Source organism: Pseudomonas sp. USHLN015 (assembly GCF_037153275.1).
Lineage (GTDB): Bacteria > Pseudomonadota > Gammaproteobacteria > Pseudomonadales > Pseudomonadaceae > Metapseudomonas > Metapseudomonas tohonis.
Map to the genome: position 1 here is coordinate 1 of NZ_JBBCKP010000018.1, position 115,343 is coordinate 115,343.

Sequence of the window (115,343 nt, forward strand, 5' to 3'; positions counted from 1 at the left end):
CGATGGCCTTGTGCACTGCACCAAAAGCCTCCTGGCCATTGATCAGCGGCCTATAGCTGGCCGGCCAGGGCCGGTACTCGGTATCGAGCACGTACCAGGGCGCGCAGCAGACCGCCTCATGGGTGCGGTGCAGGGCAATGGGCACCACGATATCGGGGTGCCTGGCGTTGGCCGGTCTCATGGGGTCTCTCCTTGATGGCCCGTGTGGGGAATGCGGCCATCGGCACCAGACGGGGGTGCAAGGTGGCGGTGCATGCGAGCACGAGACGGTAGGCGGGACACCGCTGGCCTGAAATAGGCGCTAGCCCCGGGAAGGCTCCTGAAGCTTCCGAGGAGCGCACAGATACTTGCGTAGTCCGTGGTACGAGATCATTGGAGTGGAAGAGCACGTCACTCAGACGCGGTGATGAGTCACGGGCTTGATGATTTGCCTCATGAGGCTGACTTCCGCCAGGCATATTCAAGGAGCAGCAAGCAGCGGGGGAAATGAAAAAGCCCGGCATGTGCCGGGCTTTCTCGTCTGCGGAAGGCTCAGACCTTGCGCACGAATTCCGACTTCAGCTTCATCGCGCCGATGCCGTCGATCTTGCAGTCGATGTCGTGGTCGCCGTCCACCAGGCGGATGCCCTTGACCTTGGTGCCGACCTTCACCACCAGGGACGAGCCCTTGACCTTGAGGTCCTTGATCACGGTGATGGTGTCGCCGTCCTGGAGCACGTTGCCGACGGAGTCCTTGATCACCTTGCCTTCATCGGCCGGGGCTTCGGCGGCGTTGGCGGACCATTCGTGGGCGCACTCCGGGCAGACCAGGTTCTGGCCGTCTTCATAGGTGTATTCGGAGTTGCATTGGGGGCAGGGAGGCAGGGTGCTCACGGCGTATCTCGCAATCGGGTGAAGAAAAAGACCGCAGATTGTATAGGGTTTTCCCTCGCTTTGCCGGGCTTGCGCAAGAGTGGCCTGTGTATCGGGCCGCTAACCGTCTTGACCAAGATGGAATAGTCGGTGGCGGTCGCCTTGCTAGCCTGCTGCTTCTGGTCGATTGCCGCCCGGCTTTGGCGAAGGGTGGGGGCCGTTCCCAGGGGGGGGGCGGCTCCGACCTGCCGCGGGCCTGTTTCCCGACGCGCTGATGCGGTCATCGTGAACCCCCGGCGCGCGATTTTACGGCGCCCCGCGAGCTGATAGGCTGCCAGCGGCTCTGCCCCCTCACCGTGGCGCGAGGCGTTGCCGGTGAAAGACATCCGCTCGGTATGCACGCGGGAGAGCGTGCGCCGGGCCTACCCACGTGACTGCGAGTTGCTCGGCTATGCAAAAGCACAATCCCACTGCCTCGTCGCCCGAGGCCCCTGCTCCTGGCCAGGCCCTGACGCGCGCGGCGCGGGCGGCGATCAAGCACCAGCGCCCCTGCTGCATCTGGCTGACCGGGCTCTCCGGTGCCGGCAAGTCGACCCTGGCCAACGCCCTGGAAGTGGAGCTGAACGCGCGCAACGTGCACACCTTCGTGCTCGATGGCGACAACGTGCGCAAGGGCCTTTGTCGCGACCTGGGCATGGACGATGCGTCACGCCGCGAGAACATCCGGCGCATCGCCGAGGTGGCGCGCCTGATGGTGGACGCGGGGCTGGTGGTGATCGTCGCCGCCATCTCGCCCTTCCGCGCCGATCGCGAGGCGGCACGGGCGCTGTTCGGCGCCGACGAGTTCCACAGCGTCTACGTCAGCACGAGCTTCGAAACCTGCGCCCGTCGCGATCCCAAGGGCCTCTACGAGGCGGCGCTGCAGGGGCGCATCCGGAATTTCACCGGCCTCGACAGCCCCTATGAAGCGCCCACCGACGCCGATTGCGAGATCGACACCGACGAGGTGGACGTGATCGAGGCGACCTCGTGGCTGGTGGCGCTGGTGGTGGGGGAGTAGGCACCGCAGGCGATGCCATGCCCATTACCGCGGCCGTAGGTTGGGCTGAGGTACGAAGCCCAACAGGGTGAGTCCGAGCCGCGTTCGGAATCCCGGAGTCGTGCATGCGTTGCTCCCGGGGCTGAAGCTTGGGCTACGGCTTTAGCGGTTTGCTTGGGCGAATGAGTGCGCCCCTAAAGCGTGCTGCTAGCAGCCGGCATGGGAGGCGGGGAGCATGTGGGAGCGAATTCATTCGCGATGGGCGGTGATCAATACACCGTCGCCGGCTCCGGCAGGTTGAGCAGGCCGGCCTCGTTGAAGCGCACGGTGTTCCAGAAGCCTCCGCCGAGCTTGCCGCGCACGGTATAGGGGACGCCGGGCTGGCGGCCGGTGCTGTGGCTGTTGGCCAGGCCCCAGGCCTGGCGCATGGCGGAGAAGGCGGAGATGGTCACGGGGACGCTGACCAGTGCTTCGCTGAAGCGCGGGATTTCGCCGGCCTGGTCGCTGACGCCGCTGGCCAGGGGCTGGTCGTTTATGTCCAGGTCGAGGGCGATTCCGTTGTAGCGGATGGCGGTGTCGTTGGGGTTCTGCACCCGCAGCTTGACCATGAAGCGCATTTCCAGGCCCTGGCCGGGCACCGGCTCCATGCCCACCAGGTCGATCCGCACCGGGTCGCGTGGCGCGAGCGTGCTGCAGCCGGACAGGCCGAGGACGATGAGCAGGCCGCCGAGGCGCAGGATGGAGAGGATGAGTGGCTTCATGTCGTGCTTCCGATCTGTACGGGTGGTGCATCGCTAGAGACAGGCAACAGGGCCGTTCATTCCGCCCTCTCCGACGAAAGTAGCCCTGCGGCGAGCCGCGCGAGGGGCCGTTTCGCCCCGCATTTCCCGCCGCCAAGCGCAGCGGCGGCGTCTATCGCGAGGGGCGCTGCCGTCCGTCGGAACGGCCGTGGCGGTGCATAGCCTGAACTCAACCGACGCGATGCCGTCCATTGCCTGTGTATGGGCATGAAAGCAAGCGAGCAGGCACATGATCGGTTCCCTGGGGCTGCGGGATGTGGGGTGGCGGACCATCGTGGTGCGCACCGTGACCGAATTCATCGAGGACGAGTTGCCGACCTATGCCTCGGCGCTGGCCTTCCAGATGTTCTTTTCGCTGTTCCCCTTCCTGCTGCTGCTGATCGCCGTGATCGGCTTCCTCGAGCTGCCGGAGTTCTTCGACTGGCTGCAGGCCCAGGCGACGCTGGTGCTGCCGAGCGCGGCGATGGATCTGGTGCTGCCGGCGATCGAGCAGTTGCAGACGCAGAAACCGGGGCTGTTCTCCATCGGCGCGGTGGTGGCGCTGTGGTCGTCGTCCTCGGCGATCCGTTCGAGCATGGACGCGATGAACCGCGCCTATGACGTGCAGGAGGGCAGGCCGACCTGGAAGCGCATCCCGCTCTCGGTGCTCTATACGGTGGGCGTCGCGGCCTTCCTGCTGGCGGCGGCGGGGCTGATGGTCACTGGCCCGCAGGTGATGAACTGGCTGGCAGGCCAGCTGGGCATCGAGGACGCGGTGGTGGTGCTGTGGAACTGGCTGCGCATCCCGGCGGCGGTGCTGCTGCTGATGATGGTGGTCGCCGCCGTCTACTACCTGTTGCCGGACGTGGAGCAGGAGTTCCGCTTCATCACCCCCGGCTCGGTGCTGGCGGTGCTGGTGTGGCTGGTGGCGTCCCTGGGCTTCAGTTACTACGCGAAGAACTTCGCCAACTACAACGCCATGTACGGCAGCATCGGCGCGATCATCATCCTGCTGCTGTACCTGTACATCTCCGCCGCCGTGTTGCTGCTCGGCGCCGAGCTCAACGCGGTGATCGAGCACCATTCGCACGAGGGCAAGAACCCGGGCGAGAAGAAGGCCGAGGAGGGCGATGCGCCGCACCTGCCAGGGTAGGCGCGCCGCGTCGTCAGCCGCGCAGCAGGCCTTCCAGGCGCTCACGCAGGCGCGGCGCTTCGTCCTCGGTGATGCCGAGCAGGAAGTGCTCGCGCAGCACGGCGATGATTTCATCCGCATCCGTCAGCAGGCGCTGGGTCACCTGGCCGTCGGCCCCCCGGCGGTTGAAGGTGCCGTTGCGCAGGGTCAGGCGTTCGGCGCCTTCGGTGCGCGCGGCCACCAGCATCTGGCGGAAGATGCTGTCCGGGTGGGTGGAGGTGTACCAGTTGCGCGGCACGTAATCGACCCAGTGCTGGGGCTGCAGGTCGAAGTGGTAGACCGGCACCCAGGCGTCGTTGAGGAAGGTCTCCAGGCGATGGTCATCGTGCGTGGCGTCCGGCGCCAGCAGGCGGAAGGGCCACTCGCCCGGCCCGTCGCCGCCTCGCAGGGGCAGGGCGCGGGTGGGGTTGGCGGAGCCGAAGCCGACATCGGCGATCACCGCCTCGTCGGCGAAATCCACCCGCAGCAGCAGGTGGGAGGTGATGGTCAGCGGCGCGTCCGCCGCCAGCCCCCAGCGCACCCGCGCGGCCAGCGGGGTGACGCGAAATCCCAGGGCCAATAGCAGGCGCCCGAACAGGCCGTTGATCTCGAAGCAGTAGCCGCCGCGGTTGCGCCCCACCACCTTGGCGAACACGGCGTCCGTGTCGATGTGGATGGCGCGGCCCAGCAGCACGTCGACGTTCTCGAAGGCGACCCGGTCGAGGTGGGCCTTGATCAGTCGGTCGAGGGCGCTGCGGTCGCTGAGGGTGGGGGCTGGCTGGTCGATGTGGGCCAGGTAGGCGCGGGTCTGCTCAGGGCTGAGGGCGTGCATGAAGCGGCTCCATGGGGGACGGGAGGAGGCTAGCAGAGCTTTTGCAGGCTGGCTGCTGTTCTGCTTTTGCAACGCCTCCTGTAAAAAATAAGGAACTGGCCAGTGAGCGCTGGTGAAGAATTGATCAGTAGATCAACGGCTTGTCCGACAATTTCATGGTGCGTCTGTCGTTTTTTGTCATCATTTGCCTTGTAACTGTTTGACATATTTGACGGCTTTGGCAGACTGCTCGCCCGTTGCGGCAGGTTGTCGCGGTAGCCGTACAGGGCCCCTTTTAGCCATGACGGTCGATCCCGCCCGGTTGTGACGCGCCTAAAACAAAAATTCTGTCAGTCGCGGCGCCCTTGCCAGGACCCAGGTCCGGCAAGCCAGACGACGGGCGAGCCACTGGAACTCACAAATGCTGATCTGGTTTGTTGCGGTCTACCTGCTGATCACCGTCGGTGTCGGCTTCTACGCTTCCACTCGCGTCAAGAACTCCAAGGATTTCGCGGCAGGCGGCCGCAGCATGTCCTTCCCCCTGGTCGCGGCCATGGTGTTCGCCACCTGGTTCGGCTCCGAGGCGGTGCTGGGCATTCCCGCCACCTTCATCGAGGAAGGCTTCGCCGGGATCATCGAGGACCCGTTCGGCTCCTTCGGCTGCCTGATGCTGGTGGGCCTGGTGTTCGCCCGCCCGCTGTACCGCATGAACCTGCTGACCATCGGTGACTTCTTCAAGAAGCGCTTCGGGCCCAACGTGGAGCTGATCACCAGCCTGGTGATCATCGGCTCCTACCTGGGCTGGGTGGCGGCGCAGCTCACCGCGCTGGGCGTGGTGTTCAACGTGCTCTCCGACGGCTCCATCACCACCACCGAAGGCATGCTCATCGGCACCGGCATCGTGCTGCTGTACACCCTGTTCGGCGGCATGTGGTCGGTGGCGCTGACCGACTTCATGCAGATGATCATCATCGTCGCCGGCCTGCTGTACCTGACCTGGCTGATCGGCGACATGGCCGGCGGCCCGCAGGTGGTGATCAGCCACGCCGCCAGCGAGGGCAAGTTCGCCTTCATGCACGGCTTCGAGCCCCGCGACATCGTCGCCTTCCTCGGCGCGGCGGTGACCATGATGTTCGGCTCCATTCCCCAGCAGGACGTGTATGCCCGGGTGATGTCGGCGAAGACCGAGAACATCGCCGCGCGTGCCTCCATGGCGGGGGCCTGCTTCTACCTGGGCTTCTGCATGCTGCCGATCTTCCTCACCTACGCGGCCTCGATGATCGACCCGGCGATGGTGCAGAAGTGGCTGGCGGAGGACGCGCAGATGATCCTCCCGCACCTGATCATGGAGCGCACCCCGCTGTTCGCCCAGGTGATGTTCTTCGGCGCGCTGCTCTCGGCCATCATGTCCACCGCTTCCGGCACCCTGCTGGCGCCTTCGGTGACCTTCACCGAGAACGTGCTCAAGCGCTTCCTGCCGGACATGAACGATCGCCAGTTCCTCCTCGCCATGCGCCTGAGCGTGCTGGGCATGACGGTGGCCACCTCGCTGTTCGCCCTCTACTCGGACGCGAGCATCTACGAGATGGTCGGCAACGCCTACAAGGTGACCCTGGTCGCCGCCGTGGTGCCGCTGTTCGCCGGCCTGTTCTGGAAGCGCGCCACCACGCAGGGCGCGCTGGTCGCCATAGGTTTCGGCCTGGCGTCCTGGGTCTTCCTGGAGATGAACTACCAGGAAACCGACTTCTGGCCGCCGCAGCTGGCGGGCCTGCTGTTCAGCGTGCTGGGCATGCTGCTGGGCTCCCTGCTGCCGCAACTGAGCCGCCCGCGCGGTGAAAGCGCCGACGCCATGATGGCGCCCACCGGCAACTGATCCACCGGGCCCTCCGTACTGGAGGGCCCGTCTCCTTCCCCATCCCCTCGCGTCCCGGCTCTGTGATCCAGTCGTGGTTTCTGACCGATCGCGCAGGTTCCGAACTGGTGCAGCGCCGCTGTCGCCCTCCCCAAGCCACCCGTTTTTCGCGCAGCCAAGTGCCTGACAGGCAAGGCCCACTCCCTGTTTGTTTGATCAAGTTGACCTTTGCGTCAATTTGGTTCGGCGCTCACCAATTTGGTGAGAAAAATGAAATGTCATTGATATTCAATGGCTTGATGGAAACAGGGACGCGCTTGCCGGTTTCCTCTTCCATGCTCTAGGTTTCACAAACCTGTCATTGACGACAGGTTATCGTCCGCTCCGGTGGCTGCCCGGCCCGGCGGCGCGCCCCTGTGCCGCCGGGTCGCAGTCCACCACCGTGCAGCCCATCGCACGGTGCGCCCGCCCTGGGCGCCCAGCAGTAGATCAACCGCAACAGACATCGCCTGGTTTCGTTTTTTCCACCCGAGCGCTTCCCGCCGTGGGAGGCCCGCACCTGCAAGGAAGAAAAAGCAATGAAACGTATCGCCCTCCTGCTGTCGCTTTGCTGCGTTCCCTTCACCTCGGCCTTCGCCGCCACCGTCACCCTGAGCAAGGGCGGCTACAACCTGACCTACGATTGCGACAACCACACCGCCGTGCGCTACGAGTACGTGCTGACCACCGACACCGGTTCGGCGGCGCGGCCGTCTTCCTTCTACCTGGACCCGGACCTGCCCAGCGGCTGCGGCGGGCAGACCACCACCTCGTCCTATGCCAGCGTGGTGTCGGGCTGGGACCGTGGCCACCTGGTGACCTCCAACCACATGGACTACAACGCCACCTACATCAAGCGCGCCAACTACATGAGCAACATCGTGCCGCAGGTGGCCAGCTTCAATCAGGGCATCTGGGTGGCCGCCGAGAACGTCGCCGAGTGCTACCGCGACCTGGCCACCGTCTACGTCTACGGCGGGGTGGTCTACAACGACACCTCCAACGACTACTTCCTCTCGTCCCACGGCATCCGCACGCCGGACTATTTCTGGAAGACCATCGTCACCACCGATACGGCGACCGGGCAGACCAAGGCCATCAGCTGGTACATCCCCAACCAGGCCGGCCTGGGCAGCCTGAACAGCTACATCAAGAGCATTTCCGAGCTGGAAAGCCTGATCGGCACCAGCGCCGTGGGCATCAGCGTGCCGGCCAGCGTGAAGGCGCAGAAACCCACCGCCACCTGGGCGACGCCGAGCGGCTGTGACTTGAGCTGATCAGCGGTCCACCCTGCGCGTCGGTGACCTGAGGATTCGTAATTCGTAGGGTGGGCTTCAGCCCACCGCTCTTCGCTGCGCAGCCCTTGGTGGCTCACTGTGGATTTTGGGTGCGCTGGGCGTTCTCGGTGCGCGCGGCACACCCTACGCGGGGTTGTGGCTGCTGCGGCATCCTGGGGGGAGCGAAACCTATCGATGTGGTGCTTGGGCTCTTCTTCCAGCTTCACGCTTCCGGCTTCCCGCTATCCAAGCCCCTCACCTGCATAGGCTGGGCACCCACGCCCAGCCACTCAGGACCCTTTCTTGCCGCTTGCAACTTGAAGCTTGCCGCTGCTTCTAAGTCGCCAGGCCAATGCCGCGCAGGATGACGGCGGTGACGGTCTGCACGGCGCGTTCGAACTGCTGGTCGTTCAGCGGCTGGTGGTTGTTGAGCACCGTCACCTGGTGGCTGAAGTCGGCGTAGTGCTGGGTCGAGGCCCAGATCATGTAGAGGAGGCTGGAGGGCTCGACCGGGAGGATGCGCTTGCTCTCGACCCACTGGCGGATCTTTTCTTCCTTCAGCTTGGCCCATTCGTAGAGCGGGCCGTCGAGGGCTTCCTTGAGCTGGGGGGCGCCGTGGATGATCTCCGCTGCCCAGACCTTGGAGCCGTGGGGGCGGGTGCGCGAGCGGTTCATCTTGGCGCGGATGTAGCTGGTCAGCGCGACGCTGGGGTCGTCGAACATCTCGAAGCAGGTGCCGTCCTGCTCCCACTCTTCCAGCAGGCTCTGCAGCACGGCCCGGTAGAGGTCTTCCTTGGTCGCGAAGTAGTAGTGCAGGTTGGATTTGGGGAGGCCGACTTCCTGGGCGATGTCCTGCATGGAGGTGGCGGCGAAGCCCCGCTCGGCGAAGACCTTCTCGGCGGCCAGGAGGATCTTTTCGGTGTTCTTGATGCGGATGCCGATCTTGCGGTTGCTGCTCATCGATCCCTCGGGCTGCACGGACTGAAGCCGGGCAAACATATCACCGAACCCGGCGCCGGCACGAGCCCGGCGCGCGAGGTTCCCCGCCGCCCGGAAGGCGACGGGGCGGGGGGCGATCAGAAGTGCACTTTGACCAGCAGGCTGGCGGTGTTCTGGTCGGTTCCGCCGAGGATCTCGTCACCGAGGAAGCTGTTGTCGTCGATGGCGTACTTGTTGCTCCAGTAGTCGTACTCGACACCGACGTAGAGCTGCTTGGCGCCCAGGTCCAGGGCCTTGCCCAGGTCGTACTTGATCTGCGGGTTGAAGTGCAGGTTGGCGTGGAGGTCGTTCGGGCGGCTGCTGGTGGCGTCCTTGTTGTTCCACACCCAGTCCATGAAGCCGTCGATGAGGATGTCCGAGCTGCCCACGGGGATGGTGTAGGACCACACCGGGGTGACCTGCCACTGGCCGGCGGGGTTGTTGGTGATGCCGTCGGGCTTGCGGTAGTAGAAGTTCAGCTGGAAGTAGTCGAAGCCGGGGATGGCCAGGTCGAAGCCCGGGCCGAGCAGGTAATTCTGGGTGCGGTTCTCGCCACGCTCGTAGGTGGCGGCCAGCAGCACATCGGTCACCGGGCCGAAGGCGATCTTCTGGTCGAACAGCTTGCCGAAGGACAGGCGCGGGGAGATTTCACCGTAGTAGGTGTTGTTGCCGGCGTTGGCGTCGGCCTTGCCGTTGTAGTTGATCTGGTCGGCGAAGATGAACAGGTCGCCCCAGGTCCAGCCGCTGGCGTGCTCGAAGGTGAAGGTCTGCTGGATTTCCGGGTTGACCTTGAAATCCTTGCCGTACAGGTAGGTGAGGCTGTTGTTCTGCCACAGCAGCGGGCCGTCGGCCAGGGCTTGGCCGCAGGCCAGCAGGCCACCGGCGAGCGCGAGAGCGGAGAGGGTACGGTTCATTCGGGTTGGGCTCCTGGTGCTTGGTTATCTTTCTATCTGCGTAGAAGTTGTCTGATTGGTCAGGCTTGGCTGCCAGAGCAAGAAAGGAGCCAGTTTTCTCCGACGCCTTCCCCGGGCGCGGGATTATCTGGATAAACCCCGATGTTTCAAGCGGTTGTTTCGTGACCAACGGGTTTTTCCGACTTGCGGGAGGCGTGCCCGTGCACGGTTATGGGCGCGCTTACCTGACCGATCGAACAGTGCTGCATCAACTTGGGGCGGGTGGGAGGCGCGCGTGCGCGCATGTTTTGCGCGCGCAATAAAAAAGCCCCCATCAAGTCCGATGGGGGCCTCGCGCAGCAAGGGTGGCCCAATCCATGGGCCTGGACACGCGAATCAGGATTGCGGGGTGGTCGGTGCCGCCTGGGCGCTGGTGGTGCGCTCGTTCCAGCCGCCGCCGAGGGCCTTGTACAGGTTGACCTCGCTGGTGAGCTGGTTGAGGCGGTCGCTGATCAGTTGCTGGCGTGCGCTGAACAGCTGGCGCTGGGCATCGAGCAGGGTCAGGTAGCTGTCCACGCCGGTGCGGTAGCGGCGCTCGGCCAGGCGGTAGTAGTCCTCGGAGGTGCGTACCAGGTTGCGCTGGGCGGTGAGCTGCTCCTCGAAGGTGGTGCGGGCGGCGAGGCCGTCGGCGACTTCCTGGAAGGCGGTCTGGATGGCTTTTTCGTACTGCGCCACCTGGATGTCCTTCTGCACCTCGGCGTAGTCGAGGTTGGCCTTGAGGCGCCCGGCAGTGAAGATCGGCAGGTTGATCTGCGGCTGGAACAGCCAGCTGCCGGAACCCCCGTCGAACAGGCCGGAGAGCTCGGCGCTCTTGGTCCCGGCATTGGCGGTGAGGCTGATGCTGGGGAAGAACGCGGCGCGGGCGGCGCCGATGCTGGCGTTGGCGGCCTTGAGCTGGTGCTCGGCCTGGAGCACGTCCGGGCGGCGCTGCAGCAGTTCGGACGGCAGGCCGGCGGGCACTTCGGCGAGTTGGTCGTCGCCCAGTACCTCGCCTTGCGGCAGGTCGCCGGGGACGCCATTGCCCAGCAGCAGGGCCAGGGCGTTGCGGTCCTGGGCCACCAGGCGGCTGTACTGCGCGAGGGTGACCTGGGCGCTTTCCACGGCGGTGCGCGCCTGGCTCAGCGCCAGGGCATCGGCGACGCCGACGTCGAAGCTGCGCTGGGTGAGGGCGAGGCTTTCCTGGTAGGTCTTCAGGGTGTCGCGGGTCAGCTTGAGCAGCGACTGGTCGGCCTGCAGGGTCAGGTAGGCGTTGGCGACGCTGGCCACCAGGCTGATCTGCGTGCTGCGGCGGGCTTCCTCGCTGGCGAAGTACTGCTCCAGGGTCTGCTCGTTGAGGCTGCGCAGGCGGCCGAAGAAGTCGATCTCCCAGGCGCTGACGCCCACCGTGGCCGAGTACTGGCCGCTGGTGGTGGCGCGACCGCTGCTGGAGAGGTCGGCGGGCAGGCGCTGGCGGGTGCCGCTGCCGTCGGCCGAGACGCTGGGGAACAGCTCGGAGCGCTGGATGCGGTACTGCGCGCGGTAGGCGTCGATGTTCAACGCGGCGACGCGCAGGTCGCGGTTGTTGGCCAGGGCGGTCTCCACCAGGCGTTGCAGCGCCGGGTCCTTGAAGAACTCGCGCCAGCCGAGGTCGGGCGCGGCCACCTCGGTCTGGGTCGCGCCGTTGGCGGTGTAGGCCTCGCCCTGGGGCCAGGCGCCGTCCACCGGCGCCTCGGGGCGCTGGTAGTCGGGGATCAGCGAGCAGCCACCGAGCAGGACGCTGGCGATGGCGAGGGTCAGCAGGGACTGCCTCATTCGGCGGCCTCCTTGGTCAGTTCGTCTTTGCTGCGCTTGTCCTTGAACAGCGAGCAGACCAGTACGTAGAACAGCGGGACCCAGAAGATCGCCAGGACCGTCGCGGTGAGCATGCCGCCGATCACGCCGGTGCCGATGGCGTGCTGGCTGCCGGAGCCTGCGCCGCTGGAGATGGCCATGGGGACCACGCCGAGGATGAACGCCAGCGAGGTCATGATGATCGGGCGCAGGCGCATGCGGCACGCCTCGATGGCGGCGTCGAACAGGCTCATGCCCTGCTCGTGCAGCTCCTTGGCGAACTCGACGATGAGGATCGCGTTCTTCGCCGAGAGGCCGATGGTCGTCAGCAGGCCCACCTGGAAGAACACGTCGTTGGAGAGCCCGCGCATGCTGGTGAACAGCAGCGCACCGAGGATGCCCAGGGGCACCACCAGCATCACCGAGAAGGGGATCGACCAGCTCTCGTACAGGGCCGCCAGGCAGAGGAACACCACCAGCAGCGACAGCGCGTAGAGCGCCGGCGCCTGGGCGCCGGAGAGGCGCTCCTCGTAGGACAGGCCGGTCCAGGAGTAGCCGACGCCGGCCGGCAGTTGCTTGATGATCTCCTCGACCGCCGCCATGGCCTCGCCGGAGCTGTGGCCGGGGGCCGCTTCGCCGAGGATCTCGATGGCCGGCACGCCGTTGTAGCGGGCCAGTTTCGGCGCACCGTACACCCACTCGCCGGAGGCGAAGGCGCTGAAGGGCACCATCTCGTTCTGGTCGTTGCGCACGTACCACTTGCCGAGGTCGTCGGGGTTCATCCGCGCCTCCGGTACGCCTTGCAGGTAGACCTTCTTCACCCGGCCACGGTCGATGAAGTCGTTGACGTAGCTGGCGCCCCAGGCGATGGACACGGTGTTGTTGATGTCCGCCAGGGAGACGCCGTGGGCACGGGCCTTCTCGTCGTCGATCTGCAGCTGGTATTGCGGCTCGTCGTACAGGCCGTTGGCACGCACGCGGGTCAGCACCGGGTTCTTCGCCGCCAGTTCGAGGAACTTGTCACGGGCGGCGTTGAGCTGCTCGTGGCCGACCCCGGCGCGGTCCTGGAGGAAGAAGTTGAAGCCGGTGGCGTTACCCAGCTCCAGCACCGCCGGCGGGGCGAAGGCGAACACCATCGCGTCGCGGAAGCTGAAGAAGTGCTGCTGGGCACGCTGGGCCAGGGAGAACACGCTGTGCTCGGCGCCGGGGCGCTCTTCCCAGGGCTTGAGCATGATGAAGGCCATGCCCGAGCTCTGGCCGCGGCCGGCGAAGTTGAAGCCGGTGACGGTGAACACGGATTTGACGGTGTCCTTTTCGGCATCGAGCAGGTACTCGCGCATCTGGTCGACCACCACCTGGGTGCGTTCGGCACTGGCGCCCGCCGGGGTCTGCACCTGGGCGAAGAGCACGCCCTGGTCTTCCTCGGGGAGGAAGGCAGTGGGGATGCGGGTGAACAGCCAGGCCATGGCCGCGACGATCACCAGGTACATGAGGATGTACGGCGCCTTGCGCTTGAGGATGGCGCGCACGCCGCGCTCGTAGCCGTTCACGCTGCGGTCGAAGGTGCGGTTGAACCAGCCGAAGAAACCACGCTTGGGCGCGTGGTGGCCCTTGGCGATGGGCTTGAGCATGGTGGCGCAGAGGGCCGGGGTGAATACCAGGGCCACCAGCACCGAGAGCGCCATGGCGGAGACGATGGTGATGGAGAACTGGCGGTAGATCACGCCCGTGGAGCCGCCGAAGAAGGCCATCGGCAGGAACACCGCCGAGAGCACCAGGGCGATGCCCACCAGCGCGCCCTGGATCTGGCCCATGGACTTGCGCGTGGCTTCCAGGGGCGAGAGGCCTTCCTCGGCCATCACCCGCTCGACGTTCTCCACCACGACGATGGCGTCGTCCACCAGCAGGCCGATGGCCAGCACCATGGCGAACATGGTCAGGGTGTTGATGGTGAAGCCGAACATCGCCAGCACGCCGAAGGTGCCGAGCAGCACCACCGGCACCGCGAGGGTGGGGATGATGGTGGCGCGGAAGTTCTGCAGGAACAGGAACATCACCAGGAACACCAGGACGATGGCTTCGCCCAGGGTGTGCACCACGCCTTCGATGGAGGCCGAGACCACCGGGGTGGTGTCGTAGGGGAAGACCACTTCCATGCCGGCGGGGAAGAAGGGCTTCAACTGGTCGATGGTTTCGCGGATCGCCTTGGCGGTGTCCAGGGCGTTGGCGCCGGTGGCCAGCTTGATCGCCAGGCCCGAGGCGGGCTTGCCGTTGTACTGGGCGCTGATGGCGTAGTTCTCGCCGCCGAGCTCGATGCGGGCGACGTCACGCAGGCGCACCTGGGAGCCGTCGCGGTTGACCTTGAGCAGGATGGCGCCGAACTGCTCGGGCGTCTGCAGGCGGGTCTTGCCGATGATGGTGGCGTTGAGCTGGGTGCCGGGGGAGGCGGGCAGGCCGCCGAGCTGGCCGGAGGAGACCTGCACGTTCTGCGCCTGGATGGCGCTCTTCACGTCGACCGGGGTCAGCTGGTAGTTGTTCAGCCGTGCCGGGTCGAGCCAGATGCGCATGGCGTACTGCGAGCCGAACACCTGGAAGTCACCCACGCCCTTGGTGCGCGAGATCGGGTCCTGCATGTTGGAGACGATGTAGTTGGACAGGTCGTTCTTGTCCATGGAACCGTCCGTCGACACCACGCCGATCACCAGCAGGAAGTTCTTCACGGCCTTGGTGACGCGGATGCCCTGCTGCTGCACTTCCTGCGGCAGCAGCGGAGTCGCCAGCTGCAGCTTGTTCTGCACCTGCACCTGGGCGATGTCGGGGTTGGTGCCCTGCTCGAAGGTGGCGGTGATGGTCATGCTGCCGTCGGAGTTGCTCTCCGAGGAGATGTAGCGCAGGCCGTCGATGCCGTTGAGCTGTTGCTCGATCACCTGCACCACGGTGTCCTGCACCGTCTGCGCCGAGGCGCCGGGATAGCTGACCTGGATGCCGACGGCGGGCGCGGCGATGCTCGGGTACTGGTTGATCGGGAGTTTGAGGATGGCCAGGCCGCCCGCGAGCATGATCACCAGCGCGATCACCCAGGCGAAGATCGGCCGGTCGATGAAGAACTTCGACATGAAGGTCGCTCCTTATTGGCTTTTCGCCAGGTCGGGGTCCACCGACTTCGATTCGGCGACGTTGGTCGCGGGGGCGGTCTTCACTTCGGCGCCGGGGCGGACGAACTGCAGGCCTTCGGTGATCAGCTTGTCACCCGGGTTGAGGCCCTTGGTCACCAGCCAGCGGTCGCCGACGGTGCGGTCCGCTTCCAGCTGGCGCAGCTCCACCTTGTTCTCGGCGTTGACCACCAGCGCGGTGGCCTGGCCCTTGAGGTCGCGGGTCACGCCCTGCTGCGGCGCGAGGATGGCCTGCTGCTTGACCCCGGAGCTCAGCTGCGCGTGGACGAACATGCCCGGCAGCAGGTCGTGGTCGGGGTTGGGGAACACGGCGCGCAGGGTCACCGAGCCGGTGCCTTCGTCCACCGAGACTTCGGAGAACTCCAGGGTGCCTTCGTGCGCGTACTCGCTGCCGTCCTCGAGCATCAGCTTGACCTTGGCGGCGTTGTCGCCGGCCTTCTGTAGCTGGCCGCTCTCCAGGTCGCGGCGCAGGCGCAGCAGGTCCTTGGTCGGCTGGGTGACGTCGACGTAGATCGGGTCGAGCTGCTGGATGGTCGCCATGGCGGCGGCCTGGCCGTTGTTCACCAGGGCGCCCTCGGTGACCGAGGAGCGGCCGATGCGCCCGGAAATGGGGGCCAGTACCTTGGTGTAGCGCAGGTCGATGCGCGCCTTCTCCAGCGCGGCTTCGGCCGACAGGCGCGACGCCTGGGCCTCGTCGTAGGCCTGGCGGCTGACGGCCTGGTCGGTCACCAGGTCCTTGTAGCGGTCGGCCAGGGAACGGCTGGAGGCGAGGGTGGCCTCGGCGCTCTTGAAGGTCGCCTGATACACGGACGGGTCGATCTGATACAGCTGCTGGCCGGCCTTCACCTCGGTGCCTTCCTTGAACAGGCGCTTCTGGATGATGCCGTCGACCTGGGGGCGTACCTCGGCGATGCGGAACGCGGTGGTGCGGCCCGGCAGCTCGGTGGTCAGGGTGTAGGGCTGTGCTTGCAGGGTGACGATGCCCACCTGAGGTGTCTGCGCGGGCGGGGGCGCGGAGGCCTCCTTGCAGCCGGCGAGTGTGAGCGTAGCCAGAGCGACGGCGGAAACCATAGCTGCGAAGGCTGGCTTCTTCTGCATCTGAAAAGACCTCGTTCGATACGTTTGCCCGGGCGGGCGATACCCATGCAGGGAGCGTGGGTGGATTGTTTAGTCTGCTAACGAATATACTTACGTACGTGAACGTTTGTAAACGATTCTTCTGTACTCTCTGTCAGATAATGTGTCGATGGGGAGGCGATTCCTTACTCCTTCCACTGCCCCCCAGAGTCCGCCCCGGCATGGCCAGACGAACCAAAGAAGAAGCCGAAGCGACCCGCATCCAGATCCTCGATGCCGCCGAGCGCGTGTTCTACGACAAGGGTGTGTCGCGCACCTCCCTGGCCGATATCGCCAGCAAGGCGGGGGTATCCCGCGGGGCGATCTACTGGCACTTCCAGAACAAGGTCGATGTCTTCCAGGCCATGCACGAGCGCCTGCGCACCCCGCTCGAGGAACTGGCGCGGGCCAGCGAGAGCGAGGACGAGCCCGACCCCCTGGGCCGCATGCGCCAGCTCCTGGTGCGGCTGCTCAAGCGCGTGGAGCTGGACCCGCGCAGCCGTCGCATCAGCGAAATACTCCAGCACAAATGCGAGTTCACCGATGAGCTGGGCGACCTGCGGCAGAAAATGCAGGGCTTCAGCCAGGAATGTGACCAGCGCATTGCCCGTGCCCTGGCCAATGCCGTGGCCAAGGGGCAACTGCCCGAGGGCCTGGATTGCACCCGCGCCGCGGTGACCCTGCATGCCTATATCGACGGGCTCCAGGCTCACTGGTTGCTGGTGCCGGGGCGTTTTCCCCTGGCCGAACAGGCCGAGCAACTGGTGGATGCCCTGCTGGATATGCTCAAGAGCAGCCCGGCCCTGCGTCGCTGAACGCGCTGTCAGACGCCCTGCCAGCAGCTTTCCGGGCCCGGGAAGCCCGTCCCAAGGATGGGTGGATTTGTGCTAGGCCCGGGAACCGGTCAGGCGCGCCTGGATGAAATCGAGAAAGCACTGGATGCGCAGGGCCAGTTGCGAGTTGCGGTAGTACACCGCGTGGATCGGCTGGCGGTAGTCGCTCATGTGTTCGGCCAGCACCGCCACCAGGCGGCCCTCGGCCAGGTCCTGGTCGGTCATGAAACTGGCCAGGCAGGTGATGCCCTGGCCGGCCAGGGCCAGCTGGCGCAGGGTCTCGCCGCTGGAGGCGCGCAGGTTCGGCTGCACCGCTAGCTGCGTACCGCAGGCGTGGCGCACCGGCCACTGGTTGAGGCTTTCCGGCTGGGTGAACCCGAGCAGGCTGTGGGCCTTGAGCGCTTCCACGCTCTCTGGGGTGCCGTGGCGCGCCAGGTACTCGGGGCTCGCCACCAGGTGCAGGCGGCTGGCGCCGAGGGGCCGCGCATGCAGGGTCGAATCGCTCAGCGGGCCGATGCGGATGGCGAGGTCCGTGCGGTGCTCCAGCAGGTCGATGATCTGGTCGTTGGTGTTCAGCTCCAGCTGGATGTCCGGATAGAGCGCGCGGAAATCGCCGATATGCGGCACCACGGCATGCAGCATGAAGGGCGAGGCGGCGTTGATGCGCAGCCGCCCGGCGGGCTTCTGCTGGCGCAGGGCCAGGCGCTCTTCCAGGGCCTCCATCTGCTGGAGGATCTCCTTCGCATTGTCGAAGAAAAAGCGGCCTTCCTCGGTCAGCTCCATGCGCCGCGTGGTGCGGTTCAGCAGCGTGGTGGCGAGCTTCTCCTCCAGGCGCGACAGCGTGCGGCTCACCGCCGAGGGCGTGAGGCCCAACTGCTCGGCCGCCGCGCTGATGGAGCCGCATTCGACGACGCTGACGAAGTGCTGGAGTTCATCGGAGGTGGCTTTCATGGCGGCCTCAATTCGTGATCGGCAGGCAAGCTTGTGGCGCGGATATCGCCGTTTCCGGCACGTAATTGTATGCCGAACCCGGCCTAGGTCCTTGCCTGGCGACGTGACGAGGATTGATGGGGGTATTTTTCGTTCCTTAAATAGAACGCTAGAGGCAATTTTCGCAGTCTAGCGGATCAATGGTGCCAAATTTAATCTTTCCTCCATGCAGTCAGCCACTGCAACGAAGCAGAGAACACCCACGCCGAACCGGCACCCCTTATCGAAAAGCGAGGAACGCACCATGACCCCCTTCACCTACAACCGTCTCGATAAAGACAACGCCGTCGTCCTGCTGGTCGACCACCAGGCCGGCCTGCTGTCCCTGGTCCGCGACATCGAGCCGGACAAGTTCAAGAACAACGTCCTGGCCCTGGCCGACCTCGCCAAGTTCTTCAAGCTGCCGACCATCCTCACCACCAGCTTCGAAACCGGCCCCAACGGCCCGCTGGTACCGGAACTGAAAGCGCTGTTCCCGGACGCGCCCTACATCGCCCGCCCGGGCCAGATCAACGCCTGGGACAACGAGGACTTCGTCAAGGCGATCAAGGCCACCGGCAAGAAGCAGCTGATCATCGCCGGCGTGGTGACCGAGGTCTGCGTGGCCTTCCCGGCCCTCTCCGCCCTGGAGGAAGGCTTCGAAGTGTTCGTGGTGACCGACGCCTCCGGCACCTTCAACGAAATCACCCGCGACGCGGCGTGGAACCGCATGAGCCAGGCCGGCGCGCAACTGATGAACTGGTTCGGCGTCGCCTGCGAGCTGCACCGCGACTGGCGCAACGACGTGGAAGGCCTGGCCGCCTTGTGCTCCAACCACATCCCGGACTACCGCAACCTGATGACCAGCTACGCGGCGCTGACCGGCAACAAGTGATGGGCTGAAGCGGGGCCTGGAATGAAAGCGGGAGCCCTTAGGGGCTCCCGCTTTTTTGTGTTGGGGGGCACGCTTGGTGCGCCCTTCGCTTCGCAAATTCCTGCTCGATTCTCCTCATCATGGGTCGCTCCAAAATCAGGCTTTCGGGCTCCTATCGAGCTGGTCGAGCAGAGGCTGAATCTCCCGCAGGAGCGCGAAAGGCTCCGCACCGAGGCTCTGCACGACCAGCAGGAACTCGACCACATCGAGCCGCCTTTCACCGCGCTCGTATTTGGATACGTAGGACTGAGGGCGCAGCAGCTTCTCTGACAGCTGCTGTTGGGTCATGCCCGACTCATTGCGTGCTGCGATGAGGAGTTCGAGCAAGCGTTGGTAGGGCGGGGAGTTGATGGTTTTCATGGCATCACCGGAACGAGGGCCGGTGGTTTGAATAAACCTATTTCAGGTTTATCCCAAAATGGGTTATTTTCTGCGCTGGAGGTGCTGCTGCAGAAATATGGCCATGTCTAGAGAGGTGCTGCCATGAACGATCCCGATCTGCTTTCACTGACCCCTCAACAACGTCGCCTTCGCGAACTGCGCGAGCGGTTGGAGTCGAGGCTGCATACGGTTCAGGTGATCGCCGAGATCATCCTGGATAACGCTGCGTTTCGGGAAGGCTTCCCCGGGCCCTGGTTCGGTGAGTACCGGGAAGGGGCACTGATGGAGGCGGTGGTGCAGCTGTCGCGTAGCAACCTCGAAGATTTTTCGCGGTTCCTGGAGATGCAGGGGGCACAGGAGGAGTGAAGGAGAGGGCCAGAGAGAGGCTCGCTGGAATGCCAGCACCGGCTTCGCCAGGCGCTTTCGCCTATGCACCCGGGCATAGCGCTGCCTTCTTTGCTGCCAGGGAATTCTCCGAAGCCGCTCACCCGCTCTCGCCCTTGCACTTCCTCTGTGCTGTCCTCTACCTCAGGAAAAATCGGAGGTGCATCACGTGCAACTACATGAAGGTGTCTGCCGGACGGGCGATGTGGTGTCGATCAACCTTCTCGATGGGAAACTGGGTACACAGGTGATGCGGCTGTTGCTGACCCAGGGGATCGAGGTCGAGGTGCTGGAGGTGCGGGGCGATTCGGTGAAGCTGGCGGTGAGGGCGCCAAGCGGGATGCTGATTGTGGATGAGTTGGGCTTTTCTTCGTAGCCGTGCCTTCTTGCTGCCGCTGAGGGGGGGCTTTTCGACGCCCAAAGAAAAAGCCCCTGGAGATCTCGCGATCTTCAGGGGCTTTGCGTTTGGTGGAGCCGGGGGGATTTGAACCCCCGTCCGCCAGTGCGCCGCTTTCGGGACTACATGCTTAGCCAAGTCTACTGAGTTAGCTCTTTGCGGCCCGACTGGCAGGGTGCTCAGAGCGAGCTGTATAAGTTTTAGCCGTTACGTCTACAGCGAACTTGGCGGCGATCCTGTTCTATCTGACAGTCATTTCGGGTTTACAGGCATCCCCTTATGACTGCTGGCGGCCGAAGCCACCAGAAGGGTTAGGCCGCGAGGGCCGCCCCGTAGTTGTCGTCGTTGGCAACTATAAGTTTGCAGCAGCTGATTTACGAGGTCTGCTACCAGCTCGGCATGCCCCTAGAGTTTTGTAACCGGCGTCGAATCCTAATCGGCCCCAAAAGCTTCTAGTGGTAAAGCTAGGAGGCGGATGGTACGCCAAAGGCGCCTCCGCGTCGACGGTCAGTGCACAATTGGGCTGTCCGCCGGCTTCGCTTATGATTGCCAGCTATTGTCAGGATGTCCCTCAAACGAGTCCTCCGAATGCCGCGCTCCCCCCGTTACCCGTTGCGCCAGTGGATATGGCGTGCGTTCGTGCAAAGCGCGCTGATCCCGCTGATTCTGGTGGAGTCGGTGCTGATCGCCATCTACCTGCTGACCAACAGCGCGATCCGCGATGCCCAGGTGGACTACCTGCAGCAGAGCGCGCTGGAGGACCTCGGCAGCGCAGTGGTGCGGGAGGGCAAGATCATCGACGGGCGCCTGCAGAGCATCGAGGGCCTCGCCCGGTTGTTCCGCGACAGCGCCGCCCGCGCCGTGCAGGACCGCAGCTTCCAGCCCGACGAGCTGGAGCGTTCGCGCCATCGCCTCAGCGAGGATGGCGTGTTCTATACCCAGAGCGACGACGGCCGCTCCGCCTCCTTCTATGCGAACAGCACGCCGGTGGAGCGCCAGGATCACGAGAAGGCGCTGCGCCTGTCGCAGCTCGATCCGCTGATGCGCTCGATCCGTGAGAGCGACCCGCTGATGGCGGCGGTCTACTTCAACAGCTGGGACAGCTACAACCGCATCTACCCCTTCTTCATGACGCCCGAGCAGTATCCCCATGACATGGTGATACCCGACTACAACTTCTATTACCTCGCCGACGCCGGCCACAACCCCGGGCGCAAGGTGGTCTGGACCGACGTCTACCTCGACCCGGCCGGCCAGGGCTGGATGATGTCGGCGATCGCGCCGGTGTACCGCGACGATTTCCTCGAAGGCGTGGTCGGCCTGGATATCACGGTCGGGCAGATGCTCGGCGCCATCAGCAACCTCAAGGTGCCGTGGCAGGGCTACGCCATGCTGGTGAGCCGCGACAACAGCATCATGGCGCTGCCGGCGGCGGGGGAGCGCGACTTCGGCCTGCGCGAGCTGACCCGCTACTCCTACGAGGAGGCGGTGCGCCGCGAGGTGCTCAAGCCGGAAGACTTCAACCTGGCCAAGCACGCCGAGATGCAGCCCATCCTCCAGGCCATGCAGTCCGGCCAGGGCAACATGAAGGAGGTGCTGCTCGGCGGGCGCAAGCAACTGGTGGCCTGGACCGAGATCCCGCAGACCGGCTGGCGCCTGATGATGGTGGTGGACGAGGCCAATATCTTCCGCGAGACCAACCGCCTCGCCGAACGCTACCAGCAGATCGGCTACCTGCTGATCGCCGGCCTGGCCTTCTTCTATGCACTGTTCTTCGCCTGGATGTGGGCCCGCTCGCGACGCCTGAGCGACGAACTCTCGGTGCCGCTGGCCGGCATCTCCGGGATGATGCAGCGCATCGGCCAGGGCGACTTCAGCCCCGAGGCGCCGAGCAGCCGGATCATGGAGCTGGAGTCCATGGCCCTGGCGGTGCAGCAGACCGGCGACCAATTGCGCGCCAGCGAGGAGGAGCGTGTCGAGGCCCAGCGCAACCTGGAACTGGTGCTGGAGAGCACCACCGAAAGCCTCTGGGAAGTGGACGCGCGCACGCTGTCGATCAAGATGAGCGGGCGCTTCGTGAAGCGTTTCGGCCTGCCCTCCGACGAGCTCAGCTTCAGCGACTTCAATGACCGCGTGCACCCCGACGACGTCGAGCGCGTGCGCCGGTTGCGGCTGTTCTTCGCCGACAGCGGCCAGGACAACTTCGACGCCGAATACCGTTTCGCCGATGCCGATGGCCAGTACGCCTGGCTGCTGAGCCGCGGCAAGGTGCTGGAGCGCGACGCCGAAGGCCGCGCCCAACTGGTGGCGGGCACCCATGTGGACATCACCCGCCTCAAGCAGGTGGAGGACGAGTTGCGCCGCGCTAGCCGCGAGGCCATGGCGGCGAGCCAGGCCAAGAGCCGCTTCCTCTCCAGCATGAGCCACGAATTGCGCACGCCGCTCAACGCCATCCACGGCTTCGCCCAGTTGATCGGGCTGGAGACCGAGGGCAAGGACGAGCGCCGCGAGGAAGCCGAGTACGCCCAGGAGATCGTCAACGCCAGCCGCCACCTGACCTCCCTGGTGGACGACATCCTCGACCTGTCGAGCATCGAGAACCGTCGCCAGCAACTGCAGCTCAAACCGGTGGAGATCGGCCCGCTGCTGGCCGGTTGCGCCGAGCTGATCCAGCCCGAGTTGCAGACCCGGCAGCTGCACCTGCAGATGATGGCGCCGCCGGAGCCGCCGCTCTTCGTCCTGGCCGATGCCCGGCGCCTGCGCCAGGTGCTGCTCAACCTGCTGTCCAACGCGGTGAAGTACAACAGCCCGCAGGGCATGGTCAGCCTGGGCTACGAGCTGCGCTCGGCCGGTGTCCGGCTGTGGGTGGCGGACAGCGGCTCGGGACTCAGCGAGGAGCAGCAGGCCATGCTGTTCCAACCCTTCCAGCGCCTGGGGCGCGAGAACTCGACCATCCCTGGCACCGGCATCGGCCTGGTGCTGTGCCGCGAGCTGGCGGAGCTGATGGGCGGGGAGATCGGCTTCAGCAGCACCCGCGACATCGGCAGCCGCTTCTGGATCGACCTGCCCAGTGCCGCGCCGCCCAATCAGGCGCAGGGGGCTGCGCAGGAAAACCCGGCAGCGCCGGTGCTGGCCCAGGTGCTCTGCGTCGAAGACCACCCGGCCTGCCTCAAGGTGCTCAAGGAAGGCCTGCGCGACATGGCCGAAGTGCGCGGTGCGGGCTCGGTCGGGCGCGCCCTGTCGACCCTGGAAGCCCAGACGCCGGCACTGTTGCTGCTGGACCTCGACCTGCCCGATGGCGATGGCCTGGAGGTGCTCGACTACGTACGCCGCACTCCGCGCTTGCGTGGGATACCGGTGCTGGTGGTGAGCGCGGCGGTGGACGAGGCCAGCCTCTCCGAAGCGCGTCGGCGCGGGGCCGATGCCTGCCTGACCAAACCGGTGGACCTGCAGCAGGTGCGCCGCCTGGCGCTGTCGCTGCTGGAGCGCGAGCCGCCGGTGATCTGAACCGGCCCTGGCCCCGGGCTGTGTGCAGCCCTTTTTCATCTGAACTTGAGAAGCCACGTCCTTAGGGCGTGGTCATGAGTCATCGGTTCTGCCAGTGACGATTCGAGCTGAGAACTCGGCAGGACGAACTCGTGCCGTAGGGCGTGCCGTGCGCACCGCCGCACGGTGCTTCCGGCGAGTCCCAGGTGCGCGCAGCACACCCTACGTCCGACGTGAGTGGCGGCCGCATGCTTCGAGCCTTTCAGTTGACCAAAAGCAAAGCCGCGTTCCAAGAGCGTGGATGCTTACTGATGCCGGGCCAGGCTCATTCGCTGGCTTGCAGCATGTCGATGGCTTCCTTGAGCACCCTGGCCGACTCCGTGTGGTTGCCGGCCTTGTGCAGTTCTTCGCCTTCCGCGCGCAGGCGCTGCACCTCCGCCAGCAGGGCGGCGTCGGAGGGCGGGTCGGTCTTGAGCATTTCGTCGATCCTGGCCATGTCCTGGGGGCAGTGCATGGCCCAGAGCGGGGCGCTGATCAGGGCGGCGGCGATGAAGGCGGCGAGACGGCGCATGGCGAGGCTCCTGGCAGGGGTGTCCAGGAGTATAGGCAGGGGCGAGGGGTTGCGCGGGGCATGAAAAAGCCAGCACGAGGCTGGCTTGTTCACGCGGGGCCGATCACTGGCTGGCGCCGTCGCTACCGCCTTCCTTGTTCGGCCCTTGCAGGCGCTGCAACGCCATGTTGGACGAGTTGATGCAGGCTTCGGTATCGCCGGCGGTCTTGGCCTGTTCGGCCTTCATGCGCAGGTCTTCCACTTCTTTCTTCAGCGGGTCGCCCAGGGTGGTGTTGGTGGCCATGGCGTCGCTGATCTTCTGCAGGTTGATGGTGCAGAGGTCATCGGCGAACACCGGGGAAGCCATCAGGGCGGCTGTGATCAACAGGGCGGTGCGTTTCATGAGGGGAGTCTCCTCTCTCGTTCTTTGGCACTCGGATAGGCCCTTTGTGGAGGCCGAGTGGAGCAATGACGTCCGAGACGGATAAGCCCGGCTTGCCGACGGGCTTGTAAGGATGGACTGCCCGGCGAAATACGCGGTTCAGTGTTTTTCTGGGGGCTCGGGTGCCGAGGCTCCCGGACTGAAGTCCGGCTACGAGGGAGGGCGGTGCGATAGGGCCGCCCCGGCGCCGAAGCCCTGCCCACGAGATGGGGTCACGTGGGCCGGGCTTCAGCACGGGAGCGGATTCGGGTGCGTGGCGTCAGAGGACCTTGAACACCACTTGCAGGTTGACGTAGGCGTTGTCCTGGTCGGAGCGCACCTTGGTCAGGGGCACGCCTAGGGTCACCTCGCCGCTCAGGCGCGAGGTGGCCTGCCAGTTGAAGCCTCCGCCCACGCTGTCCAGCTTCTCCGGCTGGCGGAACGAGGAGTCGATGCGCCCGTAGTCGTAGAAGCCGAAGCCGGTGAGGGCCTGGGTGATGCGGTAGTTGGCCTGCAGGTTGGAGTACAGGCCGCCGTCGCCGGCCAGCTCGCCCTGGCGGTAGCCGCGCACGGTGGAGGCGCCGCCGATCTGGAACAGCTGGCTGGAGGGCACGCCCTCGCGGTTGGCGTACTGCCAGGCGCCCGTGGCGTTCAGGTACCAGTCCGCGCTGAGGGCCTGGTAGAACTGCCAGTAGCCCACCCAGAGGCCGTAGTTCTCGCGGATCGCGGTGCCTTCCAGCTCGCTGCGGGCATCCTGGTAGCCCAGGCCCACGCGCAGGGAGCGGCCCGGCGCCAGGTACAGCGCGGTGAGGTCGGCCTGGGTGGTGCGCACGCGGTTTTCGTTGAGGAAGACATCGGCGATGTAGTTCTTGGTGCGCTGCTCGCCGTAGGTCAGCTGGCCGGTGAGCAGCCAGTCCTGGTTGCTCCACAGCGGGTGGCTGATGAACAGCGAGCCGTTCTTCGAGTCGCTCTCCGAATCCAGGCTGCGGAAGGGCCCGTAGATCACCTTCGCCTTGCTCTTGCCCAGGCGCCCGCCGATGCGCCCGCCCAGGGTGTTGAAGGGCGCGTCGTAGGACAGCATGCCCACGCCCGAACCCCGCGAGCCGGAGAGGAAGGCGGAGAACACGTCGTCACGGCCGAGGGCGCCGTAGTGGCGGTACATCATGCCGCCGGTTTCTTCACCGGTGGATTCGTAGCCGTGGTTGTTGGCGAACAGGTCGAGGCTGTTCTGCGGCGGCTCGTTGACGTTCACGTAGACGTCGGTGAGGCCGTAGCCCTTGCCCGGCTGCAGCGAGGCGGAGAGGGTGCCGTTGCTCACCCGGTTGAAGCGCGACAGCTCGGCTTCCAGGCGCTTGGGGTCCACCAGCTCGCCGTTGCCGATGTCCAGGCGCTCGCGGATGAAGTCCTCGTTCATGTAGCTGTTGCCTTCGAGCACCAGCTCGCCGACGCGGCCTTCCACCAGCTGGATGCGCACGCGGCCCTGCTCGATGCGCTGGGGCGGCAGGATGGCGCGGGCGGTGACGTAGCCCTTCTCGTCGTACAGGCGGTTCACCGCCGAGATCAGTTGCTGCAGGTCGGCGAAGCCCACCTTGCGGCCGAGGTAGGGCCTGGCGATTTCCTGCAGTTGCTGGGCGTCGAGGATGGCGGTCTCGCTGAACACCACCGCGTCCAGCTGGAAGGCGACGTTGGGGTTGTCCGGCAGCTTCTGGTCGCCCACCACCGGCACGTCGAGCACCGGCGTGTCGTCCTGCGGGCGGGCTTCCTGGCGCTCCTGGGCGCGCTGCGGCTGGCGCAGCAGCTCCGAGCTGATGGCGCCGGGCAGCGCGCCGGAGGGCAGCGCCTCGGCGTTGGCGCAGGCGGCGAACAGCAGCCCGGCGGCACCGAGCAGGAAGGGCGCGCGGCTGGCGACGGCCCGCAGGCCGCCGCTGGTCAGGGTCTTAGATGGAGTCATCGTCACTGCTCTGGGTACCGAGGTTGACCGCCAGGGGGGCGGTGGAGATGGCATTGGCACGCTGCAGCGCCGGGCGCACGGGGTAGGCCGCGGAGAAGGCGGGCATCGCCTCCCCGCCGGCCTGGCGCAGGTCGGTGCTGAAGTGCGGGCGGGCCAGGTCGAAGGTGGCGTGGCCGCTGGTGACCATGTTGCGGGTGAACACGCCACGGGCCGAGTTGAACCACATGGGCGCGCGGGAGCCGGTGGCGCCACGGGTCTCCAGGTCCAGCGAGAAGCCCTTCCAGGGGATGTAGTACTGGAAGTCGCTGGCGTAGCGCAGCGCCGGGGTGGTGTTGTCCATCAGCGCGCTGACGTAGCCGGTGGTGAGCTTCAGCTCTTCGCCGATGTGGCCGTTGACGATGTTGAAGCGCGTGGCGTTGGAGCGGATGTCCGCGACGCGGGCGGCCAGTTGCTCGTTGAGCACGTAGGGCGCGGCGGTGATGCCCAGGTCGATGCGGTCGGCCACGCCGCCCTGCAGGTTGGTGGCCCACAGGCGCAGCGGGGTGGCCTGCACGGTCTGGGTGACCTGGCCACGGATGCTTTCGGCGCGCAGCTCCAGGTCACGGGCGATGCGCACGTCGGCCAGGTCCAGGTCGGTGGTGCCGAGCACGCCGTCGCCGTCGCCCACCAGGTGGGCGGAACCGGTCAGGGCATGCACGCGCTCGGCGCGGGCCTCGCGGTGCAGGTGCAGGTTGACGTCGCCCACCGGGGTCTCGGCGTTGAAGTGGCCGGTATCCAGGCGGATGGCGGCGCCGGTTGCACCGATGCCGGTGGCGGCGACCAGGTCGACCTGGCCGGTGCCTTCGTCGGTGGTGCGGATCACCGAGTCCTCGTCGTCCATGAGGATCGAGCCGAGGCTGGCGGTGAGCGACACCAGGCCGTCCAGCACGCCGTTGGACATCACCAGGTCGTTCTGCGTGGCGACCAGGTTGGCACCGAGGCCGAACAGGCCCAGGGCACCCTGCTTTTGCACGACGTTGAACGGGTTCAGCGCGGTGCCGATGTAGCCGGAGGTCTGGCCGTTGCCGTCCACGGCGCGCAGGTTGACCAGGCCGCCATCGAAGGTGGCGTGGTCGCCCAGGGAGTAGAAGTTGCCGTTGTTGGCCACCAGGTTGGTTTCGCCCTTCACGTCGATCTTGCCGACCACCACGTTGCCGTTGAGCACCACCACGTTGGCGGTGCCCGGGGCGACCAGGCGGTACACGGTGACCGGGTCGTTGCCGTTGTTGGTGACCTGGATGGGGTTGTCCGGCGAGCCGATGTTGCGGCCGGCGTCGATGTACAGGCCGCCGGTGACGGCGCCGGCGACGCCGGTGGCGGTCTGGTTGATCACGTCGCGGCCGGCGTAGACGTAGAGGGTGCCGCCCACGGTGATGTCCTTGAGGATCACGTCCTGGGAGGTGCCGACGTGATAGTCGCCCTTGGCGTCGATCACCACCGGGTCCTTGGCTTCCACCGCCAGGTCGTAGCGCGGGCGCAGGGTGATGCGCACGGTGTCGCCGTCCACCTGGTCGGCCTGCAGCGTGCCCGGCTTGGCCTCGGCGAGGAAGGCCATCAGTTGGCTGGAGCTGTAGCTGTTGCCTTCCGAGGAAGAGAGCTGGGTGACGATCGGCAGGTAGCCGTCGGTGCGCTTGAGGGTGAAGACCAGGGTCTCCGCCTCGGGCAGGGCCTGGGTCGGGTCGTTGTTCAGGCGGATCGAGCCCTGGGTCGCGGAGACGTTGGGCAGCGCGCCGGTGGAGGGACGGTCGCCCGCCACCGCGCCGGCGTTGATCACCGTGCCCAGCATGCTCTTGTCCCAGACCGCGCCGTGGGTCATCTGCGCGTATAGCTCGGAGCCGGTGTCCAGGCTGTACTGGAAGTCGGCCGCACGGGTCTGCAGCAGGCCCTGGTCGACGCCCGGCGCGCCGGCCAGGAAGCTCTTCGCCTCCAGGTAGCGGGCCTTCATGGCGCTGTTGATCTCGGCGTCGCTGGCGCTGTGGCCGAGACTGGCGCTGACCTGTTCGCGGTAGAGGTCCAGGCCCGCGCTGGTCAGGCTGAAGCTGCCATCCGGGTTGCTGGCGCGCTCGCGAATGGTCCAGTAGTCGCTGTAGTAGCGCTCCACCCGATTCTCGTAGCCATTGATGGTGCTCTGCGCGTGGTTGGCGTCGGTGAGGCCCATGGCCTCCCATTCGGCGATCTTCTCCTGCAGCTTGGCGTCCTGGTCCTCGCCCTTGGGCGCGGCGCCGAGGATCTGCCCGCTCGGGGTGTTGAGCTCGACGTTGCCGAACAGCGACTCGATGTAGCCGACGTTCATGTTGCCGCTGCCCTGGGTGAGGGTGACGCTGCCCGGGGCGGAGGCGTTGATCTCGTTGCTCTGGGTGACCAGCGGGTTGTTGACCCCGCCGATGGAGCTGCCCGAGCCCGAGTGCAGGTTGAGCACGTCGCCCCCGATGGACACGCCCACGGCGCCGGCGTGCTGGTAGATGCCGCCGACCGCGTTGACGGTGACGTCGCCCGTGGTCTGGATCGACTTGGCGTAGAAGTCGCCGCTGCTGGCCAGGAAGATGTCGCCCTGGCTGCTGGCGCTGACCGAGGCACCGGCCACGCGGGAGTCGATCAGCTTCAGCGCGTCGCTGGCGCTGCCGATGCCGGCACTGGCGTTGAGCACCAGGTCCTTGCCCTGGAGCGAACCGCCGGCCTGCAGCAGCGAGCCGGTGACATCGAAGGTGCTGGTGCCGACGTCGTTGCGGATGGCGCCGCCGATCAGCACGTTGGAGCCGGAATCCACCTGCAGGCGCGACTCGCTGTTGCCGACGAAGCGGATCGGGATGGCGTGGTCGGCCTTCACGCTGTTGGTGACGGTCATCTGGATGTCGGTGGCCAGGTCGAAGGTGGCACCGGCGTAGTAGCCGCCCCACTCGTCGCCGTTGGAGGTGGCGCGCACGGTGGTGTAGCCGATGTCGGCGTCGGCCCACTGCATGAAGGCCTTGTCGTCACCGGTCACGGCGCGGACCACCACGTCGCCGGCGCTGGTCAGGTAGGCCTTGCCGTCGGCGGTGGCGATCTCGCTCACCCAGTTGCCCAGGTTGCCGGGGATCTCGTCGCTCTTGCCCGAGATGCTGGTGGGGCCGGTGTAGGTACGGGTGATGTGGTAGTCCTGGGTCCACTCGTAGCGGGCGCCGGCCTGCGGGTTGTAGGTGAAGTCGCGGCCGATCACGCTCGCCAGGCTGGCGCCGGTGAGGGCGGTGGCGCCGTTGGCGTTGTTGTAGACCGAGACGCTGTCCTGGCCGGCCTGGTTGACGTACCACCAGGTCTGCGCGCGGCCGTCGCCCCAGTGCTTGAGGGTATCGGTGATGCGCACCACGCTCTGGCCACCGTTGCCCAGGTCGATGTCGGTGAGCATCAGGTCGCGGCCGGTGGTGTTGTTGATCTCGACATCGCCGTAGCCGGAGTTGACGACGATGTTGCCCACCGTGTTGGTGTTGATGATGTTGCCGGTCAGCGACACCGAGCCGCCGCCGGCGGCGTTGATGCGCTGCACCTGGATGCGCTGCTTGTCCGAGTCCCAGTACACCACCGGGACCTCGTCGGCGCCGTTGCCGTCGGCGATGCCGCTGACGTTGTTCAGGCGCACCAGGCCGTTGCCGTTGGCGATGCTGGCGATCTCGGCGGCCGCGGCGGCGCCCAGGTTCAGCGACCAGTCGGTGCGCGCACCCACCTCGATGCCGGCGTTGATGTTGATGTTCTTCGCGTTGATCGCCAGGGCGCCGCCCACGCGCAGGGCGCTGGCGGTGGAGCCCGAGGTGTCGGACTGGCCGAGGGCCGCGCTGTTCTGCGTCTTGTAGGCCTGCATCATGGTGTAGCGCCAATCCCATACACCGGTGTTGCCGGTCCAGAAGTCATGGTCGCTGGCCGACATGTTGCCGCTGTATTCGTACCGGGTGTCCTTGAACCACACGCGGTTGGCGGTGTTGTCGTCGTCGGTCTCCCAGTAACCGCGGACCATGCCGTCGAGGATGATCTGCTGGTCGGTGCCGTTGCCGCTGCCGTAGTTGCGGATCAGGTAGTCGGTGAAGGCTTCCTTGCTGGTGAAGGCGTAGGAGCCGTTGTAGACCACGTTGGCGGCGAACTCGGCGATGGCGTCGGGGACGTTGCGGCCGCTGCTGAGGCTGCTCGGGTTCAGGCCGTTGATGACGTTGGCCCACTCCGACTGCACCGAGGCCAGGTTCCAGCTGCGGCCCGGCAGGCTGACGAACAGGTCGCCGTTGGGCACGTTCATGCTCAGCTGGTAGCTCTCGATGGTGGCGAACTGCGAGACGTTGCCCGAGGTGTTGCTCAGCGAGGTGTTGCCCTTGAGGTTCTCGATGTCGCCCAGCACCAGGATGCCCGGCGCGGGGCTGGTGTTGCCCGCCAGGTTGGTGTCGTAGGTGTTCTCGATGACGATCGAGGGCACGCTCGGACGCTGGGTGGCGTCGTAGTAGTCGGACTGCGAGCGCTTCACCTCGGTCAGCGTGGCGCCGCTGTTGGCCAGCTTGGCCGCGCCGGTGGAGGTGATGCTGCCGGTGCCGGCGGCGGAGACCAGGATGCCGTTGGTCACCAGGTAGTCGTCGGAGCTGTTGTGGATGATCACCGTCGGCGCGCCGTAGGCGGTCAGGTTGGCACCGGACTGCTGGATGCGGTCGGCCCCGACGCGGATGTCACCGGCACCGGCGATGAGGTCGCCGATCACCAGGCTGTCCACGGTGGTGTTGCCGTTGGCGCCGGCACCCAGGGATTGCGCGGTGCTGGCGCGCATCTGGGTGTAGAGGGTGATCTGGTCGTTGAGGCTGGTGTACGCGGCCGAGCCCGGGGTGAGGCCGGCGAGCTGCTGGGCGAGGCTCGCCAGGGTGGCGTCGATCTCGGCCAGCGGGCGGAACGCACCGGCGCTGCCGGCGGCCTTGTACTGCACGCTCAGGTCGTTGAGCGAGGAGACCGTGCGCAGCTGGTTGCCGTCCCAGTAGACCTCCTGCCGGTTGCCCGCGCCCGCCACCACGCGGCTGTTGGCGAGGTTGAGGCTGGCCAGCTGGTTGACCCGGTCGGAACGGGTGGTCTGCTCGCTGGAGAACAGCGCCAGGTAGGGGTTCTTGCCCACGCCGCCGCCGCTGGCGGTGACCGCACCGTTGGTGGCGATGAGGTCGACGTTGCGCACCGAGCGCAGCAGGGCGCCGGTGCCGAACACCAGGTCGTTTGTGGTGGTGGCGGTCGCGTCGGCATCGAGAACCGCAGTCACCGGGATCAGCGTGTTGTTGACCACCACCGTGCTGGCGGTGGCGCGGATGTCGTTGGCCAGGTTGCCGTCGGCGCTCTGGCCGGCGCGCAGGCCGAGGTTGCCGTAGCCGAGCAGGTCGGCGTTGGCGCCGAAGCGGATCAGCTGGGCGGCGGTCAGGTCGATCTTCGAATCGCCGCCACCGGCGCCCACCAGGCCGTAGACGTCCACGCGGGCATTGGTGCTGGCGCGGGTGTCGCTGTACGCGCCCACCTGCAGCAGGCCGCTGCTCTTCATGCTCAGGTTGTCGCCGAAGGTCACCTGGTTGGTGGCGTCCACGTCCATCTCGGTGCCCGCGTAGGGGGCGGCGATGGCGCCACCGGCGGACAGCTTGCCGGTGTCGGCGGCGCGCATGGTGTTGTGGGCGCTCAGGCGCAGGTGGCCCTTGTCGATGTTCAGCGGGCTGCCCACGGTGGCCAGGCCGACGTTGTTGCCGACCTGGATGCGGGTGGTGTCGCGGATCGTGTTGTCGACCAGCACGGCGCTGCCGCTGATCACGCCGCCCGAGCCGGAGAAGGCCTCGGCGCCGCCCTGGGTGATGGTGTGGGCTTCGATGTCGAGGCCGTCGAGGGCGGCCACGCGGGCACCGTCGCGCACCAGCACCTGGGTGGTGGCGCCCAGGTCGAGGTCGATGAAGGTGCCCGAGGCGCCGACCATGGCGGCCTGGATCGAGTCGCTGTCGGCGGCGTAGTCGAGGCGGTGCTCGGCGAGCACGTCGGTACGGCCGGTGAGGATGTTGGTGTTGCCCAGCACGTCGACGGTGGTGGTGCTGGTGGCGTCGAGGTTGAGGGTGGAGGCGCTGCCGGCGACCACGCCGCCGCTGCCGGCCACCGCGTCGCCGCTGATGCCGTTGCTGCCGGTGGCGGAGAGGGCGAGGGTGCCGCCCACCAGCCCGGTGGCGCCGAAGCGCACGCGCTGGGTGGCGTCGATGTCGGCGAGGCCGACGTTGGCGCCGATGGCCAGCAGGCCGCCGACGGCGATGCCGGTGGCGTCGGTCTTGACCCGGGTGGCGTCGCTGGCCTTCACCGCGGCGTTGCCGGTGATGGCGAGCTGGGTGCCCTGGCCGAGGTCGGCGAGCACGTCGGTGTCCAGGTTGGCGCTGGCGACGGTGGCGTTCAGGCCCATCAGGGCGCCGCCGCTGGCGCCCACGGCCTGGGCTTCGGCGCTCTGGCTGCGGGTGCGCTGGGCGGATGCGTCCACCTCCAGCGAGCCGCCGGTGAGGTTCACCGCGCCGGTGCCGGCCTGCACGCTGTTGTCGACGTTGGCGGTGGCGACGCTGGCACCGATGGCGCCGGCGCCCACGGAAGCGCCGATGGCGAAGGCGCGGGTCATCGGGTCGGTGCTGGCGCGGATGCCGATGGCGCCCTGGGTGGTGACGCGGCTGCCGTCGTCGACCCAGGCACGGGCGCTGGTGCGATCGCTGGCGGTGGCGACCACCGCGTTGCCGGCGACGATGCCGCCGCTGACGCCGACGGCGTCGACGTTGTTGCTGGAGCGCGCGCTGGCGTCGACGGCGAGGCTGCCGGCGTTGACCTGCACGTTCTTGCCCACCAGCGCCTGGGCCTGGCCGCTGCTGCTGGAGGTGGCGATGCTCGCGCCCACGGCCACGCCGCCGGCACTGACGCCGACGGTCTGCGCCTTGAGGGCGTGATCGAGGTCGGCGTCCACGCTGAGGGCGCCGCCGGCGGTGATGTGGGTGCCGTCGAGGATGCGCGCGGTAGTCTGGCTGGATTTCTCGCTCACCGCCACGGCGGCGCCGAGGCCCACCAGGCCGCCACCGCCCGCCTGGGCGAGGGCCTGGGTGGTGCCGTCCTGGCCGTCTTCGGCGCTGATGCGCACGTTGCCACCGGCACGCAGGGTGCCGCCCAGTTCCGCCAGGCTGCGGTCGCCGACGTTGATCACCGCGACGCCGGCACCGGCGCCCACCAGGCCACCGGCCACGCCGGCCGCCTCGCTGAGGGCGTCGGTGCTGTTGTGGGCGCTGACGGTGACGTTGCGGCCGGCGTCCAGGGTGGCGTTGCCGACCCGCGCGGCGGCGGAGTAGGCGGTGCCATCCGGGGTGCTGAGGAAGGTGTCGTTGGGGCTGATGGTCTGCTGGTTGGCGTTGATGTCGGCCTGCAGCTGGCTGGAACCGGAGAAGCCGTTGCCCATCTGGCCGTTGAGGCCGGAGTTGCGGGCGACGTTCTGGGCGTTGCGGATGCTGCTGTCGAGGCTGCCGGTGGCCTGGGAGGAGGCGCCGGAAGCGACGCTGACCACCGAGACGCCGGCGCCCGCGCCGACGTAGCCACCGCCGGCTGCGGCGATGGAGACGGAGTCGATGTCGCGGCTGTTCCCGGCTTCGACGGTGATGTCGCGGCCGGCCTTGACCGTGGCGCCGTCGCCGACGCTGGCGATGGCGCCGCTGCGCACCACCTGCACGTCGGCACCGGCACCGACGCCGGCCACGCCGCCGACACCGGCGGTGCCGAGCACGTCGGTGGTTTCGAGGCTGTCCTGGGCGTGCACGCGCACGTCCTGCTGGGCGCCGCCCAACTGGGTGTTGATCTGGCTGCCCGCGCCGACACCGGCGAGGGTCTGGCCCTTGGCGACCAGCACGTTGACGGTGCCGGCCACGCCGGCGGTGCCGCCACCGGCGCCGGTGAAGCCGACGATGGTCACGTCCTGGGCGGCGCTGGCGTCGATGGCGGTGAGGCCGCTGGCGTCCAGGCGGGTGGCACCGGAGGTGGAGGCCTCGGTGCGCTGGTTGAGGTCGGTGACGATGACGGTGGCGCCGACGCCGGCTACACCGCCGCCCGCCACGCCGCCGGCGACGATGTCGAGGTCGTTGTCGGCGTCGGCGGCGATCTCGATGCCGCCGGCGTCGCTGCGCAGGCTGGAGCCCTGCACGGTGCTGCGCACGGTGCCGGCCAGGGTGGTGACGGCCACCGAGCCGTTGACCCCGGCGGTACCGCCGATGGCGGCGCCGACGACCACGGCGTTGAGGTCGTGGGTGGCGCGGGCGTTGACGCCGATGCCGGCGTCGCTGCCGAGGGTGGCGTTGGCGACCAGGGCCTGGGTGTCGTGGTCGAGGATGTTGGTGGTGGTGGACACGCCGACCCCGGCGGTGCCGCCGCCGGCGCCGGCACCGTTGCCGGTGGTGACGCGGGTGTGGTGGTAGGCGCCGACCTGGGTGGCGGCGTCGCTGTCGAGGGTGGCGCCGCTGACCTGGGCCAGGGTGGAGCCGCCCACCCTGTTGACGGTGACCGCGCCGGCCACGCCGACGCTGGAACCGCCGCCGACGCTGACGGAGACGGTGTCGATCTCGTCGGTGCTGCTGGCGACGACGCCGATGCCCTTGATGCTTTCCTGCAGGGTGCGATCGCGCAGGTCGCTGCCCATGTTGCCGTTGAGCTGGCCGTTGTCGATGGCGCGGGCGGCGCCCTGGCCGTCGGCGCCGAGGTGGGTGGAAGCACCGGTGACGCGGGCGGTGGTGGTGCCTTCGAGCTGGTTGACCGCCACCGCGCCGGACAGGCCGACCCCGGACAGGCCGACGCCCAGGGCGCCGGCCACGGTTTCGATGTCGCTGTCGGAGCGCGCGGTCAGCAGCAGGCTGCCGTCGCTGTGGACCTGGGCGCCGCCGCCGATCTCGGCGAGGGTGGCGCCGCCGACCATGTTGACGGCCACGGAGCCGGCGACACCGACGTTGTTGCCGACCGCGGCGCCCGCGGCCAGGGATTGCAGCTGCTGGTTGCGCAGGGCGCTGACGCGCACCAGGTCACCGGCCTGGAGGTTGCCGCCGTTGATGCCGGCGTAGACCGCGCCGGCAATCTCGTTATAGGACCCGGCGATGCCGATGCCCGCGCCCTGGCCGCCATAGGCCAGGGCCCCGGTGAGGCTGCGGATGCGCGAGGCGTCCTGGGCGTTCACCAGCAGTGAGCCGTGGCTGGCCAGGCTGGAGTCATCGGTGCGGGCGCTGGTGCGGTTGTCGATGGTGTTGACGGCGATGGAGCCGGCCACGGCGGAGGAGCGCGCCGCCACGGCGCCACCGGCGACCAGGGCGTTGATGTCGCTCTGCTGGTTCGCCTGCACGGCGATGCTGGCGGCTTCGGCGTCGCTGTCGAGGATCTCGGCGCTGACGCGGTCGCTGATGGTGTTGTAGCCGAAGCTGGCCCCCATGGCGCCGTCGTTGCCGATGGCGGCCGAACCCGAGGCGGTCCAAATGCTGCTGGTGTTGCCGGCGTTCACCGCCAGGGCGCCGCCGAGGTTGAGGCCGTGGCTGCCACGCAGGGCGGCGAGGGTGTCGTGGTCCAGCTGGTTGATGGCCACGGCGCCGTCGAAGGCGTACTTGTTGGAGTAGCCCATGGCGGCGGCCACCGAGACCAGGTCGGCGTCGCTGCTGGCGTCGAGGGTGAGGCCGGCGGCGCTGTCGAGGCGGCGCAGGTCGTCGGCCACCGCTTCGGTGGCGCCGTCGATGCTGTTGATCGACAGGCCGGCACCGACGCCGGCCTTGCCGCCGAAGCTGGCGGCACCGGCCACGGCGTGGATGCTGGAGTCGTCGCGGGCGCTGACGTTGACGCCGTCGACGGCATCGATGGCGCCGTCGGCGAGGCGCGCGCGGGTGGTGCTGTCGATGGCGTTGACGCTCACCGAACCGGCCACCTGGTAGCTGCTGGCCGAGGCGCTGGCGGAGACGCCGGCGGAGATCGACAGGGCGCTGGCTTCGTTGTCGGCGGTGATGTCGAGGCGGCGCGCGGTGACGTCGCCGGTGGCGGCCAGTTCGGCCTCCACCAGGGCGTCCACGGTGTTCTGGGTGTAGGCGCCGGCCAGGCCGACGCCGTTGCCGGTGTTGCTGGAGACGGCGGCGCCGCCGGCGATGGCGTGCAGCGCGGTGTCGTCGCTGGCCTGCACGTTGACCGCACCGGCCTCGATGTCGAGGTTGTCGGTGATGCGCGCGCGAACCCGGTTGTCGAGGGTGTTCACCGCCGCCGAACCGGAGATGTTGATGCCGAAGGAGCCGGTGCCCTCGCGCGATTGCGCGGCGGGCTGGGTGCTCGGTGCCGGCGGTGCGGTCAGGGCCACGGAGAGGGCGTAGTTGCCGATGCGGCCGTCGGCGCTGGCGCCGACCTTGAGGCCGCCGGACGCGGCCACGGAGCCGGCGGCGAGCTGGGTGTCGCGGCTGCCCAGCCAGGCTTCGGTGGTGCGGTCGAAGGCGTGCACGCCGACGGCGACGCCGGCGGCCTTGCTGGTGGATTTCACCACGCCGCCGGTGATGGTCAGGCTGTCGGTCTCATCGCGGGCTCCGATGTTGATATCGCCGCTGCCGCCGTTCTCGTCGCTCACCACCAGGTTGGCGCCGTCGTCGATGCCGGCGCGGGTGAGGTTGTCCAGCACGGAGACGGAGATCGAGCCGCTGAGGGCATTGGTGCCGCCCTTGGAGCCGGCCACCGCGTAGTTGAGGATGTCGACGTCGGTGACGGCGTTGACGTTCAGCTCGCTGGCATAGAGGTTCACCGCGCCGACGGTGGCCTGGGCGCTGTTGTTGTAGATGCCGGCGATGAGGCCGGCACCGAAGCCGTTCTTGCCGCCTTCGTTGTTGAACAGGCCCGGGTCGGCGGCGACGTTGACCATCTGCGACTCGGTGCGGGCTTCGATGTCGACGGTCTGTTCCTGGCCACGGTAGGCCAGGTCCTGGTTGATGTTGACGCCGTCGGCGACGTCCACCTTGGCGTTGAGGCCGACGTGGTTGATGTCGACCATGCCGCTGAGGGTGGTGCCGCTGTCCTGGGCGCCTTCGCCGGAGACGGCGGTGGCGGCGTTGACCCAGGTGCTGAACATCTGGCCTTCGTTGATGGTCTGCAGGAAGTCGCTGAGGTTGTCGGCGCTGAAGGCCTTGATCAGGTTGGACAGGCGGCTCTGGTCGAGCCACGGCAGGCTGGTCTTGGCGTTCAGGCTGAGGGCCTGCATGGCGTCCAGCTCGGCGCCCGGGCGCACGCTCAGCACCGCGTCGTTGTCCTGGTTGCTGATGAGGATGGCGACGCCCACGCCGTTCTTCTTGCCGGTGCTCTCGGTGCTGAAGTCGAACGGCTTGTCGGCGTTCTTCTTGTCGGAGATCACCGAGGAGACGGTGGAATCCAGGAGGTCGGTGACCTCGGCGTTGAGGCTGGCATCCTGGCCGGCCTTGACCTTGGCCTGGCCGCCCAGGGTCAGCAGCGCCTGGTTGTCGTGGTTGATGTAGGCCAGGGCACCGGCGGCGCCCAGCTCGTCGAGGAAGCCCTTGCTCTGCTCGCTGCCGCCTTTCTCGCCTTCTTCTTCCTCGCCCTTCTCGACGAGCTTCTTCAGCAGCTCCTTGATGCCGTCCTTGGTCTTGGCCTGGAGCAGCTCGGTCGGGTCTTCGCCGGCCTCGCCGATCTTCTCCTCCAGGGTGGCGACGATCTTGTTCTCGTCGCCGAGCATCACGGCGGCTTCGTGGCTGTTGGACTGGGTGTCCACCTTGGCTTCCAGGGTGGCGTTGCCGCCGGCTTCCAGGGTGCCGTTGAAATCGTTGCGGGCCTGCAGGTCGGAGAGGGCGACCAGCACCGAGACGCCGATGGCGCCCTCGGCGTCGCCGGCCTGGGCGCTGACGTCGAACACCTTGACCTGCTCGGCGCTGACGCTGGCGTCGAAGGCGGCCTTGATCAGGCTGCCGGAGCCGACGGTGGTGGTGGCACGGCCCTTGGCCGAGGTGACGTTGGCGGTGAGGGTGACCGGCAGGCCTTCGAGGGCGCCGGCTTCCACCGCGGTTTCCACGGTGGTGTCGGACTGGCTCTTGAGGTTGACGTTGCCGCCCAGGGATTCGATGCGGGCGTTCTGGCCGACGTTGAGCTGGGCGTCGGTGTTGGTCACAGAGACCACGGCGCCCACCGGCAGGTCGGCGACCTCGGCCTGGGCGTTGGTGCTGGCGTGGGACGAGATGTTCACGTCGTTGCTGCCGATGATGCTCACGCCATCGCCGATGTTGACCTTCGATTGCGCATCGAGCACCTGCACCGAGGCCAGCAGGCCGCTGCTGGCGAGGGTGTCGAGCAGGCCGCCGAAGAAGTCGCTGCCGCCGTCGTCGTCGGTTTGCACACCTGCGTCGGCCAGGGCCTGGCGCTGTTCTTCCAGCTCGTCGTCGTCGAGGACCTGGGCGATGGGGTGGCCGTTTTCATCGACGCCGTTGTACAGGCCGTCGCTGGACAGGCTGTCGGTCAGCGCGGTGGAGGACTCGGCGCTGATGGTGACCTGGCCGCCACGGATCTCGGCGCCGGTACCCAGGGTGATTTCGGTCTTGTTGCTGCCCACGCCGACGAGGATGCCGGGGGTGAGCAGGGCGCCCTCGGCGGCGATGGCCTTGAGGGTGACGTCACCGGCTTCGAAGGCGGCGGTGTTGGTGTGGGCGTAGAGCTTGGCGTTCTGGCCGAGGACGATGGTCGGCGCTTCCAGGGTAATGTCGCCGGAGTCGCCGATGGACACCGCGTCGCGGTGTTCCTGCTGGCTGGCGGTCTGGTAGTTGGCGATGTCGCGGGTGGAGATCATCACGCCGTCGGCGACGCTGATCTTCTCCGAGGCCTGCAGGCTGTAGTTCGTGCCGCCCAGGCGCTGGTCCTGGGTGAGGTTGATTTCGCGCGGGTCGATCAACACGTGGCCGGCGGCGCCGCCCTGGCCGGCCTTGGCCTCCAGGGTGCCGGCCCAGGTCACGCGTTCGTCGGCGGAGAGCTCGACCTTGCCGCCATTGCCGCTGCTGCCGGCGTTGGCCGCCACGGTGCCGCCCTTGGCCAGGGTGGTCTGCTGCTTGGCCTTGATCACGACCTTGCCGCCATCGGAATGCGCGCCCTGGCCCGAGGCGGACACCTTGCCGCCGTCGGCGATGGTGATGTCGTGGCCGGCGCGGATCTCGATCTCGCCGGCAGCCTTGCCGGCGACGCCGTCGGTGTTCACCTGGCCGGCGATGAGCACGTCGTTCTCGGCGACGATGCGGATCTCGCCGTTCACCTCGGTCATGGCGGCGGCGCTGTCGAGGCCGTCGATGTTGACCAGTTGCTCGATGCGCGGCATGGCCTGCTGGCCGGCGGTGACGCGCCCGCTGGCGCCGATACCGACGTCGCGGGCGCTGAGGGTGACGGCGCCCTTGGCATTGACCTGGCCACGGATGGACACCAGGCCGGACTCGGAAAGGGGCAGGTTGCCGGACTTCAGCTGGGCCACGGCGAGGTCGTCGATCTTGCCGTCGGCGCCGATCAGGCGTTCCAGGGAGGCGCTGTCCGGGGTGGTGACAGTGAGGGAGCCGACATTGATCACGCCGGACTCGCCCACGACCATGCCGTGGGGGTTGGCGAAATAGATGTCGCCGCCGATCTGGCCGTTCTTGTAGCCGTTGAGGATGCCGTTGATCTCGCTGCGCTGGTCGCGAACGATGTTGATCAGGGCGTTGGCCGAGTCCGGTACATAAAGGTTGGCGGTTTCGCCGCTGCCCACGTTGAACTGCGAGAAGGAGTTGAAGCCGTTGCCGTTGCGGATGGTCTCGGTGCGGATGTCGGTGACCGCGCCGTTCTGCACCACGCTGGTGGCCGTGCGCCCGTCCGTGACGATGCCCTGCGCATAGAGGCCGGGGCTCAGCAGGGCGCCGATGGCCAGCAGGCCGGCGCCGCTGGCGGCCTTGCTCGACTTGGTCTTGCCCTGCCGCGTGGTGTGCTCCCCAACGACTTGCCAGACACCTTTGGCGTGGTTCCAGATGGTGCGATAGACGTGGTTCATGGCGCGATCCTTGATGAGGGCCACAGCGGCCTGCCGAGCGGGTGTCGGGCAGTGCCAGCGGAGTGCGGGCCAGGGAAAGGGTTTGGGCGCGAGTATATGAGCGGGTCCCTGGCCTGAAACTGAGCAATGCTGACAATTGGCCATCATTTTTCGAGGTCATGATGGCCAGCCCTGGAAGGGGCGCGGTAGATGGGCTGCGTGAGGATTTGCGGGGGCTCGCGTGACGGGTTTCGCGGGCTCCAGGGCTGGCATTTCGTCGGGAAGGGGAGGCGGGATGAAACCCGGTCCGGATTGCGTCCGACTTGCCGTTTCGCTTGGCGGGGAGGCGGGGGGAGGCGATTTTGCCGAGCAAAAAAAGCCCCGCACAGGGCGGGGCGCAATCCGTGCGATGCACGGCAGCTTGAGGTTCAGATGGCCCGGGGGCGGGTGACGCGGTCCACCAGGTAGACCAGGCCGTGGTAGTCGATGCCGCCATGCTGGGTGAGGCCGATCTCGCAGGTGCGGCTGGTGGAGATGCCTTCCTCGCAGACCTGCACGGCGTCTTTCAGGCTGCGCAGCGAGTGGGCGTTGAGCTCCGGGGTGGTGAAGCCCTTGTCGCCGGCGAAGCCGCAGCAGTGGATGCCTTCGGGCACCACCACCTGGCGGGTGCAGCGGCGCACCAGGTCGATCAGGCCCTGGGATTCGCCCAGGTGCTGGGTACTGCAGGTGACGTGCACGGCGATGGGCTTGTCCTGGGGGGTGAACTCCAGGCGGTCGAGCAGGTGGGTGCGGATGAAGCGCACCGGGTCGAACAGGTCCAGGCGCGAGTCGAGGCCGTCCTGCACCAGGCGCAGGGTGCAGGGGCTGGTGTCGCAGTAGATGGGGTCGAGGCCGCCGCGACTGGCTTCCAGCAGGGCGTCGATCATTTCCCGACGCTTGGCTTCGGCCTGCCCGGCGTAGCCCTTGGAGGCGAAGGGCTGGCCGCAGCAGAGGCTTTCCAGCTGCGCGGGGAAGACCACCTGGTAGCCGGCCTTTTCCAGCAGCATGCGGGTCTTGTCCACCAGCGGCACCTGTTCGCCATCGCTGGCGGCGGGGCCCATGGCGCGGGATACGCAGGCGGCCAGGTAGACCACGCGGGGGCGGGCGTCGTGGGCCGGCGGGGTGAACGAGATGGGCTTGGCGGCCTGGGGCAGGGCGGGCGTCCATTGCGGCAGGCGCCCGGCGGAGAGGCGGCGCAGGGTGCCGGAGGTTTTCTCCAGCAGCGGCGCGCCCAGCAGGCGGCGTGCGCCGTCGGCCAGGCGTAGGGTCAGGCGTGCGCCCTTGAGCGCGGTGGCGAAGTGGCCGGCGAGCCAGTCGGCGCTGCCGGCGTGGTGGGCCGCGTTGCCACGCAGCTTGCGCACCAGGTCGCCGGTGTTGATGCCCACCGGGCAGCGCTGGGCGCAGAGGCCGGTGGCGGCACAGGTGTCGACGCCCTGGTAGGCGAAGGCTGCCTCCAGTTCGCGGGTGTCGATGCCGGCGCGCTTGCGCGCCTGGATGTCGCGCCAGATGACGATGCGCTGGCGGGGGCTGAGGGTCAGGCCCTTGGAGGGGCAGACCGGCTCGCAGAAGCCGCATTCGATGCACTTGTCGACGATCTCGTCGGCGGCGGGCAGCGGCTTGAGGTTCTTCAGGTGCAGTTCGCGGTCGTCGCTGAGGATGACGCCGGGGTTGAGGATGCCGGTGGGGTCGAGCAGGCGCTTGAGCTGCCACATCAGTTGGTAGGCGTCGCTGCCCCATTCCAGTTCGACGAAGGGCGCCATGTTGCGGCCGGTGCCGTGTTCGGCCTTTAGGGCGCCGCCGAATTCCACGGCGACCAGTTGGGCGACGTCCTGCATGAAGGCGTCGTAGCGGGCGACCTGTTCGGGGCTGTCGAAGCCCTGGGTGAAGACGAAGTGCAGATTTCCTTCCAGGGCGTGGCCGAAGAGGATGGCCTCGTCGTAGCGGTGCTTGTCGAACAGCTCGATCAGGCGGTTGACGCCGGCGGCGAGCTGTTCGACGGGGAAGGTGACGTCTTCGATGATCACCGTGGTGCCGGTCTGGCGCACGGCGCCGACGGCGGGGAAGGTGTCCTTGCGGATCTTCCACAGCTGGTTGTAGACGACCGGGTCTTCGCTGAAGTCGACCTTCTGCTCCACCGGGAAGTCGGCGATGGAGGCGCTGATGCGTGCCAGTTGCTCGTGCAGCAGGCTGGCGCTGGCGGCGCGGGATTCGATCAGCAGGGCGCAGGCGCTGGCGGACAGGGCCTTGACCCAGGTGGGCATGCCGGGCTTGTCCTGCACGGAGCGCAGGCTGCGGCGGTCCAGCAGTTCGACGGCGGAGACCGGTTGCTGCTTGAGCACGGGGACGGCGCGGCAGCAGGTTTCCACGTCGGGGAAGACGATCAGCGCGGAGGCCTTGTGCGGGTGCTCGGGCACGGTGTCGTAGGTCACCGCGCTGATGAAGCCGAGGGTGCCTTCGGAACCCACCAGCAGGTGGGTGAGGATGTCCAGCGGTTGGTCGTAGTCCACCAGGGCGTTGAGGGACAGGCCGGTGGTGTTCTTCAGGCGGTACTTGTGGCGGATCCTGGCGGCCAGCTCGGGGTTGTCTCGGGTCTGCCGGCCCAGTTCGCCGAGGCGTTCCAGCAACGCACCGTGGGTGGCGTGGAAGGCGGCGACGCTGACCGGGTCCTCGCTGTCGAGCAGGGTGCCGTCGGCCAGCACCAGGCGCAGGCCGGCGAGGGTGTGGTAGCTGTTCTGGGCGGTGCCGCAGCACATGCCGCTGGCGTTGTTGGCGACGATGCCGCCGATCTTGCAGGCGTTGATGGAGGCCGGGTCGGGGCCGATCTTGCGGCCGTAGGGGGCGAGCCAGGCGTTGGCCTGGGCGCCGATGACGCCGGGCTGCAGGCGGATCTGCTCGCCGCCCTTGCGGATGTCGCGGCCGTTCCAGTTGTCACCGAGGACGATCAGCACCGAGTCGCTGATGGCCTGGCCGGAGAGGCTGGTGCCGGCGGCGCGGAAGGTGACGGGCACCTGTTCGGCGTGGGCGGCGCGCAGCAGCCCGACCACTTCGGCTTCGCTTTCGACGCGTACCACCAGCTTGGGGATCAGCCGGTAGAAACTGGCGTCGGTGCCGAAGGCCAGGGTGGAGAGCGGATCGTCGAAGCGCCGATCGCGGGGGATCAGGCGTTCGGCGGTCTGGAGGAAGGCGGCGGGCAGGCTCATCGGTCGGGTCCTGTCATCAACGGTGGGCGCGGGCCGCTCGAGCGGCCTCGTCGGTTCTCTATAAGGTGCCGCGGGTCAGCGGCCGAGTTCGCGTACCAGCGAGTCGGCACTGATTTCGGCGATGCTCTTGGCGCCGGTGAGCACCATGGCCACGCGCATTTCCTTGTCGATCAACTCCAGCAGGTTGCTGACACCGGCACCACCGGCGGCGGCCAGGGCGTAGACGAAAGCACGGCCGAGCATCACGGTGTCGGCGCCGAGGGCGAGCATGCGCACCACGTCGAGGCCGGTGCGGATGCCGGAGTCGGCGAGGATCTTCAGCTCACCCTTCACCGCGTCGGCAATGGCGGGCAGGGCGCGGGCGCTGGAGAGCACGCCGTCGAGCTGGCGGCCGCCATGGTTGGAGACGACGATGCCGTCGGCGCCGAAGGTGACCGCGTCACGGGCGTCCTCGGGGTCGAGGATGCCCTTAATGACCATGGGGCCGTCCCAGAATTCACGGATCCATTCCAGGTCCTTCCAGGAGATGGACGGGTCGAAGTTGGCGCCGAGCCAGCCGATGTAGTCGGCCAGGCCGGTGGGGTCACCACGGTAGGCGGAGATGTTGCCGAGGTCGTGGGGCTTGCCCAGCAGGCCGACGTCCCAGGCCCAGGCGGGGTGGGTCATGGCTTGCAGCACGCGACGCAGCGGGGCGTTGGGGCCGCTCATGCCGGAGTGGGCGTCGCGGTAGCGGGCGCCGGGCACGGGCATGTCGACGGTGAACACCAGGGTGGTGACGCCGGCGGCCTTGGCGCGTTCCAGGGCGTTCTTCATGAAGCCGCGGTCCTTGAGCACGTAGAGCTGGAACCACATGGGACGCTGGATGGCCGGGGCGACTTCCTCGATGGGGCACACCGAGACGGTGGACAGGGTGAAGGGGATGCCTTTGTCCGCCGCCGCCTTGGCTGCCTGCACTTCGCCACGACGGGCGTACATGCCGGTCAGGCCCACCGGGGCCAGGGCCACGGGCATGGCGAGGGTCTCGCCGAACAGCTGGGTCTCGAGGCTGAGCTCGGACATGTTCCTCAACACCCGCTGGCGCAGGGCGATGGCGGAGAGGTCCTCGACGTTGCGCCGCATCGTGTACTCGGCGTAGGCGCCGCCATCGATGTAGTGGAACAGGAAGGGCGGCAGCTTGCGCTGGGCGGCGGCGCGGTAGTCGGTGGAGGCGGAGATGATCATGGGCTCTTCCGTCTGAGAGAAAAGTTTGGATCGAGCGAGCTAGAGCGAGACAAGGCGGAAATGGCCGAGGGAGCGGAGCCTACGACTGTAGGTGAGCATCTCCGAGGCCATTTCCAACGCCGTATCGCCGACGCGCAGCCGATCAGGGCACGGTCAGTGAACCAGCATGCCGGTGAAGACGTAGGCCTGCGCCAGCGTGATCAGGCCGACCAGGGCGGCGAAGATCAGGCTGTGCTTCAGGGTGAAGCGGAACAGGTCCGACTCCTTGCCGACCATGCCGGTGGCGGCGCAGGCCACCGCGATGGACTGCGGCGAGATCATCTTGCCGGTCACGCCGCCGCTGGTGTTGGCGGCCACCAGCAAGGTGTCGTTGACGCCGATCTGGTGCGCGGTGGTGGCTTGCAGGGAGCTGAACAGGGCGTTGGACGAGGTGTCCGAGCCGGTCAGGAAGACCCCCAGCCAGCCGAGGAAGGGCGAGAAGAACGGGAAGGCCGCTCCGGTGCCGGCCAGGACCAGTGCCAGGGTGGTGGACATGCCCGAGTAGTTGGTGACGAAGGCGAAGGCCAGCACCATGCCGATGGACAGGATCGGCCATTTCAGTTCTACCAGGGTTTCGCCAAAAGTGGTCAGACCATTTTTAACATTGACCTTGAGTACCAGCATCGACAGCAGCGCGGAGAAGAAGATCGCGGTACCGGTGGCGGAGATCGGGTCGAGCTTGAACACCGCCGGCATGGCCGTGGTGGTGGCCACGATGGGCGCGCCTTTCAGTACGAGCTGGTCCAGGTGCGGGATGGCGAACATGAAGACGAACTGCTCCAGTGCGCCGCCCGGGGCGAACATCGCCTTGAAGGGCTTGAGGGTCCAGATGGTCACCAGCACGGTGAGGATCAGGAAGGGCGACCAGGCCTTGAGGATCTCGCCGAAGCCGTAGGGCGAGGGCGTGGTGCTGCGCGGGCCGCCGAAGCCACCGAGCACCGCTGCGCCGCCGGAGACGCCGACCACTTCTGCGTTTTGCGCGCGGGCCGGTTGCCAGACCTTGAGGAACAGGGTGAGGGAAATCAGGCTGACCAGGGCCGAGGTGATATCCGGCAGTTCCGGGCCGATGAAGTTGGAGGTGAAGTACTGGGTGACGGCGAAGCTGCCACCGGCTACCAGGGCGGCGGGCCAGGTTTCCTTCACACCGCGCCAGCCGTCCATCATCGCTACCAGCCAGAAGGGCACGAGGATCGACAGGAAGGGCAACTGGCGGCCGGTCATGGCGCCGATCTTGAAAGCGTCGATGCCGGTGACCTGGCCGGCGACGATGATCGGAATGCCCAAGGCGCCGAAGGCCACCGGTGCGGTGTTGGCGATCAGGCACAGGCCGGCGGCGTAGAGCGGGTTGAAGCCCAGGCCCACCAGCAGGGCGGCGGTGATGGCCACCGGGGCACCGAAACCGGCGGCACCTTCGAGGAAGGCGCCGAAGGAGAAGCCGATGAGCAGCACCTGCAGGCGCTGGTCATCGGTGATCGACAGCACCGAGCTGCGGATCACTTCGAACTGGCCGCTCTTGACCGTGAGTTTGTAGAGGAACACCGCCGCGACGATGATCCAGGCGATCGGCCAGAGACCGTAGGCGAAGCCGTAGCCGGCCGCGGCGAAGGCCATGTCGGCGGGCATGTTGAAGGCGAAGATGGCGACGGCAAGTGCCAGCGCCAGGGTAATGGTGCCAGCGATGTGGCCCTTGAGGCGGAACACGGCGAGGGCGAGGAAGAAGAACACGATCGGGATCACGGCGACGGCAGCGGACAGGCCGAGGCTGCCGAGAGGGGTGTAGATCTGTTGCCATGCTTGCATGGTGGTTGGCTCCGTAATTGTTTTTGGAGTGCCTGTGGGCCGTCCGGGTGGGCGCGACGCTTTTGACGTTGCAGCAGGCATTGGCCGGATCTGGCGTACTTCGTCGAAATTGGTAATACCAATTTACAAAATCGACGGCTCAGGGTAAAAGTCTTACCGTGCGCATGTCAATTTCCTGTCCTACAACTTTGGTCGAGAGGGTTGTGATCGGGCTTTTCTTGTGTGCCGGGCGGGGGCTGGTTAGGCTGCCGCCGGATATGCGCGGGCTGCCGCGCCAGACTGCCCGGATGGGCTGTGGAAGTGAGTCGGGAGGGGTATGGGATTTGGTCAGGTGCGTCAGCGCCGTCTGTCGGATGACATCGTCAGTCACCTGGAGTCGATGATCCTCGAGGGCACTTTGAAGGCCGGCGAGCGGCTGCCCGCAGAACGCCTGCTGGCGGAGCAGTTCGGGGTGTCCCGGCCGTCGCTGCGCGAGGCGATCCAGAAGCTTGTGGCCAGGGGCTTGCTGGTCAGTCGCCAGGGCGGCGGCAACTACGTTTCCGCGGAGCTCGGCTCCACCTTCAGCGACCCTTTGCTGTCGCTGCTGGAGGGCAATCCGGATGCCCAGCGCGATTTGCTGGAGTTCCGCCACACCCTGGAGGGCTCATGCGCCTTCTACGCGGCGCAGCGCGCGACGTCCGTCGATCATGAGCGCCTGCGTGAAGCCTTCGAGACCTTGCAGGCCTGCTATATGCCCGGCAGCAAGGCGAGCCGCGAGGACGAGGGGGCGGCGGATGCGCGTTTCCACCTGGCGATCGCCGAGGCCAGCCACAACGCCGTGCTGCTGCACACCATTCGCGGCCTGTTCGAACTGCTCAAGCACAATGTGGTCACCAATATCGGAGGCATGTACCTGCAGCGCGACGAGACCCGCGACATGCTGATGAAGCAGCACCGGGCCCTGTTCGAGGCGATCATCGAGCGCCGTGCGGAGGAGGCGAGGGAGATTTCGCACCAGCACATCGACTACGTGCAGGAGGTGCTGGCGGAAGGGCAGCTGGAAGCGCGCCGCATGGAGCGTGCGCAGCGCAGGCAGGGGATATGAGGTCGCTGGCCTGAAGGGATGGTGCGGGTGACTGGCGCCGGAGCGGCGCTCAGTCTTCCTTGCCCTTGGTGCGCATGACGCGAGCGATCTCGCGATCGGAGTCGCGTTCCTTCTCGGTGGCGCGCTTGTCGAATTCCTTCTTGCCCTTCACCAGTGCGATCTCGCACTTGATCAGGTGGGCCTTCCAGTACAGCGACAGCGCTACGCAGGCGTAGCCCTTCTGCTGGACGGCGCCGATCAGCTTGCTCAGTTCGCGCTTGTGCAGGAGCAGCTTGCGGGTGCGGACGGGGTCGGCGATCACGTGGGTGCTGGCGGTTTTCAGGGGCGTGAAGTTGCTGCCGAGCAACCAGGCTTCGCCGTCCTTGAGCAACACGTAGCTGTCCACCAGTTGGGCCTTGCCGGCACGCAGACTCTTGACTTCCCAGCCGGCGAGGGCGAGGCCCGCCTCGAACCGCTGTTCGACGAAGTAGTCATGCAGAGCCTTCTTGTTCTGCGCGATGGAGCCTTGGGGATGTTTCTTTTGCTTAGCCATAGGCGCGGCATTATAGGGAGTCCCAGGCGTGGCCGCTACGGCGGCGTAGGCTTGAGCGCAAGGGGTGAATCCCTGACAATGCGCGCTCTTTTTTTGACCAGCCGTGTTGCTCGCTCAGGCGCAGCCGACTGACCGACGATCAGAGGCCCAGATGACCACCCATATCCAGCGCTCCGCTCTGCTGCCGTACCCTGCGCAGGCGCTTTACGATCTGGTCAACGACGTGGCGAGGTACCCCGAGTTCCTGCCCTGGTGCTCCACCAGTGAAGTGCTGCAGGCCAGCGAGACCGAGATGGTCGCCAGCCTCGGCGTGGCCAAGGGCGGGATCAGCCAGCGCTTCGTCACCCGCAACCGGCTGGTGCAGGGGCAGGTGATCGAGATGAACCTGGAGGAGGGGCCCTTCACCGAACTGCACGGCGTGTGGAATTTCAAGCCGCTGGGCGAGAAGGCCTGCAAGATCAGCCTGGACCTGTCTTTCGACTACGCCGGCCCCATCGTCAAGGCGACACTCGGGCCGCTGTTCAACCAGGCTGCCAACACCCTGGTCGACGCCTTTTGCCAGCGGGCCAAGCAGCTTCATGGCTGAGTCGATCCGAGTCGAGGTCGTTTGCGCGCTGGCCGAGCGTCAGCGCCTGCTTGGCCTGGATGTGGCCTCTGGCACCACGGCGCGCGCGGCCGTGATGGCGTCGGGCCTGGCTGCGGAGTTCCCCGAGCTGGACCTGGCGAGCTGCCCGCTGGGCATCTTCGGCAAGGCGCTGGCCAATCCCGAGGAGCGGGTGCTGGAGGAGGGGGACCGCGTCGAGGTCTACCGCCCGCTGCTGGCCGACCCGAAGGAGGTTCGCAAGGCGCGCGCCGCCCGTGCGGCCCAGGCGAGGGCGGCGGAGGAATAGCTGCCGGTTGGCCTGACAGGCGCCCAAGAAAAAGCCCGGAACCAGTCCGGGCTTTTTTCTGCGCAGCGTTTACTGTGGCGAGGTTTCCAGCGGCTCGGGCGTGGGCACCGGCACGGTTTCCACCTTGTCTACTTCCTGCTGGATCTGCTCGAGCAGCGAGCCGGGTTTCGGCTTCTCTTCCTGCTGTTGCTGGGCAGGCTTCTCGCTCTTCACTTCGGTGTTGCCGTCGCTGCCGAGGATGGCTTCGTCACGGCTCACGCCCGGCATGAAGTCACCTGCCAGGCCGATCAGCTGATCGCTGCCGTCGAACACCAGGCTGACGCGTTCCTGCTGGCGTTCGCCGCCACCCGGCTGGATGCTGTAGAGATAGTCCCAGCGGTTGGCGTGGAAGGTGTCGGTGATCAGCGGGTTGCCCATGATAAACCTCACTTGCCGCCGGGTCATTCCGGGCTTCAACTGGTCTATCATGTCCTGCGTCACGACATTGCCCTGCTGGATGTCGATTTTGTAAACCCCGGGGAATGAACAGCCGGCGAGTGCGACCAGGCCTGCAAATGTGAGGCTGGTCAGCAAGAGCTTGGTGTTTTGCATCGGTGGGTGACTTCCACTATCTTGGCTGGGCAACGAAAATCCGATCATACCCGCATTAAGGGAAGCTGCGAAGCAGCGTCCATGAGAAAGCTGACCATGGTTGAAAATAACGAACTTCGCAAAGCTGGCCTGAAGGTGACCCTGCCCCGGGTCAAGATCCTGCAGATGCTTGACTCCACCGAACAGCGCCACATGAGTGCCGAAGATGTCTACAAGGCCCTGATGGAAGCGGGTGAAGACGTGGGGCTGGCAACCGTTTACCGCGTGCTGACCCAATTCGAGGCAGCCGGCCTCGTGGTACGCCACAATTTCGATGGTGGCCATGCCGTATTCGAGCTTGCCGATGGCGGTCACCACGACCACATGGTCTGCGTCGACAGCGGTGAGGTGATCGAGTTCTTCGACACCGAAATCGAAAAACGCCAGAAAGAGATCGTCAAGGAGCACGGCTTCGAGTTGGTCGATCACAATCTGGTGCTGTACGTGCGCAAGAAGAAATAAGCGCGCTGCACCAGTAAATGGAAAAAGGCGACTTGCGAGTCGCCTTTTTCATTTATGGGTTGTGAAAGGCGTCAGCCCTGTGCGCTGGTGACCATCTTCCTGGCGTGGGCGATGGACTCTTCGGTGAGGTCCAGGCCGCCGAGCATGCGGGCGATTTCTTCGATGCGCGCCGCCTCGGTGAGGTTGGTCACGGCGGTGCGGGTTTCCTTGCTGCCGCGCACCTTGTGCACGAACAGGTGGTTGTGGCCTTGCGCCGCCACTTGCGGCAGGTGCGTCACGGTGAGCACCTGGCCGCGCTCACCGAGCCGGCGCAGCAACTGGCCGACGACTTCCGCGGTGGGGCCGCCGATGCCCACGTCCACTTCGTCGAACACCAGTGTTGGGACGCGGGATGTCTGCGCGGTGATGACCTGGATAGCCAGGCTGATGCGCGACAGCTCGCCACCCGAGGCGACCTTGGCCAGGGCCTTGAGAGGTTGGCCGGGGTTGGCGCTGACCAGGAATTCGACCTGCTCCAGGCCGTTGGCCTGCGGGTCCTGGCTCTGGATCGGGTGTAGCTCGATGGTGAAGCGTCCGCCGGGCATGCCCAGGCGCTGCATCTCGGCTTCCACTGCCTTGGCCAGCTTGCCGGCGGATTTGCCACGCAGCTTGCTGAGTTCTCCGGCCTTGGCCTGGTAGTGGCGGGTGTAGGAAGCGAGCTCTTCAGTCAGGCGCTCGACCGCTTCGTCATCCGCATTCAGCGCTTCGATCTCCTCCAGCAGCGATTGCTGCAGGCTGGCCAGTTCGCTTGGATGAACGCGGTGTTTGCGCGCGAGCGTGTAGATGGTGTCGAGGCGCTCCTCCAGTTGCTGCTGGCGTTGCGGGTCGGCGTCGAAATGATCGATGAAGCGATTGATCTCGCCGACCGCTTCCTCCACCTGGATCTGCGCGCTGGCCAGCAGGTTGACGGCTTCGGCGATGGCGCCTTGCTGGGTGTTGAAGGCGGTCAGGCGGTTGAGGCTGGAGGTGAGGGCGCTGAGCACGTTGCCCGCGTCGCTCTCGCTGCACATGTCCAGCACTTGGCGGCAGCCTGCGAGCAGGCTTTCGGCGTTGGAGAGGTTCTTGTGCTCCTGCTCCAACTGGTCGAGCTCGCAGTCGCCGAGGGCAAGATTCTCCAGCTCTTCCAACTGGTAGCTGAGCAACTGGTGGCGGGCGCGTTGTTCTTCGCCGCTGCGGGAGAGGCGTTCCAGTTCCTGGCGGGTCTGCTTCCAGCGTTGCGCGGCGAGTTGCACCTGGCGCGCCAGCTCGCTGGCACCGGCGAATTCGTCCAGCAGGCGACGATGGGTGTCGAGCTTGAGCAGCGACTGGTGTTCGTGCTGGCTGTGGATGTCGATCAGCAGCTCGCCGAGGGTCTTGAGGTCGCCCTGGGGGCAGGGGGTGCCGTTTATATAGGCGCGCGAGCGGCCTTCGGCGGTGATGACCCGGCGCAGGATGCAAGGGCCGTCGTTGTCCAGGTCGCGTTCGGCGAGCCAGGTGCGGGCCTCGGGAATGTCGTGCAGATCGAAGCTGGCGAGGATGTCCGCCTTGTCCGCTCCCGGCCTTACCACGCCGCTGTCGGCACGATCGCCCAGGGCCAGGCCCAGGGCGTCGAGCATGATCGACTTGCCCGCGCCGGTCTCGCCGGTGATCACCGACATGCCGCCGGCGAGTTCGAGATCCAGGTGTTCGACGATGGCGTAGTTGTGAACGGAAAGGTGGACCAGCATGGCGGCACTCCCAGGGCGATGGCTGGGTATTTATACAGTGTTTGTTTTCCGCCTGACAATCACCCCGCCCCCTTGAACCGACAAATTGCGACCCCATATAGGCGGACAGATCGCCGGGTTATTACCCGGCCCGTTTTTGAAAGGAGGAACGCATGGCTGACGAACAGACCCTGGACAACCAGAACCCTGAGGCGAACACCGCTACCGAGGCCGCCGGCGGCGAAGACCTCGTGACCCGTGTGCAGACGCTGGAAGAGCAGTTGGCCGCGGCCCAGGATCAGTCCCTGCGCGTTGCCGCCGAGTTGCAGAACATCCGCCGGCGCGCCGAGCAGGATGTGGAGAAGGCGCACAAGTTCGCGCTGGAGAAATTCGCCAATGACCTGTTGCCGGTGGTGGACAGCCTCGAGCGCGGCCTGGAGCTGAGCAGCGCCGAGGACGAGGCCATCAAACCGGTGCGCGAGGGCATGGAACTGACTCTCAAGCTGTTCCACGACACCCTCAAGCGCTACCAGCTCGAGGCGGTCGATCCTCATGGTGCGCCGTTCAATCCGGAACACCATCAGGCGATGGCGATGCAGGAAAGCACCCATGTAGAACCGGGCACCGTGCTCAAGGTGTTCCAGAAGGGCTACCTGCTCAACGGTCGCCTGCTGCGCCCCGCCATGGTGGTGGTCAGCAAGGCGCCGGCCGAAGTGCCGCCGTCCATCGACGAGCAGGCTTGAAATCCGGGCTGCGGCCCCCATCTGTTTAACCAAGCGTATTCATGCTGCCGCGACCAGTGAAACGGGGTCTCGGCAAATCCAAAGTTTCGGGAGAGAGAACATGGGCAAAATCATCGGTATCGACCTGGGGACCACCAACTCCTGCGTCGCCATCCTGGAGAACGGCAACGTCAAGGTGATCGAGAACGCCGAAGGCACTCGCACCACGCCGTCGATCATCGCTTACACCAACGACGGCGAGATCCTCGTCGGCCAGTCCGCCAAGCGCCAGGCGGTCACCAACCCGCACAACACCCTGTATGCCGTGAAGCGCCTGATCGGTCGTCGCTTCGAAGAAGACGTCGTGCAGAAAGACATCAAGATGGTCCCCTACAAGATCGCCAAGGCCGACAACGGTGACGCCTGGGTCGAGGTGAAGGGCCAGAAGATGGCGCCGCCGCAGATTTCCGCGGAAGTGCTGAAGAAGATGAAGAAGACCGCCGAAGACTACCTCGGCGAGACCGTGACCGAAGCGGTGATCACCGTTCCGGCCTACTTCAACGACAGCCAGCGCCAGGCCACCAAGGATGCCGGTCGCATCGCCGGCCTCGACGTCAAGCGCATCATCAACGAGCCGACTGCGGCCGCGCTGGCCTATGGCATGGACAAGGCCAAGGGCGACCACACCGTGATCGTCTATGACCTGGGTGGCGGTACCTTCGACGTGTCGGTGATCGAGATCGCCGAAGTCGACGGCGAGCACCAGTTCGAGGTTCTGGCCACCAACGGCGACACCTTCCTGGGTGGTGAGGACTTCGACATCCGCCTGATCGACTACCTCGTCGACGAGTTCAAGAAAGAATCCGGCATGGACCTCAAGGGCGACCCCCTGGCCATGCAGCGCCTGAAGGAAGCCGCCGAGAAGGCCAAGATCGAGCTGTCCTCCAGCCAGCAGACCGACGTCAACCTGCCGTACATCACCGCAGACCAGACCGGTCCGAAGCACCTCAACGTGAAGATTTCCCGCGCCAAGCTGGAAGCCCTGGTCGAGGACCTGGTCGCTCGTACCATCGAGCCGTGCCGCATCGCCCTGAAGGACGCCGGCCTGGACGTGGGCGACATCCACGAGGTGATCCTCGTTGGTGGCCAGACCCGCATGCCGCTGGTGCAGAAGCAGGTCGCCGACTTCTTCGGCAAGGAAGCGCGCAAGGACGTCAACCCGGACGAAGCCGTGGCCATCGGTGCCGCCATCCAGGGCGCCGTGCTGTCCGGTGACGTGAAGGACGTGCTGCTGCTCGACGTATCCCCGCTGACCCTGGGTATCGAGACCCTGGGTGGCGTGATGACTGCGCTGATCGAGAAGAACACCACCATCCCGACCAAGAAGTCGCAGGTGTTCTCCACTGCCGATGACAACCAGTCTGCCGTGACCATCCACGTGCTGCAGGGCGAGCGCAAGCAGGCCACCCAGAACAAGTCCCTGGGCAAGTTCGACCTGGCCGAAATCCCGCCGGCTCCGCGTGGCGTGCCGCAGATCGAGGTGACTTTCGACATCGACGCCAACGGCATCCTGCACGTGTCCGCCAAGGACAAGGCCACCGGCAAGCAGCAGTCCATCGTGATCAAGGCCAACTCCGGCCTGTCCGAGGACGAAATCCAGCAGATGGTGCGTGACGCCGAGGCCAATGCCGAGGAGGATCGCAAATTCGAAGAGCTGGCCGCCGCCCGCAACCAGGGTGACGCGCTGGTCCATGCGACCCGCAAGATGGTCACCGAGGCCGGCGACAAGGCCACTGCCGACGAGAAGGCGGCCATCGAGAAGGCGCTGGGTGAGCTGGAAGTTGCCGTGAAGGGCGACGACAAGGCCGAGATCGAAGCCAAGATGAACGCGCTGTCCCAGGCTTCCACTCCGCTGGCGCAGAAGATGTATGCCGAACAGCCCCAGGCGGGTGAAGGTGCTCCGGCCGGCGAAGACAAGGCATCCGATGATGCCGTCGACGCCGAGTTCGAAGAGGTCAAGGACAACAAGTAAGCGTCAGGCTTGCTTGCTCTCCTGCCTGCCGGGCCCAGCCCCGCAGGTTGATGCGCCGCGCGGGAGCTTGCTCCCGCGTCGGCGTGTCTGGAGGGCGCGAAATTTGAAGAGTGCAGAGAACCAATGGCTAAACGTGACTTTTACGAAATCCTCGGTGTCGAGCGGGGCGCCAGCGAGGCTGAGCTGAAGAAGGCTTATCGTCGTCTGGCCATGAAGTACCACCCGGACCGCAATCCGGACGACAAGGCTGCCGAAGAGAAATTCAAGGAGGCCAACGAGGCCTACGAAGTGCTCTCCGATGCCAGCAAGCGCGCGGCGTACGACCAGTACGGCCATGCCGGTGTCGATCCGCAGATGGGCGCGGGCGGTGGTGCGGGCTTCGGCGGCGCCAGCTTCTCCGACATCTTCGGCGACGTCTTCAGCGACTTCTTCGGTGGCCAGCGCGGCGGCCAGCGTGGCGGTGCCCAGCGTGGCAGCGACCTGCGCTACACCCTGGAGCTGGACCTGGAAGAAGCGGTGCGCGGTACCACCGTCACCATTCGCGTGCCGACCCTGGTCAACTGCAAGACCTGCGAAGGCTCTGGCGCCAAGAAGGGCACCAGCCCCGTCACCTGCACCACGTGCGGCGGCATCGGCCAGGTGCGCATGCAGCAGGGGTTCTTCTCGGTCCAGCAGACCTGCCCGCGCTGCCACGGCACCGGCAAGATGATTTCCGATCCCTGCGGCAGCTGCCACGGGCAGGGGCGCGTCGAGGAACACAAGACCCTGTCGGTGAAAGTGCCGGCTGGCGTGGACACCGGCGATCGCATCCGCCTGTCCGGCGAGGGCGAGGCTGGCGCCATGGGTGGGCCGGCCGGCGACCTGTACGTTGTGGTCAACGTGCGTGAGCACCCCATCTTCCAGCGCGACGGCAAGCACCTGTACTGCGAAGTGCCGATCAGCTTCGCCGACGCCGCCCTGGGTGGCGAGCTGGAAGTGCCGACCCTCGATGGTCGGGTCAAGCTGAAGATTCCGGAAGCGACCCAGACCGGCAAGCTGTTCCGTCTGCGCGGCAAGGGCGTGGCCCCGGTGCGTGGTGGTGGTGCGGGCGACCTGATGTGTCGCGTCGTGGTCGAGACTCCGGTCAACCTCGACAAGCGCCAGCGCGAGCTGCTCGAGGAGTTCCGCAAGTCCCTGCAGAACGACGGCTCCCATTCGCCCAAGGCCAGTAGCTGGTTCGAAGGCATGAAACGCTTCTTCGGCGATCTTTGACATCCCGGCCCAGGCTGCAGGCGAAGACTCGACGAGCGGCGCCTGCGGCCTGAGCTTGCAGCTTGGAGCTTTGTGTATGCGACGTATTGCAGTGATGGGCGCCGCCGGGCGCATGGGCAAGATCCTGATCGAGGCGGTCCAGCAGACCGGCGGTAGTGCCGGTCTGACCGCGGCGATCGATCGCCCGGACAGCACCCTGGTAGGGGCCGATGCCGGTGAGCTGGCGGGGCTCGGCCGCATCGGTGTGCCGCTGTCGGGGGATCTGGGCAAGGTGATCGACGAGTTCGACGTGCTGATCGACTTCACCCACCCGACCGTGACCCTCAAGAACCTGGAAATCTGCCGCAAGGCAGGCAAGGCCATGGTGATCGGCACCACCGGCTTCTCCCAGCAGGAGAAGGAGTTGCTGAGCGCGGCGGCCAAGGAAATCCCGATCGTCTTCGCCGCCAACTACAGCGTCGGCGTGAACCTCTGCCTGAAGCTGCTCGACACGGCTGCCCGTGTGCTGGGGGATGACGTGGATATCGAGATCATCGAGGCCCATCACCGCCACAAGGTCGACGCACCGTCCGGTACCGCCCTGCGCATGGGCGAAGTCGTTGCCAGTGCGCTCGGGCGTGATCTGGAGAAGGTGGCGGTCTATGGGCGTGAAGGCCAGACCGGTGCCCGTCCGCGCGAAACCATCGGTTTCGCCACTGTTCGCGCTGGCGATGTGGTCGGTGATCACACCGTGCTCTTCGCGGCGGATGGCGAGCGCGTTGAGATCACCCACAAGGCATCGAGCCGCATGACCTTCGCTCGTGGCGCGGTTCGCGCGGCGCTTTGGCTGGACGGTCGGGAAGCGAGCCTCTATGACATGCAGGATGTGCTCGGCTTGCGCTGAAACCGCCAAAAGGTCCTACTCCACGGTGGACCGAAAAAGGCTTCTCCTGTAAGCTGCAGCTTTAGTGTGTCCACTAAAAGTTACGCAGAATGGCTCAGATAAAAAAGCGGGGTGACGGTTCAAAACGTCATCCCGCTTTTTTACAACCTGCGTTTGCTTCAGCCTTGATCTACGGGAGGTCTTCTTGACTAAGCCAGCCATACTCGCGCTTGCCGACGGCAGCATTTTCCTCGGTGAGTCCATCGGGGCCGACGGCCAGACCATCGGAGAGGTGGTGTTCAACACCGCCATGACCGGCTATCAGGAAATCCTCACCGATCCTTCCTATGCCCAGCAAATCGTCACCCTGACCTACCCCCATATCGGCAACACCGGCACCACGCCGGAAGATGCCGAGTCCGATCGCGTATGGGCCGCCGGCCTGATCATCCGTGACCTCCCGCTGCTGGCCAGCAACTGGCGTAACAAGCAGTCGTTGCCCGAGTACCTGGAGGCCAACGGCACCGTGGCCATCGCCGGCATCGATACCCGTCGCCTGACCCGCATCCTGCGCGAGAAGGGGTCGCAGAACGGCTGCATCCTCACCGGTGAAGGCGCTACTGCAGAAAAAGCCCTGGAGCTGGCGCGCAGCTTCCCCGGCCTCAAGGGCATGGACCTGGCCAAGGTGGTCAGCTGCACCGAGCGTTACGAGTGGCGCTCCAGCATCTGGAACCTGAAGACCGACAGCCACCCGGAAATCCCGGCCAGCGAGCTGCCCTACCACGTGGTGGCGTTCGACTACGGCGTCAAGCTGAATATCCTGCGCATGCTGGTGGCCCGCGGCTGCCGCCTGACCGTGGTGCCGGCACAGACTCCGGCCAGTGAAGTGCTGGCGCTCAATCCGGACGGCGTGTTCCTTTCCAACGGCCCTGGCGACCCCGAGCCCTGCGACTACGCCATCGCCGCGATCAAGGAAATCCTCGAGACCGAGATCCCGGTCTTCGGTATCTGCCTCGGTCACCAGTTGCTGGCACTGGCTTCTGGCGCCAAGACCCTGAAGATGGGCCACGGCCACCATGGCGCCAACCACCCGGTCCAGGATCTGGACAGCGGCGTGGTCATGATCACCAGCCAGAACCACGGCTTCGCCGTCGACGAGGCCAGCCTGCCGGCCAACGTCCGTCCGATCCACAAGTCGCTGTTCGATGGCACCCTGCAGGGTATCGAGCGTACCGACAAGGAGGCCTTCAGCTTCCAGGGTCACCCTGAGGCGAGCCCCGGCCCGCACGATGTGGCCCCGTTGTTCGACCGCTTCATCGAAGCCATGGCCAAGCGCCGCTGAGCCTGTCGACTGACCCAAGGATTCGAGTGAGTAAAAATGCCTAAACGTACAGATATCAAAAGCATCCTGATCCTCGGCGCTGGCCCGATCGTCATCGGCCAGGCCTGCGAGTTCGACTACTCCGGCGCTCAGGCCTGCAAGGCCCTGAAGGAAGAAGGTTTCCGCGTCATCCTGGTGAACTCCAACCCGGCCACCATCATGACCGACCCGGCCATGGCCGACGCCACCTACATCGAGCCGATCAAGTGGGCCACCGTGGCCAAGATCATCGAGAAGGAACGCCCCGACGCCCTGCTGCCGACCATGGGTGGCCAGACCGCGCTGAACTGCGCGCTGGACCTGGAAAAGCACGGCGTGCTGGAGAAGTTCGGCGTCGAGATGATCGGCGCCAATGCCGACACCATCGACAAGGCCGAAGACCGCTCGCGCTTCGACAAGGCGATGAAGGACATCGGCCTGGCCTGCCCGGTTTCCGGCATCGCCCACAACATGGAAGAAGCGTACGGCGTGCTGGAGAAGGTTGGCTTCCCCTGCATCATCCGTCCGTCCTTCACCATGGGCGGTACCGGTGGCGGCATCGCCTACAACCGTGAAGAGTTCGAGGAGATCTGCGCCCGCGGCCTGGACCTGTCGCCGACCAGCGAGCTGCTGATCGACGAATCGCTGATCGGCTGGAAGGAATACGAGATGGAGGTGGTCCGCGACAAGAAGGACAACTGCATCATCGTCTGCTCCATCGAGAACTTCGACCCGATGGGTGTGCATACCGGTGACTCGATCACCGTGGCCCCGGCCCAGACCCTGACCGACAAGGAATACCAGATCCTGCGTAACGCCTCCCTGGCGGTGCTGCGCGAGATCGGCGTGGAAACCGGTGGTTCCAACGTGCAGTTCGGCATCTGCCCGAACACTGGCCGCATGGTCGTGATCGAGATGAACCCGCGCGTATCCCGCTCCTCGGCGCTGGCCTCCAAGGCCACCGGCTTCCCGATCGCCAAGATCGCCGCCAAGCTGGCCGTCGGCTACACCCTGGACGAGCTGTCCAACGACATCACCGGCGGTCGCACCCCGGCATCCTTCGAGCCGGCCATCGACTACGTGGTCACCAAGGTGCCGCGTTTCGCCTTCGAGAAATTCCCCAAGGCCGATGCCCGCCTGACCACCCAGATGAAGTCCGTCGGTGAGGTCATGGCCATCGGTCGTACCTTCCAGGAGTCCATGCAGAAAGCCCTGCGCGGCCTGGAAGTCGGCGTTGCCGGCTTCGATCCGAAGCTCGACCTGAACGATCCGGAAGCCGAGAGCACCCTGCGTCGCGAGCTGACCGTGCCCAGCGCCGATCGCATCTGGTACGTGGCCGATGCCTTCCGCGCCGGCAAGACCATCGCCGAGGTGTTCGAGCTGACCCGTATCGATGAGTGGTTCCTGGTCCAGATCGAAGACCTGATCAAGGACGAGGCGAACGTACAGACCCTCGGTCTGTCCGCCATCGACCGCGACCTGATGTTCAAGCTCAAGCGCAAGGGCTTCTCCGATGCGCGCCTGGCCAAGCTGCTCGGTGTTTCCGAGAAGAGCCTGCGTGCCCATCGCCACAAGCTCAAGGTGCTGCCGGTGTACAAGCGCGTGGATACCTGCGCCGCCGAGTTCGCCACCGACACCGCCTACATGTATTCGACCTACGAGGAAGAGTGCGAGGCCAATCCGTCGAGCCGCGAGAAGATCATGATCCTCGGCGGTGGCCCCAACCGGATCGGCCAGGGCATCGAGTTCGACTACTGCTGCGTGCACGCCGCGCTGGCCATGCGTGAAGACGGTTACGAGACCATCATGGTCAACTGCAACCCGGAAACCGTCTCCACCGACTACGACACGTCCGACCGCCTGTACTTCGAGCCGGTGACCCTGGAAGACGTGCTGGAAATCGTCCGCGTCGAGCAGCCGAAAGGCGTCATCGTGCAGTACGGTGGCCAGACCCCGCTGAAGATCTGCCGCGCCCTGGAAGAGGCTGGTGTACCGATCATCGGCACCAGTCCCGAGGCCATCGACCGCGCCGAAGACCGTGAGCGCTTCCAGCAGATGGTGCAGCGTCTCGGCCTGCGCCAGCCTGCCAACGCCACCGCGCGCAGCGAAGACGAGGCACTGGCCCTGTCGAAGAACATCGGTTACCCGATGGTGGTGCGTCCGTCCTACGTACTGGGCGGTCGGGCGATGGAGATCGTCTACCAGGAAGAAGAACTCAAGCGCTACATGCGCGAAGCGGTGAAGGTGTCCAACGACAGCCCGGTGCTGCTGGATCGCTTCCTCAACTGCGCCATCGAGGTGGACGTGGATGCGGTGAGCGACGGTGAGACCGTCGTGATCGGCGCGATCATGCAGCACATCGAACAGGCCGGCGTGCACTCTGGTGACTCGGCCTGCTCGCTGCCCCCGTACTCGCTGCCGAAGCACATCCAGGACGAGATCCGCGACCAGGTCAAGAAAATGGCCCTGGAGCTCGGTGTCGTCGGCCTGATGAACGTGCAGATGGCGGTGCAGGGCGAGGACATCTTCGTGATCGAAGTGAACCCGCGCGCCTCGCGTACCGTACCGTTCGTCTCCAAGTGCGTGGGTGAGTCGCTGGCCAAGGTCGCCGCTCGCGTCATGGCGGGCAAGAGCCTGGCAGAAGCCGGTTACCAGGAAGAGATCATCCCGCCGTTCTTCAGTGTCAAGGAAGCGGTGTTCCCGTTCGCCAAGTTCCCGGGTGTGGACCCGATCCTCGGCCCGGAAATGAAGTCCACCGGTGAGGTGATGGGCGTGGGCGACAGCTTCGGCGAGGCATTCGCCAAGGCTCAGCTGGGCGCCAGCGAGATCCTGCCGAACTCCGGTTGCGCATTCATCAGCGTACGTGAAGATGACAAGCCGGAAGCCGTCCAGGTCGCTCGTGACCTGATCGCCCTGGGCTTCGAAGTGGTTGCCACCGCCGGCACCGCCAAGGTGATCGAGGCCGCCGGCCTGCCGGTTCGTCGCGTGAACAAGGTGACCGAGGGTCGTCCGCATGTCGTTGACATGATCAAGAACGATGAGGTTACCCTGATCATCAACACCACCGAGGGGCGTCAGTCGATTGCAGACTCCTACTCGATCCGTCGTAACGCCCTGCAGCACAAGATCTACTGCACCACCACCATCGCGGCGGGGCAGGCGGTCTGTGAGGCGCTCAAGTTCGGTCCCGAGAAGACCGTTCGCCGGCTGCAGGATCTGCATGCAGGAATCAAGGCATGAATAAATACCCCATGACCGTCCAGGGCGCGCGTGCCCTGGAAGAGGAACTGGCTCATCTGACCAAGGTGATGCGCCCGCAACTCAGCCAGGCCATCGGCGAGGCGCGTGAGCTGGGCGATCTCAAGGAGAACGCCGAGTACCACGCCGCGCGCGAGCAGCAGGGCATGGTGGAGGCACGCATCCGCGACATCGAAGGGCGCCTGCAGAATTCTGTGGTCATCGATGTCACCGCCATCGCCCATACAGGAAAGGTGATCTTCGGCACTACGGTGGATATCGCCAACGTGGAAACCGATGAGACCGTGACCTACCAGATCGTTGGCGAGGATGAAGCCGACATCAAGCAGGGCAAGCTGTCGGTGGGATCACCGATCGCCCGCGCCCTGGTGGGCAAGGAAGAGGGCGATGTGGTGACGGTCAAGACCCCGAGCGGGCTGATCGAGTACGAGATCGTCGAGGTCCGCCATATCTGATCGTCGGCGGTTCCGCGCAGCGACAGCCAGTTGGCAGCTGGCCCAGACACTCTGGGTCGGCGGCCTCTGGCTTCTGCACTTCGTTGTTGTGCCTTCCCTGGAGCGCGTCGGTCTGGCGCCGTTGCTGGTGGAGGAGATCACTCGCAGCCTGACGCCGTTGCTGGTGGCATTCACCGCTTTCTGTGCGCTGGTTCAGGGGTTCGTGCTGGTCCAGATCGAAGGTGTCCGCAGCCTGCAGCGCGATTCGCGCGGGCAGTTGCTGGTGGCCGTTCTGGTGATGGCGGTGGTGTTCCTGCTGGTGAACCAGTTGCAGCCGAGTGCGATGCGCTGGCTGGCGTTCAACTACCTGGTTCTGGCGTTCTGTGGCGCCTTGCTGGTGATCCAGCCGGTGCCGGTGGGCGAGAAGGTCCGGGCGCGCTGAGCGCGCCACGGTCATCGGCCTGGGTTCAGAGCCCGCTGAAGCGGCTGATGTTGGACAGGTTGCGATTCGGCTTGGGATTGCGGCGATAGACCAGGGCCATCTTGCCGATCACCTGGACCAGTTCGCATTTGCCGGTGCTGCACAGCTCATCAATGAGTGCGCGGCGGTCATCGCGCTCGGTGATGCGGAATTGCACCTTGATCAGCTCGTGATCGTTGAGTGCGCGCTCCAATTCGGCGAGCACGCCTTCGGTCAAACCATTTTCAGCCACGATCAATACCGGTTTCAGGTGGTGGCCGATAGATTTGTATTGCTTCTTGTGCTCCTGAGAGAGCGCCATAATCAGACCCCTGCGAAAAAAGGCGACTAGTTTACCCGAGTCATTTCGGGGCGCACAGCTGAACAGGCGGTGTCCCGCAGCTCGTACCAAGACTAGTCAGCATTGGCTGAAGGAGCCTCTGTCATCGGCGTGTAATCCGCCCGCAGGTTCGAGGTCTCTTTCGAATGTCCGACAAGGCTTGTGATTTTCGAGAGTGCCCCAATATGAGGGGTGTCGGGTCTGCATACGCGGTCCCCTCTCTTTCGTCGAGCGACTGTTCCTCCAGGCAATACCCGCTCGCGCGTGTTCTTTGCGAGGAATAGACTGCAACGGCCGACTTGTTTTTCGGTCTGAATGGCCAGGCTCGGTTGTTTTGCGAGTGCCATGCTTCATAAAGGGTTACAGACGGCGTCTGCCAGGGGCAGGGGTTGTATAGTAAGTTAGGCCGGTTGATAACCAGCCGTCATGCGGGGCGCGTCCCAGGGCGGGATCTGCTCCAGAGGGTAGCTAATTGAACGATATGGCAAAGAATCTCATCCTGTGGCTGATCATCGCCGCCGTCCTGGTCACGGTGATGAACAACTTCTCCAGTCCGAGCGAACCGCAGACGCTGAACTATTCCGATTTCATCGGTCAGGTGAAGGAAGGCAAGGTCGAGCGCGTCACCGTCGATGGTTTTGTCATCACCGGCAAGCGTAACGACGGCGACTCCTTCAAGACCATTCGTCCCGCCATCCAGGATGGCGGGCTGATCGGCGATCTGATCGACAACAACGTCATCATCGAGGGCAAGCAGCCCGAGCAGCAGAGCATCTGGACCCAGTTGCTCGTCGCCAGCTTCCCGATCCTGGTCATCATCGCTGTCTTCATGTTCTTCATGCGCCAGATGCAGGGCGGCTCCGGTGGTCGCGGCGGCCCCATGAGCTTCGGCAAGAGCAAGGCGCGCCTGCTGTCCGAAGATCAAGTGAAAACCACCCTGGCCGATGTCGCTGGCTGCGACGAAGCCAAGGAAGAAGTGGGCGAGTTGGTCGAATTCCTGCGTGACCCGGGCAAGTTCCAGCGACTGGGTGGTCGCATCCCCCGTGGCGTGCTGATGGTGGGGCCGCCCGGCACCGGTAAGACGCTGCTGGCAAAAGCCATTGCGGGTGAAGCCAAGGTTCCCTTCTTCACCATTTCCGGTTCCGACTTCGTCGAAATGTTCGTCGGCGTGGGTGCGTCCCGTGTTCGCGACATGTTCGACCAGGCCAAGAAGCATGCGCCCTGCATCATCTTCATCGATGAGATCGACGCTGTCGGTCGCCACCGTGGTGCCGGCCTGGGTGGTGGTCATGACGAGCGTGAACAGACTCTCAACCAGTTGCTGGTGGAGATGGATGGTTTCGAAATGAACGACGGCATCATCGTCATCGCCGCGACCAACCGTCCTGACGTGCTGGACCCGGCTCTGCTGCGCCCGGGGCGCTTTGATCGCCAGGTGGTGGTCGGCCTGCCGGATATTCGTGGCCGCGAGCAGATTCTCAAGGTGCACATGCGCAAGGTGCCCATGGGGGACGACGTCGACGCTGGTGTGATCGCTCGTGGTACCCCTGGTTTTTCCGGCGCCGACCTGGCCAACCTGGTCAACGAGGCTTCTCTCTTCGCCGCTCGCGTCAACAAGCGCATCGTCGAGATGAAAGAGTTCGAGCTGGCCAAGGACAAGATCATGATGGGCGCCGAGCGCAAATCCATGGTCATGTCCGAGAAGGAGAAGCTCAATACCGCTTACCACGAAGCAGGTCATGCCATCGTCGGTCGTATCGTTCCCGAGCATGATCCGGTCTACAAGGTCTCCATCATCCCGCGTGGTCGTGCCCTCGGTGTGACCATGTTCCTACCGGAAGAGGATCGCTACAGCCTGTCCAAGCGGGCGCTGATCAGTCAGGTCTGCTCGTTGTTCGGTGGTCGTATCGCCGAAGAGATGACCCTGGGTTTCGATGGCGTGACTACCGGGGCATCCAACGACATCATGCGTGCCACTCAGATCGCCAAGAACATGGTGACCAAGTGGGGCCTGTCCGAGAAGCTCGGTCCTTTGATGTATGCAGAGGAAGAGGGCGAGGTGTTCCTGGGGCGCAGCGCTGGTGGCCAGCACTCCAGTGTCTCGGCGCAGACCGCGCAACTGATCGATCAGGAAGTGCGCAGCATTATCGACCACTGCTACGCCATGGCGAAGCAGATCCTTGTGGACAACCGCGACAAGCTGGACATGATGGCCGAGGCGCTGATGAAGTTCGAAACCATCGACGCCGAACAGATCGACGACATCATGGCCGGTCGCCAGGTTCGTGAGCCCAAGGACTGGCAAGGCGGCCCGGGTGCCTCTTCCGGCAAACCTGCCCCTCGCGAGGAAGCTCCTCGTACCGAGAACCCGATCGGCGGGCCGGCTGGCGAACACTAAGGTTCCTACATGAGTTCCACGCAGTACCTGACCCGGTTGCCTTGCGGCAACCGGGTTCTTGATTTGGGGCGCCCACACGTGATGGGCATCCTCAATGTCACTCCAGACTCCTTCTCCGACGGCGGGCGTTTCAGTCAGCACGATGCGGCGCTTCGTCACGCCGCCGAGATGGTAGCCGCCGGCGCTACGCTCATTGATGTAGGGGGGGAGTCGACCCGGCCTGGAGCGCGGGCGGTTTCTCCTACCGAGGAGTTGGAGCGTGTCGCTCCGGTGGTCGAGATGATCGCCCGCGAGTTGGACGTGATTATTTCCCTGGATACTTCGACGCCCGCCGTCATGCGTGAAGGCGCTCGATTGGGGGCGGGGATGATTAACGATGTCCGCGCACTGCGACGTGATGGTGCGCTGGATGCGGTAGCCGATACCGGCCTGCCGGTTTGCCTGATGCACATGCTCGGTGAACCGGGGAACATGCAGGAGAATCCGCAGTACGAGGATGTCACGCGTGAGGTCGCAGGGTTTCTTGTCGACCGCATGGCGGCCTGCGTCGCTGCAGGTATACCGGTGGAGCGTATTCTGCTGGATCCGGGATTTGGCTTCGCCAAGACCCTCGAACACAACCTGGGCCTGTTCAGGCATCTCGAAGAACTGAATGGTCTCGGGCGTCCCCTGCTGATAGGTGTTTCACGCAAGAGCATGGTGGGTCAGGTGCTGGGTCGCGATGTCGATCAGCGCCTTTACGGTAGTCTGGCTCTGGCGGCCCTGGCCGTGGCCAAGGGCGCCTGCATCCTGCGGGTGCACGATGTGGCCGAGACTGTCGATGTCGTACGCATGATCGCTGCAGTACAGGCAGCGGAATAAGAAACACGGAGCATTCATGAGCAGAAAGTATTTCGGCACCGATGGCATTCGCGGCCATGTTGGGCAGTTCCCCATCACCCCTGATTTCATGCTCAAGCTGGGTTGGGCTGCCGGCATGGCGTTCCGCAAGCAGGGTAAGTGCCGCATCCTGGTCGGCAAGGACACCCGTATCTCCGGGTACATGTTCGAGTCCGCGCTGGAGGCCGGTCTTTCCGCCGCAGGTGCCGATGTGATGCTGCTCGGGCCGATGCCGACCCCGGCCATCGCCTACCTGACCCGGACCTTCCTCGCCGATGCGGGGATCGTCATCAGTGCCTCGCACAATCCGCACAACGACAATGGCATCAAGTTCTTCTCCGGCCAGGGCGTGAAGCTCTCCGACGAGGTCGAGCTGATGATCGAGGAGTTGCTCGATCAGCCCATGGTGGTGGTCGAGTCGGCCAACCTCGGCAAGGTTTCGCGTATCAATGATGCGGCCGGCCGCTACATCGAGTTCTGCAAGAGTACGGTGCCCATGAGTACCGATCTCGCGGGGCTCAAGATCGTGGTCGATTGCGCGCACGGGGCGACTTACAAGGTCGCTCCCAGTGTGTTTCGTGAGTTGGGCGGCAGCGTATCGGTGCTCGCGGCTCAGCCCAATGGGCTGAACATCAACGACAAGTGCGGTTCCACCCACATGGAAGCGTTGCAGGCGGAAGTGGTGGCCCAGCATGCGGACATCGGCATCGCCTTCGATGGTGATGGGGATCGTGTGCTCATGGTCGATCACACCGGCTCCGTCGTGGACGGTGATGAGCTGCTGTTCATCATTGCCCGCGACCTCCATGAGCGTGGCAAGCTCCAGGGGGGCGGTGTAGTCGGGACGTTGATGAGCAACCTCGGGCTCGAGCTCGCTCTGGGCGAGCTTGGCGTGCCTTTCACGCGCGCTAAGGTTGGGGATCGCTATGTCATAGCCGACATGCAGGAGCGGGGCTGGAGTCTCGGTGGTGAGAACTCGGGGCATATCCTCTGCAGTCATTTCACCACCACCGGGGATGCCTTGATCGCTGCGCTTCAGGTGCTGCTGGCCCTGCAGCGTTGTGGCCAATCGCTGGCAGAGGCCCGTCAAGGTATGCGCAAGTGCCCTCAGGTGCTGTTGAACGTGCGCTTTGCCGGCGGCGGTGTCGACCCGGTCGAGCACCCCGCGGTGAAGGATGCCTGTGCCCGTGTCACTGAGAAGATGGCGGGGCGCGGACGCGTGCTGCTGCGCAAGTCCGGCACCGAGCCGTTGGTTCGCGTGATGGTCGAGGGCGACGACGAAAGCCAGGTCCGCGGTTACGCGGAAGAACTGGTTAAAGTCGTAACCGAGGTATGTGCTTGATTTCTCTTGCTACTTCAAAAAACCTTGGGTAACATCTGCGCCCACTTTGATCGACGAGGTAAAGCATGCGTCGCCCCCTGGTAGCTGGTAACTGGAAAATGCACGGTACCCGCGCCAGCGTCGCAGAGCTGATCAAAGGGCTTCGCCAGTTGGCCTTGCCGGCTGGTATTGAGGTCGCGGTATTCCCGCCTTGTCTGTACATCAATCAGGTCGCTCAAGGCCTGGATGGCAAGTCGATTGCCATCGGTGCGCAGAATTGTGCAGTAGAGCCCATGCAGGGCGCGCTGACGGGTGAGGTTGCTGCGAGTCAGTTGGCTGATGCCGGTTGCACGTTGGTTCTCGTCGGTCACTCTGAGCGCCGCCTGATTCTCGGTGAGCGCGACGAAGTGGTGAGTCGCAAGTTCGCTGCGGCTCAATCCTGTGGTCTGGTTCCGGTGCTTTGCGTCGGTGAGACGCAGGAGCAGCGTGAGGCGGGCAGGACTCTAGAGGTTGTCGGGCGTCAGCTCGGTAGCGTGATCGAAGAGCTCGGTGTGGGGGCATTCGCGAAAGCGGTGGTCGCATACGAGCCGGTCTGGGCTATCGGTACAGGGCTCACGGCGACCCCGCAGCAGGCACAAGAGGTGCACGCTGCAATACGTGGTCAGCTTGCAGCGGAAAATGCCGAAGTGGCGCGTGGTGTGAGGATTCTCTACGGCGGCAGTGTCAAGGCGGCCAGTGCGGCCGAATTGTTCGGCATGCCGGATATCGACGGGGGGCTGGTTGGTGGAGCCTCCCTGAATGCTGATGAATTCGGCGCGATCTGTCGTGCCGCAGGAAGCTGACGAGATGCTGGAAACTGTCGTTATCGTGGTTCACCTGCTCGGCGCGCTCGGCGTCGTCGCGTTGGTGTTGCTGCAGCAGGGTAAGGGTGCGGATGCTGGCGCCTCGTTTGGTGCGGGAGCTTCGGGTACCGTTTTCGGTAGTCAAGGTTCTGCTACCTTTCTGAGTCGAGTTACTGGTATACTCGCCGCGGTTTTTTTCATTACCAGCCTGGGCTTAGCGTTCTTCGCTAAAGAAAAGGCTGAAGCTCTGAGTCACGTTGGTCTGCCGGATCCGGCAGCTGTCGAGGTTCAGCAGCAAAAGCCGGCAGCTGATGATGTGCCGGTGCTCGAAGAGCAGAAGCCTGCAGAAAGTGCAGGTGATGTACCTCAGGCTCCAGAGCAGAAGTAAGGCAAGTTTTGCCGAGGTGGTGGAATTGGTAGACACGCTACCTTGAGGTGGTAGTGGCCATAGGCTGTAGGGGTTCGAGTCCCCTCCTCGGTACCATACAAAACAAGAAAGCCCGCTGTATGCGGGCTTTCTTGTTGGTGAGGTGTTCGGTTGACCGTGTATGCACGTAGGCCGTATACTCTCGCCCCAGCTTTGACGCGGGGTGGAGCAGTCTGGTAGCTCGTCGGGCTCATAACCCGAAGGTCGTTGGTTCAAATCCAGCCCCCGCAACCAGTAGTAGCGGAGCCCCTTTTTAGGGGCTTTTTGCTAGCTGGGACAGTTAGCCATCGGTCGTTTGCCGATTGGTTCGAATGGATGGGCGTTTCGCCCATTTTTTATTTGCACAGCATGCGAGGGCAATCAGGTGTCGAGCAAGCTAGAACAGTTGCAGGCCTTGCTGGCCCCGGTAGTCGAAGCGCTTGGCTACCAATGCTGGGGCGTCGAGTTCCTGTCCCAGGGGCGGCATTCGCTGCTGCGGGTTTATATCGATCATGAGAACGGCATCCAGGTCGACGACTGTGAAAAAGTCAGTCGCCAGGTCAGTGGTGTTCTCGACGTGGAAGATCCCATCCCCAGCGAATACACCCTCGAGGTGTCCTCGCCTGGCATGGATCGACCGCTGTTCAGTCTTGAGCAGTTCGCGGCACACGCCGGTGAGCTGGTGAAGATCAAGTTGCGCTCGCCCTACGATGGGCGACGTAATTTCCAGGGGCTCCTCCGCGGGGTGGAGGAACAGGATGTGGTGGTTCTTGTTGAGGATCACGAGTACCTGCTGCCGATCGATCTGATCGACAAGGCCAACATCATTCCCCGTTTTGACTGAGACGCGGATCCCGCGGATCCAATGGATTGCGAAAGGCGAGGCGTACGATGAGCAAAGAAGTACTGCTGGTTGTAGAGTCGGTATCCAACGAGAAAGGCGTACCGGCTGGCGTGATATTCGAGGCGCTGGAGCTGGCTCTGGCCACTGCTACCAAGAAGCGCTTCGAAGATGAAGTGGAGCTGCGTGTGGAGATCAATCGCCATACTGGCAGCTATGACACCTACCGCCGCTGGGCGGTCGTCGAAGAAGACGACCAGGAAAACCCCGCGGCCGAACTGACCGTCGAAGAGGCCCAGGAGAAGCAACCTGGTGCCAAGGTCGGTGATTTCGTAGAAGAAAAAATCGAGTCCATCGAGTTCGGCCGCATCGCTGCGCAGACCGCCAAGCAGGTGATCGTCCAGAAGGTTCGCGAAGCCGAGCGTGCACAGGTCGTCGAGGCCTATCGCGAGAAGCTGGGTGACATCATCTCCGGCACCGTGAAGAAGGTCACCCGTGACAACGTGATCGTCGACCTGGGCAACAACGCAGAGGCGCTGCTGGCCCGAGAGGACATCATCGCCCGCGAGACCTTCCGTGTCGGCGCCCGCGTTCGCGCGCTGCTGAAAGAGATCCGCACCGAGAACCGCGGTCCGCAGCTGATCCTGTCGCGCACCGCGCCGCAGATGCTGATCGAGCTGTTCCGCATCGAAGTGCCGGAGATCGCCGAAGAGCTGATCGAAGTGATGGCCGCCTCCCGTGACCCGGGCTCCCGCGCCAAGATCGCCGTTCGCTCCAAGGACAAGCGCATCGACCCGCAAGGCGCCTGCATCGGCATGCGTGGTTCGCGCGTCCAGGCCGTTTCCGGCGAGCTGGGCGGTGAGCGTGTCGACATCGTGCTGTGGGACGACAACCCCGCGCAGTTCGTGATCAACGCCATGGCTCCGGCCGAAGTGGCAGCGATCATCGTCGACGAAGATGCCCATGCCATGGACATCGCCGTGGGCGAGGACAACCTGGCCCAGGCCATCGGTCGTGGCGGCCAGAACGTTCGCCTGGCGAGCCAACTGACCGGCTGGACGCTGAACGTGATGACCGAGGCCGACATCCAGGCCAAGCAGCAGGCCGAGACCGGCGACATCATGCAGGCCTTCGTCGACGAGCTGGAAGTCGACGAGGAACTGGCCCAGGTACTGGTCGAAGAAGGCTTCACCAGCCTGGAAGAAATCGCCTACGTACCGATGGAAGAGATGCTGAGCATCGACGGCTTCGACGAAGACATCGTCAACGAGCTGCGTGCCCGCGCCAAGGATCGCCTGCTGACCAAGGCTATCGCCACTGAAGAAAAACTGGCTGACGCTCAGCCGGCGGACGACCTGCTTGCTCTCGAAGGCATGGACAAAGAGCTGGCTGTTGAGCTGGCAGTACGTGGCGTAGTCAACCGCGAAGACCTGGCCGAGCAGTCTATCGACGACCTGCTCGACATCGACGGCATGGACGAAGAGCGTGCCGGCAAGCTGATCATGGCCGCCCGAGCCCATTGGTTCGAGTAAGCAGTCGCGGCCTGAGGAGAGAAGTGCATGACGCAAGTCACGGTGAAAGAACTGGCCCAAGTGGTCGACACACCGGTGGAGCGCCTGCTGTTGCAGATGCGTGAGGCAGGGTTGCCGCACACCAGCGCCGAGCAAGTTGTGACTGACAATGAGAAACAGGCGCTGCTGGCGCATCTCAAGGGCAGTCACGGCGAACGGCTGGAAGAGCCCCGCAAGATCACCTTGCAGCGCAAGACCACCACTACGCTGAGAGTGGCCGGTAGCAAGACCATCAGCGTCGAAGTACGTAAGAAGAAGACGTACGTGAAACGCAGCCCCGACGAGATCGAGGCCGAGAAGCAGCGCGAGCTCGAAGAGCAGCGTGCCGTTGAAGAAGCCGCGCGCCTGAAGGCCGAGGAAGAAGCCAAGCGCCGGGCCGAAGAAGACGCCCGTCGCCAGGCCGATGCCCGTGCCCTGGAAGCCGCTCGCGGCGGCGATGCAGCACCTGCTGCCGCCGTGGCTGCCGAAGCGACCGCTCCTGCGGCTGCTCCGGCTCCTGCCGCTGCCGCAGGCGCCGACGATCGCAAGAAGGAAGAGCCGCGCCGTCCCGAGAAGGCTCGTGACGAAGACGAGCGCCGTGATCGCAAGCACACGCAGCACCGCCCCTCCGTCAAGGAGAAGGAAAAGGTTCCGGCACCGCGTGTCGCCCCGCGCAGCACCGAAGAGGAAAGCGACGGCTACCGTCGTGGCGGTCGTGGTGGCAAGTCCAAGCTCAAGAAGCGCAACCAGCACGGGTTCCAGAGCCCGACAGGACCGATTGTGCGTGATGTGAATATCGGCGAGACCATCACCGTGGCCGAACTGGCTGCGCAGATGACCGTCAAGGGCGCGGAAGTCGTCAAGTTCATGTTCAAGATGGGCACCCCGGTGACCATCAACCAGGTGCTGGACCAGGAAACTGCCCAGCTGATCGCAGAAGAGTTCGGCCACAAGGTCAAGCTGGTCAGCGAGAACGCACTGGAAGAGCAACTGGCCGAATCCCTGAAGTTCGAAGGTGAAGCCATCCACCGCGCGCCGGTCGTGACCGTCATGGGCCACGTCGACCACGGCAAGACCTCGCTGCTCGACTACATCCGTCGTGCCAAGGTCGCCGCGGGCGAAGCCGGTGGCATCACCCAGCACATCGGTGCCTACCACGTCGAAACCGACCGTGGCATGGTCACCTTCCTCGACACCCCTGGCCACGCCGCGTTCACCGCGATGCGTGCCCGTGGTGCCAAGGCGACCGACATCGTCATCCTCGTAGTGGCGGCGGACGACGGCGTGATGCCGCAGACCGAAGAAGCCGTTCAGCACGCGAAAGCAGCTGGCGTGCCGATCGTGGTCGCGGTGAACAAGATCGACAAGCCCGAAGCTGACCTCGACCGCATCAAGAACGACCTCGCCGGTCGTGACGTGATCCCGGAGGAGTGGGGCGGCGACACCCAGTTCGTACCCGTCTCGGCGAAAGTCGGTACCGGTGTCGACGAGCTGCTGGAAGCCGTGCTGCTGCAGGCCGAAGTCCTGGAACTCAAAGCCACCCCGTCGGCCCCCGGCCGTGGTGTCGTGGTCGAGTCCCGCCTGGACAAGGGCCGTGGCCCGGTGGCCACCGTACTGGTTCAGGACGGTACCCTGCGCCAGGGCGACATGGTCCTCTGCGGCGTCAACTTCGGTCGCGTCCGTGCCATGCTCGACGAGAACGGCAAGCCCATCAAGGAAGCCGGTCCCTCCATCCCGGTCGAGATCCTCGGCCTGGACGGCACCCCGGATGCGGGTGACGAGCTGACCGTGATCAGCGACGAGAAGAAGGCCCGTGAAGTGGCCCTGTTCCGTCAAGGCAAGTTCCGCGAGGTCAAGCTGGCCCGCGCGCATGCCGGCAAGCTGGAAAACATCTTCGAGAACATGGGCCAGGACGAGAAGAAGACGCTCAACATCGTCCTCAAGTCCGATGTCCGTGGTTCCCTGGAAGCCCTGCAGGGCGCGCTGTCGGATCTCGGCAACGACGAAGTGCAGGTGCGTGTCGTCGGTGGCGGCGTCGGTGGCATCACCGAGAGCGACGCCAACCTGGCGCTGGCCTCCAACGCCGTACTGTTCGGCTTCAACGTGCGTGCCGATGCGGGCGCCCGGAAGATCGTCGAGCAGGAAGGCCTGGACCTGCGCTACTACAACATCATCTACGACATCATCGAAGACGTTAAGAAAGCACTGTCCGGCATGCTCGGCAGCGACGTCCGGGAGAACATCCTGGGTATCGCCGAGGTGCGCGACGTGTTCCGCTCGCCGAAGTTCGGCGCGATCGCGGGCTGCATGGTTGTCGAGGGCATGGTCCACCGCAACCGTCCGATCCGCGTACTGCGCGACGACGTGGTGATCTTCGAAGGCGAACTGGAATCCCTGCGCCGCTTCAAGGACGACGTGTCCGAGGTGCGTGCCGGCATGGAGTGCGGTATCGGCGTGAAGAGCTACAACGACGTCAAGGTCGGCGACAAGATCGAAGTGTTCGAGAAGGTCCAAGTGGCTCGCAGCCTCTAAGCGCGAGCTGCAATACGCAACGCCCGGTCCAGCTTCCGCTCGGCCGGGCGTTTGCCGCTTTTGAACCCCCTGGTTTCTAGGCCCGGGGGAGAGTGCAGGTAGCAGGAAATGGCAAAAGAATACAGCCGTACCCAACGTATCGGCGATCAGATGCAGCGCGAGCTGGCACTGCTGATCCAACGTGAAATCAAGGACCCGCGCCTGGGCCTGGTGACCATCACCGGTTGCGACGTGGCCCGTGACCTGTCCCACGCCAAGGTGTTCATCACCGTGATGGGCCAGGACGACAACGCCGAAGTCATCAAGCAGAACACCGACATCCTCAACGATGCCGCCGGGTTCCTGCGCATGCAGCTGGGCCGTGCGATGAAGCTGCGCACCGTGCCGCAGCTGCACTTCAACTACGACGCCAGCATCCGTCGCGGCGTCGAGCTGTCGGCGCTCATCGAGCGCGCCGTGGCCGAGGATCGCAAGCACCAGGGCGACAGCGAGGAATAACCGTGGCCCAGGTGAAGCGCATCCGCCGCAACATCAGCGGCATCCTGATTCTCGACAAGCCCCGTGGCATGAGTTCCAACCAGGCCCTGCAGAAGGTGCGCTGGCTGCTCAATGCCGAGAAGGCCGGCCACACCGGTAGCCTCGATCCCCTGGCCACCGGCGTGCTGCCGCTGTGCTTCGGCGAGGCGACCAAGTTCTCCCAGTATCTGCTGGACGCCGACAAGGGCTACGAGACCCTGGCCCAGCTCGGCGTCACCACCACCACCGGGGATGCGGAAGGCGAAGTCCTCGAGCGTCGCGAGGTGACCGTCGGTCGTGCCGATATCGAGGCCCGTCTCGCTGATTTCCGTGGCGAAATCAAGCAGATACCCCCGATGTACTCGGCGCTGAAGAAAGACGGCCAGCCGCTGTACAAGCTGGCACGCGCGGGTGAGGTAGTGGAGCGCGAAGCGCGTTCTGTTACTATTGCGCGCCTGGAATTGCTGGCCTTCGAGTCCGCCCAGGCGAGACTCGCCGTGGCCTGCAGCAAAGGCACCTACATCCGTACCCTGGTCGAAGACCTCGGCCAGGTGCTTGGATGCGGGGCGCATGTAGCGGAACTGCGTCGTACCCAGGCAGGCCCCTTCTCGCTGGCCCAGGCCATCACCCTGGATGAGCTGGAGAAAGCCCACGCCGAAGGCGGCAACGAGGCACTGGACCGGTTCCTCCTGCCCGAGGACAGCGGCCTGGAACACTGGCCCCTGGTCCAGTTGAGCGAACACAGTGCCTATTACTGGCTGCATGGCCAGCCGGTAAGGGCTCCCGAGGCGCCGAAGTTCGGCATGCTGCGGGTGCAGGATCACAACGGTCGCTTCATCGGCATCGGTGAAGTGAGCGATGACGGGCGTGTAGCGCCGCGTCGACTGATTCGGTCGGAATGACCGATTCGAGGGTGGCTGTTAATAGGCACGGTCACTCCTCCCTTTAAAACACGGGATTCGTTCCCGGCCTATTACCTCAGAGGAAGCCCATCATGGCACTGAGCGTTACTGAGAAAGCCCAGATCGTTAACGAGTACAAGCAAGCTGAAGGCGACACCGGTTCTCCGGAAGTGCAAGTTGCACTGCTGACCGCCAACATCAACAAGCTGCAGGATCACTTCAAGGCCAACGGCAAAGACCACCACTCCCGTCGTGGTCTGATCCGCATGGTCAACCAGCGCCGCAAGCTGCTGGACTACCTGAAGGGTAAGGACACCACTCGTTACAGCGCCCTGATCGGTCGTCTGGGTCTGCGTCGCTAAGACGCACTCGAGCTGGAAGCTGGAAGTCGGAAGCTGGAAGTGGGGCCTTGGCCCTGCCTCCAGCTTCTGGCTTCCAGCTTCAGGCTTTTTTCGAGGAGGACGACGGGCCGATTCCCGTGCCTTCCGCAGATTTCCCCCAAAGGCAACAAAGAGAAGGTAAAGACACCGTGAACCCGGTAATCAAGAAATTCCAGTTCGGTCAATCGACCGTAACCCTCGAGACTGGCCGCATCGCCCGTCAAGCTTCCGGTGCCGTTCTGGTCACCATGGACGAAGACGTCACCGTGCTGGTGACCGTGGTCGGCGCCAAGCAGGCTGATCCGGGCAAGGGCTTCTTCCCGCTGTCCGTCCACTACCAGGAAAAAACCTACGCAGCCGGCCGCATCCCCGGTGGTTTCTTCAAGCGTGAAGGCCGTCCTTCCGAGAAGGAAACCCTGACCTCGCGCCTGATCGACCGTCCGATCCGCCCGCTGTTCCCGGAAGGTTTCCTCAACGAAGTGCAGGTCATCTGCACCGTCGTCTCCACCAACAAGAAGACTGATCCGGACATCGCTGCGATGATCGGTACTTCCGCTGCCCTGGCCATCTCCGGCATTCCCTTCGCCGGCCCCATCGGTGCCGCCCGCGTGGCCTTCCACGAGAGCACCGGCTACCTGCTGAACCCCAACTACGAGCAGCTCAAGGCCTCCAGCCTGGACATGGTCGTCGCCGGTACCCAGGACGCCGTGCTGATGGTCGAGTCCGAAGCCCAGGAACTGACCGAAGACCAGATGCTCGGTGGCGTGCTGTTCGCCCACCAGGAATTCCAGGCCGTGATCAACGCCGTCAAGGAATTCGCAGCCGAAGCCGGCAAGCCGGCCTGGAACTGGACCGCCCCGGTCGAGAACACCGCCCTGCTCAGTGCCATCAAGGCCGAGTTCGGCGAAGCCATCTCCCAGGCCTACACCATCACCATCAAGCAGGACCGCTACAACCGCCTCGGCGAGCTGCGCGACCAGGTCGTCGCCCGCTTCGCTGGCGAAGAAGCCGGTCAGTTCCCCGCCGGTGAAGTGAAGGACGCCTTCGGCCTCCTGGAATACCGCACCGTCCGCGAGAACATCGTCAACGGCAAGCCGCGCATCGACGGTCGCGACACCCGCACCGTACGTCCGCTGAAGATCGAAGTCGGCGTCCTCGACAAGACCCACGGTTCCGCCCTGTTCACCCGTGGCGAAACCCAGGCCCTGGTCGTTGCCACCCTCGGCACCGCCCGCGATGCCCAGCTGCTGGACACCCTGGAAGGCGAGCGCAAAGACGGCTTCATGCTGCACTACAACTTCCCGCCCTTCTCCGTGGGCGAGTGCGGCCGCATGGGCAGCGCCGGCCGTCGCGAGATCGGTCACGGCCGCCTGGCCCGTCGTGGTGTCGCAGCCATGCTGCCGAAGAGCGACGAGTTCCCCTACACCATCCGCGTCGTATCGGAAATCACCGAATCCAACGGCTCCAGCTCCATGGCTTCCGTCTGCGGCGCCTCCCTGGCCCTGATGGACGCCGGTGTACCGATGAAGGCACCGGTAGCCGGTATCGCCATGGGCCTGGTGAAGGAAGGTGACAAGTTCGCCGTCCTGACCGACATCCTGGGTGACGAAGACCACCTGGGCGACATGGACTTCAAGGTAGCCGGTACCGCCAAGGGCGTGACCGCGCTGCAGATGGACATCAAGATCAACGGCATCACCGAAGAGATCATGGAGATCGCCCTGGAGCAGGCTCTGGAAGCGCGCCTGAACATCCTCGGCCAGATGAACCAGGTCATCGGCCAGTCTCGTACCGAGCTGTCGGCCAACGCCCCGACCATGATCGCGATGAAGATCGACACCGACAAGATCCGTGACGTCATCGGCAAGGGTGGCGCCACCATCCGCTCCATCTGCGAAGAGACCAAGGCCTCCATCGACATCGAAGACGATGGCAGCGTGAAGATCTTCGGCGAAACCAAGGAAGCTGCCGAGGCCGCGCGCCAGCGCGTACTGGGCATCACCGCGGAAGCCGAGATCGGCAAGGTCTACGTCGGCAAGGTCGAGCGCATCGTCGACTTCGGCGCCTTCGTCAACATCCTCCCGGGCAAAGATGGCCTGGTGCACATTTCGCAGATCAGCGACAAGCGCATCGACAAGGTCACCGACGTCCTGCAGGAAGGCCAGGAAGTGAAGGTACTGGTGCTGGACGTGGACAACCGCGGCCGCATCAAGCTCTCCATGAAAGACGTGGAAGCGGCTGAAGCTTCGGGCGTCTAAGCCCCGGCGACGGTAAATGAGAGAGGGCCCCTTGCGGGCCCTCTTTTTTTTCCCGGAAAATGGCGCGCCGCCAGTATCCGACCCAAGGAAGCCAGGTCATGGACAAGACCTACTGCAAGTACCACCAGGCCCAGCCTGCCACCTGGCACTGCCCGCCCTGCGAGCGCCACTTCGGCGATTGCTGCATTCCACTCAATGCCGACGAGCCCAATGAGTCACCGACCTGCCCGCTGTGCCGGGCGCCGCTGCATTTCCTCGGCGCAGCCAATACCGCCCAGCCCTTCTGGGAGCGCATTCCCCAGTTCTTCCTCTACGGCCTGCAGACCGGCCCCCTGGCCTTCGCCGGGCTTCTGGCCCTGGCCAGCCTGTTCATGCCGCGTTCGATCATTCTCTGGATCGCACTGTTCAGCATCGCCACCAAGTACTTCCACAGCGTCATCGAGGCTGCCAGCGAAGGCGGGCGAGAGGCCCCCGGCCTGGCCACTGCCTTCGTCGGCGAGGGGTTCTCGCTGTTCATCAAGCAACTGGTGGTTTTCCTCGTCGCCTTCGGCGTGCTCTGGCTCGCCGCCGACTTCCAGAGCGAAGCCCTGTTCTGGGCTGTGAATATCGGCCTGATGCTGCTGATGCCCGCCAGCATCATCCGCTTGGCGCTGAACAAGGAGCTGGGTGCGGCGCTGAGTCCCGAACAACTGGGCGAGGTGATCAAGGCCATGGGCTGGCGCTACCTCATCCTCTGCATCTTCCTCTTCGCCCTCTGGCAGTCGCCGGACTACGTCACCTACCTGCTTTCCCACGGGCTGCCCCGTGTGGTGCTGTTGCCCATCGCCGCCTTCCTGTTCGGTTATTTCGGCGTGGTGATGTGCAGCATGATGGGCTATGCGGTCTTCCAGTATCAGGGTGCCCTGGGCTTCGCCATCGCCGAGGAGGGCGCCCAGGAAGGCTTCCCTGCCGCAGAGTGGCGACGCCGCCGCGCCCTGGCCGAGGCCGAGGTGCGCATCAAGGAGGGCCAGAGCGGCACCGCGCTGGAAACCCTGACCCAGGCGCTGCAGCGCGATCCCGACGACCTCAAGCTCAACGAGCGCTTCCACCAGCTGCTGTTCGGCCTCAACGACCGCTCGCGCTGCCTGCGGCACCTCGAGCACTACCTGCCCCTGGCGGCGCGGCTGAACGCTCCCCTCGGCGCCACTGCCCTGCTCAATGCCCGCCAGCTGCAGGCCGACTACATGCCGGCGGATGCCCAGGTCTGCGAGCGTATCGCCGGCGCGCTGATCGATCGCCACAAGGTGCGCGAGGGGCTCAGCCTGCTGCGCAATCTGCACCAGCGCTTCCCCGACTACCCCTTCATTCCTCGAGCCTACCTCATGGCCGCGCGCGGCTTCGCCGAGGGCCTGGGACAGGTGGAACCGGCGCGCAAGCTGCTGGGCTATATCCGGGCGCGCTACCCCGGTTCTCCGCTTCTGGAGGAGGTGGGGGCGCTGGAGTCGACGCTCGATCGGCTCGCGTCCCACTGAATGGATCGATCGTGCAAAGTGCACGTGCCGCTTGGCTGAAAATTGCAATCTGCAAGTAGGTCGCGCTTGGCTTGTTTTTCTAAATTATTGATAAATAAGGTTTAATTTTTGTTCTCCGGCTTGGCACAGGCCTTGCGATATCTACAGTGACTGCAGACAGGACAACGCTGCAGAGACCTGTAGAACATAGGAGAACAACCATGAAACAGTCTTTCAACAAGTGGACCCTCGCTGCCGTAGCCGCTACCGCCCTGAGCCTGCCGCTGGCCGGCACCGCCTTCGCTGCACAGCCCACCATGCTGGCTGCCAGCGAAACCGTGAACAAGGCTGAAGAGGCCGTTTCCGATACCTGGATCACCAGCAAAGTGAAATCCAGCTTCCTGGCCGACAAGAATCTCAGCGCCCTGGACATCAAGGTCGAAACCAACAAGGGCGTCGTTTCGCTCTCCGGTGTGGTCGCCAGTGACGCCGAGCGCGACCTGGCGATCAGCACCGCCAAGACCATCAAGGGTGTGACCGCGGTATCGGCCGACGGCCTGAAGTCCGCTGAATAAACCCTGTGGCCGGTCGCCCATGATCGGGCGGCCGGCACGCAACCGAAGGAGAGCGCCATGAATTCCGACATCATCAAAGGCAAGTGGAAGCAGCTCAGCGGCCGTCTCAAGGAGCGCTGGGGCAACCTCACCGACGACGACATCGACGTGGCCGAAGGCCACAGCGAATACCTGGTCGGCAAGCTGCAGGAACGCTATGGCTGGACCAAGGAAAAGGCCCAGGACGAGCTGCGCGACTTCAGCAGCAAGCTCTGACCCATAGTTTCGACGAAAAGCCCCGGGCCGCCACCCGGGGCTTTTCGTTGGGCGATGCGGTGGCGGTCGGGTAGGGCGTAGAGGTTCAGCGCGCCAGGTGTTGCTGGTACAGGCCCAACTGGTGCGTCTGCTCGGCTTCGGGAAAGGCCTTGCGCATGAAGCTGGCCAGCTCGGCGACGCCGCGCAGGTCCCGGCGTTGGCCGAGTTGCTTGGCCAGCATCAGGGTGAGGCCGGGAAGCTGGGCCGGCGGCGTGGCAGCCCGGCCGAGGGCACGCCACGGGGCCAATGCCCGCGGCCCTTCGCCAACCTTCAGCAAGCCCTGTAGCAGGTGCAACTGGATGGCCGGGTGCTGCAGCAGGCGGTTCTGCGCATTGCTGGAATCATCGGCCAGGCGGCACAGCAGCGAGTGGGCGAGGTTCGGGTTGGGCAGGGCGAAGAGCTGCTTGAGCACGGCGCTCATCAACGGCGCATCGTTGCGGGTCCTGGCCACCGGGTAGAGGCGTTCGAGCAGTTCGAGGCGGCCGGGGTAGCGGCTCAGCAGGTCCAGGCCACGGGCCGGCACCTGGTCCAGGGCGAAGCGGCCGATCAACTGGTCGAGTGCCGCCAGCTCGCGCTTGAAGGGCGCGTCCGGGTCTTCCTTGGCCAGGTACTGCTCGTCCACCTTGAGCCCGCCCAGGCGGCGGGGCAGCCAGGTGCCGAGGAAGCCGAAACCGAGCCCGCCCAGGTGCGCGTAGTAGTTGACGTGGTCGTTGGCCAGCAACAGGCCATAGAGCTCCTTGCCCATCCAGATTGGCAGGATCCACAGCGCGGGAGCCTTGAAGTACCCGATCAGCGGGCCCAGCCAGTAGAAGAAGTTGATCTTCCTCAGCCCGTACACGCCGATGTACATGCCCATCAGGCCGGCGACCGCGCCGGATGCGCCGATGCCGGGCACCCAGCCCGGGTCCAGGGCCCACCAGAGCAGATGCGAGGCCAGGCCGCTGGTGATGTAGAGCGCCAGGTAGGCGGTGCGGCCCAGGGCCCGCTCCAGGGCGAAGCCGCAGATGAACAGGAAAATCATGTTGCCCAGCAGGTGATCGAAGCTGCCGTGCAGGAACATCGCACCGAACAGGCCTTCGACGGTGAAGCGCTTGGGCACGAAGCCGAAGCGGTAGCTGCTGATGCGGTCGCGGGCCGCCTCGGCGCTCGCGCGTGCCTTCTGCCAGGCGGGGTCGGCCTGATAGGCGGCGGAGCGGTGCAGCTGGTCCTCGAACTCCAGGTCGCGCAGCACGTAGCCGGCCAGGTCCTGGCGGCGCGCGGCGTCGATCCCGTGGCGTTCGTCGGCGTCCAGCTCATGGCGTTGCGCCAGGCTCTCGATGAACAGTGTGCGTTCGCGGTTGAGCAGGCCCCCGTCGAGATAGAGCCGCGTGGCGACCTCGGTGCGTTCGCTGTCACCGCCCTGGTAGGCGAGGTAGATCAGCGTATTGAGGATGACCAGCAGCAGGGTGATGACGGGCGGACGTTTCCAGTCCAGCGGGTGTTCGGCGGGGAGAATGACCAAGCGGGACGTCCTTGTCGCGGATCGGATTCAGGGGTGGGTCAGTCGCGTTTGCTTTCCACCGAGTTGAGGCGGCCACCGATGAAGTCCAGGTAGTAGTACATGCCGTTGACCGGCCCGTAGACCCATTCCTCCACCTGCATCTCCTGGCGCCCGCTGCGGGTCTCGGAGTAGCCGATCAGGTTGCGGCTGACGGGGTCGCCGCACTTGCGCTGCACCTCGACGGCGCGATCGCCCTCGCTGACCAGCGCGCTGCCGCAGCGGAAGGTGGCGGCGGATGCTTCGTGGGCCAGCAGCAGGGCCGGCAGCGCGAGCAGGGAAAACAGCAGTCTCTTCATGGTGGGCATCCTGTCCGGGGAAAATTGGGTGGCAGAGCCTAGCACTGCCGGTTCGTGGCTGTCAGTCGCCACGCTTGCTCTCGATCTTGATCAGCTTGTTCCCTTCGAAGCGCAGGTACTGGTACATGCCGTTGCGCGGCCCGTAGACCCATTCCTCCACCAGCACTTCGCTGGTGTTGCCGTAGCGATCGACCTTCTCGCGGTAGCCCAGGCTGGAGCGACTGGCGGGGTCGCCGCACTTGCGTTGCACCTGCGAGGTGCTGTCGTCCTGGCTGATCAGGCCACCGCCTTCGCAGCGCAGCGTGGAGGAGGCCTGGGCGGATGCGGCGGCCAGGAGCAGGGGCAGGGCGAGCAGGGGGAGGATCTTCACGAATGCTTCCGTCATTCAGGTTGGGATTTCAGCCTACGCCGCCGTGGCGCGGCTGTCAGCAGGGCCGGGTGCCGCACGAAAACTCGTGCAACACAGCCGCTTGGACAGATGGAAAGAAGGGGAATTCCAGGGGCCCGGGCAGCTATTCGCTGCCCAGTTGCAGGGGGGTGTCGACCTTGCCGTCCGCGTCCGCCTCGCCGAGGCTGACGTCGAGCATGTACACGCGCTCGTCCTGCAGGCCGCCACGGTCCACCAGGTAGTCCTTGATATTGGCGGCGCGGGCCTGGGCCAGCTGGCGCAGCAGCAGCTCGCTCTGCGCCCAGGAGCCGATCACCGCCTCGCGCATCTTCGCCGTGCGCTCGTCGCTGCCCAGGTCTTTCCATTCGGCGGGCGGCTGCTGCTTGAGGCGGGTGCGGTAGATGCCTTCGAGCATCGGCGGTTTCTCGCCTTCCGGCACTTCCAGCTGGGCCGGCTCGGCGGGCACCTTGTCGCCACGGCGCTGGGCGATCTTGTAGTAGGTGTTCTGGTATTCGCGCTCCAGGCGCTGGGCCGCGAGCAGCGGGCCGTCGCTGGACATGGCGCTCATGCCTTCGACTTCCAGGCGCAGCGCCGGGCGCTCCTTGAGCGCGGCGGCGAGGGTGTCCAGGGTGCCTTGTGCATCGGTGGACAGCTCGCTGCTGCCGGCGGCGAAGGGGACATTGCTGAGGTCCTGGTCGCCGCCACCGGACACCAGCCCGGCGACGAACTTGAACGGCGCCTGCGCTGCGCGCAGCACCAGGTTGCGCAGGGTCTGCCAGACGATGGGGGCGACGCTGAACTGCGGGTCCTTGAGGTTGCCGGCGACCGGCAGCTCGATGTCGATCTTGCCTTCGGTGTCCTTGAGCAGCGCCACCGCGAGCTTGATCGGCAGGTCCACCGCATCCGGGCTGTCGACCTGCTCGCCCAGTTGCAGCTGTTCCAGCACCAGGCGGTTCTGCGCTTTCAACTGGCCCTTCTCGATCTGGTAGTGCAGGTCGAGATTGAGGCGGCCCTTGCGGATGCGGTAGCCGGCGAACTTGCCGGAGTAGGGGGTCAGGGTGGTCAGCTCGACCCGCTTGAAGCTGGTGGCGATGTCCAGGGACTCCAGCGGGTCGAAGGGGGTCAGGCTGCCCTTGATGGTGACCGGGGCGTAGCGGTCGACCTTGCCCTTGATGTCGACCGTGGCCGGCGTCCGGGTGCGGGTGTCGAGGGTGCCGATCTCGCCGTTGAGCTGCTGGATGGCCGTGGCGAAGTTGGGCGTCAGGCTGAAGTCGGCGAAGTTGGCCGAACCGTTGCTGATGCTCACCGCGCCGACATGGATGTCCAGCGGCTTGCCGGCGGGCTCGGGCTTGGCGTTGGGGGCGGCGGGCTGCTTGATCACCAGGTCGCTGGCGTTGGTGGTCAGGTCCTCGTTGATGATGAAGCGTGCGTAGGGCTGGTTGATGCCGACCTTGTCGATGGACAGGCTCTCGCCATGGCGATAGGCCAGGCCCTCCACCAGAAGTTGCTGCCATTTGACGAAGTCACGCTCCTTGAGCGTGTCCAGGGTGTGCAGCTGGTTGACCAGCGCGCGACCTGTGATGGTCAGTGCCAGGGGCTCGGTGCCGGCCAGGGCGACGTCGAGGTTGCTGTCGAGCATGCCGCTGCGCAGCTCCAGGCGCACGAAGGGCTCCATGTAGGCCTGGGCCACGCGCAGGTCGATGTCGCGGGTCTCCACCTTCAGCTTGGCGGTGGTCGGCTTGAGCTGCACCTGGCCTTCGGCCTTGAGCTTGCCCTGCTTGCCGAGGCCGGTGTCCACCGCCAGCTGGAAGGGCGACTCGCCCAGGCTGTCGAAGTCCTTGAGGTCGAGGTTCAGCGGGCCGACGTCGATCTGCACGGGGCTCTTCGGCACGCGGTCGGCCAGGTGCACCTTGTAGCCGCGCAGCTGGGCGTCGCGCAGCAGCACCTGCCAGGGCTTGCCGGGGGCTTCCTGCTTGGCTTGGGCCGGCTGGGCGTCCGGGGCGGGCTCGGCGGCTTTCGCGTCCTTCGCTGCCGGTTCCTGTTCTTGCCGAGTCTCCTTCGCCGGGGCCTTGGCGTCGCCGGCGAACAGCTTCTGCCAGTCCAGCTGGCCATCGGCTTCGCGGGCGGCCCAGGTCTCCAGGTTCTGGCTGCGGATCTTGCCGACCACCACTTGCTGCTTGGCGAGGTCCAGCGAGCTTTCGCTGACTTCCAGGCTCTCAAGGTTGACCAGTGGGCGCCCGTCCGGGGCCTTGATCGCGAAGGGCGCGACCTTGATCGCCGTCTGTTCCAGCTTCAGTTCGGTGCCCTTGGCCAGGCTCAGGTGGTACTGGGTGGCGAGGCTGATGGTGCCCTTCTCCAGCGCCAGGGGCACCGCGTCGCGCACATAGGGCCAGAAGGCCTTCATGTTGCCGTCGGTGACCTTGAGCTCGCCCTTGGAGGCGAAGGGCACCAGGCTCAGGCTGCCCTGCCAGTCGATGCGGCCGCCATAGGGGCCGGTGGCGACCAGCAGCATGTCGGTGTTGTCGTCGCGAAGGGTGCTGAGGTTCTTCAGTTCGAGGTTCAGCGAGTCGTAGACGAACTCGATGGCGTCGCTCGGGCGCAGGTCCTGGAAGTGCAGGCCGCCTTCGACCAGGCGCACGCTGTCGATGCGCAGCGGGAACGGGTCGCTGGCGGGCTCCTCGGCCTTGGGTTCGCTGGGCGGGACCTGGAACAGCTGGCTCAGGTTGAGCGTGCCGTCCTTGGCGAACAGCACTTCGGTGGTGGACTTCTCCAGCTCCACCTCGGCCAGGTGCAGGGCCCCGGTCCACAGGCTGTCGAGCTGCAGGTTGGCGTGCAGGCGCTGGAAGCCGATCTGCTCCTTGCCCGCCTCGCCGATGTGCAGCCCCCAGAGGGTCAGCTCGAGGCTGAAGGGGTTGAGCTGGATGCGCTCGAGCCGTGCGGGGACCTTCGCGTACTGGGCCAGTTGCTGGTTGACCACGCGCAGGGCGACCCCGGGGATGATCAGGAAGCCGAGCAGGCTGTAGAGGGCGATGACGATCAGCAAGGCGCTGATGGCGCGTTTCAATCCTTTGTGCATGGTGAGGCGTCGACTATCCCGGCGGAGGTGGCTTGGAGTATGGCACGGCCGCAAGGTTCCGACAGACGGTTGCGGGTGGTTTCGTTGGGCGGTTCTCGCTTCAGAAATGCAGCACCAGGGTCTTCAGCGGCGGACGCCCATCGAGGGAGGGGAAGTCGCTCGCCGGCGGTAGCTGTTCCCACTCCCGCACTGGTCTGCCGAGCTTGCTGGCGCAGCGCAGCACCTGCTCGCGCCAGTTCTCGATGTCCACCTTCGCCAGGTTGTTGCAGCAGATCAGCGTGCCGTCTTCGGCAGTGGCCTGGATCGCCGGCTTGAGCAGGCTCTGGTAGTCGCGCAGCAGGTCGACGGTGCCGAAGGCGCTCTTGGCCCAGGCCGGCGGGTCGAGGAACACCAGGTCGAAGCGGCGCTGTTCCAGGCGCGGGTAGCTGGGCAATTTCTGCCCGTGGCGGCGGGCGATGGGCTGGTCGGCGAGCTGGCGGATGGCGGGGAAGTAGTCCGATTGCACGAAGCGCATGGGCGTGAGCCCGGGGTTGAGCGCAGCGTTTTCGCGGCCGACGGCCAGGTTGCCCTCGGCGAAGTCGAGGTTCCACACCTCGCTGGCCCCGCCCGCTGCGGCAGCCAGGCCGACGCCACAGGTGTAGGCGAAGAGGTTGAGCACCGACTTGCCGGCAGCATGGCGCTTTACCCAGCCGCGGGCGTTGCGCAGGTCGAGGAAGAGCAGCGGGTCCTGGCCGGGATGACGGCCGCGTACCCGGTAGTTCAGGCCCCACTCGTGGCCGACGAGGTCGACCAGTGCGTCCGGTTCGGCCTGGTATACGGGGTCGCTGCGATCGATGCGCGAGTTGCCCTGGGAGCGGTCGTTGTAGACCGGCAGCAGTGGCTCGCCGAGTTGTTCCTGCACCTGTGCGACGGCTTGCAGCAGCTCGTCCCGTTGCAGCGTCTGGTGGAAGCTCTGCACCAGCAGTTGCGGGCCGTAGCGGTCGATGGTCAGGCCGGAGGCGCCTTCCTGGCTGCCGTGGAACAGGCGATAGCAGTCGGTGCCTTGCGCATGCAGTTCGGCGAGCAGGGGCTGGCGGGCATCGAGTGCGGCGCGCAGCGCCTGGGGGAGGTTGGAAGGCATGCGCGGCGTCTCGCAGGTACAGGAAAGGTCGCGCAGTTTAGCAAAGCGGGCGGGGCTGTTCAGTGGCCCCCAGCGTTCGCAAGGGTGACGAGGTGCGCGGGGCTTCCCTCATTCACCGTCATTCCCGCGCATGCGGGAACCCACTAAATAGCCCTCGTTCTGTTTCAGTGGCCCCCCGCGTTCGCGGGGGTGACGAGGTGCGCGGGGCTTCCCTAACGCACCGTCATTCCCGCGCACGCGGGAACCCACTAAAAGCGCTCGATTGCCAGCGCCACGCCCTGGCCGCCGCCGATGCACAGGGTCGCCAGGCCCTTCTTCGCATCGCGCTTGATCATCTCGTGCAGCAGGGTCACCAGTACGCGGCAGCCGGAGGCGCCGATGGGGTGGCCGATGGCGATGGCGCCGCCGTTGACGTTGACCTTCTCGGCATCCCAGCCCAGCTCCTGGCCCACGGACAGGGCCTGGGCCGCGAAGGCTTCGTTGGCTTCGATCAGGTCCAGCTCGCCGAGGTTCCAGCCGGCCTTTTCCAGGCAGCGCCTGGTGGCCGAGACCGGGCCGATGCCCATGATCGCCGGGTCGACGCCGGCGTTGGCGTAGGCGGCGATGCGCGCCAGCACCGGCAGGCCCAGGGCCTTGGCTTTTTCGGCGCTCATCAGCAGCACGGCGGCGGCGCCGTCGTTGAGGCTGGAGGCGTTGCCGGCGGTGACGCTGCCGTCCTTCTTGAACGCCGGCTTGAGCTTGGCCAGGGCTTCGGCGGTGGTGCCGGCACGGGGCTGCTCGTCGGTGGCGAAGGCGACGGGGTCGCCCTTCTTCTGCGGGATCAGGATGGGGGTGATCTCGTCCTTGAAGCGCCCGCCCTCGATGGCCGCGCAGGCCTTCTGCTGGGAGGCGGCGGCGAAGGCGTCCTGGGCTTCACGGCTGATGCCGTACTTCTCCACCAGATTCTCCGCGGTGATGCCCATGTGGTAGTCGTTGAAGGCGTCCCACAGGCCGTCCTGGATCATGGTGTCGACCAGCTTGGCGTGGCCCATGCGCAGGCCGGTGCGGGCGCCGGGCATGACGTAGGGGGCGAGGCTCATGCTTTCCTGGCCGCCGGCGATGATCACCTCGGCGTCGCCGCAGCGAATCGCCTGGGCCGCCAGGTGCAGGGCCTTGAGGCCGGAGCCGCAGACCTTGTTCAGGGTCATGGCCGGCACGGCGTTGGGCAGGCCGGCGAGGATGGCGGCCTGGCGCGCGGGGTTCTGGCCGGAACCTGCGGTGAGCACCTGGCCGAGGATGACCTCGTCCACCTGGGCGCCGTCGAGGCCGGTCTGGGCCAGCAGCTGGCGGATCACCGCGGCGCCCAGCTCGGGGGCGGGGATGTTGGCCAGCGAGCCCTGGAAGCTGCCGACGGCGGTGCGGGTGGCGGCGACTATGACGACGTCTTGCATGATTTCTGTCCTCGAGGCTGGGGTTCGGTTCAGGTCATGACCGGAAAGTAGGCGATGGTCGCACAGGGCCGAGTGACCGGCCAGCCACTCAGCGGGTGGGCAGGCCCATGCGCCGGCGTGCGCGACTGGAGGCGCCGTTGCGCAGGGCCCAGCGCAGCATCGGTGCTGTGCGCTGTACGCCGGCGCGGATCAGAGGGCGCTGCCAGTCGGGCAGGCGCAGGCCGAGCATCGTCATGGCCCAGGTGGGCAGCAGCTCGATGCCGGCCTGCATCATCAGGTTGCCGAAGGGCTTGGCCAGGGCACTGGGCGCTGGGGCATCGCGCAGCAGGCGCACCACTTCGAGGGTGCGCTCGTCGCAGAGCATCTGCGGGCGCATGGCCTCCAGGTAGTCGGCGACGGCCTGGCGCGACTTGGGTACGTTGCGGGCACCCAGGCGTTCGGCCACCAGGGCGATTTCCTCGTAGTAGCGGTCCTGGTCGGCGCCGGGCATCGCCGGGTCGAGGTGGCGCAGGTAGGCCCCGAGGAAGCTGCTGACCTCGGCGACGTGCACCCAGGTGAGCAGGTCCGGGTCGCTGGCCGCATAGGGGCGGCCGTCCGGCGCGCTGCCGACCACCTGCAGGTGGATGGTGCGCACCTTGTCGATCAGCCATTCGGCATCGCGGGTGTTGCCGTAGGTGGTGCCGGAGATGAACAGGCTGGTGCGGCGCAGGCGACCGAGCATGTCCTGGCGGAAGTTCGAGTGGTCCCACACGCCGGCCAGGGCGAGGGGGTGCAACATCTGCAACAGCAGCGCGCTGATGCCACCGATCATCATCGAAGTGAAGTCGCCATGAACCTTCCAGGCCATGGAGTCCGGGCCGAACAGGCCGGGATCGCCCTTGGGGTTCTCCAGGTCGATCTGCCCGAGGGAGGCGCCGGTGAGGCTGAGTATCTGGCTTTCGATGCGGGTACGTAGGAGTTCCATCGTCGGGAGTTCGAGGCTGAAGGAGGAAGCTGGCGCCTGGGGATTCTTCAGGCTTCCAGCTCCCGGCTTCAAGCTTTATCTACTGGTTCAAGCGCTTGTCGATGAGGCTGTCGACCACCGAGGGGTCGGCCAGGGTGGAGGTGTCGCCCAGGCTGTCCAGCTCGTTGCAGGCGATCTTGCGCAGGATGCGGCGCATGATCTTGCCCGAGCGGGTCTTCGGCAGGCCGGGGGCCCATTGCATCAGGTCGGGCTTGGCGAAGCTGCCGATTTCCTTGCCCACCAGCGCCAGCAGTTCCTTCTTCAGTTCGTCGCTGGCCTCCACGCCCTTCATGGTGGTGACGAAGGCATAGATGCCCTGGCCCTTCACGTCGTGCGGGTAGCCGACCACCGCGGCCTCGGCCACGTCGTCGTGCAGCACCAGGGCGCTTTCCACCTCGGCGGTGCCGATGCGGTGGCCGGAGACGTTGATCACGTCATCGACGCGGCCGGTGATCCAGTAGTAGCCGTCCTCGTCGCGGCGTGCGCCGTCGCCGGTGAAGTAGTAGCCGGGGTAGGCGGAGAAGTAGGTTTCGATCATCCGCTTGTGGTCGCCGTAGACGCTGCGGATCTGGCTCGGCCAGCTTGATTTGATGGCGAGCACGCCGGAGCCCGCGCCCTCGATTTCCTTGCCCTGTTCGTCCAGCAGCACCGGTTGCACGCCGAAGAAGGGGCGGGTGGCCGAGCCGGGCTTGAGTGCCGTGGCACCGGGCAGCGGGGTGATGAGGATGCTGCCGGTCTCGGTCTGCCACCAGGTGTCGACGATGGGGCAGCGTTTCTCGCCGACGACGTGGAAGTACCACTCCCAGGCTTCCGGGTTGATCGGCTCGCCGACGCTGCCGAGCAGGCGCAGGCTGGCGCGCGAGGTGCTGCGCACGGCCGCGTCGCCTTCGCGCATCAGGGCGCGCAGGGCGGTGGGGGCGGTGTAGAAGATGTTCACCTGGTGCTTGTCGATCACCTGCCAGAAGCGCGAGGCGTCGGGGTAGCTGGGCACGCCCTCGAACATCAGGGTGGTGGCGGCGTTGGCCAGGGGACCGTAGACGATGTAGCTGTGGCCGGTGACCCAGCCGACATCGGCGGTGCACCAGTAGATGTCGCCCTCGTGGTAGTCGAAGACGTACTTGTGGGTCATCGCCGCGCCCAGCAGGTAGCCGCCGGTGGTGTGCAGCACGCCCTTGGGTTTGCCGGTCGAGCCGGAGGTGTAGAGGATGAACAGCGGGTCCTCGGCGTCCATCCATTCCGGTGCGCACTCGTCCGAGGCGCCGCGCAGGGCCTCGTGGTACCAGATGTCGCGGCCCTCGACCCAGGCGATCTCGCCCTGGGTGCGCTCGACCACGACCACGGTGGAGACGTCCGGGCAGTCCTTCAGCGCCTTGTCGACGTTCTGCTTCAGGGGCACGTACTTGCCGCCGCGCACGCCTTCGTCGGCGGTGATCACGGCGCGGCAGTCGGCGTCGAGGATGCGGTCCCGCAGGGCGTCGGGGGAGAAGCCGCCGAACACCACCGAATGCACGGCGCCGATGCGCGAGCAGGCGAGCATGGCGTAGGCCGCCTCGGGAATCATCGGCATGTAGATGCACACGCGATCACCCTTCTTCACGCCCCGCGCCTTGAGCACGTTGGCCAGGCGGCAGACGTGCTGGTGCAGCTTGCGGTAGGTGATCTGCGCGGACTCGGTGGGGTTGTCGCCTTCCCAGATGATGGCGACCTGTTCGGCGCGTTTCTCCAGGTGGCGGTCGATGCAGTTGTAGCTGACGTTGAGCTTGCCGCCCTTGAACCACTCGGCCTGGCCCTGGCGCAGGTCGCTGCTGTGCAGCCGGTCCCAGGGCTTGAACCAGTCGAGGAACGCCGTGGCCTGCTCGCTCCAGAACTCCTCGGGGTTGTCCACGGACTGCTGGTAGAGACGCAGGTAGGCGTCGTTGTCGATGAAGGCGCGCTTGCGCACCTCATCGGGCACGGCATGAAGGCTGATTTCGTACATGAGGCGGGGTCCTTGTTCTTGTGTTACCGCGGTGCCGGCTAGGGTGCACCCAAGCAGTTGCTCGGTTCAAGTGGCGGCTTCGCAAGGCGTTTGAACCCCCCGTGGAATCATTCGTTCAGGCCTGGCGCGTATTCCAGCTGGCGCGCCACCAGGTCGGCGGTGTCCGGGCCGTGGCGGTCGGCGATGGCCGCCAGGGTGCTGTCGAAGAGCTGGGCCAGCGGTGCGTCGTCCCCGGCCAGGCGGGTGATGCCCGGGTGCCCCTGCACGGGCTCGGGCAGCAGGACCAGGCCGTTGCGGGTGCGGATCGGCTCGGCCGTCTCGGCCAGGGCGAGCGCCTCGGAGCGGAACGTCCGCGACCAGGCGTCGGCGCGCAGGGCCAGGGCCATCTCGTCCACGCCCGGCTGCACCGGCAGGCCCAGTTCCTCGTGCCTCCAGAAGGCGAGGAGGTTGCCGGCGGCCGTCAGGTAGCCGCCCGCCCCGAGCTGGAAGCCTGTGCCGTCATGCCGTGACGACCAGCCCGGCTGGCCGATTTCTGCTGCCAGCGCCCGTGCCTTGTCGCGGCCGCCGATGGCCTCCACCAGGGCCAGGGTGGCGGGCAGGGCGGCGCTGACTCCCGCCGTGGTGATTACCTTGCCGTCGGCCAGGTAGCGGCGGTCATCCACCCAGCGGGTGTCGGGGAAGTCGCTTTCGCGCTGGCTGCGCGAATACCAGTGGCCGGTGGCGCGGCGCCCCTGGAGCACCCCGGCGTTGCCGAGCACCAGCGCGCCGTCGCAGATGGCGACGAGGGTCGCGCCCTTGTCGGCCTGCTGCCTGACCCAGCGCAGCAGCGTCGGGTCGTCGCTGTGGTGCACCGCCGGCACGATCACGTAGTCGGCGCCTTCGGGGTGGCGGCGGTCGAATGCGTCGATATCGGCATCGGCCAGCAGGCGCAGCGCCGGCATCATCTGCATCGCCCCGGGGCGCGTTGAGAGCGCGACGACCTCGGCGACCCCGGACCGGGAAAGCAACCCGTAGGGGATGACGTAGTCCACCAGCTCGGTCATGCCGTTCTCGCCGATCACCGCCACCAGCGGGCGCTCGCGGTCGAAGCGCTGCTGGTAGGCGGGGAGCCGGTCGGGGTCCTCATCGGCGAGCGAGGGCAGGGGGTGGCCAAGGGTGAGGCCGGCGAGCAGTAGCCAGGCGAGGCGGATCATGGAAAGGGTCCTTGTCGATGGGGAGCTGGCCCAGTGTGAGGCACCCGTCTCTGGCGCGAATGACAGGCATGGATGAAAATCCGCCAATTCTTCTCAGCGCTGCGATGGCCCGCGAGGTGCCCATGCCCATTGCCGACGAACCGGCGCCGCATCTCGTGGTGCTGCTGGTCTTCACCGATTTCCAACTGCTCGATGCCACCGGCCCCGCCGAGGTCTTCGCGGCTGCGGGCGAGCAGTTGCCGGCGGGCGCGATGCGGCCCTACCGCCTGCGTACCGTGGCGCTGGAGCCGGGCCTGGTGAGCTCCTCCACCGGCTTGCAGCTGCAGGCAGAGGCGCTGCCACCCGTGGACGAGCTGGTGGGCTGCACCCTGCTGGTGGCCGGCGGCCATGGCGTGCAGCGGACGATGGGCTCGGCCGCGCTCGCCGCCTGGCTGGTGGCGGTAGCCGGTGTGGCGCGGCGCTGCTGCTCGGTGTGCACCGGTGCCTTCCTGCTTGCCCGCGCCGGGCTGCTGGAGGGGCGCCAGGTGGTCACCCACTGGCGCTATGCGTCGCTGTTGCAGCGCTTGCTACCGCGAACGCGGGTACTGGAGGACGCGCTGTTCGTGCGCGACGGTGCCTTCTACAGCTCGGCGGGTGTCACGGCGGGCATCGACCTGTGCCTGAGCCTGGTGGAGGAGGACCTGGGGCGCGAGGTGTCCCTGCAGGTGGCCCGAGGGTTGGTGGTGTACCTGCGACGGCCGGGCGGGCAGCGTCAGTTCAGCGCCGAGTTGCTGGCCCAGCAGGCCCCTCCGGGTGGGCTGGTGGAGCGGCTTTCGGCGTGGTTGCGCGAGCACCTGCAGGAGGACCTGGATATCGAGGCGATGGCGGCGGCCGTCGCGGTCTCGTCACGCACCCTGCACCGGCACTGCAAGGAGGAGTTGGGGGTCGGCCCGGCGCGCCTGTTGTTCCAGATGCGCCTGGAGGCGGCCTGCCGGTTGCTGGAGGACGGGGCGGCATCGCTCAAGCGCACGGCGCAGCGCACCGGCTTCATCAACGAATACAACCTCAGGAGGGCGTTCGTGCAGGGATTGGGAGTGACGCCGAGCGAGTACCGCCAGCGCTTCTGCCGCTAGCGGCGAGGAGGGAAGGCGCCGCACCCGGGGCCGGGTGCGGCGACGGCCTCAGCCGCGGTGACGGCCGCGGAAGAAGTCGATCAGGCCCTGGGTGGAGCCGTCTTCGGCCGGGGTTTCCTCGCTGCCGACGATGCGCGAGTAGACGCCCTTGCCCAGTTCCTTGCCCAGTTCCACGCCCCACTGGTCGAAGGCGTTGATGCCCCAGAGCACGCTCTGCACGTAGACCTTGTGTTCGTACATGGCGATCAGTGCGCCCAGGCGACGGGGGCTGATGCGTTCCATCACCAGGGTGTTGCTGGGGCGGTTGCCGGGGATCACCTTGTGCGGTGCCAGGCGCTGCACCTCGGCTTCGTCCAGGCCCTTGGCGCGCAGCTCGTTCTCGGCTTCCTCGCGGGACTTGCCGAGCATCATCGCCTGGCTCTGCGACAGGCAGTTGGCGAACAGCCACTGGTGGTGGTCGGCGACCGGGTTGTAGCTGGAGACCGGGACGATGAAGTCCGCGGGGATCAGGTGGCTGCCCTGGTGCAGCAACTGGTGGTAGGCGTGCTGGCCGTTGCAGCCGACGCCGCCCCAGATCACCGGGCCGGTACCGGCGGTGATCGGGCTGCCGTCCTGGCGCACGGTCTTGCCGTTGGATTCCATGTCCAGCTGCTGCAGGTGGTCGGTGAAGTTACGCAGGTAGTAGTCGTAGGGCAGGATCGCGTGGCTGCGGGCGCCCCAGAAGTCGCCGTACCAGACGCCCAGCAGGGCCAGGATCACCGGGATGTTGCGCTCGAAGGACGCGGTCTGGAAGTGCTGGTCCATGCTGTAGGCGCCGGACAGCAGCTCCTTGAAGTTGGAGATGCCGATGGACATGGCGATCGGCAGGCCGATGGCCGACCACAGCGAGTAGCGGCCGCCCACCCAGTCCCACATCGGGAAGATGTTTTCCTCGCGGATGCCGAAGGCCATGGCCGCTTCCTTGTTGCTGGAAACGGCGATGAAGTGGCGATAGAGCTCTTCCTCGCTGCCGCCCTGGGCCAGGTACCAGGCGCGGGCGGCCTGGGCGTTCTTCAGGGTTTCCAGGGTGCCGAAGGATTTGCTGGAGACGATGAACAACGTGGTCTCGGCGTTGAGCTTGCAGGCCAGCTCGCGGAATTCGCTGCCGTCGATGTTGGCCAGGTAGTGGCAGCGCACGCCTTTCTGGGCGAAGGGCAGCAGCGCTTCGGAAACCAGCTGCGGACCGAGGAAGGAGCCGCCGATGCCGATGTTGACCACGTCGGTGATGGGTTTCTCGGTGTAGCCACGCCACAGTCCGTTGTGCACGTAGCCCACCAGCTCGGTCATCTGGTGCAACACGCGGTGCACCTCGGGCATGACGTCCTTGCCGTCCACCCGCACCTTGTCGCCGATGGGACGGCGCAGCGCGGTGTGCAGCACGGGGCGACGCTCGGAGGCGTTGATCACCTCGCCCTGGAACATGGCCTTGATGGCTTCGCCGAGCTGGGCTTCCTCGGCCAGCTTCACCAGCAGGGCCAGGGTGTCTTCGCGGATCAGGTTCTTGGAGAAGTCCAGCAGCAGGCCGCAGGCGCTGAGGGTGAAGCGCTTGAAGCGCTCGCCGTCTTCCTGGAAGGCCTGGCGCATCTTGAAGCCGGCCAGCTCCTCGCGGTGCGCGGACAGCGCGCCCCAGCTGGGCAGTTGGGTGACGTCGAGGGGATTGAGGTGGTGGTTCATGGCGTGCCTTCAAGCAATCAACTTGGTTATGAACACGAAAAAGCCCGGAGTGTTCCGGGCTTTCAGTCTAGCGGGTCAGGGTTCAGGCGACCTGGACCGGTATGGCGTTGCTGGTGTGGCTCAGCTCGTTGCCGGGTGCCATGTAGAGCATGCGCGGCTTGAAGTTGGCCAGCTCGGCTTCGCTGTAGTGGGCGTAGGCGCAGATGATGACCCGGTCGCCTACTTTGGCCTTGTGCGCGGCGGCGCCGTTGACCGAGATCATGCGCGAGCCGTTTTCGCCACGGATGGCGTAGGTGGTGAAGCGCTCGCCGTTGTCGACGTTGTAGATCTGGATCTGTTCGTACTCGCGGATGCCGGCGAGGTCCAGCCATTCACCGTCGATGGCGCAGGAGCCTTCGTAGTCGAGCACCGCGTGGGTGACTTCGGCGCGGTGCAGTTTGGCCTTGAGCATGATGGCGTGCATGGCGTTTTCCTTGTCTGGGCGCTGGCGGCGGCAGAGTTTGCCCGAACCCCGAGGGGCGGGCAAGCCTTGCCGGGCGAGGGTTTCAGGCCTTTCCGTGGAGGGTGAAGGCGAGGTTGTCGATCAGCCGGGTGCTGCCCATGTAGGCCGCGGCCAGGATCACCAGGTCCTGGTCGCCGGGGCGCGCCGGGCGCAGGCTGGTGGCCTCTCGGACTTCCAGGTAGTCGGGGCGGAAACCGGCCTTCTCGAGCGCGTCGCGGCCCTGGGCTTCCAGGGTGGCGAAGTCGTCGCGACCGGCGTTCACGGAGTCGGCCAGTTGCTTGAGGGTGCGGTACAGGGCCGGCGCTGCGGCGCGTTGTTGTTCGTCCAGGTAGCCGTTGCGCGAGGAGAGGGCCAGGCCGTCCTCGGCACGGACCGTGGCTTCACCCATGACCTGGATCGGCAGGTTGAGGTCGCGGACCAGCTTGCGGATCACCGCGAGTTGCTGGAAGTCCTTCTCGCCGAACAGGGCGAGGTCCGGCTGGACCATGTTGAACAGCTTGCTGACCACGGTGGCGACGCCTTCGAAGTGACCCGGACGGCTGGCGCCGCAGAGCCCTTCGGAGACCAGGGGCACGCTGACACGGGTCTGGTCGGCCATGCCGTCGGGGTACATCTCCTCGACGTCCGGGTGGAACAGCAGGTGGCAGCCGGCAGCGACCAGTTTCTCCTGGTCGGCCTGCAGGGTGCGGGGGTACTTGGCCAGGTCTTCGCTGGGGCCGAACTGCAGCGGGTTGACGAAGATGCTGGTGACGACGAAGTCGGCGCGCTGTGCGGCTTTCTCCACCAGCGCGGCGTGGCCGGCGTGGAGGTTGCCCATGGTCGGCACCAGGCCGATGCGCTTGCCTTCGCCGCGAGCGCGAGCCACGGCGGCGCGCAGCTCGCGAACGGTCTTGACGGTGATCATGCGGAGAATCCGTGTTCGGCGGCAGGGAAGGTGACGTCCTTGACGGCCTTAACGTAGGCGGCCATGGCGGCCTGGATGCTGGCCTGGCCTTCCATGAAGTTCTTCACGAACTTGGGCGCGCGACCGGTGAGGGACAGGCCGAGCATGTCGTGCATGACCAGCACCTGGCCATCGGTGGCGCTGCCGGCACCGATGCCGATGACCGGGATCTTCACCGACTGGGTGATCTCGGCGGCGAGTTCGCTGGGGACGCATTCGAGCAGCAGCATGGCGGCGCCGGCCTGCTCCAGGGCCATGGCGTCGGCGCGCAGCTGGCGGGCCTGGGCTTCCTGGCGGCCCTGCACCTTGTAGCCACCGAGGATGTTCACCGCTTGCGGGGTGAGGCCCAGGTGCGCGCATACCGGGATGCCGCGTTCTGCCAGCAGGCGGATGGGCTCGGCCAGCCAGGCGGCGCCTTCCAGCTTCACCATGTGGGCGCCGGCCTGCATCAGGGCGGCGCTGTTGGCGAAGGTCTGTTCCAGGGTGGCGTAGGCCATGAACGGCAGGTCGGCGATGATCAGCGCGCCCTGGTTGCCGCGCTTCACGGCGGCGGTGTGGTACGCCATGTCGGCGACGCTCACCGGCAGGGTGCTGTCATGGCCTTGCAGGACCATGCCAAGGGAGTCGCCCACCAGCAGGACATCGGCACCTGCCTGGCTCGCGGCCTGGGCGAAGGTGGCGTCATAGGCTGTGAGCATGGCGATCTTCTCGCCTTTCTGCTTCAGCTCTTGAAGGGTGGTCAGGGTCACATCAGGCATGAAAACGTCCTCATCGGTACCGATTCTGCACCGGCACGGGGCAACGGGACGCTTATAGTCCCGATGGTGGGGCATGGTGTCAATTGCAGGTGTTACCGATCTGTTACGGCGTTACCGCCATGCCCGGAAGGGCCCCCGTGACCTCCAGCCCCTCGAAGGGACAGGCATCGAGAAGGGCCCGCAGGGCACGGCCGTCCGGCAGCCTGAGGTGGTCTCCGGCTATCTCCGCGAGGGGATAGAGGACGAAGGCGCGGGCGTGCATGTGGTAGTGCGGGACCTGCAGGCGCGGCAGGTCGATCGCGTGCTCGCCGAACAGCAGGATGTCCAGGTCGAGGGTGCGTGGGCCCCAGCGCTCGTCCTTGCGCACACGGCCCTGGGCGAGTTCGATCGCCTGCAGGCCGTCGAGCAGTTCCAGGGGCGCGAGTTCGGAGTCCAGGGCGGCCACGGCGTTGGCGTAGCGGGGTTGCCCGGGCGGGCCGAGCGGGTCGCTCGCATAGAGCGAGGAGACGGCAGCCAGGCGGGTGCGAGGCAGCGCGGCCATGGCCTGCAGGGCGCTGGCCAGTTGCGCGGCAGGCTCGGCGAGGTTGCTGCCGAGCCCTATATAGATACGTTCCATCATCACTCGCTGGCGGGAGCCGAACCTTCACGCGGGCCGCGCTTGCGACGGCTGCCGCCACGACGACGCTTGCGCGGTGCACCGCCGCCATCGTCCTTGCCGCTGAGGTCGCGGATCATGGCGCGGCGCTCGCTGTCGCTGGCGTCCTGGTAGTCGGTCCACCAGTCGCCCAGGCCGTCGGTTTCCTCGCCCGCGCTTTCGCGCAGCAGGAGGAAGTCGTAGCCGGCGCGGAAGCGCGGGTTCTCCAGCAGCAGGTCGGCGCGCTTGCCGCTGCGGCGCGGCAGGCGTTCCTGCATGTCCCAGATCTCGCGGATCGGGATGGTGAAGCGCTTGGGAATGGCGGTGCGCTGGCACTGCTCGAGGATCAGCCCGTGGGCCGCTTCCTGGATGGCCGGGATCGGCGGCATGCCCTTTTCCTGCAGCAGGGCCGCACGGATGGGCAGGGCCGGCCAGAGCAGCGCGGCGAAGAGGAAGGCGGGGGTGACCGGCTTGCCCAGGCGGATGCGCTCGTCGGTGTTGGCCAGGGCCTGGCGGATCAGGGCGCCGGCGTATTCCGGGTCGCGTTCCAGGGACGCCGCAGCGGCCGGGAACAGCGGGGCGAACAGGTCGTATTCCAGCAGCAGCTCGAAGGTGCGCTCGGCCTTGCCTCCGAGGAACAGCTTGAGGATCTCGTCGAACAGGCGGGCAGACGGGATGTCGCGCAGCATCGGCGCCAGGCGGCGGATGGGGGCGGCGCTGTGTTTCTCGATCTCGAAGTCGAGCTTGGCGGCGAAGCGCACGGCGCGAAGCATGCGCACCGGGTCTTCGAGGTAGCGCTGCTCGGGGTCGCCGATCAGGCGGATCAGGCGGTTGCGGATGTCGTGCACGCCGTGGGCGTAGTCGAGGATGCGCTCGGTGACCGGGTCGTAGTAGAGGGCGTTCATGGTGAAGTCGCGGCGCTGCGCGTCTTCTTCCTGGTTGCCGTAGACGTTGTCCCGCAGGATGCGGCCGCTCTCGTTGCGCGAGGACTGGTTGCTGTCTTCCTCGTCGGCACCCTGGGGGTGATTGGCACGGAAGGTCGCGGTCTCGATGATCTCGCGGCCGAAATGCACGTGGACCAGCTTGAAGCGACGGCCGATGACCCGGGCGTTGCGGAATTCGGCGCGGACCTGTTCGGGCGTGGCGCTGGTGGCCACGTCGAAGTCCTTGGGCTCCAGGTTCAGCAGCAGGTCACGCACGCAGCCACCGACCAGGTAGGCCTGGTAGCCGGCCTTCTGCAGGCGCTCGACCACATTGACGGCATTGCGGCTGATATCCGCACGTTCCAGCGAGTGCTGGCGATTGCTCAATACTTCGGGTGTGCTGCGGGGATGCTGGGAGCGGCGCAGGGGAGAGCGAAAAGACTGGATCAGCTTCTTCAGCATGGGATGCACTGTTTTGCGGAATGGACGGCCAGAATTGGACAAGACCGCACGATGGACGCGGATTCTAGCACTGGGTCGGGAGATGGTGAAGGAAGCGGCGGGGGTGTGTCAAAGCTACTGGGGGAGCCGAAGCTCCCCCCCAAATTGGTGCGTGCTTTGTTTTTATTGTTGTGTCGGGCTTGGTGTTTTTGTTGTTCGACCCGTTCCAGCAGGTTCGTGGCCTCTGGAAATGCCCTCGAATCGAGGGTCAATAGCAAACGGATTGCTTTGGACGCTGACGGTGCCATGATCATTCCGTGATCCAACCAGTTCAGGCGCTGTCTCATGACAGTTTTATTGTTCTCAGCCTGGTCGTGGGGCGAGCCCCAAAGGCAACTCCTCTCCAAAAGAATCAGTTAGCTGCGCCTCCGCGGTTTTGTTTTTGTTGTGCTGGAGTCGGTACGTCTTGTTCTTATTGTGGGGTTACACGTTTGTTATTGTTGTTGTGCCAGAGATAAAGCAGATGCCGTGCCAACTTTTGTGATTCCTTGTAAATCAAGGGTTTGCGGTGATTCGGGGTTGGCGGGCGGGTACAAAAAAGCCGGGCTTTCGTTACCTTAAGACCCGGCTTTTGTTACGAGAGATTAACGCGGTAACAAAGCGGGGAACTCCGTCCGCACCGCTCTGTCACCGGCCTCGCGCCTCAGGAGGTCGCGGCCCCCGACTTGCGGCGCGGGATTCCGAGGCGCTGGCGGCGCTCCCACAGGCACTTGCGGCTGATGCCCAGTTTTCGGGCAAGCTCGGTTTCGGTCATGTGATCCTGGTGCTCGAGCACGAAGTGCTGGAAGTAGTCCTCCAGTGACAGGTCTTCCGTGGGCTCGTGGCTGTTGCTGGCCGTCTGGACCGGGGTGTCGAGGAAGTCCTCCTCGTCCAGGTCATCCAGCTCGATGTCGATGCCCAGCAGGTCGGCCGAGATATCCGGGCTTTCGCAGAGGATCACCGCACGCTCGATGGCGTTCTCCAGTTCGCGCACGTTACCCGGCCAGGGGTAATGGCGGATGGCCTGTTCGGCGTCGTGGGCGAAGCGCAGGTCCTCACGTCCCATGCGGGTGCACTGGCGGGCGAGGAAGGCACGGGCGATTTCGATCACGTCGTTGCCGCGCTCGCGCAGGGCGGGCAGCTTCAGGGAAATCACGTGGAGACGGTAGTAGAGGTCTTCACGGAACTGGCCGGTCTTGGCCAGGGTTTTCAGGTCGCGGTGGGTCGCGGCGATCAGGCGTACATCGACCTTCTGCGACTGCACGGAACCGACACGGCGTATCTCGCCTTCCTGCAGCACGCGCAGCAGGCGCGCCTGGGCTTCGAGCGGCAGTTCGCCGATCTCGTCGAGGAACAGGGTGCCGCCATCGGCCGCCTCGACCAGGCCGGCACGCCCGGCGCTGGCGCCGGTGAACGCACCTTTCTCGTGGCCGAAGAGCTCGGATTCGATGAGGGTTTCCGGGATCGCGGCGCAGTTGACCGAGATCAGCGGGGCCTTGGCGCGGCGGGAGAGATTGTGCAGGGCGCGGGCGACCAGCTCCTTGCCGGTGCCGGATTCGCCCTGGATCAGCACGGTGGAGTCGGTGGGCGAGACCTTGCGGATCTTGCTGTAGAGCTCCTGCATCGAGGCGCAGGAACCGATGATGCCGATTTCGCCGTCGGCGGCAGCACCACCCGATGCGGCCTTTTCGGTGCCGCGCGAGTTGCCGCTGCGTTCGGCCGGGGCGCCCTTGCCTTCCTGGCGCTCCTTGAGGATGCGCGCCACGGCCTGGAGCATCTCGTCGTGGTCGAAGGGCTTGGCGATGTAGTCCACCGCGCCCATCTTCATCGAGTCGACCGCCGAGCGCAGGCTGGCGTAGCTGGTCATGATCAGGACCGGGGTGCCCTGGGCGAGCTTGATCAGCTCGGTGCCCGGGGCGCCGGGCAGGCGCAGGTCGCTGACGATCAGGTCGAAGCCGGGGATGCTGTAGCGCTCCTGGGCTTCCTGGACGGAGCCAGCTTCGCTGACCTGGTACTGGTTGCGTTCAAGCAGGCGGCGCAAGGCAGAACGGATAATGGTTTCGTCTTCGACGATGAGAATATGTGGCATTAAATTCAGCTCTCTCGACGGTCTCAGATCACAGCGGACGTCGCTTCGACAAATCGCGGCAACGTCACCCGGATTCGGGTGCCGCGCTGTTGCTCGGGGTCGGCCGGGCTTTCGATGGTGATGTGACCATAATGCTCTTCCACGATCGAATAGACCAGCGCGAGGCCCAGGCCGGTCCCCTTGCCCGGGTCCTTGGTGGTGAAGAAGGGTTCGAACAGGCGGTCCATGATCGCCTTGGGAATCCCGCTTCCTTCGTCCTCCACCACAAGGTCGACCGCGTGATCGGAGATTTCGCTCCGCACGCGTATCGCGCTGCCGGGCGGTGATGCATCCCGGGCGTTGGAAAGCAGGTTGATCAGTACCTGGGCGAGGCGTTGCGGATCGCCCTCGGCGACGTGCTCCGGATCGCAGAGGTTGAAGAACTCCACGTCGACGCTGCGCTTGTTCAGGGACAGGAGGCCGATGGCGTCCTGGGTCACGTCGGCCAGGCACACGGGTTCGGTGGCCTGCTGGCGGCCGCCGGCGTGGGCGAAGCTCATCAGCGACTGGACGATGCGCGACACGCGCTTGGTCTGCTCCAGGATCTGGCTGCTGATCTCGGTCAGCTCGCCGTCGCCCTCGCGCTCCTCGCGCAGGTTCTGCGCCAGGCAGGCGATGCCGGTGATGGGGTTGCCGATCTCGTGGGCGACACCGGCGGCGAGGCGGCCGATGGAGGCCAGGCGCTCGGAATGCACCAGCTTGTCTTCCAGCAACTGGGTGTCGGTAACGTCTTCCACCAGCAGTACCAGGCCGGTGTTACCCGGGGCGAGGGGCTCGTCGATGGCGGCCTTGTGCAGGTTCAGCGAGCGTGCCTGGCCTTCCAGTTGCAGACGCTGCTTGTGCAGGTGTTCGTCGGGCAGGTTGATGAAGCTTTCCAGCAGCCCCTTCCAGGGTTCGCTGATGGCCGAGAGGCGCGAGCCCACCACGCGCTGGGCGGGGATCTCGGTGAGCTCCTCCATCGCCCGGTTCCACATGAGGATCTCCTGGTCCTTGGCCAGCGAGCACACGCCCATCGGCAGTTCCTGCAGCGTCTGGCGGTGGTAGCGGCGCAGGGCGTCCAGCTCGGCGGCCAGGCCCGTGAGGCGCGAGTGGTAGTCCTCCAGGCGGCTCTCGATGAAGTGGATGTCCTCGGTGACGTAGCTCTCGCTGCCGGACTTGTAGGGCAGGAAGGTCTCGACCATGTCCTGGGCCACGCTCGGCCCCATCAGCCCCGAGAGGTTGGCCTCGATGCGGTCACGCAGGCGGCGCAGCGCATAGGGGCGGCGCTCGTCGAAGGGCAGGTGCAGGTCGCGCAGGGCCTGCTCCACTTCCTTCTGTGCGGTCTTCGCACCCAGCGGCTTGGCCAGTTGCGCGGAGAACTCCTGGGGCGAGCCGGCCACCAGCTCGCGGCGCTGCGGGCGGCGCACGTTGTCCACCGCGCAGGCTTCGGCGGCGCCGCGTTCCTCGGCGCTGGCGTCGGTGAACAGCGAGACCAGGGTGAAGACCAGCACGTTGGCCGCCAGGGAGGCGATCGCCGCGATGTGCCAGCTGGTGTCGTCGAGCACGTAGATGGCGTTGAACAGCGGCAGGTAGATGCCCTGCAGGTTGCCCACCAGCGGCAGCAGCATGCTGAACAGCCAGACGCCGATGCCCGCCAGCAGGCCGGCGATGAAGCCGCGGCTGTTGGCGGTCGGCCAGTAGAGGACCGACAGCGCGCCGGGAAGGAACTGCAGGGTGGCGACGAAGGCGACGATGCCCAGGTTGGAAAGATCCTGCTCGGCACCCAGCAATAGATAGAAGCCGTAGCCGGCCATGATGATGGCGACGATCAGCGCCCGGCGCGTCCATTTCAGCCAGCGGTAGATGTTGCCTTCCGACGGTGGCTGGTACAGCGGCAGCACTAGGTGGTTCAGCGCCATGCCCGACAGCGCCAGGGTCAGCACGATGATCAGGCCGCTGGCCGCCGACAGCCCGCCGACATAGGCGAGCAGGGCCAGGGCGTCGCTGTTCACGGCGATGCCCAGGCCCAGGGTGAAGTATTCCGGGTTGGTGGTGGCGCCGAGCTTGAGGCCGGCCCAGAGGATCAGCGGCACCGCCAGGCTCATCAGCAGCAGGAACAGCGGCAGGCCCCAGCTGGCGCTGACCATGGCGCGGGGGTTGAGGTTCTCGGTGAAGGTCATGTGGTACATGTGCGGCATCACGATGGCCGAGGCGAAGAACACCAGCAGCAGCGTGCGCCACGGTCCTTCCTGCAGCGGGGTGTGCAGGGTGGAGAGCGCCGCCTGGTTCTGCAGCAGCCACAGCTCCAGCTCATGGGGGCCGCCGAACACGCCATAGAGCGCATAGAGGCCGATGCCCCCCAGGGCGGTGAGCTTGACCAGCGACTCGAAGGCGATGGCGAACACCAGGCCCTCGTGCTTTTCCCGGGTGGCGATGTGGCGCGCGCCGAAGAGGATGGTGAACAGCGTGATCAGTGCGCAGAAGCCCAGGGCAACGCGGTCGTGCACCGGCTCGCGGGTGAGGATGCCGATGGAGTCCGCCACCGCCTGGATCTGCAGCGCCAGCAGCGGCAGCACGCCCACGAGCATGAACAGCGTGGTCAGCGAGCCGGCCCAGGTGCTGCGGAAGCGGAAGGCGAAGAGGTCCGCCAGCGAGGACAGCTGGTAGGTGCGGGTGATGCGCAGGATGGGGTAGAGCAGCACCGGTGCGAGGAGGAAGGCGCCGGAAATGCCCAGGTAGCTGGCGAGGAAGCCGTAGCCGTACTGGTAGGCCAGCCCGACCGTGCCATAGAAGGCCCAGGCGCTGGCGTAGACACCCAGCGACAGGGTGTAGGTCAGCGGGTGGCGGACGATGCGCCGAGGCACGAAGCCGCGATCGCTGAGCCAGGCGACGCCGAACAGGGTGAACAGGTAAGCCGCGCTGATGAGGATCAGCTGGCTCAGGCTAAAGCTCGTCAGCATCGCGTTGGCTCTGGAGGATGAAAGTGACCACGATCAGGATCAGCCAGAGCAGGTAGGGGCGGTACCAGGCCCCATTGGGGTCGATCCACCAGTCCATGATGGCCGGGGAAAACAGATAGATCCCCACCACCAGGAGCAGAACCAGTCGGTAGATATACATGCCGCATCTCGCATCGGGAGTGCGGCGATGGTAGCGAATGACCGGTGCGGGTGCGAGGGGAGAGATGGCCCCTAGCGCAGCTGCGCTTCGGCCAGTGTGCGGCTGCCGGGGATGCGCGTGGCGTCCCAGTTGGCGATGCCCCAGTCGAGCACCACGCGCGGGGTGGCGTCGGCGAGTTGCGCCGGTGGGCGCTGGCCGAGTGCACGCAGGGCGCGGTCGAGCAGCGGGCCGGCCTGGTCGGCTGGCAGCGGCGGGGAACGATAGGACTTGCCCAGCTTGTGCCCGTCAGGCTGGATGATCAGCGGCACGTGCAGGTAGCGCGGTTGCGGCAGTCCCAGCAGTTCCTGCAGGTAGAGCTGGCGCGGCGTGGAGTCGAGCAGGTCGGCGCCGCGCACCACATCGGTCATGCCTTGCCAGGCGTCATCCAGCACCACGGCCAGCTGGTAGGCGTAGAGACCGTCGCGACGGCGGATGACGAAGTCGCCCACCTCGCGCCCCAGGTGCTGGCGGAACTCGCCCTGCACGCGGTCGGTGAAACCGTAGATCAGCTCCGGCACGCGCAGGCGTATCGCGGCGTCATGCCGGGGGTGCAGCGCATTGCGGCAGAAACCGGGGTAGACCCCCTGGTGGCCTTCGAGCTGCTTGCGCGAACAGGTGCAGGCGTAGGCCAGGCCCTGGTCGAAGAGGCGGTCGAGCACCTGGGCGTAGGCATCGTGGCGATCGCTCTGGCGCAGGCATTCGCCGTCCCACTCGAAGCCGTAGGTTTCCAGGGTGCGCAGGATCGCGTCCTGGGCGCCGGGTACCTCGCGCGGCGGGTCGAGGTCCTCCATGCGCAGCAGCCAGCGGCCACCGACCGAGCGGGCATCGAGGTAGGAGGCGAGGGCGGCGACGAGGGAGCCGAAATGCAGAAAGCCGCTGGGCGTCGGGGCGAAGCGGCCGATGTAGGTGGGAGAAGAACTCATTGGAGTGCGGGCCTGCAGAAACGAAACGGGGCGCCGTAGCGCCCCGTTCTGGGATCAGGAACCGAGTTGCTTTTCCTTGATCTCCGCCAGCGTCTTGCAGTCGATGCAGAGCGTGGCGGTGGGGCGTGCCTCGAGACGACGGATACCGATCTCGACGCCGCAGGAGTCGCACCAGCCGTAGTCGTTGTCTTCGATCAGTTGCAGGGTCTCGTCGATCTTCTTGATCAGCTTGCGCTCGCGATCGCGTGCACGCAGTTCCAGGCTGAACTCTTCTTCCTGGCTGGCGCGGTCGGCCGGGTCGGGGAAGTTGGCGGCTTCGTCCTGCATGTGGTGCACGGTACGATCCACTTCCTCCATCAGTTCGAGCTTCCACTTGTTGAGGATGCTGGTGAAGTGAGCGCGCATGCGGTCGCTCATGTACTCCTCACCCTTGGTTTCCTGGTAAGGCTCGAAACCACGGATCAGTTGGCTGCTCTGTTGCTTTGCTTTGGTGGGCATGAATGGCCGCCTCTCACTTTCTCTAATCCATTGCGCAGGTTCTGGTCCATCGCCGGTAACCCGGCCCTGCGACTGCAAGCGGGCGAACTTACCAGATCGACTCCGGGCACGCTACTCCCAGTTATCGTGGTTGCTGCAGCCTTCCCGGACCATTCGGTAGAATCCGCTCTTTGCGTTAATAAAGGAAGGCCGATGGCCCAGTCATACAGTGCACGCAGCCGTGCCATAGAACCCTTCCACGTGATGGCCCTGCTGGCCCGCGCCAACGAGTTGCAGGCGCAGGGGCACGACGTCATCCACCTGGAGATCGGCGAGCCGGACTTCAGCACCGCCGCCCCCATCGTCCAGGCCGGGCAGGCCGCCCTGGCCGCCGGCCACACGCGCTATACGGCCGCGCGCGGCCTGCCCCAGCTGCGCAGTGCCATCTCCGGGTTCTACGGCGATCGCTACGACCTGGATATCGACCCCGAACGCATCCTGATTACTCCCGGCGGTTCGGGCGCTTTGTTGCTGGCCGCCAGCCTGCTGGTCGACCCGGGCCGCCACTGGCTGCTCGCCGACCCGGGCTACCCTTGCAACCGCCACTTCCTGCGCCTGGTCGAGGGCGCCGCGCAACTGGTGCCGGTCGGCCCCGAGAGCCGCTACCAGCTCACGCCGAACCTGGTGGAGCGCTACTGGGATGGCGACAGCGTGGGGGCCCTGGTCGCCTCGCCCGCCAACCCCACCGGCACGCTGCTGGGCCGTGACGAACTGGCCGGCCTCTCCGCCGCGCTGAAGGCCAAAGGTGGCCACCTGGTGGTCGACGAGATCTACCACGGCCTCACCTACGGCGTGGATGCCGCCAGCGTGCTGGAGGTGGATGACGACGCCTTCGTGCTCAACAGCTTCTCCAAGTACTTCGGCATGACCGGCTGGCGCCTCGGCTGGCTGGTGGCGCCCCCTGATGCGGTGCCCGAGCTGGAGAAGCTCGCGCAGAACCTCTACATCAGCGCTCCCTCCATGGCCCAGCACGCCGCGCTGGCCTGCTTCGAGCCCGACACCCTGGCGATACTCGAACAGCGCCGCACCGAGTTCGCCCGCCGTCGCGACTACCTGCTGCCAGCCCTGCGCGCGCTCGGCTTCCGCATCGCCGTCGAGCCCGAAGGTGCCTTCTATTTATATGCGGATGTTTCCGCCTTCACCCAGGACGCCTACGCCTTCTGCCGGCACTTCATCGAGACCGAGCACGTGGCCTTCACCCCCGGCCTGGATTTCGGGCGCCACCTGGCCAACCAGCACGTGCGCTTCGCCTACACCCAGAGCCTGCCGCGCCTGGAGGAAGCGGTGCAGCGCATCGCCCGCGGGCTCAAGACCTGGGCGGCGCTGGCGGGATGAGATTCGACCCGCCCCTGGAGCAGGCCCGACTGCTGCGCCGCTACAAGCGCTTCCTCGCCGACATCGAGACCCTCGACGGCGAGCAGTTGACCATCCACTGCCCGAACACCGGCTCGATGCTCAACTGCATGAGCGAAGGGTGCCGCGTATGGTTCAGCCGCTCCAACGATCCCAGGCGCAAGCTCCCCGGCACCTGGGAAATCACCGAGACGCCCCAGGGCCGGCTGGCCTGTGTGAACACCGCGCGGGCCAACGCCCTGGTCGAGGAAGCCCTGCGTGCCGGGCTCATCCCCGAGCTGGCCGGCTTCACCGCACTCAAGCGCGAGGTCGCCTACGGCGTGGAGAACAGCCGTGCCGACTTCCGCCTGGACTACCCGAGCGGCGAGGTGTTCGTGGAGGTGAAGAGCGTGACCCTGGGCTTCGACGGCACCGCCGTAGCGGCCTTCCCCGACGCCGTCACCGTGCGTGGCAGCAAGCACCTGCGCGAGCTGGCGGCGCTGGCGCGCCAGGGCATGCGCGCGGTGCAGTTCTACTGCGTCAACCTTTCCGGTATCGACGCCGTGCGCGCAGCGGTGGAGATCGACCCCGCCTATGCCGCCGCCCTGGCCGACGCCAAGGCCGCCGGGGTGGAGGTGCTCGCCTATGGCGCCGAGGTCAGTCTCGAGGGCTTGGCGCTGCTGCGCAGGCTCGAGGTGATCGGTTAGGCGAGCAGCCAGATGCCGCGATCGTCCTCGCGGCAGTCGAGCGGTCGCAGGGACTCCCCGGCGCAAGGCCCGGCCACGCACTCACCCGAGTCGATGAGAAACAGCGCACCGTGGGTGGCGCACTGGATCAGGCTGCCGCTGTCGTCGAGAAAACGGTCCGGCTGCCATTCCAGGGGAATGCCCCGGTGTGGGCAGCGGTTTTCATAGGCATGGACCCGGCCCTCCCGGCGCACCAGCAGCAGCTTCAGGTCATCGATCAGAAAGCCCCGGCTCTGGCCTTCGGCCAACTCGTCGGGGCGGCATAGCAGGATCATCGGCGTCTCCACGGCAGGCGGGCATTATCCCGTGCCGCCGTGGATTGCCAAGAGGGTGCGCGTCCCTGCGCTGAAAGGCTCAGATCTCCCAGATCAGGTTGACCGCCGCATGGCGGCCGGGCTGGGTGTAGCGCTGCAGGCTGGGGCTGTTCTCGGTCAGCCCGCGCACATCGCCCCACTGCCAGTAGTCCTTGTCGGTGAGGTTGAACAGGCCGGCGTTGACCGAGAACGCCTCGGTGACCTGCCACCAGCCGTTCAGGTCCAGCAGACCATAGCCCGAGGGCTGGTACTGGCCAGCGGTCTGGGTGCGGTCGATGCGCTCCTTGGCCGCCACCAGGGTCCAGCTCAGGTCACCGCCGAACTTGCCGTTGGGCTGCGCATAACCCAGGCCGAAGACGCCCTTGAGCGGGTCGACGCTGTTGATCGGCTGGCCGGTGCCCTCGTCCTTGCCGCGTGCGTAGGCGACCGAGCTCATGGCGCGCCAGCCGGCCGGCATGCCGAGCTTGTCGAGAAAGAGCTCGCCCTTGGCCTCGAAGCCGCGGATGGTCACCCGGTCGCGGTTGACGTACTGGAACTCGCCGAAGGGGAAGCCCGGCACGCTGGAGGGGCGGGACACCTGCTCGATGAAGTCGTCGTAGCGGTTGTAGAACAGCGCGGCGCCGAAGCTGCCGATCTCGTACTTGCCGCGCAGGCCCAGCTCGAAGCTGTCGCTGGTCTCGGCCTTGAGGTTGGTGTTGGCCAGGGTGCGGTACATGCCCGGGTTGACGAACTCGCCGAAGATCTCGATCGCCTGCGGGGCGCGGAAGCCGGCGGCGTACTGGCCGTAGACGCTGTGCTGGTCGTCGACCTGGTAGGTCACGCCGAACTTGGGCGATACGGCCGAGTCGGTGAAGTCGCTCGGGCTGGCGTCGGTCGCCTGGCTGTTGAGGTAACGCGTGGTGGCGTGGGGCTTCATCGCGTAGTAGTCGTAGCGCAGGCCCGGCAGCAGGGTCCAGCGGCCGATCTCGATGTTGTCCTGGATGAAGGCCGCGTACTCGCTGGTGGTCGGGTCCGGGAAGTCGCTGGTCGGCAGCACCGGTGTGTTGACCCCGGTGGCGATGACGGTCTCGCCGCCTTCGCGCAGGTCGGCGTTCTTCAGGCGCTTGAGGTCGGTGCCGTAGACCAGGGTGTGCTGGCTGTCGGCGATGCTGAAGGACTTGTCCAGCTTGGTGTTGAGCACCCAGAGCTTCTCCTCGTAGTGGGAGTCGCGGGTGCGCAAGCGAGGCGAGCCGCTGACGACACGGTTCTCGTAGGTGCGCTGGCGGGTCTGGCTGTCCTGGTAGCTGAGCTGGTTCTGCAGGTTGTCCGCCAGCGGGCTGTCCAGCTGCAGGGTGTGCAGCAGCGAATAGCGCTCGCGGTCGACGCTGTCGCGCGCGTCCTGGGTGCGGATGGTGGCGGTGTTGCTGTAGTTGCTCAGCACCCGGGTGTCGGTGTCGTCCTGGTAGCGCTCGTAGGTCAGCTGCAGGCGCTGGCCCTCGGCGTAGTTCCAGCCGAGCTTGGTGAGCAGGTTGTCGGTGGTGTAGTCGAGCGGGTTGGCTTTCTCGCGGGTCGCGCCGATGCCGCCGGTGCCACCCTGGGTATCCAGGGCCTGGCCGGTACGGCGGCCGATGTGCACCAGGCCGTCGAGGTCGCCCTGGCGGGCGGCGAGGGTGGTGCTGCGCAGCCAGCTGTCGTCGGAGCCGTCGTAGCCGGTCTTCAGGCGGGCGTAGGCGTCATCGCCTTCGTCCAGGTAGTCCGCCGCATCCTTGGTGAGGAAGCTCACCGCACCGCCGATGGCATCGCTGCCGTACAGCGAGCTGGCCGGGCCGCGGATGATCTCCACCTGCTTGAGGGTGTCCGGGTCCACGTAGTCGCGCTGCGCACTGAGGAAGCCGCCGAAGGAGAAGGTATCCGGCATGCTCACGCCGTCCACCTGCGTCAGCACGCGGTTGCCGCCGATGCCCCGGATGGTGAAGCCGGACAGGCCGAAGCGGCTGCCTGTCCCGCCGACCGACACGCCCGGCTCGTAGCGCACCAGGTCCTGGATGTTCTTCACGTTCTTCTGGTCGATCTCGCGTTCGGTCATCACCGACACCGTGTTCGGCACTTCATCGAGGGTCTGCTCGCTACGGGTGGCGGTCACGGTGACGGTGTCGAACTGGGTCGCGGTCCTTTCCGCTGCCAGGGCGATGGAGGGCGACAGAAGCAGCAGGGCCAGCCAGGGGCGGCGGGCGAAGGGGGGGCGAAGCGGCATGGATGGACTCCCGGGTTCAAGGCGCAACCAGGGACCGGCCAGGCACTTCTGGGGTGGCTACCAGCCACGGGCGTCATGCCACGGGTGCCTTTGCGGAGGGTCATCCCGACCATCGCTTTTCGCCGGCCTCTCTGGTGATCGCAGATTGGCATCGGCGCAAAACATAATGACGTTGACAGACAAATGCAAACAATTATCAAATGGATTTGCATTTAGATAATTGGGGCGGAAAATGCCACGTCTTCCACTTTGCCTCGCCCTGTCGCTCGTCGCGCATGCGGGGCTCGCATGGCTCCTGCACGACCTGCGGGCGGAGCCGGCCATGGCCCAGGGAGAGCCCCGGGCGGAGGTGGTGCACCTGGTCGGTCTCGTCGAGCCTGCAGCGGCCGCGGCCGAGCCGGTGGTGCTCGCGGCACCGCCGCCCCGCAAGGTGGAACCGAAGAGCAGCCCCGTCGTGGAAGCCAGGCCCGTTGCCGTCAAGCCGCGCCAGGCGAGCCCGGAAGCGCCCGTCGCCAAGCTCGTCCGCAGCGAGCCCAGGCCGCAGCCGCGCCCGCAACCTCGGCCCGGCACCGCGCCGAGCGTGGCGAAGGCCGCAGCGCCGGCGCCCAGCACAGCCCCGCCGGCGCTGGCGAGCCAGCCGGTCGCCGTCGCCGCCAGGCTGCCGAAGGCCGAGGTGGTCAGTGACCAGCCGTCCTTCCTCGTTCCGCCCAGGCCGCCGATCTACCCGGCCCAGGCGCGCCGACGCAACCAGCAGGGCGTGGTCCTGGTGGAGGTGCGCCTGGATGAGCGCGGCGGGTTGCGTGACATGAAGTTGCTGCGCTCGTCGGGCATCGAGAGCCTCGACGAAGCGGCCATGAAGGCGGTCGCCAGCTGGCGCTTCCGTCCTGAGGTCCAGGACGGCGAGCCGGTGCCGAGCCGCGTGAGAATACCCATTGAATTCGCCCTTACGGCGAGCCGTTGATCCTGAAGGAGTGAGACCCATGACTGCCGAGACCCAGACCGCCACTTCCGCCCCTGCGCTCTACCGGGCCTGGCAGGACCTGCGTGGCGAAGAGCCGCGCCTGCGTGCCCGCGACGCCGCCGAGCGGCTGGCCGTGAGCGAGGGCGAGCTCACCGCGAGCCGCCTGGGCGTCGACACCGTGCGCCTGCGCCCCGAGTGGGCGACCCTGCTGCCCGCCCTGGGCGAGCTGGGCCACATCATGGCGCTGACCCGCAACGAGCATTGCGTGCACGAGCGCAAGGGCGTGTACCGCGAGGTGTCGGTGATGGCCAACGGGCAGATGGGCCTGGTGGTGTCCGCCGACATCGACCTGCGCCTGTTCCTCGGTGGCTGGTCCAGCGTGTTCGCCGTGGCCGAGGAAACCCCGCGCGGCACCCAGCGCAGCATCCAGATCTTCGACAGGCAGGGCGTGGCCGTGCACAAGGTGTTCCTCACCGAGCGCAGCGAAGTCGCCGCCTGGGCGCCGCTGGTGGAGCGCTTCCGTGCCGAGGAGCAGAGCGCCGAGCTGGACCTGCAGCCGCTGCCCGTCGCCGAGCCGGTCAAACCCGATGCCGAGATCGACGTCGCCGGGCTGCGTGAAGGCTGGTCCGCCCTCAAGGACACCCACCACTTCTTCGCCCTGCTGAAGAAGCATGGCGCGGCCCGCACCCAGGCCCTGCGCCTGGCCGGCAGCGAGTGGGCCGAGCAGCTGGACACCGCCGAACTGCCGCGCCTGCTGGAGGCGGCGGGCGAGAAGCAGATCCCCATCATGGTGTTCGTCGGCAACCGCCATTGCATCCAGATCCACAGCGGCCCGGTGCAGAACCTGAAATGGATGGACACCTGGTTCAACGTGCTCGACCCCGAGTTCAACCTGCACCTGAAGACCCCGGGCGTGACCGAGCTGTGGCGCGTGCGCAAGCCCAGCAGCGACGGCGTGATCACCAGCTGGGAAGCCTTCGATGCCGAGGGCGAGCTGGTGCTGCAACTGTTCGGCGCGCGCAAGCCGGGCATCCCCGAGCGTGAGGACTGGCGCGCCCTGGCCGAGAGCGCCCCGGCGCTCTGACGCCAGGTCGGTCGCACCGCACCGATCACCGCGACGCCCCGCCGATGCCGGGGCGTCGTTCCGCCTGAATCCCGAGGAGTCCCTGAATGCGTGTCGCTGTTTCCCTTGCCGGCCTTTGCGCCGGTCTGTTCCTGAACCATGCGGCGCTGGCCGCCGATCCGTTGCCGCAACGCTGGGTGAGCGCTGGGGGCTCCCTCAGCGAATGGGTGGTGCTGCTGGGTGGCGAGAGCAAGTTGGTGGGCGTCGACACCACCAGCCTCCACCCCGCCTCGCTGAAGTCGCTGCCGAGCATCGGCTACCAGCGTCAGCTGGCCGCCGAGGGCATCCTCTCGCTGCGCCCGGACCTGCTGCTGGGCACTGAGGAAATGGGTCCGCCGCCGGTGATCGAACAGGTCAAGGCCGCCGGTGTGCGCATCGAGTCGCTGCCGTCCAGGGCCGAGCTGCCGGTGCTGGAGAAGAATCTCGGGCTGATCGGCGGCCTGCTGGGCGACGAGGCCCGCGCCCGGCGAGTCTTCGCCGACTACAGCCAGCGCTTCGAGCGGCAGGCCAGGTGGGTCGCCGAGACCCGGCGCACCCACGAGGCGCCGCGCGTCCTGCTGCTGCTCGGCCATGCCGGCAGCAGCCCCATGGCCGCCGGCAAGGACACCGCCGCCGCGTGGATCATCGAGCAGGCCGGTGGCCGGAACATCACCGATCACCTTGGCTACAAGGCCATCTCCAGCGAGGCACTGGCGGCGCTGGACCCGGACGTGGTGGTGTTCGCCGACCGCAGCCTGGAGGGTGAGGAAGCCAAGGCCGCGCTGCTCAAGCAGAACCCCGCGCTGGCCATGACCCGCGCCGGCAAGCAGGGCCGCCTGCTGCCGCTGGACCCGACCCTGCTGGTCGGCGGCCTCGGCCCGCGCCTGCCGGATGGGGTGGCCGCGCTGTCCGCGGGCTTTTATCCTCAGGCACCGGCCCTGATCGCCAATAGCCAGAACCAGCCATGACCCCAGCTGTACATTCGCGCCCCCTGTTCATCGTCCTGGGTGCCTTGCTCGCGCTCGCCCTCTGGCTGTCCCTGGCCCTCGGCCCGGTGAGCCTGCCCCTGGGCGACACCCTGCGTGCCGCCCTGCGCCTGGCGGGTATGCCGCTCGCACCCGAAGGCCTGGAACAGGCCGAGCTGATCCTCGGGCAGATCCGCCTGCCGCGCACCCTGCTGGGCCTTGCCGTCGGCGCGGTGCTGGCGCTGTCCGGCGTGGCCATGCAGGGCCTGTTCCGCAACCCGCTGGCGGACCCCGGCCTGGTCGGCGTCTCCAGCGGTGCGGCCCTGGGCGCGGCGGTGGCCATCGTCGGTGGCGCGGCCATCGGCGGGCTGTCGGAGAACATCGCACCCTACCTGCTGTCCGCCTGCGCCTTCGCCGGTGGCCTGGGGGTGACGGCGCTGGTCTACCGCCTCGGCCGTCGCGACGGGCAGACCAGCGTGGTGACCATGCTGCTCGCCGGCATCGCCCTCAACGCCCTGGCCTTCGCCTGCATCGGCCTGTTCACCTACCTCGCGGATGACGCCACCCTGCGCACGCTGACCTTCTGGAACCTGGGCAGCCTCAACGGTGCCAGCTATGCACGGCTGTGGCCGCTGCTGCTGATCACCGGGGCGGTGGCGCTGTGGTTGCCGCGTCGGGCCAGGGCCCTCAACGCGCTGCTGCTGGGCGAGTCCGAAGCGCGTCACCTGGGCTTCGAGGTGGAGAAGCTCAAGCGCGAGCTGGTGCTGTGCACGGCGCTGGGCGTCGGCGCCGCGGTGGCCGCTGCGGGCCTGATCGGCTTCATCGGCCTGGTGGTGCCGCACCTGGTGCGCCTGGTCGCGGGCCCGGACCACCGCGTCCTGCTGCCGGCCTCGGCACTGGCCGGTGCCAGCCTGCTGCTGTTCGCCGACCTGGCCGCGCGCCTGGTGCTGGCGCCGGCGGAGATGCCCATCGGCATCGTCACCGCGCTGATCGGCGCGCCCTTCTTCCTTTATCTGCTGCTGCGGGGGCGTCACTGATGCTGCGTGTCGAACAGCTGGAAGTGCACCGTGGCAGCACCGTGGTGCTGGCGGGCGTGGACCTGGAGCTGCGCCCTGGCGAGGTGCTCGGTGTGCTCGGCCCCAACGGCGCGGGCAAGAGCACCCTGCTCGGCGCGTTGAGCGGCGAGCTGGCCCTGGCCGCCGGCCATGTCGGCCTGGAGAACCGCCCGCTCGCCGAATGGACCGGCCCGCAGCGCGCCCAGCGCCTGGCAGTGCTGCCGCAGAGCTCCACCCTGAGCTTCGGCTTCCGTGTCGAGGAAGTGGTCGGCATGGGGCGCCTGCCCCACGCGACGGGGCGGGTGCGGGATGCCGAGATCATCCGTGAGGCCCTGGAGGCGGCCGATGCCGCGCACCTGGCCGGGCGCAGCTACCTCGCGCTGTCCGGCGGCGAGCGCCAGCGCGTGCACCTGGCGCGGGTGCTGGCGCAACTGTGGCCGGGCGCCCAGGGGCAGAACCTGCTGCTGGACGAGCCCACCTCGATGCTCGACCCCCTGCACCAGCACACCACCCTGCAAGCGGTGCGTGATTTCGCCGGGCGCGGCGCGGCGGTGCTGGTGATCCTCCATGACCTGAACCTGGCGGCGCGCTACTGCGACCGCCTGCTGCTGCTCTGCGACGGGCGCCCCCATGTGCTGGGCACGCCCGACGAGGTGCTGCAACCCGAGCCGCTGAAGGCCGTGTTCGGCCTCGACGTGCTGGTGCAGCGCCACCCGGAACGCGGGCATCCACTGATCGTCGCGCGCTGAACGAACCCGAGGAGTCCATCCATGCGCCTGCTTCTACTGCTCGTCATCGCTTCCCTGGCGGCTTGCCAGTCCGCCCCGCCCTTGCCGCAGTGGCAGAGCCCGGAGGCCCGCCAGCATGCCGATCTCGGTGTCATCCGCGACCTGCGCAGTGGCGAGACCCTGAGCCCCAGGCAATTGCTCGACCGCCTCGCCGAGGCGCCGCGCGTGCTGGTCGGCGAGCAGCACGACAACCCCGACCACCATGCCCTGCAGCTCTGGCTCCTGCAGGCACTTGAGAGCCGCCGCAGCCAGGGCAGCCTGCTGCTGGAGATGCTCAACCCCGACCAGCAGGCCAAGGTG

At 66.1% G+C, this 115,343-nt stretch carries 88 protein-coding genes, 2 tRNA genes, 1 other RNA gene and 1 pseudogene (1 of these 92 running past the window's edge); 47 read left to right on the forward strand and 45 right to left on the reverse strand.

Annotated elements, in window-relative coordinates:
• A pseudogene (locus tag WFQ67_RS28540) lies at nt 1-181 on the reverse strand (hypothetical protein); the annotation flags it as partial.
• 350 nt (nt 182-531) lie between these two features.
• Entirely contained in the window at nt 532-873 is a 342-nt protein-coding gene (locus tag WFQ67_RS28545; protein WP_111261979.1) for a zinc ribbon domain-containing protein YjdM, read from the reverse strand.
• 430 nt (nt 874-1,303) lie between these two features.
• Here WFQ67_RS28545 and cysC point away from each other — a divergent pair, with 430 nt between their 5' ends.
• Nucleotides 1,304-1,912 (forward strand): adenylyl-sulfate kinase, encoded by a 609-nt coding sequence (gene cysC, locus WFQ67_RS28550; protein WP_173171669.1) that lies wholly within the window; start codon nt 1,304-1,306, stop codon nt 1,910-1,912.
• Between the two features lie 248 nt (nt 1,913-2,160).
• Here cysC and WFQ67_RS28555 read toward each other — a convergent pair whose 3' ends face one another.
• Nucleotides 2,161-2,652 (reverse strand): LEA type 2 family protein, encoded by a 492-nt coding sequence (locus WFQ67_RS28555; RefSeq protein ID WP_173171671.1) that lies wholly within the window; start codon nt 2,650-2,652, stop codon nt 2,161-2,163.
• 268 nt (nt 2,653-2,920) lie between these two features.
• On the opposite strand from WFQ67_RS28555, the gene WFQ67_RS28560 reads away from it, so the two are divergent.
• Nucleotides 2,921-3,823, forward strand: coding sequence for a YihY/virulence factor BrkB family protein (locus tag WFQ67_RS28560; protein WP_337058864.1), 903 nt, complete (start codon nt 2,921-2,923; stop codon nt 3,821-3,823).
• A gap of 13 nt (nt 3,824-3,836) precedes the next feature.
• Here the strand turns inward: WFQ67_RS28560 and WFQ67_RS28565 are convergent, their stop codons facing one another.
• Nucleotides 3,837-4,673 carry an arylamine N-acetyltransferase family protein gene (locus WFQ67_RS28565; protein WP_213626368.1) on the reverse strand — a complete coding sequence of 279 codons (837 nt, stop codon included), beginning with the start codon at nt 4,671-4,673 and terminating at the stop codon, nt 3,837-3,839.
• Nucleotides 4,674-5,073: 400 nt separating this feature from the next.
• Between WFQ67_RS28565 and WFQ67_RS28570 the strand changes: the two genes are divergently transcribed.
• Both WFQ67_RS28570 and WFQ67_RS28575 read left to right on the forward strand, forming a co-directional pair.
• On the forward strand, nt 5,074-6,525 hold the full coding sequence (locus WFQ67_RS28570; RefSeq protein WP_173171677.1) for a sodium:solute symporter family protein: 1,452 nt from the start codon (nt 5,074-5,076) through the stop codon (nt 6,523-6,525).
• A gap of 557 nt (nt 6,526-7,082) precedes the next feature.
• Nucleotides 7,083-7,820, forward strand: coding sequence for a DNA/RNA non-specific endonuclease (locus WFQ67_RS28575; RefSeq protein ID WP_173171679.1), 738 nt, complete (start codon nt 7,083-7,085; stop codon nt 7,818-7,820).
• A gap of 336 nt (nt 7,821-8,156) precedes the next feature.
• Here WFQ67_RS28575 and WFQ67_RS28580 read toward each other — a convergent pair whose 3' ends face one another.
• From WFQ67_RS28580 to WFQ67_RS28600, 5 genes are all read right to left on the reverse strand, one after another.
• Nucleotides 8,157-8,780, reverse strand: coding sequence for a TetR/AcrR family transcriptional regulator (locus WFQ67_RS28580; RefSeq protein ID WP_111261972.1), 624 nt, complete (start codon nt 8,778-8,780; stop codon nt 8,157-8,159).
• Between the two features lie 116 nt (nt 8,781-8,896).
• Nucleotides 8,897-9,712: an outer membrane protein OmpK gene (locus WFQ67_RS28585; protein WP_213626365.1), complete on the reverse strand. Its 816-nt coding sequence runs from the start codon at nt 9,710-9,712 to the stop codon at nt 8,897-8,899.
• 375 nt (nt 9,713-10,087) lie between these two features.
• Nucleotides 10,088-11,542, reverse strand: coding sequence for an AdeC/AdeK/OprM family multidrug efflux complex outer membrane factor (locus WFQ67_RS28590; protein WP_263151299.1), 1,455 nt, complete (start codon nt 11,540-11,542; stop codon nt 10,088-10,090).
• Nucleotides 11,539-14,676, reverse strand: a complete 3,138-nt coding sequence (locus WFQ67_RS28595; protein ID WP_173171683.1) for an efflux RND transporter permease subunit — start codon at nt 14,674-14,676, stop codon at nt 11,539-11,541. Before WFQ67_RS28595 ends, WFQ67_RS28590 begins: the two co-directional genes overlap by 4 nt.
• 12 nt (nt 14,677-14,688) lie before the next feature.
• Entirely contained in the window at nt 14,689-15,831 is a 1,143-nt protein-coding gene (locus WFQ67_RS28600) for an efflux RND transporter periplasmic adaptor subunit (RefSeq protein WP_173171685.1), read from the reverse strand.
• A 200-nt stretch (nt 15,832-16,031) separates the two neighbouring features.
• On the opposite strand from WFQ67_RS28600, the gene WFQ67_RS28605 reads away from it, so the two are divergent.
• The gene (locus WFQ67_RS28605) at nt 16,032-16,664 is read left to right on the forward strand and encodes a TetR family transcriptional regulator (protein WP_173171687.1); all 633 of its coding nucleotides are present in this window, start codon (nt 16,032-16,034) and stop codon (nt 16,662-16,664) included.
• 72 nt (nt 16,665-16,736) lie between these two features.
• On the opposite strand, the gene WFQ67_RS28610 is transcribed toward WFQ67_RS28605, so the two are convergent.
• Nucleotides 16,737-17,633 (reverse strand): LysR family transcriptional regulator, encoded by an 897-nt coding sequence (locus WFQ67_RS28610; RefSeq protein ID WP_337058865.1) that lies wholly within the window; start codon nt 17,631-17,633, stop codon nt 16,737-16,739.
• Between the two features lie 283 nt (nt 17,634-17,916).
• Here WFQ67_RS28610 and ycaC point away from each other — a divergent pair, with 283 nt between their 5' ends.
• Nucleotides 17,917-18,546, forward strand: a complete 630-nt coding sequence (ycaC, locus tag WFQ67_RS28615; protein WP_213626361.1) for an isochorismate family cysteine hydrolase YcaC — start codon at nt 17,917-17,919, stop codon at nt 18,544-18,546.
• A gap of 135 nt (nt 18,547-18,681) precedes the next feature.
• On the opposite strand, the gene WFQ67_RS28620 is transcribed toward ycaC, so the two are convergent.
• Nucleotides 18,682-18,945: a helix-turn-helix domain-containing protein gene (locus WFQ67_RS28620; RefSeq protein WP_337058866.1), complete on the reverse strand. Its 264-nt coding sequence runs from the start codon at nt 18,943-18,945 to the stop codon at nt 18,682-18,684.
• 123 nt (nt 18,946-19,068) lie between these two features.
• On the opposite strand from WFQ67_RS28620, the gene WFQ67_RS28625 reads away from it, so the two are divergent.
• Together WFQ67_RS28625 and WFQ67_RS28630 are read left to right on the forward strand one after the other, a co-directional pair.
• Nucleotides 19,069-19,332, forward strand: a complete 264-nt coding sequence (locus WFQ67_RS28625; RefSeq protein WP_213626357.1) for a hypothetical protein — start codon at nt 19,069-19,071, stop codon at nt 19,330-19,332.
• A 187-nt stretch (nt 19,333-19,519) separates the two neighbouring features.
• Entirely contained in the window at nt 19,520-19,726 is a 207-nt protein-coding gene (locus WFQ67_RS28630) for a hypothetical protein (protein WP_337058867.1), read from the forward strand.
• A gap of 90 nt (nt 19,727-19,816) precedes the next feature.
• On the opposite strand, the gene ssrA is transcribed toward WFQ67_RS28630, so the two are convergent.
• Nucleotides 19,817-20,191, reverse strand: a transfer-messenger RNA (tmRNA) gene (gene ssrA / locus WFQ67_RS28635).
• A gap of 144 nt (nt 20,192-20,335) precedes the next feature.
• On the opposite strand from ssrA, the gene WFQ67_RS28640 reads away from it, so the two are divergent.
• Complete coding sequence (locus WFQ67_RS28640; RefSeq protein WP_213626355.1) at nt 20,336-23,254, forward strand: ATP-binding protein; 2,919 nt, start codon at nt 20,336-20,338, stop codon at nt 23,252-23,254.
• A gap of 304 nt (nt 23,255-23,558) precedes the next feature.
• Here the strand turns inward: WFQ67_RS28640 and WFQ67_RS28645 are convergent, their stop codons facing one another.
• The 7 genes from WFQ67_RS28645 to WFQ67_RS28675 form a co-directional block, all read right to left on the reverse strand.
• Nucleotides 23,559-23,804, reverse strand: a complete 246-nt coding sequence (locus tag WFQ67_RS28645) for a hypothetical protein (RefSeq protein WP_213626354.1) — start codon at nt 23,802-23,804, stop codon at nt 23,559-23,561.
• 103 nt (nt 23,805-23,907) lie between these two features.
• Nucleotides 23,908-24,186 carry a hypothetical protein gene (locus WFQ67_RS28650; RefSeq protein WP_111260189.1) on the reverse strand — a complete coding sequence of 93 codons (279 nt, stop codon included), beginning with the start codon at nt 24,184-24,186 and terminating at the stop codon, nt 23,908-23,910.
• Nucleotides 24,187-24,484: 298 nt separating this feature from the next.
• Complete coding sequence (locus WFQ67_RS28655; protein WP_173179028.1) at nt 24,485-26,155, reverse strand: ShlB/FhaC/HecB family hemolysin secretion/activation protein; 1,671 nt, start codon at nt 26,153-26,155, stop codon at nt 24,485-24,487.
• Nucleotides 26,142-40,229 (reverse strand): leukotoxin LktA family filamentous adhesin, encoded by a 14,088-nt coding sequence (locus WFQ67_RS28660; RefSeq protein ID WP_337058868.1) that lies wholly within the window; start codon nt 40,227-40,229, stop codon nt 26,142-26,144. The genes WFQ67_RS28655 and WFQ67_RS28660 overlap by 14 nt, the downstream gene beginning before the upstream one ends.
• Nucleotides 40,230-40,636: 407 nt before the next feature.
• The gene (locus tag WFQ67_RS28665) at nt 40,637-43,447 is read right to left on the reverse strand and encodes an FAD-binding and (Fe-S)-binding domain-containing protein (protein WP_337058869.1); all 2,811 of its coding nucleotides are present in this window, start codon (nt 43,445-43,447) and stop codon (nt 40,637-40,639) included.
• Between the two features lie 75 nt (nt 43,448-43,522).
• Nucleotides 43,523-44,668, reverse strand: coding sequence for an FMN-dependent L-lactate dehydrogenase LldD (gene lldD, locus WFQ67_RS28670; RefSeq protein ID WP_337058870.1), 1,146 nt, complete (start codon nt 44,666-44,668; stop codon nt 43,523-43,525).
• 153 nt (nt 44,669-44,821) lie between these two features.
• Nucleotides 44,822-46,507, reverse strand: coding sequence for a lactate permease LctP family transporter (locus WFQ67_RS28675; RefSeq protein ID WP_337058871.1), 1,686 nt, complete (start codon nt 46,505-46,507; stop codon nt 44,822-44,824).
• A 316-nt stretch (nt 46,508-46,823) separates the two neighbouring features.
• Here WFQ67_RS28675 and WFQ67_RS28680 point away from each other — a divergent pair, with 316 nt between their 5' ends.
• Nucleotides 46,824-47,591: an FCD domain-containing protein gene (locus tag WFQ67_RS28680; RefSeq protein ID WP_337058872.1), complete on the forward strand. Its 768-nt coding sequence runs from the start codon at nt 46,824-46,826 to the stop codon at nt 47,589-47,591.
• Between the two features lie 49 nt (nt 47,592-47,640).
• Here the strand turns inward: WFQ67_RS28680 and smpB are convergent, their stop codons facing one another.
• Nucleotides 47,641-48,123 (reverse strand): SsrA-binding protein SmpB, encoded by a 483-nt coding sequence (gene smpB / locus WFQ67_RS28685; protein WP_337058873.1) that lies wholly within the window; start codon nt 48,121-48,123, stop codon nt 47,641-47,643.
• Between the two features lie 151 nt (nt 48,124-48,274).
• Between smpB and WFQ67_RS28690 the strand changes: the two genes are divergently transcribed.
• Together WFQ67_RS28690 and WFQ67_RS28695 are read left to right on the forward strand one after the other, a co-directional pair.
• Entirely contained in the window at nt 48,275-48,709 is a 435-nt protein-coding gene (locus tag WFQ67_RS28690) for a type II toxin-antitoxin system RatA family toxin (RefSeq protein ID WP_337058874.1), read from the forward strand.
• Nucleotides 48,702-49,013 (forward strand): RnfH family protein, encoded by a 312-nt coding sequence (locus WFQ67_RS28695; RefSeq protein ID WP_271104067.1) that lies wholly within the window; start codon nt 48,702-48,704, stop codon nt 49,011-49,013. Before WFQ67_RS28690 ends, WFQ67_RS28695 begins: the two co-directional genes overlap by 8 nt.
• Nucleotides 49,014-49,082: 69 nt before the next feature.
• Here WFQ67_RS28695 and WFQ67_RS28700 read toward each other — a convergent pair whose 3' ends face one another.
• Nucleotides 49,083-49,604: an outer membrane protein assembly factor BamE gene (locus WFQ67_RS28700; RefSeq protein WP_111260180.1), complete on the reverse strand. Its 522-nt coding sequence runs from the start codon at nt 49,602-49,604 to the stop codon at nt 49,083-49,085.
• A 96-nt stretch (nt 49,605-49,700) separates the two neighbouring features.
• Here WFQ67_RS28700 and fur point away from each other — a divergent pair, with 96 nt between their 5' ends.
• Nucleotides 49,701-50,105, forward strand: coding sequence for a ferric iron uptake transcriptional regulator (gene fur, locus WFQ67_RS28705; protein WP_021222333.1), 405 nt, complete (start codon nt 49,701-49,703; stop codon nt 50,103-50,105).
• Nucleotides 50,106-50,176: 71 nt separating this feature from the next.
• Here fur and recN read toward each other — a convergent pair whose 3' ends face one another.
• Entirely contained in the window at nt 50,177-51,850 is a 1,674-nt protein-coding gene (gene recN / locus WFQ67_RS28710) for a DNA repair protein RecN (RefSeq protein WP_337058875.1), read from the reverse strand.
• Between the two features lie 152 nt (nt 51,851-52,002).
• On the opposite strand from recN, the gene grpE reads away from it, so the two are divergent.
• From grpE to WFQ67_RS28750, 8 genes are all read left to right on the forward strand, one after another.
• Nucleotides 52,003-52,572 carry a nucleotide exchange factor GrpE gene (grpE, locus tag WFQ67_RS28715; protein WP_111260178.1) on the forward strand — a complete coding sequence of 190 codons (570 nt, stop codon included), beginning with the start codon at nt 52,003-52,005 and terminating at the stop codon, nt 52,570-52,572.
• Between the two features lie 100 nt (nt 52,573-52,672).
• Nucleotides 52,673-54,583: a molecular chaperone DnaK gene (dnaK, locus tag WFQ67_RS28720; RefSeq protein WP_173178988.1), complete on the forward strand. Its 1,911-nt coding sequence runs from the start codon at nt 52,673-52,675 to the stop codon at nt 54,581-54,583.
• A 123-nt stretch (nt 54,584-54,706) separates the two neighbouring features.
• Nucleotides 54,707-55,834, forward strand: coding sequence for a molecular chaperone DnaJ (dnaJ, locus tag WFQ67_RS28725; protein WP_021222329.1), 1,128 nt, complete (start codon nt 54,707-54,709; stop codon nt 55,832-55,834).
• Nucleotides 55,835-55,910: 76 nt separating this feature from the next.
• Complete coding sequence (dapB, locus tag WFQ67_RS28730) at nt 55,911-56,717, forward strand: 4-hydroxy-tetrahydrodipicolinate reductase (protein ID WP_337058876.1); 807 nt, start codon at nt 55,911-55,913, stop codon at nt 56,715-56,717.
• A 184-nt stretch (nt 56,718-56,901) separates the two neighbouring features.
• Nucleotides 56,902-58,038 carry a glutamine-hydrolyzing carbamoyl-phosphate synthase small subunit gene (gene carA / locus WFQ67_RS28735; protein WP_337058877.1) on the forward strand — a complete coding sequence of 379 codons (1,137 nt, stop codon included), beginning with the start codon at nt 56,902-56,904 and terminating at the stop codon, nt 58,036-58,038.
• Between the two features lie 36 nt (nt 58,039-58,074).
• A complete protein-coding gene (gene carB / locus WFQ67_RS28740; protein WP_213626344.1) occupies nt 58,075-61,296 on the forward strand; it encodes a carbamoyl-phosphate synthase large subunit in 3,222 nt (1,073 codons plus the stop codon).
• On the forward strand, nt 61,293-61,769 hold the full coding sequence (gene greA / locus WFQ67_RS28745) for a transcription elongation factor GreA (protein ID WP_111260173.1): 477 nt from the start codon (nt 61,293-61,295) through the stop codon (nt 61,767-61,769). The genes carB and greA overlap by 4 nt, the downstream gene beginning before the upstream one ends.
• Nucleotides 61,762-62,190: a DUF4149 domain-containing protein gene (locus WFQ67_RS28750; RefSeq protein WP_337058908.1), complete on the forward strand. Its 429-nt coding sequence runs from the start codon at nt 61,762-61,764 to the stop codon at nt 62,188-62,190. Before greA ends, WFQ67_RS28750 begins: the two co-directional genes overlap by 8 nt.
• Nucleotides 62,191-62,215: 25 nt before the next feature.
• On the opposite strand, the gene WFQ67_RS28755 is transcribed toward WFQ67_RS28750, so the two are convergent.
• On the reverse strand, nt 62,216-62,530 hold the full coding sequence (locus tag WFQ67_RS28755) for a YhbY family RNA-binding protein (RefSeq protein WP_173178980.1): 315 nt from the start codon (nt 62,528-62,530) through the stop codon (nt 62,216-62,218).
• Between the two features lie 499 nt (nt 62,531-63,029).
• On the opposite strand from WFQ67_RS28755, the gene ftsH reads away from it, so the two are divergent.
• From ftsH to WFQ67_RS28840, 17 genes are all read left to right on the forward strand, one after another.
• Complete coding sequence (ftsH, locus tag WFQ67_RS28760; protein ID WP_337058878.1) at nt 63,030-64,946, forward strand: ATP-dependent zinc metalloprotease FtsH; 1,917 nt, start codon at nt 63,030-63,032, stop codon at nt 64,944-64,946.
• Nucleotides 64,947-64,955: 9 nt separating this feature from the next.
• The gene (gene folP, locus WFQ67_RS28765; protein WP_213626342.1) at nt 64,956-65,807 is read left to right on the forward strand and encodes a dihydropteroate synthase; all 852 of its coding nucleotides are present in this window, start codon (nt 64,956-64,958) and stop codon (nt 65,805-65,807) included.
• Between the two features lie 16 nt (nt 65,808-65,823).
• The gene (gene glmM, locus WFQ67_RS28770) at nt 65,824-67,167 is read left to right on the forward strand and encodes a phosphoglucosamine mutase (protein ID WP_337058879.1); all 1,344 of its coding nucleotides are present in this window, start codon (nt 65,824-65,826) and stop codon (nt 67,165-67,167) included.
• 65 nt (nt 67,168-67,232) lie between these two features.
• Complete coding sequence (tpiA, locus tag WFQ67_RS28775) at nt 67,233-67,988, forward strand: triose-phosphate isomerase (protein WP_213626340.1); 756 nt, start codon at nt 67,233-67,235, stop codon at nt 67,986-67,988.
• A gap of 4 nt (nt 67,989-67,992) precedes the next feature.
• Nucleotides 67,993-68,376 carry a preprotein translocase subunit SecG gene (gene secG, locus WFQ67_RS28780; RefSeq protein ID WP_111260166.1) on the forward strand — a complete coding sequence of 128 codons (384 nt, stop codon included), beginning with the start codon at nt 67,993-67,995 and terminating at the stop codon, nt 68,374-68,376.
• Nucleotides 68,377-68,386: 10 nt separating this feature from the next.
• Nucleotides 68,387-68,472 (forward strand) — tRNA-Leu (locus WFQ67_RS28785).
• A 100-nt stretch (nt 68,473-68,572) separates the two neighbouring features.
• Nucleotides 68,573-68,649 (forward strand) — tRNA-Met (locus tag WFQ67_RS28790).
• A 130-nt stretch (nt 68,650-68,779) separates the two neighbouring features.
• Nucleotides 68,780-69,238 (forward strand): ribosome maturation factor RimP, encoded by a 459-nt coding sequence (rimP, locus tag WFQ67_RS28795; RefSeq protein WP_111260165.1) that lies wholly within the window; start codon nt 68,780-68,782, stop codon nt 69,236-69,238.
• Nucleotides 69,239-69,285: 47 nt separating this feature from the next.
• The gene (gene nusA / locus WFQ67_RS28800) at nt 69,286-70,767 is read left to right on the forward strand and encodes a transcription termination factor NusA (RefSeq protein ID WP_111260164.1); all 1,482 of its coding nucleotides are present in this window, start codon (nt 69,286-69,288) and stop codon (nt 70,765-70,767) included.
• Between the two features lie 27 nt (nt 70,768-70,794).
• A complete protein-coding gene (gene infB, locus WFQ67_RS28805; RefSeq protein WP_111260163.1) occupies nt 70,795-73,317 on the forward strand; it encodes a translation initiation factor IF-2 in 2,523 nt (840 codons plus the stop codon).
• Nucleotides 73,318-73,425: 108 nt separating this feature from the next.
• A complete protein-coding gene (gene rbfA, locus WFQ67_RS28810) occupies nt 73,426-73,815 on the forward strand; it encodes a 30S ribosome-binding factor RbfA (RefSeq protein ID WP_173178968.1) in 390 nt (129 codons plus the stop codon).
• Between the two features lie 2 nt (nt 73,816-73,817).
• Nucleotides 73,818-74,735 (forward strand): tRNA pseudouridine(55) synthase TruB, encoded by a 918-nt coding sequence (gene truB / locus WFQ67_RS28815; RefSeq protein WP_337058880.1) that lies wholly within the window; start codon nt 73,818-73,820, stop codon nt 74,733-74,735.
• Nucleotides 74,736-74,827: 92 nt separating this feature from the next.
• Nucleotides 74,828-75,097 carry a 30S ribosomal protein S15 gene (gene rpsO / locus WFQ67_RS28820; RefSeq protein ID WP_111260160.1) on the forward strand — a complete coding sequence of 90 codons (270 nt, stop codon included), beginning with the start codon at nt 74,828-74,830 and terminating at the stop codon, nt 75,095-75,097.
• Nucleotides 75,098-75,264: 167 nt separating this feature from the next.
• Nucleotides 75,265-77,373 carry a polyribonucleotide nucleotidyltransferase gene (pnp, locus tag WFQ67_RS28825; protein ID WP_337058881.1) on the forward strand — a complete coding sequence of 703 codons (2,109 nt, stop codon included), beginning with the start codon at nt 75,265-75,267 and terminating at the stop codon, nt 77,371-77,373.
• Nucleotides 77,374-77,471: 98 nt separating this feature from the next.
• Nucleotides 77,472-78,884 carry a hypothetical protein gene (locus WFQ67_RS28830; protein ID WP_337058882.1) on the forward strand — a complete coding sequence of 471 codons (1,413 nt, stop codon included), beginning with the start codon at nt 77,472-77,474 and terminating at the stop codon, nt 78,882-78,884.
• Between the two features lie 200 nt (nt 78,885-79,084).
• Nucleotides 79,085-79,438 (forward strand): BON domain-containing protein, encoded by a 354-nt coding sequence (locus WFQ67_RS28835; protein ID WP_173178960.1) that lies wholly within the window; start codon nt 79,085-79,087, stop codon nt 79,436-79,438.
• A gap of 57 nt (nt 79,439-79,495) precedes the next feature.
• Nucleotides 79,496-79,693, forward strand: a complete 198-nt coding sequence (locus WFQ67_RS28840; RefSeq protein ID WP_021217892.1) for a CsbD family protein — start codon at nt 79,496-79,498, stop codon at nt 79,691-79,693.
• Nucleotides 79,694-79,778: 85 nt separating this feature from the next.
• Here WFQ67_RS28840 and WFQ67_RS28845 read toward each other — a convergent pair whose 3' ends face one another.
• From WFQ67_RS28845 to WFQ67_RS28885, 9 genes are all read right to left on the reverse strand, one after another.
• Entirely contained in the window at nt 79,779-81,233 is a 1,455-nt protein-coding gene (locus tag WFQ67_RS28845) for a rhomboid family intramembrane serine protease (RefSeq protein WP_337058884.1), read from the reverse strand.
• A gap of 38 nt (nt 81,234-81,271) precedes the next feature.
• Complete coding sequence (locus WFQ67_RS28850; RefSeq protein ID WP_111260156.1) at nt 81,272-81,568, reverse strand: DUF2845 domain-containing protein; 297 nt, start codon at nt 81,566-81,568, stop codon at nt 81,272-81,274.
• Between the two features lie 61 nt (nt 81,569-81,629).
• Entirely contained in the window at nt 81,630-81,938 is a 309-nt protein-coding gene (locus WFQ67_RS28855) for a DUF2845 domain-containing protein (protein ID WP_236205936.1), read from the reverse strand.
• Between the two features lie 142 nt (nt 81,939-82,080).
• Nucleotides 82,081-85,032, reverse strand: coding sequence for a DUF748 domain-containing protein (locus WFQ67_RS28860; RefSeq protein WP_337058885.1), 2,952 nt, complete (start codon nt 85,030-85,032; stop codon nt 82,081-82,083).
• A 100-nt stretch (nt 85,033-85,132) separates the two neighbouring features.
• Nucleotides 85,133-86,152 carry a class I SAM-dependent rRNA methyltransferase gene (locus WFQ67_RS28865; RefSeq protein WP_337058886.1) on the reverse strand — a complete coding sequence of 340 codons (1,020 nt, stop codon included), beginning with the start codon at nt 86,150-86,152 and terminating at the stop codon, nt 85,133-85,135.
• A gap of 248 nt (nt 86,153-86,400) precedes the next feature.
• Nucleotides 86,401-87,582: an acetyl-CoA C-acetyltransferase gene (locus tag WFQ67_RS28870; protein ID WP_337058887.1), complete on the reverse strand. Its 1,182-nt coding sequence runs from the start codon at nt 87,580-87,582 to the stop codon at nt 86,401-86,403.
• 88 nt (nt 87,583-87,670) lie between these two features.
• The gene (locus WFQ67_RS28875) at nt 87,671-88,546 is read right to left on the reverse strand and encodes an oxygenase MpaB family protein (protein ID WP_337058888.1); all 876 of its coding nucleotides are present in this window, start codon (nt 88,544-88,546) and stop codon (nt 87,671-87,673) included.
• Nucleotides 88,547-88,625: 79 nt separating this feature from the next.
• Complete coding sequence (gene acs / locus WFQ67_RS28880) at nt 88,626-90,563, reverse strand: acetate--CoA ligase (RefSeq protein ID WP_173179158.1); 1,938 nt, start codon at nt 90,561-90,563, stop codon at nt 88,626-88,628.
• Nucleotides 90,564-90,670: 107 nt separating this feature from the next.
• Entirely contained in the window at nt 90,671-91,756 is a 1,086-nt protein-coding gene (locus tag WFQ67_RS28885) for a DJ-1/PfpI family protein (protein ID WP_337058889.1), read from the reverse strand.
• Between the two features lie 122 nt (nt 91,757-91,878).
• On the opposite strand from WFQ67_RS28885, the gene WFQ67_RS28890 reads away from it, so the two are divergent.
• Complete coding sequence (locus tag WFQ67_RS28890) at nt 91,879-92,868, forward strand: GlxA family transcriptional regulator (protein WP_337058890.1); 990 nt, start codon at nt 91,879-91,881, stop codon at nt 92,866-92,868.
• 48 nt (nt 92,869-92,916) lie between these two features.
• On the opposite strand, the gene pgi is transcribed toward WFQ67_RS28890, so the two are convergent.
• The 11 genes from pgi to dksA form a co-directional block, all read right to left on the reverse strand.
• Nucleotides 92,917-94,581 (reverse strand): glucose-6-phosphate isomerase, encoded by a 1,665-nt coding sequence (pgi, locus tag WFQ67_RS28895; RefSeq protein ID WP_111260147.1) that lies wholly within the window; start codon nt 94,579-94,581, stop codon nt 92,917-92,919.
• Nucleotides 94,582-94,663: 82 nt separating this feature from the next.
• Entirely contained in the window at nt 94,664-95,044 is a 381-nt protein-coding gene (panD, locus tag WFQ67_RS28900; RefSeq protein ID WP_003457244.1) for an aspartate 1-decarboxylase, read from the reverse strand.
• A gap of 82 nt (nt 95,045-95,126) precedes the next feature.
• Nucleotides 95,127-95,987, reverse strand: a complete 861-nt coding sequence (gene panC / locus WFQ67_RS28905) for a pantoate--beta-alanine ligase (protein ID WP_337058891.1) — start codon at nt 95,985-95,987, stop codon at nt 95,127-95,129.
• The gene (gene panB, locus WFQ67_RS28910; protein ID WP_173179166.1) at nt 95,984-96,784 is read right to left on the reverse strand and encodes a 3-methyl-2-oxobutanoate hydroxymethyltransferase; all 801 of its coding nucleotides are present in this window, start codon (nt 96,782-96,784) and stop codon (nt 95,984-95,986) included. The genes panC and panB overlap by 4 nt, the downstream gene beginning before the upstream one ends.
• A gap of 103 nt (nt 96,785-96,887) precedes the next feature.
• Nucleotides 96,888-97,400 (reverse strand): 2-amino-4-hydroxy-6-hydroxymethyldihydropteridine diphosphokinase, encoded by a 513-nt coding sequence (gene folK / locus WFQ67_RS28915; RefSeq protein WP_213626327.1) that lies wholly within the window; start codon nt 97,398-97,400, stop codon nt 96,888-96,890.
• Between the two features lie 2 nt (nt 97,401-97,402).
• Entirely contained in the window at nt 97,403-98,803 is a 1,401-nt protein-coding gene (locus WFQ67_RS28920; RefSeq protein WP_263151257.1) for a polynucleotide adenylyltransferase PcnB, read from the reverse strand.
• Nucleotides 98,804-99,485: 682 nt separating this feature from the next.
• Entirely contained in the window at nt 99,486-100,910 is a 1,425-nt protein-coding gene (locus WFQ67_RS28925) for a sigma-54-dependent transcriptional regulator (RefSeq protein ID WP_337058892.1), read from the reverse strand.
• A gap of 23 nt (nt 100,911-100,933) precedes the next feature.
• The gene (locus WFQ67_RS28930) at nt 100,934-103,888 is read right to left on the reverse strand and encodes a sensor histidine kinase (protein WP_111260141.1); all 2,955 of its coding nucleotides are present in this window, start codon (nt 103,886-103,888) and stop codon (nt 100,934-100,936) included.
• On the reverse strand, nt 103,872-104,048 hold the full coding sequence (locus WFQ67_RS28935; RefSeq protein ID WP_003095129.1) for a hypothetical protein: 177 nt from the start codon (nt 104,046-104,048) through the stop codon (nt 103,872-103,874). Before WFQ67_RS28935 ends, WFQ67_RS28930 begins: the two co-directional genes overlap by 17 nt.
• A gap of 71 nt (nt 104,049-104,119) precedes the next feature.
• On the reverse strand, nt 104,120-105,010 hold the full coding sequence (gluQRS, locus tag WFQ67_RS28940; RefSeq protein ID WP_337058893.1) for a tRNA glutamyl-Q(34) synthetase GluQRS: 891 nt from the start codon (nt 105,008-105,010) through the stop codon (nt 104,120-104,122).
• A gap of 54 nt (nt 105,011-105,064) precedes the next feature.
• Entirely contained in the window at nt 105,065-105,508 is a 444-nt protein-coding gene (gene dksA, locus WFQ67_RS28945; protein WP_173179178.1) for an RNA polymerase-binding protein DksA, read from the reverse strand.
• Between the two features lie 192 nt (nt 105,509-105,700).
• On the opposite strand from dksA, the gene WFQ67_RS28950 reads away from it, so the two are divergent.
• A complete protein-coding gene (locus tag WFQ67_RS28950) occupies nt 105,701-106,882 on the forward strand; it encodes a pyridoxal phosphate-dependent aminotransferase (protein WP_337058894.1) in 1,182 nt (393 codons plus the stop codon).
• Complete coding sequence (gene sfsA / locus WFQ67_RS28955) at nt 106,879-107,586, forward strand: DNA/RNA nuclease SfsA (protein ID WP_337058895.1); 708 nt, start codon at nt 106,879-106,881, stop codon at nt 107,584-107,586. Before WFQ67_RS28950 ends, sfsA begins: the two co-directional genes overlap by 4 nt.
• On the opposite strand, the gene WFQ67_RS28960 is transcribed toward sfsA, so the two are convergent.
• Both WFQ67_RS28960 and WFQ67_RS28965 read right to left on the reverse strand, forming a co-directional pair.
• Complete coding sequence (locus WFQ67_RS28960) at nt 107,583-107,900, reverse strand: Rieske (2Fe-2S) protein (RefSeq protein ID WP_213626322.1); 318 nt, start codon at nt 107,898-107,900, stop codon at nt 107,583-107,585. The two genes, sfsA and WFQ67_RS28960, sit on opposite strands and share 4 nt — an antisense overlap.
• Nucleotides 107,901-107,979: 79 nt before the next feature.
• On the reverse strand, nt 107,980-110,172 hold the full coding sequence (locus tag WFQ67_RS28965) for a TonB-dependent hemoglobin/transferrin/lactoferrin family receptor (RefSeq protein ID WP_173179186.1): 2,193 nt from the start codon (nt 110,170-110,172) through the stop codon (nt 107,980-107,982).
• A 322-nt stretch (nt 110,173-110,494) separates the two neighbouring features.
• Here WFQ67_RS28965 and WFQ67_RS28970 point away from each other — a divergent pair, with 322 nt between their 5' ends.
• The 6 genes from WFQ67_RS28970 to WFQ67_RS28995 form a co-directional block, all read left to right on the forward strand.
• On the forward strand, nt 110,495-111,133 hold the full coding sequence (locus WFQ67_RS28970) for an energy transducer TonB (protein WP_213626321.1): 639 nt from the start codon (nt 110,495-110,497) through the stop codon (nt 111,131-111,133).
• 19 nt (nt 111,134-111,152) lie between these two features.
• The gene (locus WFQ67_RS28975; protein WP_213626320.1) at nt 111,153-112,217 is read left to right on the forward strand and encodes a hemin-degrading factor; all 1,065 of its coding nucleotides are present in this window, start codon (nt 111,153-111,155) and stop codon (nt 112,215-112,217) included.
• Between the two features lie 86 nt (nt 112,218-112,303).
• Nucleotides 112,304-113,203, forward strand: coding sequence for a heme/hemin ABC transporter substrate-binding protein (locus WFQ67_RS28980; RefSeq protein WP_337058896.1), 900 nt, complete (start codon nt 112,304-112,306; stop codon nt 113,201-113,203).
• The gene (locus tag WFQ67_RS28985; RefSeq protein WP_213626318.1) at nt 113,200-114,237 is read left to right on the forward strand and encodes a FecCD family ABC transporter permease; all 1,038 of its coding nucleotides are present in this window, start codon (nt 113,200-113,202) and stop codon (nt 114,235-114,237) included. Before WFQ67_RS28980 ends, WFQ67_RS28985 begins: the two co-directional genes overlap by 4 nt.
• On the forward strand, nt 114,237-115,004 hold the full coding sequence (locus tag WFQ67_RS28990) for a heme ABC transporter ATP-binding protein (protein WP_337058897.1): 768 nt from the start codon (nt 114,237-114,239) through the stop codon (nt 115,002-115,004). Before WFQ67_RS28985 ends, WFQ67_RS28990 begins: the two co-directional genes overlap by 1 nt.
• A gap of 21 nt (nt 115,005-115,025) precedes the next feature.
• Nucleotides 115,026-115,343: the beginning of a ChaN family lipoprotein gene (locus tag WFQ67_RS28995; RefSeq protein ID WP_213626316.1), read on the forward strand. 579 nt of this gene lie beyond the right edge of the window; the window shows 318 of its 897 coding nt (coding positions 1-318); its start codon is at nt 115,026-115,028; the stop codon falls past the right edge of the window.

Bases quoted from the DNA above. Each gene is read 5' to 3' on its own strand.
- grpE (WP_111260178.1), top strand. From the start codon at position 52,003: ATGGCTGACGAACAGACCCTGGACAACCAGAACCCTGAGGCGAACACC.
- WFQ67_RS28985 (WP_213626318.1), top strand. From the start codon at position 113,200: ATGACCCCAGCTGTACATTCGCGCCCCCTGTTCATCGTCCTGGGTGCC.
- nusA (WP_111260164.1), top strand. From the start codon at position 69,286: ATGAGCAAAGAAGTACTGCTGGTTGTAGAGTCGGTATCCAACGAGAAA.
- secG (WP_111260166.1), top strand. From the start codon at position 67,993: ATGCTGGAAACTGTCGTTATCGTGGTTCACCTGCTCGGCGCGCTCGGC.
- WFQ67_RS28655 (WP_173179028.1), bottom strand. From the start codon at position 26,155: ATGACTCCATCTAAGACCCTGACCAGCGGCGGCCTGCGGGCCGTCGCC.
- WFQ67_RS28840 (WP_021217892.1), top strand. From the start codon at position 79,496: ATGAATTCCGACATCATCAAAGGCAAGTGGAAGCAGCTCAGCGGCCGT.
- folP (WP_213626342.1), top strand. From the start codon at position 64,956: ATGAGTTCCACGCAGTACCTGACCCGGTTGCCTTGCGGCAACCGGGTT.
- panB (WP_173179166.1), bottom strand. From the start codon at position 96,784: ATGCCTGATGTGACCCTGACCACCCTTCAAGAGCTGAAGCAGAAAGGC.
- dapB (WP_337058876.1), top strand. From the start codon at position 55,911: ATGCGACGTATTGCAGTGATGGGCGCCGCCGGGCGCATGGGCAAGATC.
- WFQ67_RS28970 (WP_213626321.1), top strand. From the start codon at position 110,495: ATGGCCCAGGGAGAGCCCCGGGCGGAGGTGGTGCACCTGGTCGGTCTC.
- carB (WP_213626344.1), top strand. From the start codon at position 58,075: ATGCCTAAACGTACAGATATCAAAAGCATCCTGATCCTCGGCGCTGGC.
- WFQ67_RS28680 (WP_337058872.1), top strand. From the start codon at position 46,824: ATGGGATTTGGTCAGGTGCGTCAGCGCCGTCTGTCGGATGACATCGTC.
- WFQ67_RS28935 (WP_003095129.1), bottom strand. From the start codon at position 104,048: ATGTATATCTACCGACTGGTTCTGCTCCTGGTGGTGGGGATCTATCTG.
- WFQ67_RS28695 (WP_271104067.1), top strand. From the start codon at position 48,702: ATGGCTGAGTCGATCCGAGTCGAGGTCGTTTGCGCGCTGGCCGAGCGT.
- WFQ67_RS28980 (WP_337058896.1), top strand. From the start codon at position 112,304: ATGCGTGTCGCTGTTTCCCTTGCCGGCCTTTGCGCCGGTCTGTTCCTG.
- WFQ67_RS28585 (WP_213626365.1), bottom strand. From the start codon at position 9,712: ATGAACCGTACCCTCTCCGCTCTCGCGCTCGCCGGTGGCCTGCTGGCC.
- WFQ67_RS28580 (WP_111261972.1), bottom strand. From the start codon at position 8,780: ATGAGCAGCAACCGCAAGATCGGCATCCGCATCAAGAACACCGAAAAG.
- sfsA (WP_337058895.1), top strand. From the start codon at position 106,879: ATGAGATTCGACCCGCCCCTGGAGCAGGCCCGACTGCTGCGCCGCTAC.
- WFQ67_RS28850 (WP_111260156.1), bottom strand. From the start codon at position 81,568: ATGAAGAGACTGCTGTTTTCCCTGCTCGCGCTGCCGGCCCTGCTGCTG.
- WFQ67_RS28990 (WP_337058897.1), top strand. From the start codon at position 114,237: ATGCTGCGTGTCGAACAGCTGGAAGTGCACCGTGGCAGCACCGTGGTG.
- WFQ67_RS28690 (WP_337058874.1), top strand. From the start codon at position 48,275: ATGACCACCCATATCCAGCGCTCCGCTCTGCTGCCGTACCCTGCGCAG.
- WFQ67_RS28865 (WP_337058886.1), bottom strand. From the start codon at position 86,152: ATGCCTTCCAACCTCCCCCAGGCGCTGCGCGCCGCACTCGATGCCCGC.
- WFQ67_RS28920 (WP_263151257.1), bottom strand. From the start codon at position 98,803: ATGCTGAAGAAGCTGATCCAGTCTTTTCGCTCTCCCCTGCGCCGCTCC.
- WFQ67_RS28675 (WP_337058871.1), bottom strand. From the start codon at position 46,507: ATGCAAGCATGGCAACAGATCTACACCCCTCTCGGCAGCCTCGGCCTG.
- WFQ67_RS28590 (WP_263151299.1), bottom strand. From the start codon at position 11,542: ATGAGGCAGTCCCTGCTGACCCTCGCCATCGCCAGCGTCCTGCTCGGT.
- glmM (WP_337058879.1), top strand. From the start codon at position 65,824: ATGAGCAGAAAGTATTTCGGCACCGATGGCATTCGCGGCCATGTTGGG.
- WFQ67_RS28575 (WP_173171679.1), top strand. From the start codon at position 7,083: ATGAAACGTATCGCCCTCCTGCTGTCGCTTTGCTGCGTTCCCTTCACC.
- rpsO (WP_111260160.1), top strand. From the start codon at position 74,828: ATGGCACTGAGCGTTACTGAGAAAGCCCAGATCGTTAACGAGTACAAG.
- WFQ67_RS28660 (WP_337058868.1), bottom strand. From the start codon at position 40,229: ATGAACCACGTCTATCGCACCATCTGGAACCACGCCAAAGGTGTCTGG.
- WFQ67_RS28595 (WP_173171683.1), bottom strand. From the start codon at position 14,676: ATGTCGAAGTTCTTCATCGACCGGCCGATCTTCGCCTGGGTGATCGCG.
- infB (WP_111260163.1), top strand. From the start codon at position 70,795: ATGACGCAAGTCACGGTGAAAGAACTGGCCCAAGTGGTCGACACACCG.
- acs (WP_173179158.1), bottom strand. From the start codon at position 90,563: ATGTACGAAATCAGCCTTCATGCCGTGCCCGATGAGGTGCGCAAGCGC.
- WFQ67_RS28835 (WP_173178960.1), top strand. From the start codon at position 79,085: ATGAAACAGTCTTTCAACAAGTGGACCCTCGCTGCCGTAGCCGCTACC.
- folK (WP_213626327.1), bottom strand. From the start codon at position 97,400: ATGGAACGTATCTATATAGGGCTCGGCAGCAACCTCGCCGAGCCTGCC.
- recN (WP_337058875.1), bottom strand. From the start codon at position 51,850: ATGCTGGTCCACCTTTCCGTTCACAACTACGCCATCGTCGAACACCTG.
- WFQ67_RS28645 (WP_213626354.1), bottom strand. From the start codon at position 23,804: ATGCGCCGTCTCGCCGCCTTCATCGCCGCCGCCCTGATCAGCGCCCCG.
- dnaJ (WP_021222329.1), top strand. From the start codon at position 54,707: ATGGCTAAACGTGACTTTTACGAAATCCTCGGTGTCGAGCGGGGCGCC.
- WFQ67_RS28650 (WP_111260189.1), bottom strand. From the start codon at position 24,186: ATGAAACGCACCGCCCTGTTGATCACAGCCGCCCTGATGGCTTCCCCG.
- WFQ67_RS28640 (WP_213626355.1), top strand. From the start codon at position 20,336: ATGCCGCGCTCCCCCCGTTACCCGTTGCGCCAGTGGATATGGCGTGCG.
- ftsH (WP_337058878.1), top strand. From the start codon at position 63,030: ATGGCAAAGAATCTCATCCTGTGGCTGATCATCGCCGCCGTCCTGGTC.
- panD (WP_003457244.1), bottom strand. From the start codon at position 95,044: ATGCACGCCATCATGCTCAAGGCCAAACTGCACCGCGCCGAAGTCACC.
- lldD (WP_337058870.1), bottom strand. From the start codon at position 44,668: ATGATCATCTCCGCCTCCACCGACTACCGCGCCGCCGCCCAGCGCAAG.
- WFQ67_RS28975 (WP_213626320.1), top strand. From the start codon at position 111,153: ATGACTGCCGAGACCCAGACCGCCACTTCCGCCCCTGCGCTCTACCGG.
- gluQRS (WP_337058893.1), bottom strand. From the start codon at position 105,010: ATGAGTTCTTCTCCCACCTACATCGGCCGCTTCGCCCCGACGCCCAGC.
- greA (WP_111260173.1), top strand. From the start codon at position 61,293: ATGAATAAATACCCCATGACCGTCCAGGGCGCGCGTGCCCTGGAAGAG.
- WFQ67_RS28570 (WP_173171677.1), top strand. From the start codon at position 5,074: ATGCTGATCTGGTTTGTTGCGGTCTACCTGCTGATCACCGTCGGTGTC.
- panC (WP_337058891.1), bottom strand. From the start codon at position 95,987: ATGATCACCGTCAAGACCGTTCGCGAGCTGCGCGCCGCCGTGGCTCGC.
- WFQ67_RS28600 (WP_173171685.1), bottom strand. From the start codon at position 15,831: ATGCAGAAGAAGCCAGCCTTCGCAGCTATGGTTTCCGCCGTCGCTCTG.
- dnaK (WP_173178988.1), top strand. From the start codon at position 52,673: ATGGGCAAAATCATCGGTATCGACCTGGGGACCACCAACTCCTGCGTC.
- WFQ67_RS28875 (WP_337058888.1), bottom strand. From the start codon at position 88,546: ATGGAACTCCTACGTACCCGCATCGAAAGCCAGATACTCAGCCTCACC.
- WFQ67_RS28605 (WP_173171687.1), top strand. From the start codon at position 16,032: ATGGCCAGACGAACCAAAGAAGAAGCCGAAGCGACCCGCATCCAGATC.
- WFQ67_RS28625 (WP_213626357.1), top strand. From the start codon at position 19,069: ATGAACGATCCCGATCTGCTTTCACTGACCCCTCAACAACGTCGCCTT.
- pgi (WP_111260147.1), bottom strand. From the start codon at position 94,581: ATGAACCACCACCTCAATCCCCTCGACGTCACCCAACTGCCCAGCTGG.
- WFQ67_RS28870 (WP_337058887.1), bottom strand. From the start codon at position 87,582: ATGCAAGACGTCGTCATAGTCGCCGCCACCCGCACCGCCGTCGGCAGC.
- WFQ67_RS28885 (WP_337058889.1), bottom strand. From the start codon at position 91,756: ATGATCCGCCTCGCCTGGCTACTGCTCGCCGGCCTCACCCTTGGCCAC.
- WFQ67_RS28860 (WP_337058885.1), bottom strand. From the start codon at position 85,032: ATGCACAAAGGATTGAAACGCGCCATCAGCGCCTTGCTGATCGTCATC.
- WFQ67_RS28620 (WP_337058866.1), bottom strand. From the start codon at position 18,945: ATGAAAACCATCAACTCCCCGCCCTACCAACGCTTGCTCGAACTCCTC.
- WFQ67_RS28965 (WP_173179186.1), bottom strand. From the start codon at position 110,172: ATGCCGCTTCGCCCCCCCTTCGCCCGCCGCCCCTGGCTGGCCCTGCTG.
- WFQ67_RS28930 (WP_111260141.1), bottom strand. From the start codon at position 103,888: ATGCTGACGAGCTTTAGCCTGAGCCAGCTGATCCTCATCAGCGCGGCT.
- ycaC (WP_213626361.1), top strand. From the start codon at position 17,917: ATGACCCCCTTCACCTACAACCGTCTCGATAAAGACAACGCCGTCGTC.
- fur (WP_021222333.1), top strand. From the start codon at position 49,701: ATGGTTGAAAATAACGAACTTCGCAAAGCTGGCCTGAAGGTGACCCTG.
- WFQ67_RS28560 (WP_337058864.1), top strand. From the start codon at position 2,921: ATGATCGGTTCCCTGGGGCTGCGGGATGTGGGGTGGCGGACCATCGTG.
- WFQ67_RS28950 (WP_337058894.1), top strand. From the start codon at position 105,701: ATGGCCCAGTCATACAGTGCACGCAGCCGTGCCATAGAACCCTTCCAC.
- WFQ67_RS28890 (WP_337058890.1), top strand. From the start codon at position 91,879: ATGCCCATTGCCGACGAACCGGCGCCGCATCTCGTGGTGCTGCTGGTC.
- WFQ67_RS28610 (WP_337058865.1), bottom strand. From the start codon at position 17,633: ATGAAAGCCACCTCCGATGAACTCCAGCACTTCGTCAGCGTCGTCGAA.
- WFQ67_RS28960 (WP_213626322.1), bottom strand. From the start codon at position 107,900: ATGATCCTGCTATGCCGCCCCGACGAGTTGGCCGAAGGCCAGAGCCGG.
- dksA (WP_173179178.1), bottom strand. From the start codon at position 105,508: ATGCCCACCAAAGCAAAGCAACAGAGCAGCCAACTGATCCGTGGTTTC.
- smpB (WP_337058873.1), bottom strand. From the start codon at position 48,123: ATGGCTAAGCAAAAGAAACATCCCCAAGGCTCCATCGCGCAGAACAAG.
- WFQ67_RS28830 (WP_337058882.1), top strand. From the start codon at position 77,472: ATGGACAAGACCTACTGCAAGTACCACCAGGCCCAGCCTGCCACCTGG.
- WFQ67_RS28565 (WP_213626368.1), bottom strand. From the start codon at position 4,673: ATGCACGCCCTCAGCCCTGAGCAGACCCGCGCCTACCTGGCCCACATC.
- WFQ67_RS28925 (WP_337058892.1), bottom strand. From the start codon at position 100,910: ATGCCACATATTCTCATCGTCGAAGACGAAACCATTATCCGTTCTGCC.
- WFQ67_RS28700 (WP_111260180.1), bottom strand. From the start codon at position 49,604: ATGCAAAACACCAAGCTCTTGCTGACCAGCCTCACATTTGCAGGCCTG.
- rbfA (WP_173178968.1), top strand. From the start codon at position 73,426: ATGGCAAAAGAATACAGCCGTACCCAACGTATCGGCGATCAGATGCAG.
- cysC (WP_173171669.1), top strand. From the start codon at position 1,304: ATGCAAAAGCACAATCCCACTGCCTCGTCGCCCGAGGCCCCTGCTCCT.
- WFQ67_RS28755 (WP_173178980.1), bottom strand. From the start codon at position 62,530: ATGGCGCTCTCTCAGGAGCACAAGAAGCAATACAAATCTATCGGCCAC.
- tpiA (WP_213626340.1), top strand. From the start codon at position 67,233: ATGCGTCGCCCCCTGGTAGCTGGTAACTGGAAAATGCACGGTACCCGC.
- WFQ67_RS28555 (WP_173171671.1), bottom strand. From the start codon at position 2,652: ATGAAGCCACTCATCCTCTCCATCCTGCGCCTCGGCGGCCTGCTCATC.
- WFQ67_RS28665 (WP_337058869.1), bottom strand. From the start codon at position 43,447: ATGAGCCTGCCCGCCGCCTTCCTCCAGACCGCCGAACGCCTGATCCCC.